Genomic DNA, 94,947 nt, shown 5'->3' on the forward strand with positions numbered 1-94,947 from the left:
AGAGACTTCCAAGAGCCAGCTTCATAACTCACCTAAACCATACGAAATTGTTGCCCACGCCACAAGCCGCTTCTCCGGCCCCGGTCCATCGGCTCCGGGCAGACCTGGACTTGAAGAATGAACGAGAGCACGCTGGACGCATCCGTGGCCGCAGAGCTGCAGGATCTGGTCATCAGCAGTAGCGATGTCAATAGCTTCCTGGCGGAGCTCTGCGAGCTTTCCGCTGTTTCGCTTTCGGACGCCCTCGGCCACGAAGTGTCCTGCGCGGTCACCCTTAACCAGCACCACAGGACCACCACGCAGGCGCTGCCGCAGCGCTGAACGTTTTTGCTCCGGCCCCGGACGTCTTCGATGCCACCGCGATCCAAAAGGCCGAAGTGTTCGCATCACACGCCGAAAAGGCGCTCCGCCTTGCGGTACGGATCGGCGTCCGGCAGCAGCTGGCCGAGGACCTGCGGTCCGCCATGGAGTCCCGCACACCGCCATCGACCTTGCGGCCGGCATCATCATGGGCCAGAACAGATGCTCGCAGGCAGAAGCAATGGCCATCCTCACCAAAGCCCAGCGGCAGGAACCAGAAACTCCGCGATGTGGCGGAAAGCTGGTGGGATCGTTCGCCGCCGAGGGGCACGCCACCCATTTCGACCACTAGGCGGCTTCGACCAGGCGGCGGTGCCCGGCCGATCGCCTATGAACCCGTGCCTATGAAGCCGTCACTTCATCCGTGGGCGGCTGTTCCGGCCAGTCAATGAATTGCTCGTAAGCGTCGTGCTTCTTCAGGTAGGCGTAAATGAAGGGGCAATGCGGGATGATCCGCTTCCCTGAGGACACCACATCATCCAGGGCGAAATGCGCCAGCACCTTTGCCAGCCCCTGGCCCTTGAAATCCTCCGCGGTGTCCGTGTGGATGAAGTCCACGTGCCCCGGTCTGTCCATAAAGCGCGATTGAACCGCCAATTTGCCGCCCACACGCAGTTCGTAGCGGTGGAGGTCATCATTGCGGATGGTGGTGACGTCCGGGCTGAACGTGTCTTCAGTGGATACCGTGTTCTCCGTCATGGTTCGACATTGGCACTTAATGGCGTCGGTGGCAATGGCCCTCCGGCCCCGCCCGGCGCGCCGTTGGCCGTGCCCTCCGGGCGGCCTGTCACGCCGCCGGTCCCGCCCTCCGGGCGCGCAGGCCGCGATCGCCCGCGAACCGGAATCCGGCCCAGCAGGAGCACGGCCAGGGCAAAGCACGCCGCACCACCGCCCAGCAGTCCAAGCGTCAGTCCGTTGAACGCGGCGTCGGCCACCGGGATGAACACCACGACGGCGGCGGTCACCACTGCGGCGGCGGGCCGACGGCGGGAGTGGGCGGACGCCGTCGGCCGTTCTTCGAGCCGCCCGAAGGCGGCCAGCACCGGCGTCAGGAGCACGATGATGCCGACCAGGACCAGAGGCCGCGACCACCACCATCCGGCGGTCCCCGCCGCCGGTTTGGGGAAGCCGGTGAGCAGGAGCAGCCCGGACATGGCTGCCAGCAGCGGCAGGTGCCACAGGTAGACGGTCATGGCCCGCCGTCCGGCCAGCCCGACCACCGCCCGGACCCACTTTGCCGCAGCCACGCCGGTGAGGACCGGCCGGGAGAGCTGCAGCGCCGCGGCCTGGGCCCCGCCAAGGAGCAGCAGGCAGAAGGTGGGCGGATTCAGGTTTACCAGCATGTTGCCCCGGTACAGCCCCAGGCCCGTGACCAGGCCCAACAGGAGGTTGGTCGCGACGATGATGCCCACCAGCGTGGAGGCACTGGGCCTCCGTTCCGGGGCGTCGGCGAGGATGAATCCCAGCTGCTGGACGGCGCACCACAGGAAAACGATGTTGGCGTAGGCAAGGAGCGGCAGGGCACCGCGGAAGCAGTCAACTGCCACCACCAGCGTGGTGAGTCCGGCCAGCGCAAGCCATGGGGCCCGGTCATGGAGCGCAGCCAGCAAGGGGATGTTCAGCTGGGCCGCCAGATACGCGGCGAGGAACCAGAGCGGCATCCCGGCGCCGGTGACGATCAGCTCCACCACCTGGGGTTCCACACCAAACATCCGCGCCGCCCAGAGCCCGGCGAACATAACAGCCAGCAGGGCCGCGGCCGGGCGGATGAGGCGCAGCAGCCTGGCCTGGGCGAATTCCAGGCCGGTGCCGCCGTGTGCCCTGAGCCGCCGCCAGGACTGCAGGCCGGTGATGCCGCCGGCCACGAAGAAGAGCGGCATCACCATGAATATCCAGATGATCGGCTCGAACCAGTCCTGCAGGGCCAGCGTGTTTTCGGTGGTCACCGTGCCGTCAGGGTGGAGCACCGGGCTGACCATCATGGTGTGTCCCACCACCACCAGGGCCAGACAGAAGAAGCGGGCGAGGTCGATCACCAGGTCGCGTTCCGGTGCGGGCAGGTCCGGTACTCCGCTTGCCTGTTGCGGCTGACGTTGCTGCGGAACACCCATTGCGCTCCCTACGGACGCGGATCGATTCTCTGCGTACCTTCCATTGTCCGCCGGGCGTCCGTCAAGGGCCACAACCGGGGCGGCGCCGCAGCGCGGCCGGGGTGCTGCGGCCGGTGGCGACGCTCAGGCAGGCAGCGGTCAGGCGAGCAGCAGCCCCAGCAGGCCGAGCACGACGGCGAGCAGCGGCGTCGTGCCTTGCGTGGCGGCCGCACGGAGGTACTTCCGCCCCGTCAGGGCCAGGACGGCGGCCGCGAGCAGCATGGAACCGCAGGAGCTGAAGATGAGCGTCCAGCCGACTGCCGGCTGGCCGAGGAGGACCGCGCCGGTCCCGATCAGCGCGCCGAGGGCCAGGAACAGGTTGTAGAACCCCTGGTTGTAGGCGAGTGGCCGGGTGGTCTCGGCGTCGGCCTGCGAGGCGACGCCGAAGCGCTTCCAGGTGGCCGGCCTGGTCCAGGTGACGGACTCCATGGTGAAGATGTAGACGTGCAGCAGGGCCGCGATGAATGCGAAAACGAGGGAGGCCGGGATCATGGCTCGATCCTAGCCTCCCTCGTCCGGGGTTTTTCCCGCAGGTCCCGGATCTAGCGGGTGAGGGTGGACAGGGCTCCGGCGGCGAAGCCCTTGGCGGAGGCGTTCCACGTCCCGAGCAAGCCCTGGAGGTTTTCACCGTCGGCACGGTACGAACCGGTTTGCGCTTCCAGCGTGGCCAGCACGCCGGTGCGGAGTTCTGTGTTGAAGTTCACCTTGCCCACGTTCATGGCGGCGGCCTTGACCAGTTCCTCAGCCGGGATGCCGGAGGCGCCGTGCAGCACCAGCGGGATGTGGGTGCGCACTGCGATGTCCTGCAGCACGTCCCACCGCAGCTGCGGCTCCCCCTTGTACTTACCGTGCACATTGCCCACGGCCACGGCCAGGAGCTGCGCGCCGGTGCGGGCGATGAAGTACTCCACCTGGGCGGAGTCAGTCAGCCCGGCGGTGCCTTGCGCGGAAGACCCTGTGGCGTCCGCACCGAAGGCACGGTCCTCGTCACCGGCCAGGCCGCCCAGTTCCGCTTCAATCACGACGTCGGCATGGCCTTGCGCTGCCAGCACCGCGCGCGCTTCGCGGACCAGCGCGATGTTTTCCTCGTACGGCAACGACGAGCCGTCCGCGAGGACCGAATCCGCCCCCGCCGCGACGGCGTCGGCTATCACCCGCAGGTCGGAGGCGTGGTCCAGCTGCACCGCGACGGGAACACTGGCGGCGTCCGCCAGCCCGCGGAGCGCCGTGATGAGGCGCAGCCCGTTGGGGGTGGCGGCAGTCTTGGGAGCCACCAGCAGGATGGCGCCGCGGCCGGCCTCTTCCGCCGCCTCCACCACGGCCAGGGCGGTGGTGAAGTCGTAACAGGTGAAGGCCGGGACGGCTGCACCCTGCTGGAGGGCGGAAACTACCAGGTGGTCGAGTCGGGCACGCATCAGGCGCTCAGGCCTCCCACCAGGATCCAGGCGACGAAGGTCAGCGCGAAGCCGGCCAGGCCCAGGATGGTGGTGAGGACGGTCCAGGTCCGGAGGCCGTCGGACACGGACAGACCCAGGTATCGGGTCACGATCCAGAAGCCCGAGTCGTTGACGTGGCTGAGGCCGAATGCGCCGAAACCGATGGCAACCAGGATCAGCGCCGTCTGCACCGGTGAGTAGCCGCCGTCAGCCACTGAGGCGGCGAGCAGTCCCGCCGTCGTAATAATGGCCACGGTGGCGGAGCCCTGCGAAGCGCGCAGGATGGCGGCAAGGATGAAGGCCATCAGGATGACCGGGAGGCCGGCGGACTGCAGTCCTTCGGCGAGCGCTTTGCCGATGCCGGAAACCGTCAGGACCTTGCCGAACACACCGCCGGCGCCGGTCACCAGGATCACGATCGCGGTGGGCGCGAGCGCGGAATCCATAACTTCACCTGTGTGTTGCGAGGACCAGCCGCGGCGGATGCCAAGGAAGTAGTAGGCCAGACCCAAAGCCGTCAGCAACGCGATGAGGGGTGCGCCAACAAAAGCGGCGAGCTGGGAGGCAAAAGAGTCTTTGGGCAGGATGACAGCACCCACCGTGCCCACCATGATCATGAGGATGGGCAGAACGATCAGGGTGATGATCATGGCCGGGCTGGGGGCCGTCTTGACTGCGGTTAGCACGGACGACTTCGACGAGCCCTGGGGTGAGTCCTGTTCGACTTCCGATTTGCCGCTGCCGAAAAGGCGGAACTGCTCGGCCGTGGTGGACAGCATGCCGTATTCGCGGCGGTTCAGCTTCTTGGCCACGAAGTAGCCGAGGAAACCGACGGGGATGCAGATGAGGAGGCCAAAGATCGTGGCCCAGCCGATGTCAGCCTTGAGGATGCCAGCACCGCCAACGACGCCGGGGTGCGGCGGTACCACTACGTGAATGGCCAGCATGACGGCGCCCACGGGAAGGCCGATCTTGACCGGGTTCACGCCCGCAGCTTTGGAGAAGCCGTAGATGATGGGAATCAGGATGATGAATCCGACGTCGAAGAATACCGGAATGGCGAGCAGGAAGGCCGCCGCCGTGAGGGCGGCAATGACCCGGCGCGGGCCCAGTAGCTGGGTGAACTTTCCGGCAAGCGCCTGCGCCCCGCCGGAGATTTCGATCATCTTTCCGAGCATGGCGCCGAGGCCTACCAGGATGGCCACGGAACCGAGCGTCCCGCCCATGCCTTCTGTGACCGTTTTGATGATGTCCGAAAGGGGGATCCCGGCGACGAGCGCTACGCCGACGCTGACCACAAGCAGCGCCAGGAATGCGGGAATCTTGAACTTGATCACTGCCACGAGCAGGAGGGCCACGCCTGCGACAGCTATGGCCAGAAGAGCTAGAGCGCTCATTGGGATTGTCTCCTTTGACGTCGCCGGCAATGCCCGGCGAAGTGGGTCGACGACGGCGGAGGGGGGACCGCCGTCGTCGGGCTTTAGTTGGGGATTAAGCGGTGCGCTTGGTGGGGGCGACAACCTTGATGACGGCGGAGTCGTCTGCTGCGGCGAGGCCCTGGGCCTGGCCCAGGAGGTACAGCTGCTCGGCTGCTGCCGCGACGGGGGCGGCGAGGCCGGCGGCGCGGGTGGCTTTGCCCACGATACCCATGTCCTTCACGAAGATGTCCAGGCGGCTGAGCACTTCGGCGCCTTCCTCCGTGTAGGCCTCGAGGATGCGCGGGCCGCGGTTGGAGAGCATGAAGGACCCGGCGGCACCGGCTTCGAGGGCTTTGAGGGTCTTTTCCTGGTCCAGGCCGAGTGCGTCGGCCAGGGCCAGGGCCTCGGCTGCGGCAGCGATGTGGACGCCGCAGAGGAGCTGGTTGACGGTCTTGAGGGCCTGGCCGTCGCCGGGCTTGTCGCCCACGACGGTGAGCGTGGAGGCCAGCAGTTCGAGGGCCGGGCGGGCCTTTTCCTGGGCCTCGGGCGAGGCGCCCACCACGATCAGCAGGTCGCCTTCACCGGCGCGCTTGGGGCCGCCGGAAAGGGGCGCGTCCACCAGTTCGACGCCGTATTCGGCCAGGCGGTCCACGGTGGCCGGGATGGCGTCGGTGCCCACGGTGCTGCCGAGGATCACCACGGCGCCCGGCTTGAGCACGGAGGCCACGCCGTTCGCGCCGAAGAGGACATCGTTGAGCTGCTCGCCGTTGCGCACAGCCAGGAGCAGGGCGTCGGCCCCTTCCGAGGCTTCGCGGGCGGAATCGAAGGTGCGGATGCCGGCTTCCTCGGCGAGCTTCAGGCGCGGCTCGGCGATGTCGAAGCCGTGGACGGTGAGCTGGCTGGCCAGGCGCGTGGCCATGGGCAGGCCCATGGCGCCAAGGCCGAGAACGGTGATGGTGTAGCTGCTGGTCATGGTGTTCTCCATTGAATCTTGCGGTGGTGGGGAGGCTTAGAAGGTGTTGCTGAGCTTGCGCGTGACGTCGGCGAGGGACTGGTCGTCGCCCACGTTGCCGGCGAAGACGATGTACGGGATGCCCTTGGCGGGGCCGTCCACCGGCTCCCACAGGCTCACGATGCCCGGCAGCATGGGGCCGCGGACAATGGCGTGCCGGATTTCCAGGCCGTGCGCGGCGACGTCCGAGGACGTAATGCCGCCCTTGGCAATCACGAAGCGCGGCGGGAAGGTCTTGAGCGTGCGGTTCACGACGGCGACGACGGCGGCGGACACCGTGCGGGCGATCCGCAGGCTTTCGGCGGCGTCGTCGGTCCTGATGAGCAGGCGGCTGGTGTGCACGATGACGTCGCCGCTGCGCAGCGCCCCGACCACCGTGTCCACGGTTTCGTCGAGGTAGCTGGCGGCGCTGCCTGTTTCGGTTTCGGCGGCGACAAGCTTCTCGACGTCGATCTCGACGATGCGCGCTGCGCTGTGCTGTTCAGTGAGGGCCTTGAGCTGGCGGGTGGTCACGCCGACGTGCGAGCCGACCACGATGAGTCCGCCGGCCTCCGAGGGGGTGTTGCCGGCGTAGGCTTCTTCGCCGCTGAGTTCGGTGCGGATTTCCTGGCCGATCCGCGCACGGACAAACGGCGGGCCCACACGGTAGAGCAGCTTCTTGCCGCGGCGTTCGGCTTCCTCGAGGCCCAGTGAAAGGGCACGGAGGTCGTTTTCGGAGACGATGTCCGCCACGATCGGGGTGGAGTCAGCGGCGGAGTCGATGGCGTCGGCGATGGCCTTGGCGGAGATCTGCGGATCGCCGTCCGGTCCTGCAGCGCGGATGGTGTTGAGGTCCAGGACGATCACGGAGTCCGCGGCGAAACGGCCCTTGGACTTCTCCTCGACATACTTCGCCATCTCGGAGTTGACGAAGCCGAAAGAGGCGTCCTTGGCGAATTCGGTCTCGGCCACGGGTGTCAGCTTGCCGGCGTCGGCCCCGGTGCCGCGCATGTAGTGCACGCCACCGATGGTCACGCGGCCGGCGTCGGGGAACGCCGGAATGATGACGACGCCGTCTGTCTTCTCGCCGCTGACAGCGGCCACGGTGGCGGCGATGACATCCGGTTCCAGCGGGTAGTGGCCGCGGAGGGTGGAGTCGCTGCGGCTGACAAACCCCAGCCGGAGCCGTTCTCCCTCGGTGGCGCCCGCGGCGGCCAGGGCGTTACGGACGATTTCCTCGTTCCGCGCTGCGGCCTCGGCCGGGTCCAGGCTGCGCGTGTTGGTGAGGACATAGACGGCGGGCTTGCTCTGCGCAAAGGCCCAGGTGAAGTCGGCAACGTCCCAGCGGGTGAGGACCGGCAGGTCCGCAACGGACTGCGTGCCGGTGGGGTCGTCGTCGAGCACTACGAGTACTCGGGGCGAGGCTGCCGATGACGCCGCTACAGCGTTGGCAACCAGCTCAGCGGGAATCTGGATCTCTGCCGGGAAGGCGGCCAGTACATCTGCTTCAAGGGGCACTTTGCACTCCGTTGTGTATGAAATCTCTGTTGCGGGTAGGTACTTGTAAGATGTCTGACATCTAACAATCGAATGCTAGTGTGGCACAAGGCACAGGGACGCGCAAGTAGACTTGTCGGACAAATCGTCGCTCATCGCGGAACGGGGGAAAGTTGGCACGGAAATCACTGGTCGGCGTGGTGGCCGATGAACTCCTGGACCGGATCATTGCCGGCGAGTTCCCGCCCGGGGCCAGCGTCCCCGGCGAGCTGGAACTGAGCGCGAAACATGAAGTCAGCCGCATGACCGTGCGTGAGGCGATGAAGACGCTGGAGGCGCAGCGCATCCTGAGCGTGGAGCGGGGACGGGGCACCTTCGTCAATCCGCTCAACCGCTGGGCCTCGCTGGAGGCAGTCCTCCGTGCGGCTTCAGAGGGCAAGAATGATGCGTCCGCGGCCATCCAGCTCATTGAGCTGCGCCGGATGCTGGAAACCGGGGCCTGCGAACTGGCAGCCGGACGCATCAGCGACGCCGAGATTAAGACACTCCACGGCTACGTGGCGGCCATGCGCAAGGCTCACCAGTCCGATGACCTGCCCGCGTTCGTGGAAGCTGACCTCGCCTTCCACGACGTGATCCTGCGTGCCTCGGAGAACGTTTTTGTGGCCGTCCTGTTCGAGCCGCTGCACCGCGTACTCGAGAAGCGCCGGACACAGACCTCCAAGGTCCGGGACATCCAGGAGCACGCCATCGGCCACCACCAGGCGATTGCCGAGGCTCTGGAATCACGGGACCCCGCGCGCTCCCGCGGTGCCATGGACGCCCACATGCAGCAGACCCTGGATGACCTGAAGACGTACGTGCTCGAGGCGAAGAGCGCCTGACGGCCTAGGCGGCCTGACCTGGGCGGCCGGGCGCGCCTAACGGTCTAGGCGAGGGAGAGGAAGAGCTTCTCCAGTTCAGCCCTGTCCAGGCTGGGGTCCTCCTGCTGCATGCACTGCTGCAGGCCGGTGGCAATAATGGAGAATCCGGCCCGGTCCAGGGCGCTGGAAACGGCGGCCAGCTGCGTGACCACGCTCTTGCAGTCACGGCCCTCCTCGATCATCCGGGTCACAGCCGCGAGCTGCCCCTGCGCACGGCGCAGCCGGTTGATGACAGGCTTCATGTCGGCGGGATCGAGTTCCATTACTTCCTCCGTGGCTTCAGGACTCCCCCAATCATATACCCCCCTTGGTATTTCCTCCGCCCGGCTTCGTTGCAGCAGGCGTCACCATCAGGCTTCGCTGGGCAGGGTGAATTGCGCCCTTCGGCCCTGTTTTCCGCGGAAACACGGGGTCACGATGGGAGGGTGAGCACGTTCAGCATTCCCGGACCTGCACGGACACCCTCCGCGGCGCTCACTCCCGCGCCCCATCCGTGGAACCGCTTCGTGGCGCTGGGGGACTCCTTCACCGAGGGCTACGGCGATCCGGAGCCGCGGAGCCCCGGCGGCGTAAGGGGCTGGGCCGACCGGGTCGCGGAAGAGCTGAGCCTGGGCCACCGGGACTTTGCCTACGCCAACCTGGCGGTCAGGGGCCTCCTGCTCCAGCAGATCGTTGATGACCAGGTGGGTCCGGCACTTGAACTCAAGCCGGACCTGGTCACGCTCTCCGCGGGTGGCAACGACATCGTGTTCCGGGGAAGCGATCCGGACAAGCTGGCCGAGAGACTGGACCCGGTCATAGGACTGCTCAGCGCCACCGGCGCAACGGTGGTGCTCTTCACCGGACCGGACTGGGGCAACACCCCGGTTTTCAACCGCATCCGCGGCAGGGTGGCCATCTTCAACGAAAACCTCCGCACCATCGCAGCCAGGCACGACGGCGTGGTGGCCGACCTCTGGAGCCTGCGCCAGCTGACCGGTTCGCAAATGTGGGATCCGGACCGCCTGCACTTCTCGCCCCTGGGCCATCACACCATCGCAGCCATGGTTCTCGAGACGCTGAACGTGCCCCACACCCTGGAGCCCCTGCAGCCCAAGGTCCTGCCAACCAGCAGCTGGAGGCAGGCCAGAAGCAATGATCTGGTCTGGGCCAGGGATTACCTGTTCCCGTGGGTGCTGCGCCGGGTACGGCAGCGCCCCACGGGCCCGGGCCTGAAGGCAAAGCGCCCGGAGCCGGGCCCTGTGCTCGGGCCCGGGATGCCGCACGGCCCGCTTCCCGCCGGCCCCGACCGCTGAGCACTGACTGCCAGGTTCCTCGCCGCGATCGTGTCCTGCGGCCGCAGCTGCAACGATCGCGGCGACCGCCGCGGCGAAAACCCTAGTCGTTCCGACCTCCGTCCGCTAATCTGCAGGGACGGCCCGCAGTTCCGGGTGCCAATGGAGATTATGAGGAGCGAAGTTGTCGAATCACACCTACAGCATTTCTGAAATTGTCGGAACTTCAAATGAGGGCGTGGACGCCGCCGTCCGCAACGGGATCGCCGAGGCCGCGAAGACCCTCCGCAACCTGGACTGGTTCGAGGTCAAGGAAATCCGCGGCCACCTGGCAGACGGCAAGGTGGCCGACTGGCAGGTAACCATCAAACTGGGCTTCCGCCTGGAGCGCTAGCGGCGCAGCCTCAGCGCGAGGTTGCGCCCGCCGTGTTGCGGCGCCAGACGGTGGGCGATCCGTTGTAGGACGGGAAAATGTGTCCTTCAAAAAAGGTCTGTCCGTCATGCGGTGCGTCGTCAGGAGCCCACAGCCCGGATACCGGGCAGTGGGTGCCTGTGGCGCCGGAGGTGGCCACTCGCTCTCGGAGCAGTGCGATGCGCTTCATCGTTGAATCCCATCCTTGGTAGTGAAAAGGTCTACCCCAAGGCTAGGAAACCAGCCGCACTCCCCCAATGGGCGTTCGTCCAGAATCACCCTGGTTGATGGGGCGGCTGCACAGTCACCGTGGCCGCGGGGCCACCCCTTCGGAGCACGCAGGATGGCGGCGCACGCAGGCTAGCGCCGGTCAAACACCAGGCCGCCGGGGACTTGGAACGTGGGCATGATTTCCATCATTCCAAGGTTCACGTGGGCCGGCGCTTCGATGGCGTAGTCGAGGGCGTTGACGATGTCATCGGTGGTCAGCGATTCGAAGCCCTCGTAGTATGTCTGCCACGCTTCCTCCATGGCCTCGGGCGTGCCGCCCATGTTGCGGCCGAAGATCTCCGTTTCCACCCGGCCGGGGCAGATCTCGGTCACGCGGATCCGCTTGCCCACCGTGTCGTTCCGGAGCTGGCGGGAAATCTGGTGCACCGCTGCCTTGGTGGCGTGGTAAACGGTGTGCCCGTAGAAGTTGTAGACGCCGGCAATGGAGCTGATGTTGACCACGTGGCCGAGGTCGCGCTCCACCATGCCGGGCAGGATCAGCCGGGTCAGGTGAAGAAGCCCGCGGAGGTTGACGTCCACCAGTTCGTCGACGTCGTCCTCGGAGGAATCCAGGATGTTGCCGGGACGGGAGACGCCGGCGCAGTTCACCAGCACGTCCACTTTGAGGCCGTCAATCGCCGCGGCGAGGGCCTTGGTGTCGGTGAGGTCGACGACGTGCGGGACGGCGCCGGTGCGGTCCGCCAGTTCCTCGAGCCGCTCCTGGTTGCGGGCGACGGCGTGGACAGTCAGGCCACGCTTGGCAAGCCGTTCACTGATGGCGGCTCCCATGCCGGTGGATGCGCCGGTGACGAGGGCTGTGGTGTAGTCGGAAAAAGGCATCAGGTCTCCAGTGAAGGGTTGGGCGGCCGGGCCCCGGAACGGGACCCGGCCAACGTGCTGTGGATTTGCCGGCGGAGTGGATCAGGTACGGCTGCGGGTCAGGCGTCCCGCAGCGGCTCATGGGCCCGGTCTTTGACCGTGCTGACCGCCGCGAGGGTGCCCAGCGCCGTGATGACGGCGTAGAACGCGGGCATGTAGATGTTGCCGGTGCTCGAGATGAGCCAGGTCATCAGCAGCGGGGCCGTGCCTCCGAACAGGGCGGAGGAAACGTTGTAGCCCAGGCCGTAGGCGGAGTAGCGGACGCGGGTGGGGAAGAGTTCCACGATCAGGATGTGGATGACGGCGGTGTGTCCGGCGAAGACCACTGCCATGATGCAGGCGCCGAGGATGGCGAGGCCCATGTTGCCGGTGGCGATCAGGGCGTAGGCCGGGATGCCGACGATTGCCATGGCGATGGCCGAGCCGGCGATCACTTTTTTCCGTCCCACACGGTCCGACAGGGCGCCCATGAACGGAATGGCGATGCAGATGGCGACGAGGCTGCAGGCGGTGACGATGAGCGCCTCGCCGATGGTGAAGTTCAGCTGCTTGCCCTTCAGGAAGGTGGGCATGTAGGAGAACAGGACGTAGTAGCCGGAGCCGTTCATCAGCGGGATGAACAGGGCCAGGACCATGGCACGGCGGTGTTCGGCGGACTTGAACGCTTCCTTGAGGGGGTTCTTGGACAGGCCGCCCTCTTCCTTCAGCTTCACGAAGTTGGGGGTGTCGCTGATGGCCTTGCGGATGTACCAGCCGATGATGCCCATGGGGATGGCGACAAGGAACGGGATACGCCACGCAAAGGCGCCGAATCCGCCGCCGTCGATGGCCGCCTGGCTGAGCCACGGCGACATGGAGAACGCCACGAGGGTACCGGTGAGGAGAGCCGCGAAGGATGCGATCTGTGCGTAGGAAGTGATGATGCCGCGCTTGCCTTCGGGGGCGTGCTCAGCCAGGAACGTCATGGCACCGGCAGCCTCGCCGCCGACGGAGAAGCCCTGCACCATCCGCAGCAGCACAAGCAGTACGGGTGCGGCGATGCCGATCGCGGAGTACGCTGGCAGGAGCCCGATGCCTGCGGTGGCCACGCTGATGAGCAGGATGACGAAGACCAGCAGTTTCTGGCGTCCGATCCGGTCCCCGAGGAAGCCGCAGACCACCGCGCCGAGGGGCCGGACGAAGAACGAGACGGCGTAGCCGGCGAAAACGAACAGCAACGCGTTGTCCGGGTTTCCGGGCGCCAGGAAGACGAGCGCCAGCGTCCCCGCCATGAAGGCGAAGATGCCGTTGTCGTACAGTTCCACGAAAATGCCGACGCAGCCGGCTGTGACGACTTTGCGGGTCTGCTTGCTGCTGAGCCGCTCTTGGTGCGGCTGGGCCGCACGCGTTGAAGTTGACATGGCTTTCCTAACTAAGGGGAGGGTAGCAAGGCTTTGGAGCTGATGCGAGGGTTTTTAGCTTCCTACTGCCGGAGCCAGATCGTGCCATTGGGGCTGGGCGCCGATCCCGAGGAGGCCGAACACCGTGGTGACGGCGGCCCGGAGGTTTTCGAGTTGGCGTGTAGCCGTCCGGAGGGCTCCGGCGGCTTCGGCCACAGTGGTTCTGCGGAAGGTGACCGTGTGCCCAGGCCTGGCCTGAGCCAGGATGTCCAGGGACATGCTGGTCACCACGGCCAGGACCGGATAGCCGGCGGTGACACCGCGGCCGCGGTGCAGGACCAGGAGTTCGTCCCGGGACGGGACTTCCACAGCCCCGACCGGAACGCCGCGGGAGAGCAGTTCGGCGGACGACTGCCGTTCCGGCAATTCACCGCCAAGGCGGAGGCCGATGTGGTTGCTGCGTCCGCTGACTGTAAAGCTCGAGGAAAACAGCAGGCCGGCCGAGTCGCCGAACTCGTCGATGTCCGGGCCGTCGGTGACGTCCACTACGAGCTCGGTTCCGAACTCGGGGCGGCTGAGCCCCAGCCGGAACAGCGGCAGGTCGAAATAGGGCTGGCGGATCGGGGCCACGCTGCGGCGGACCTCCAGTTGCGTCCCTTCCGCCAGTTTGAGGCCGAAGCCGACGACGGTGTCCGGGGCGCAGCTTCCCAGCAGGACCGGCGCCGCGACTGAACCGTGGACGGCCAGGTAGGCGCGGAGCCCGCCGGTCATCCCCCGGACCGCCAGGGTTTCGCCGGCCCGGACCGAGACGGGTTCCCACTGCGGGCAGGTCCTGCCACCGACGGACAGGGTGACCGGCGCTCCCGTGACGGCAACGAGGATGTCGGTGTCCGTCCGCAGCCGGAAGTCCAGCGCCGTGATTTCGATGAGGGGATCGTTGTCCTCGTTGCCGGCGAGAATGTTGGCGGCCCGGGCGGAGAACTGGTCGAGGGCGCCGTTCACGGGCAACCCGTAACGCGGCCCGCGGAACCGGCCAAGGTCGGTGACCACGGAGTTTCCGGGCTGGCTGATGGTCAGGACGCCGCTCATCGTGCCGGCTCCAGGTACCGCCCGGCGTACCCGCCGAAGTCAGCCGCCGGGACGGGGATGAAGCTCAGCCTGTCTCCGGGCATGTAGGGGACCAGCGGCTCGTTGGCCAGGTTCAGCAGGGTAAGCGGGGTCTGCCCGATGACGCACCATCCGCCGGGAGCGGTGGCCGGGGCGATGACGGCCTGGCGGCCCGCCACGGCAACGGCACCTGCCGGCACGCTCAGCCGGGGATCCTTGAGGCGGGGCACGGGCAGCGGGAAACCGGGGCCGTCCATCATGGGCGATCCAGCGGGAGCTCCGAGGCACCTGATGACGTAGGAACCGGCGCAGTGCAGCCTGACGACGTCTTCCGTACTGAGCCCCTGCTGGCCTGCAACACGTTCCAGGTCGGGGCCGTATTCGCCGCCGTAAACCACCGGCACATCGAACTCCCGTGGTGCCCGGACCTGGGTGTCAGCGTGGCCGAGCTGGCGCAGTCCGAGCTGCACGAAGGCTTTGACCTGCCGGGCCGAAGTGGAGCGGGCATCAAATTCGACCAGCACGGAGTCGTAGGTGGGAACGGCGCCGTAGACTCCGTCGGCTCCCGAGGATTCCAGCCACTCTGCGAGGCGGTGAACCGTTGTCCAGTTGGCTTCACGGTCTGCATCCACTGCCACCACGCGCAGGGCAGAGTCGCCTGACTCGTGCACCTCGATGGCCGCTGCGTTGACGGGCATATCAGGCCACCTTTTCCTGCCTGGCGGCAAGCACCTGTGCCAGTGGGGCGATGGTGACCCCGGCCGCCGTGAGCTCGGCCCGGATGAGCCGCGCAAGCTGCACGGCTCCGGCGTTGTCGCCGTGGAGCAGGATGGTGTCTGCCTGGATGGGGATGTCGAAGCCGGCAACGGTTTCGATCAGGCCCTCGCAGACCATCCGGACTGTCCGTTCCACGATCACTGAAGGATCATGGATGACTGCGCCGTCCCGGCCCCGGGGGACCAGGGTGCCGTCGGCTTCGTAGGCGCGGTCCGCGATGCCAACAATGGCAACATCGAGGCCGCGATCGGCGGCGGCCAGGGCGAGTTCGCCGTCCTGGGCCAGGATGATGAGCCGGGGATCGGCTCCAAGTGCGGCGTCTGCCACGGCGGCCGCGTAGTCCGCCCGCGTGGCCACGAGGTTACCCAGGCGTCCGTGCGGTGCCAGATGGGCGACCCGGGTTCCGTGGTAAGCCGCAAAACCGGACAGCGCGCCAAGCTGGTAGAGGACGTCGGTGCGTACTTCGGCGGGAGCCAGGTCCATGGCCCGGCGACCGAAACCCCGGAGGTCCGGGAAGCTGGGGTGGGCGCCAATTCCGACTCCGCGGCGCACGCATTCGGCTACCGTGGCGTCCATGATGTCCGGGTCGCCGGCGTGGAAACCGCAGGCGATGTTCGCACTGGACACAACCTCGAGCAGGGCCGGGTCATCCCCCACGGTGTAGGCGCCGAAGCCCTCGCCCAGATCGGCGACGAGATCAACTGTCGGATTCATCTTTGCCTCACTAGCGTGGATGGTGGTCAATGCCTTTTCAGGAACATTAGGGGAAGAATATTTCATGTAAGTAAATTTAAAAGTCCATAAATAATCGGAATGACCCCACAGGAATTTGTTATGAATTCCTCTATTCCGGGCCGTCTTTGCTTGAATAGATTCTGGCATCGAGACGGAGCTCACACAAAGACCGATTCAATGTCACGTGATAGGTAGTCGCTATGACCCGTGAGCCCCGGTCACCAACTTCACGCGGGTTCGGGAGACATAGAATCGGGCTATGACCACTGCCTTCCGGGAGCGGCGGAGAAAGGTGGAGAGGCATGGACACCAGGAAGTTGGCCTACTTCGTGCAGATCGTTGATTCCGGCAGCATCACCAAGGCGGCCGCGGCCCTGCATGTGGCGCAGCCGGCGCTGAGCCAGCAGGTTTCATCGCTCGAAAACGACCTGAAACAGCGGCTGCTGATCCGCAGCAAGAAGGGCGTCGAGCCGACGGCGGCCGGCCACACCCTGTACCGGCACGCCCAGATGATCCTTCGCCAGGTGGAGCAGGCCCGCCAGGACGTGGAAACATCCGGGGCAACACCTTCGGGCCGTGTTTCCGTTGCAATCGCCCCGTACAGCATGGCCTCCAGCCTTGCGCCGCAGATCATCAGCGAGGTCAACCGCCGGTACCCGGACGTCGTCGTGCACCTGACGGAGATCTACGGCGGCGTCCTGAGCGAGGCCATCAAAAACGGCCGGCTGGACATGGCCCTCATTTACGAGCCGGGGCCGATCCGCGGCGTCCAGTTCACCACCATGATCGTCGAAGACCTCTACCTGGTGATCAGCCCCAAAGCCGGGATCAAGGCAGCGGACGGGGAGATCAGACTCCGTGATGTGGCCGGGCTGGGGCTCTTCCTGCCCGAAAAGATCCACACCCTGCGCCAGATCGTGGAACGGGGTTTCGACGAGAGCAACCTCCGCTTGCGCCTGATGGGCGAGGTGGAATCCGTCCCCTCGCTCGCAAGGCTGCTGCGGGCCAACCTGGGCGCCGCGATCCTGCCACGGTCTGCGGCGGAAGCATTGTTCCACGAAGAGGACTTCCAGGTGCTGCGCATTACCGGCCCGGCGTTGCAGTCAAAAATTGCACTGTGCACCCCCGACCACGAACCCCTTTCCGAGGCCGCATCCGCCGTTCTGATTATATTGAAGGAAATGCTTCAGAACATGATGAGCCAAAAGTATGGCCAATAGATCGAACTCCCCGGCGTCGGCAAACCAGCCATAGTTCCGCCTTATCGGATCACCCGAATTAGGTATTATTCACGGCGCCGGAATTTCCCTAGGATCAAGGAAACAAATTGATTCAATTTCCGCCCATAGGGAATTGACCAGGGAATCCGTGAGGTATACCGCCATGAAGAAAACAGGCACAACCGCTGCACTCACCTCCCGCCCCGCTAGCCGGCTGGCGGCGAGGACAGGAAGCCACTGCCCCGTCAACGGTTTCTGGCGCGCCGAAGCCGACACTGCCGATCCGCTGTTCGTCTTTGAAGGCAGCATCATGCCCACCCGCGCAGGTCGTGGCACCACCTGGTACCTCGTCGATACCAGGAGCCGGCTGGCGGATTGAGCCAGATAAGCGCGAACAGGCAGCTGATGCCCTCAAATCCTCGATTTGAGGGCATCAGCTGCCTGTTCGCGCCGGTCTCAAGTGTCCTAGACTTCCACGAGCAATCCCTTGGCCTTCAGCACGTCGGTCAGCTTGCAGAGCTCAATGGTGGTTCCGCCGTCGTGGTACTGCCTGATCAATTCGCGTTCGGCGTCGTCGCGCGCCTGTGACAGGGCGATGACTTCCTCGGCTTCCTCGCGGCGGACCACAACGACGCCGTCAGCGTCGCCGCGGAGGATGTCACCGGGGTAGATGATTTCGTCGCCGAACACGACGGGGTGGTTGACCGGACCCAGGGTTTCCTTCACGGTGCCTTTGATGCAGATGTTGCCGGAGAAGACGGGCAGCCCCAGTTCGATCAGGTCCTGGGTGTCGCGTACGCCCGAGTCCGTGACCATCGCGGCGATTCCCTTGGCCTTCATGGCGTTGCCCAGCACGTCGCCGAACGTCCCGGCCTCCTCGTACTCCCCTGCCGCCACCAGGACAACGTCGCCGGCCTGGGCGTAGTGGATGGCCACCTGCAGCATCAGGTTGTCCTGGGGTGCGCAGCGGACAGTGACGGCCGGCCCGCAGAAGGACATGGACCGGTCGATCGGCTTGATCCGCGAGCTCAGGGCGCCCTTGCGGCCCTGGGCTTCGTGGATGGTGGCGGAGGAAAAGGCGGAGAGCCGGCTGACGACGTCGGCGTCCGGGCGTTCGATGTTGGCCTTGACGTGGATCATGGGAGATTTCCTAACAGGAGTGGGGATTGCTGGTTGGGTGAGGCGGAGGTGCCGGCGGATGGTGCCGGAGCTCAGCTGAGGGCCCGGACTGCCTTGTCGATGGCCGCTGTGGCTTCCTGGATGATGTCCAGGCTGGTGGCAAAGGAGATGCGGAAGTACGGTCCGAGCCCGTAGGCGGATCCATGGATCGTGGCGACGTGCGCCGCGTCGAGGAGGTACAGCGTGAAGTCCTCATCGGAGCTGATTTCAGCGCCGTCAGGCGTCCGCTTTCCAATGACGCCGGCGCAGTTTACGTACGCGTAGAAGGCGCCTTCGGCGGGGGCACAGTGCAGGCCGTCGACGGCGTTGAGCCCGGCCACGGCGGCGTCACGGCGGTCCCGGTAGACGGCAACGCTCTCGCTGACGAAGTCTTGGGGCCCCGACAGGGCTGCCGCGGCCGCTGCCTGGCTGACCGAGGACGGGCAGGACGACATTTGGGACTGCAGCTTGTTTACGGCTGCGATGAGCGGCGCGGGACCGGCTGCATAGCCAAGCCTCCACCCGGTCATCGCATAGGCCTTGGACACCCCGTTCACCAGGAAGATCCGGTCCCTCAGCTCCGGAGCCACCTCGACGAGGCTGGCAATCCGGCCCTGGCCGAAGTAGATCTCGTCGTAAATTTCATCGGTCAGGACGTTGACCTGCGGGAAGTCCCGAAGTGCCTCGGCCAGGGCACGAAGTTCCTGGCGGCTGTAGACGGCGCCGGTGGGGTTCGACGGCGAGTTGAGGATCAGCCACTTGGTGCGGGGCGTAATGGCACCGCGCAGCGCGTCCGGCGTGAGTTTGAAGCCGGCCTCCTCCGCGCACGGGACAATGACGGGCGTGCCGTCGTTCGCCAGGACCATGTCCGGGTAGGACACCCAATACGGAGCCGGGATAATGACCTCGTCCCCGGCGTCCAGTGTGGCCATGAGCGCCAGGAAGATCACTTGCTTCGCACCGCCGCCGATGGTGATCTGGTCCGGTTCGAACCTGACCCCGGTGTGGTATTCCAGCCTTCCCAGGATGGCTTTCTGGAGCACGGGGGTGCCGCTGACGGCGGTGTATTTCGTTTCACCGGCGTCGATGGCGGCGACGGCCGCGGCCTTGATGTGCGGCGGTGTGTCGAAGTCCGGTTCACCGACCGTCAGGTCAAGGATCCGGCGGCCCTCGGCTTTGAGTTCACGTACCCTCGCGGCAGCTGCCACGCTAGGAGACGATTTGATGCGGCTGGCGCGGGCTGCTGGGGAAAAATCAGGCATGGTCTCTTCCAGGTTCTTGAGTGGGACGCAACCAAAGAACGGTTCCTTCATTCGAGCGTAGGGACTCGGTGGAGGAATGGATAAGACCTATTCTGCGTGGACGGATAAGCAGAACTTATGTCAGGGCACGGCAAGATCCCGGCAGCTACCGGCCGTTACGGGCTTAGGACGCGCTGCTGGCGTCGCTGACATCCGCTATTTGTGTGGCCTGCGGTCCGCCGGTGGTCCCCGACACGCCGCCGGAGTCCCCTGCTGCTCCGGCGCCGAAGCTGCCCAGCAGCATCAGGGAATCGGCCGACGGCGAACCCGGCTTCGCGGAAAACACCCGGAGGACCTGGTCCGGGTCGTCCGGCAGCACCAGGTTTTCAAAGTTCAGTTCCAGGTCCCCGACCACGGGGTGGTGGAGCCGAAGGCTGCCTGCGGACGGCGCGGCCACCCTGTGCCCGGCCCACCATTGGCGGAAGTGTTCGCTGTGCACCGCGAGTTCGCCCACCAGCTGATTGGCCTGGGCATCGTTCGGGTGCCGGCCGACGTCCACGCGCAGGGCACCGACGGCTTCGGCCGCCACGGTCTTCCAGTCCCGGAACAGTTCGCGGGTGCGCGGCTCGAGCATGAGCCAACGGGTCAGGTTACGCTCCCCTGCGGGCATGGCAAGGAAGTCGGCAAACAACAGGAAGGCCAGGCGGTTACCGGCCAGGACATCGTTCCGGCGGCCCAGGACCAGCGCCGGGACATCGCCCACTGCGCCCAGCAGTTGGCGCAGCGCCGGCCGGACGCCCTGGGCCGGGATCGGCGGGCGCTGCGATTCAGCGCAGTGTTCCAGGAGGTCCATCATGTGCGCCTGCTCGCTGGAGTCCAGGCGCAGCGCCCGCGCCACGGAATCGAGCACGGCCCTGGACGGGTGGATGTTGCGGCCCTGCTCCAGGCGGGTGTAATAGTCCGTGCTCACATCCGCCAGCCGGGCTATCTCCTCGCGGCGCAGCCCGGGAACCCGCCGGGCACCCGAGGTGCCCGGCAACCCGGCGTCCTCAGGCTTCAGCCGTGACCGCATGGCTTTGAGGAATTTTCCAAACTCGGCGCTCTGACCCATGCCTTCCATTGTGCACGGCTGGGAAGCCCCTTTTCTACAACGAAGGTAGGACTGCCAGTCCTAGGAAAAACAGGAACAGGCATGCCTACTGACAGGGCACCGGAAAGTGCATAGGCTCGATGCATAGCCCGTATGAAAGCGGTTTCCCGCGAGCCCTCCGACCGGAAGAACTGACGATGTCCCAGACAAACCTAACCACCATCCCGCAGCTGACCCTCAACAACGGCGTACAGATCCCGCAGCTCGGCTTCGGCGTCTTCCAGGTGCCGCCGGAAGAAACACAGCGCATCGTCGAGGACGCGCTCGAGGCCGGCTATCGCCACATTGACACCGCCGCGGCCTACCGCAACGAGGCAGGCGTCGGGGCCGCCATCGCCGCCTCCGGCATTCCGCGCGAGGAAATCTTCATCACCACCAAGCTCCGCAACGGCGAACAGGGCACCGCCCACGAGGCTTTCCAGAACAGCCGCAAGGCACTTGGCGTCGACTTCGTGGACCTCTACCTGATCCACTGGCCGGTGCCGTCGCAGGGGCTCTTCACCGACGCGTGGAAAGCGATGGAAAAGCTCTACGCCAACAGCCAGATCCGCGCCATCGGCGTCTCCAACTTCCTTCCGGAGCACTTGGACACCCTCCTCCCGGCGGCGGATGTGGTCCCGGCCGTTAACCAGTTCGAAATCCACCCCACCTTCCAACAGCAGGAACTGGCGGCCAAATGCCGGGACCTCGGCATCGCCGTGGAGGCCTACAGTCCGCTGGGCCAGGGGTCTGACCTGAATGCCGCCGCAGTAAAAGCGCTGGCCGGCAAATACGGTGCAACGCCGGCCCAAGTGGTCCTGGCCTGGCACCTCGCCCAGGGCACCATCGTCATCCCCAAGTCCGCCGATTCGAAGCGGATGCGGGAGAACCTCGGCGCCGTCGCCGTCGGGCTCTCACCCGACGAACTTACCGAAATCACCGCGTTGGAGTCCGGTGCCCGGGCTGGCGCCGACCCCGCCGTCGCCGCCTTCAGCCAGATGTAACCAGCCCCCGCGCCGGCGCCAGACACCCTGAACTCCATTAAGCAAAGGACCCTCATAATGCAGTACACCCACCTTGGCCGTTCCGGCCTGAAAGTATCCCGCCTGTGCCTGGGCACCATGAACTTCGGACCCCAGACCGACGAAGCGGCCGCGCACTCCATCATGGACTCCGCCCAGGAGTCCGGCATCAACTTCTTTGACACCGCCAACGTCTACGGCGGCTCCGGCAAGCACGGCTGGACCGAGGAAATCATTGGCCGCTGGTTCGCCCGGGGCGGCGAGCGGCGCGAACGCACGGTGCTGGCCACCAAGCTCTACGGCACCATGACGGACCGGCCCAACGACTCCAAACTGTCCGCCCTGAACATCCGGCGGGCCCTCGACGCCAGCCTCAAGCGGCTCCAAACGGACTACATCGACATCTACCAGTTCCACCACATCGACCGGAACACGCCGTGGGACGAGATCTGGCAGGCGATGGACGTGGCCGTCCAGCAGGGCAAGATCCTGTACGCGGGCAGCAGCAACTTTGCCGGCTGGCACATCGCCCAGGCCCAGGAATCCGCCGCCCGGCGCAACTTCACCGGGCTGGTCAGCGAGCAGTCCATCTACAACCTCCTCACCCGTAACGTGGAGCTGGAAGTCATCCCGGCTGCGCAGCAGTACGGACTGGGGCTGATCCCCTGGTCGCCCCTGCACGGCGGCCTGCTGGGCGGGGTACTGAAGAAAGAGCGCGACGGCGTCCGGCGTACCGAAGGACGGGCCGCCGAAACGCTGAAGAAGCACCAGGAACAGATCCGCCAGTACGAGGACCTGGCCGACGACCTCGGCCACGAGCCCGGGGACATTGCCCTCGCGTGGCTGCTGCACCAGCCTGCGGTCACCGCACCGATCGTGGGTCCGCGCACGCAGGAACAGCTCGACGCCGCCATCAGGGCCCTGGACGTGACGCTCGACGCCGATGCGCTCAAGCGCCTTGACGACATCTTCCCCGGCCACCGGACGGCCCCGGAAGACTACGCCTGGTGACTCGTCCCGCAACGGTGGCGTCGTCGTCGGACATCCTGTTCATCGGCGGAACCGGCGTAATCAGCGCGGCGGCGGCGGAACTCGCCGTCGCGCTGGGCCACCGGCTAACCATCCTGAACCGCGGAATGTCCGCGACCCGGCCGGCGCCCGGAGGCGCCGAGGTGGTCACCGCCGATATCCGGGACGCGGCGGCCGTGCGCGAGGCGCTGCGCGGCCGCGAGTTCGACGCCGTGGCGGACTTTATTTCCTTCACCCCGGACCACGCGGCGGCGGCCATCGGGCAGTTCTCGGGCCGGACCGGCCAGTACGTGTTCGTCAGCTCAGCCTCCGCGTACCAGAAGCCGCCCGCCCGCCTGCCGATCCTGGAATCGACGCCGCTGCGCAACCCCTTCTGGCAGTATTCCCGGGACAAAATCGCCTGCGAGGACCTGCTCATGCGGGCTTACCGGGACGACGGCTTCCCGGTCACGGTGGTCCGCCCCTCCCACACCTACGACCGCACCAAAATTGCCCTGCTGGGAGGTTGGACGGACATCCACCGTATGCGGCAGGGCCTGCCGGTGCTGGTCCATGGAGACGGCACGTCGCTGTGGACGCTGACGCACAGCCGGGACTTCGCCAAGGCCTTCGTGGGCCTGCTGGGCCGGCCGCAGGCAGTGGGCGAGAGCTACACCATCACCTCCGACGAGTTCCTCCCCTGGGACCAGGTGTACCGGCTGTTTGCCCGGGCTGCCGGCGTCGCGGCCCCGGAACTGGTGCATGTGGCTTCGGAAACCATCGCGGCGCACGATTCCGGACGTGGCCCGTGGCTGCTCGGCGACAGGGCGCACTCCGTGGTGTTCGACAACTCGAAGATCAAGTCGCTGGTGCCGTCCTTCCACTGCTCCATCCCGTTCGCGGACGGCGCCCGGGAAATCGTCCGCTGGCACGATGCGCACCCCGAACTGCAGCAGGTTGACGCCGGATTCATGGATCTCAGCGACCGGCTGGTCGACTGGGCGCGCCGGCCGTAAATGAATCGTTGGAAGACTGTGCCGTTGGAGATCTGTGCAAACCGACTTCGATAGGAAAGACTCGTTGAATGGCACTTTCACCAGTGATTGAGCTCAATGACGGACACCGGATTCCCCAGATCGGACTGGGGACCTGGCCGCTGGACGACGAACAGGTGGCTGCCGCCGTCGTGCAGGCCGTGGAAGCCGGTTACCGCCACATCGATACTGCGGTGAAATACGGCAACGAAGCGGGCGTGGGTAACGGCATCCGCTCGAGCGGCCTGGACCGGTCCGAGCTGTTCATCACCACGAAACTGGACGGCGAATTCCAAGGCCAGGACAGGGCCGTGGCCGGACTGGACGGATCACTCAAACGCCTCGGCCTGGACTACGTGGACCTGCTGTTGATCCACTGGCCCCTCCCCCGGCGGGACGAATTCATCTCCACCTGGAAAACTTTTGAACGGCTGCAGGCCGACGGCAAGGTACGTTCAATCGGCGTCTCCAACTTCAAGCCTGCGCACTTGGAAAGACTGATGGACGCCTGCGATGTGGTGCCGGCCGTCAACCAGATCCAGGTCAGCCCGTCCATCACCCGGATAGTGGATATCGCCTACAACCGGCGGCATGGAATCGTCACCGAGTCGTACAGTCCGCTGGGCGCGGGCAGCGACCTCCTGAACGCCCCAGTACTGGGAAAGATCGCCCAAAAGCACAGCAAGACCCCTGGCCAGATCGTGCTCCGCTGGCACATCGAGCAGGGCCTCGTTGCCATCCCCAAGTCGGCCAATCCACAACGCATGAAAGAGAACCTGGGCATCTTCGGCTTTGCCTTGGACGCGGACGACGTAACTGCCATCGCCACGCTGGACGGAGGTGACGAGTCCGGAGTTAATTCTGACGTCCAAGGTCACTGAAAGCCGGCGCTCCCCAGAAACTCGCAGGGCCGCCGACTGGCAGATTAATACTAAGCATGATTAGTATTAGGTAGAAGGATGAAGCGTGCCCGGGATCCGGGCACCTCCTCAATGAAAGAAGAAGGAACGATAAAATGGGTTTTTTCGCATTTCTGATTCTGGGCCTCATCGCCGGAGCCATCGCTAAGGCAATCCTCCCCGGCCGGCAGGGTGGCGGCATTATCATGACGCTCATCCTTGGCGTCGTCGGTGCCCTCCTGGGCGGCTGGATTGGCAGCCTGCTCTTCAACGTAAACATCAACGAGTTCTTCTCGCTGTCCACTTGGCTCCTGGCCATTGGCGGTGCGATCATCGTCCTGCTTGTTTACGGCATGATCACCAAGCGCACAGCCCGCTAAAGCGGAGTCTGGCCTGAAAAACGGCCCCGGGATTCCTTCCCGGGGGCCGTTTTTTCATTCACGGCCCTCTATTCTGTGGCCTTTTGTTTGTGGGCAACCCCTTGAACGGTCCGCCCGAGTACGGAACCTTCTCACGGAGCAGGAGTACAACATGAAAGCAAAACTTCTTTTTGGTACAGGTGTGGCAGCCGGATTTATCCTGGGATCCAGGTCCGGCCGCGCCGCCTACGAGAAAATCAAGGCACGGGCTGCCGCCCTCTGGGACAGCAAGCCGGTCCAGGACAAAGTGGCTGCCGCGACCGAGGCGGTCAAGGAAAGGGCTCCCGAAGTCTCTGATCAGCTGACCGAGGCGGCCCGCCGCGCAGGCACGGTCATCAGCTCCGCCGTCCACCGTGACAACGCGGCCGGCACCGGCAAGAACGGCGCCAAGGACAGCCCGGCGAAAAGCGGCGATTCGAGCACGGAGAGTCTGCTGCCGGCCGGCGACTACGTCCCGTCCCACAGCACGCACCCGGAGACCGTCAACCTCGGCACCTCGGACGGCAGCACACCTGACAGCAGCACACCTGACGTCACCAGCGATCCGGCACTGAATGACTCAACCGGCCAGGACTGGTCCGACGAAGGCGGCGCCACGCCTGCCGGGGCCGCCACGAACGTTAACCCTGAGCGGGCTTCCAGCTAGTTCACGGAGTCCAGCCTCAACAGGGCGGGGTCCTCCCGTGCCGGACGCATTGTCCGGCCAAGGGAGGGCCCCGTTTCGTGTTCCCGGCGGCGCCCCTTCGTTCCGGCCGCGGCGGCACAGTTTGCGTACCTGCCGGGCTTCAAAATCCTTGCCCGAAGTCAGTCGGAATTCTAGAATGTGGGTGGCTAAGCAGTCAGCCATTGAATCCTCGGTCCGGAGTGAATTCATGAGCTTTCGACGCCTGGCCCCAATCCACGCAACCTCCCCGGCGCATCCGGCCCGTCGGCGGCGGCCATGAACGGCTGGAACCTGGACACCGCCGGATCAATCGGCCACAACGCAGTGACCATCGTTGAAGGATCCTCCTTCTTTATTTCGGCCGGGAACGGCGACCTGGATCTCACCTTGGCGCACGGCGCCTTCTATCAGGACACCCGGATCATCTCGCGCTGGAACCTCATGATCAACAACCACCTGGTGGAAGAACTCACGTCGGTGAACCCGGAACCCTACCGGGCAGTATTCACCGGCCGTGCGCCCCAGCCGGACGGAGCGGCCGACCGCCCCATGGTGATCGAGCGTGACCGGCAGGTGGGCGACGGCGTCCGCGAGACGCTGACTGTGCACAACTACTCCAGCGTCCCCGCACCCTGCAGCATCAAACTGGCGGTGGAGGCGGACTTCGCGGACCTGTTTGAGGTTAAGGCCGGCCGGAAGACCCGGCAGCTGCGCCCCTCCCACCGGCCGGAGAGCGACCGGCTGATCATCAGCGGCCGCCACAACGGGAGGCTGCTGGGTGTGACGGTCAGGGCGCCCGGAGGGGACGTGAACCGGCACGGCGTGATGTACAAGGTGACCGTTCCAGCGAAGGGATCCTGGACTGCCACCATTGTGGTCACGCCAAGCTCGGACGGCAGCGAACCGGCGGGCAGGTTCTCCGCCAGCATCCCGCAGCACGAATCGGTTCCCGCCCTGCGCCACCGACGCTGGGGCGCCGCTGCACCCCAGGTCACCATGGACAATCCAGTGCTCGAAAGGGTCCTGCGCCAGAGCCAGCAGGACCTGGGCTCACTGCGGATCGCGGACCCGGCGCATCCGGACCGCACGGTGATTGCCGCGGGAGCCCCGTGGTTTATGGCCCTGTTCGGACGCGACTCGCTCCTGACCTCCCTCATGGCGCTTCCTGTGGATCCCGCGATCGCGCTGGGCACCCTACAGACCCTCGCCGAACACCAGGGCCAAAAAATCAACAAGCTCACCGAGGAACAGCCCGGACGGATCCTCCACGAGGTGCGCCTGGGTTCCGGCGCCGCCCTGTCGCTGGGCGGGGACACGACCTATTACGGGACGGCGGATGCCACTCCGCTGTTCGTTAAGCTCCTGGGGGAAGTGAGCCGCTGGGGGCTGGAGACGCGGGCAGTGCAGGAGCTCCTGCCCAGTGCGGACCGTGCGCTGGACTGGATTACCAGCTACGGCGACCGTGACGGGGACGGCTTTGTGGAGTATGAGCGCGCCACCCGGCACGGGCTCCTCAACCAGGGCTGGAAAGACTCCTACGACGGCGTCAACTTTGCGGACGGCACCCTCGCCGAACCGCCCATCGCCCTGTGCGAGGTCCAGGGCTATGTCTACAGCGCCTATGTGGCCCGGGCACTGCTGGCCCTGGACGCCGGAGACGCCACTCTGGCCCGCATCTGGGGCGACCGGGCTGCCGAACTGAAGGAGGAGTTCAACCGCAGGTTCTGGCTGCCGAAACGCGGTTATTTCGCCGTGGCCCTGGACAAGGACAAACGGCCCGTGGATGCCTGCGCCTCCAACATGGGGCACTGCCTGTGGTCGGGCATCGTGGACGATGACAAAGCGGCCCCCGTGGCGCAGCGCCTGATGCAGCCGGACATGTTCTCCGGCTGGGGCGTCCGCACGCTGGCTTCCACCATGGGTGCTTTTAACCCCGTGAGCTACCACAACGGCTCCGTGTGGCCGCACGACAATGCCCTGATTGCCGACGGGCTGATGCGCTACGGTTTCATCGAAGAGTCCCAGCGCGTGGCTATGGCCGTCTTCGACGCCGCGGAGGCTTTTGGCGGCAGGCTCCCGGAGCTTTTCTGCGGTTTCCCACGAGAAGCGGGCCGGGCCCCGGTGGCCTACCCGTCGTCGTGCTCACCGCAGGCGTGGGCCTCGGCCACCCCCATCCACCTCATCCGGGTCCTGCTGCGCTTTGATCCTTCCGCTTCCACCGGCCGGCTCTGGCTGAGCCCTGCCTTCCCGGACGGATTCGGCTACCTGCGAAAAGAGCAGGTGCCGCTGGCCGGTTCCCGGCTGACCATCGAGGTTTCGGGAAACAACGCACACGTGACGGGGCTGCCGCCGTCGATTGAGCTGCATCTGGGGACGCAGGAACCCCTGGCGGACCTCATTAGGGTCCACCATGACCCCGGCCGGAAGGCTGGCTGATATAGGAGGCTCTATGCGTATTGGCATCGTGGCACCGCCTTGGATTCCTGTTCCCCCACCTAGCTACGGCGGGACGGAATCGGTGGTCCACACCCTTGCCGTGGGGCTCGCGGAGGCAGGGCACGACGTTGTGCTTGCCGCCTCGGGCGATAGCACCTGCCCCGTTCCGAGGGTTCCAAATCTCTCGGAATCGTCGGGCCTCTGCATGGATTCGGGAAGGCAGGAGATCCTGCATGTCCTCCGCGCCTACGAAGCGATGCAGGATGTGGACGTCGTGCATGACCACACACTGCTGGGTCCGTTGTGCCGGCGGAAGGGACCCGATGTTCCCCGCGTCACCACCCTGCACGGGCCGTTCGACGACGAGCTTACGCAGATTTACCGCGCCATGCACGGGGAAGCCTCACTCGTGGCCATCTCGCAGCACCAGGCCTCCACCGCCCGGGGAGTGAAGATCGACGCCGTCATCCATCACGGCATCGACCTCCGGTCCGTCCGGTTCAGCCCGTCGCACAATGGCGGAGCCTGCTTCCTGGGTCGCATGCACCCGAGCAAGGGCCTCCTGCAGGCCATCATGGTGGCACGCCTGGCGGGCATCCCACTGCGGATCGGCGCGAAGATGCGCGAACCGTTTGAACAGGAATACTTCCACGACGTGATCGAACCGCTGCTGGGTGCTGATATCGAATACCTCGGCGAGCTGGGCACTGCCGACAAGTACCGGCTGCTGGGCGAATCCGTCGCCCTGCTGAATCCGATCCAGTGGCCGGAACCGTTCGGGATGGTCATGATCGAGGCGCTGGCCGCCGGCACGCCCGTAGTGGCCACGCGTCGGGGTTCGGCACCGGAAATCATCAGCGACGGGGAAACGGGGTTCCTCGCGGACAGCCTCCAAGGCCTCGCGGAGTCGCTCCGGGGCGCCGGCTGGCTGCGCCGCAATGACTGCCGGCGGGCGGCCGAGCAGCACTTCAGTTCACAGCGGATGGTCCGGGAGTACATCAGGTTCTACTCGGGGCTGCTGGCAGGATCACCGCGGGCCGCGGAGGAGCAGGCCGCCGCCGGGTTCTAGCCTCTCCTGCCCATCGCCGCAGCGCCCGTCGCGGCAGTGCCCATCGCTACAGTTCCGATCGCTACAGTTCCGATCGCTACAGTGGCGTCCAGCTCCGGGTCGCTCGCAAGCCGGGCTGTCAGTCCTGCCTGCCGCATAAGCCCGATGGTCTGCCGCGCCTGGCCCCGGCTCGTCTCGATCAGCACGTGCCCGCCGGGTGCAAGCCACTCCGTTGCCCCGGCAATAACCCGCCGCTGGATGTCCAGCCCGTCCGGCCCGCCGTCCAGGGACATCCGCGGTTCGTGCGTGCGGGCCTCCGGCGGCATGGTGCCGATCGCCGCCGTGGGGACATAGGGCGCGTTGGCCACCAGGACCCGGATGCGGCCGCGGAGCCCGGGCGGCAGCGGGTCGAAGAGGTCGCCCTCATGGACGCGGCCGCCGGCCGGTTCCAGGTTCCGCTTGGCGCAGCGCACTGCGTTGGGGTCCAGGTCCGAGGCATGCAGTTCGATTCCGGCCAGGCGCGCGGCCAAGGCAGCCCCCACGGCACCGGAACCGCAGCAGAGGTCGACGGCGGCGCGGCGGCCGCCGTCGGAAGGCCCGCCGTCGGAAGCGCGGAGCAGCAGCTCCGCCTGACGGACAAGGAACTCGGTCCGGCGGCGGGGCACAAATACGCCTGTAGCCACACCGATGCGAAGCCCGCAGAATTCAGCCCAGCCGAGGATGTGTTCGAGCGGGAGTCCGGCGATGCGCCGTTCGATCATCGCCTCGAGCTCCGCGGCTGAGGTTGCTGCCTCTGCGAGCAGGCGGACTTCGTCTTCGGCAAAGACGCAGCCGGCTGCGCGGAGACGGCGGACCGGGTCTTCCGGACTGTCCGCAATCCCGGTGCGGCCGGTCCGCGATGTGCTTTCTGGTGGCAAGTACAGGCTCCCTCAGCGGCAGGCGGTGGGATTCATGCTACCGAACCGGGGACGGTACCAAGCAACCTTGGAATTTGCTGGAAAATGTCAGTGCAAGCGCTTACAGTGTGACTTGGCTCTCAGGAGCCGGTCTCCCGCATCGTCCTTCACAGCAGCAATGTCGCTAACCGGAAGGTTTCCTCATCGTGTTTTCCCGCAGTGCAATCCACAAGAATCCACCCCGCAAAAATTCACTCCTCAAGCCTGCGGCCAGGCGTGCCGCCGCAGCGGTCACGGCGCTGGTTATCGCGACCGCGCTGGCGGCACCGGCTAACGCGTTACCGGCCAGCGCGGCGCCGGAGCCGAAAGGCCCGGGCTCCCCGTCGGCCGCCCATTCGCTCCGCGCACCGGTGACGGATGAGAACTTCTACTTCGTGATGGCGGACCGCTTCAGTAACGGAAGCAGCGCAAACGACGACGGCGGGCTCGGCTCCGATCCGATGGTCTCCGGCTTCGACCCCACGAAAAAAGGCTTCTACAACGGCGGTGACCTTAAAGGACTGCTGGACAAGATCGAGTACATCCAGGGCCTGGGCACCACGTCCATCTGGCTGACGCCCAGCTTCAAGAACAAGGCGGTCCAGCCCGAGGACAAATCGGCCGGCTACCACGGCTACTGGGTCACCGACTTCACCCAGATCGACCCGCACCTGGGGACCAACGACGAACTGAAGACGCTGATCGACGAAGCACACTCGCGCGGGATGAAGGTCTACTTCGACATCATCACCAACCACACCGCGGACGTGATCGGCTACGAGGAAGGCAACCGGGCCGCCTACATCTCAAAGGATGCGGCGCCCTACAAGACGGCCGCCGGCGAGGAGTTCGATGACCGTGACTTCGCCGGATCGGAGGACTTCCCCGCACTGGACCCGAAAACATCTTTCCCCTACAAGCCCAAGCTGGAACCCGGCGAGGAAGAGCTAAAGGTTCCCGCGTGGCTCAATGATCCCGCGCTTTATCACAACCGCGGCGACACCACCTTCCAGGGCGAGGACTCCTTCTACGGCGATTTCTTCGGCCTGGACGATCTCTTCACGGAGCACCCGAAAGTGGTCGACGGAATGGTGGACGTCTACGAAAAGTGGATCCGCGACTTCGGCGTGGACGGCTTCCGGATCGACACCATGAAGCACGTGAACGACGAGTTCTGGCAGGAGTTCGGGCCCAAGGTCCTGGACTACGCCAAGGAACAGGGCAAGGACGAGTTCTTTATGTTCGGCGAGGTCTTTGACACGTCCAAGAGCTTCACCTCGCAGTTCACCACCCGCAACAAAATGCAGGCCGTGCTGGACTTCCCGTTCCAGGACGCAGCCAGGAACTTTGCTTCCCGGAGCCAGGGGGCGGCCCAGCTGGAGGCGTTCTTCGCCGCCGACGACTGGTACACCGACGCCGACTCCAACGTCTACCAGCTCCCCACGTTCCTGGGTAACCACGACATGGGCCGGATCGGCAGCTTCATTGCCGCGGACAACCCGGGCGCGGACGACGCCGAACGCGTTGCCCGGGACCGGCTGGCCCACGAACTGATGTACTTCTCGCGCGGCAACCCCGTGGTGTACTACGGCGACGAGCAGGGCTTCACCGGTCCCGGCGGGGACCAGGATGCCCGCCAGACACTCTTCGCCAGCCAAGTGCCCGAATATCTGGACGATGACCTGCTTGGAACCGACGCCACGCATGCCACGGACAATTTCGACACCGGCCATCCGCTCTACAGCAAGATCAGCGAACTCGCCGCGCTGACTGCCGGGCACCCGGCCCTGCGCGACGGCGCCCACCAGAACAGGTACGCCTCGGACGGCCCGGGAATCTACGCATTCTCCCGCACGGACGCGACGGACCAGCGCGAATACGTGGTGGCGGTGAACAACAGCCAGACCGCACAGACGGCGGCGGTGCCCACGTACATCGCCAAGCGCACGTACAGCCGGATCTATGGCGACGCCGGCTCCGCAACGGAATCCAAGTCGGCCGCGGACGGCAAGCTCACCGTCACTGTTCCGCCGCTTTCCGCAGTGGTCTACGAATCGTCAGGCCGGATCCCGCACTCCAAGGCGGCTCCCGCCGTCGTGCTTCAGGAGCCGGCAACAGCGGAAGGCGACAACGGCAGGATCCGGGCGGCGGCCGACGTCGACGGTTCCTCGTTCTACGAGGTCACCTTCCAGGCGCGGACAGCGGGCGGAGAATGGGAGCCGATCGGCACGGACGACACCGCCCCGTACCAGGTGTTCCACGAGGTCACCGGGCTGAACCCCGGCACGGCCGTGGAATACCGCGCGGTGGTCCTCGATAACGGCGGGCACACCTCCGCGAGCGCGGCCCGGACCGGCACTGTCCCCTCTCCAGTCCTCGTGATGCAGAAACCGGCCGAGGGCAGCAGCGTGGACGGCAAGGTGGAAGTCAGTGCCACCGCCAGCCCGGAGAAGGCAGACTACACGGTCAGCTTCGAGCGGAGCGTCAACGGCGGCGACTGGGCTGCCATCGGTTCGGACAGTTCATCGCCGGCATACACCGTCTTTGACGATGTAGCGGCGCTGGGCCTCGCCGACGGCACCGACGTCCGGTACCGGGCAACGATGGCCGTTCCGGGCGCGGCGAACGTGGTGAGCGATATCCGGACCGTGGTGGCCGGCGAGATCCCGCAGCCGGATACGGTCACGGTGGCCGGCAGCCTGAATTCCGAGCTGGGCTGCCCGGACGACTGGCAGCCTGCCTGCGGGGAGGCCTTCATGGCGCTCGACCCGGCGGACAAGGTGTGGCGCCTCACGGTGCCTGACCTCCCGGCGGGGACGTACGAGTTCAAGGCCGCCATCAACGGCAGCTGGGACGAAAACTACGGGGCAGGCGGCGCCTTCAACGGCGGGAACATCGTGCTGGAGCACCCGGGAGGTGCAGTCACATTCCGGTACGATCACACGACCCACCTGCTCAGCCCGGTCTACGCTTCGCAGCAGCCCGGTTCAGTGGCCGCGGCCGGCAGCATGAACTCGGAGCTGGGGTGCCCGGAGGACTGGATGCCGGCGTGCGACCAGGCCCAATTGGTGCTGGACCCCGCCGACCTGGTCTGGAAGCTGTCCGTACCCGGCCTTCCCGCCGGCACATACGAGTTCAAGGCCGCTTTGGACCGGTCCTGGGCTGTGAGCTACGGAGCGGGCGGCTCCCCGAACGGCGCCAACATCAGTTTGGCGCACGACGGCGGTCCCCTCACCTTCCGGTACGACCATTTCACCCACGTGATGACTGCCGGATAGGGGCCGCCGCTGGCCGGCCCGGCGCTCCTACTTCCGGAGCGCCGGGCTCAGTGCTTACTTCCGGAGCGCCGGGCTCGGGGACATCTCCGCTGCCTGCCGAAGTGCTTCGATCATGCTGCGCACGTCCACGATGCCCTTGCCCGCGATGTCGAACGCGGTGCCGTGGTCCACCGAGGTGCGGATGACGGGCAGCCCTACCGTAATGTTGACGCCGGCCTCGATGCCCAGGACCTTCACGGGACCGTGGCCCTGGTCGTGGTACATCGCCACGATCAGGTCGTAGTCGCCGCGGCCGGCCAGGAAGAAGGCGGTGTCGGCCGGGAGCGGACCGATGGCGTCGACGCCGTCGGCCTGCAGCTTTTCGATGGCCGGGGTGATCTTCTCGGCTTCCTCGCCGTACCCGAACAGTCCGTTCTCCCCGGCATGCGGGTTGATGGCGCAGACACCGATTTTGGGGTTGGCGATGCCGGCGCGCTGCATGGCTTCGTAGCCGCGGCGGACGGTCCGTTCCACCAGGCCGGGTTCGATCTTGTTGATGGCATCGATCAGGCCGATGTGGGTGGTGACGTGAATGACCTTGACCTTGGGTGTGGACAGCATCATGGACACTTCTTCGATGCCCATGAAGTGCGCCAGCAGTTCGGTGTGGCCGGGGTAGATGTGCCCGGCCTTGTGCAGTGCCGCCTTGTTCAGCGGCGCCGTGCAGATGCCCTGGACGTCGCCCTTCATGCCGAGCTCGCAGGCGATGCGGATGTAGTGGTAGGCGGCGTTGCCTGCCTCGGCCGATTCCTGGCCCCAGGGCAGGTCCTTGGACAGCAGCTTGGGATCGATCACGTTGATGCGGCCGGGCTCAAAGACGGCTTCCTGCACGGTCTGGACCTCGACGATGTCGGGCGTGACGCCGAGGGCCTTGGCGCCGAGTTCAAGCCGGTAGACGTCGCCGATGACCACCGGGCGGCAGTCGCGGTAGGCGTTTTCCGCCAGCAGCGCGCCCACAGTCACTTCGGGGCCGACGCCGGCGCCGTCGCCCATGGTGACAGCGATGAAGGGGCGGGTGTCCTGCTCGGTTTCGTTCACTACAGCTGAATTCATTACTGCTCCAGATTTCTCGGAAGGGCGGTCAAGTGTTTGTTGGGTTGAAAGGCCGGCAACGGGCGAAACCCTGCGGCTTTGGATCAATTGGTGAAGTTGGGTCAGCGCGTGCCGGTCGCCGAAGCTGCCGGGTTTGGTGCCCACGAGCCTGCCGTCATCGGCGAGGCTGACCACGGCTCCGTGCTGGACGGCGTCGAGCGGTTCCAGGGCGGTGATGCCGAGCGCGTCGAGTACCTCCCGGGCAGTTTCGCCGCCTGTGAGAATGAGGTCGGGTTTGATCCCGGCCGTGGGGCCCGCCGCTGGGCGCGTCTCTGGGCCCGTCCCCCGGAGAATGCCGGAGACAAAGCGGGCCAGGTTGCGGACGATCACGCCCGCCTCGCCCGGATTCACCCGGTCCGCCGCAACCGTCAAGGCAACGGCCGCCCCGGCCGCGAGCGCATCCCTGGCGCGCTGTACCTGCGGCTGCTGCGCCGCCGGGCGGCCAAGCTGCTCCGGCCGGAGCCCGAGCAGCAGGAAACCCGCAGCTTCGAGGTCCTGCAACTGGCTCCGGGCCGTGTCGGAGGCGGAACCTACGACGGCGAGGACTGGCCCTGGGCTCCCTCGCGGCACAGCTGCCGGAGTACCGGTGACCGCGTCGCGTTGCTGGCCGGGCACATCGAGCTCCACAGACTGCGTGTTACGCGCAGGCTGCGCCCCGACGCTGCGTGCCAGGAGATCTGCAATCCCACCGGTACCCGCGAGGACCACCCGCCTGCCGCCTGCCTTGAACTCCAGCCGGACAAGCGCGTCCACAATGGCCGCCAGGTCCGCCTCGGTCTCACCATCGGCCACCACCACGGCAGGGGCCGCCCCGGACAGGATCCTGCCCAGCTGCACGGGAAGCTGTCCCGACCTCACAACATGGAGGTCCAGGAGATCAGCCGCAGGGCCCTCGGCTTGCTGCAGCAGGTCCGGCACACTGGCCGGCGGGGCAGCTGTTTCGGCCGCCCAGAGGCCGGTCCGGTTCAGCGGAACGCCGGCCACCACGGGCTTGCCCCCTACAACGGTCCTGCCCAGTTGGGGCAGGGCGCCGGCAATCACCACATGCAGCCCCAGGCCTGCAAGCGCGCCTATTTCTGCGCCCACGTTGCCCCGCCAGAGCGAGTCGATCTTCTTGAAAAGCACCCCTGCCGACGATGCGGCGGTGCCTCCGAACACTTCGGCCACGGCTGCCGCTGCCGCCCCGCCGGAGAGGTTCCGGGAGTGCGTGTCAACAACCACGACGGCGGCCGGCTGCGCTGCCTGGCCCGGAAGTTGAGCCGGCGCGATGGCCGGCGGCGTCGCCCCGGCCTGCGCCGGCGTCCCGGAGCCAAGGAGGACCCGCGTGGCCAGGCCTTGGCGGGCAAAGCACTGCCCTACTTCGGCGGCACCGGAAAAGTCATCGGCCTGAATAAGCACTGCTGTCACGTTCTCCTCCTCCCTTGGAATATGCGAACGGCCGGAACGGCGTTCGTGAAGAACATTCCGGCTTTCCGGGCCCTGGGGTCCGTACGTCCGATAGCCACCATCATGACACTATTGCGCGAAATGCGCCATAGGTGTTGCGCGAAACGCGCAACAGTGGCAGAGTGACCCATGTAACACGGCACAGGCCATCCGGCCGCCAGCCGTCCCGTTCTACCGAGAGGTCAACGATGACCGTTCTTCCTCAAGGAAGTGAGATTTCACGGCGCCGCCTCCTGCAGTTCGGCGCAGCCGCCGGTTTTCTCCTGGGCACAGGCGGCCTCGCCGGATGTGCCGGGCCCACAGGGCTACCGGGCCCAAGTACTTTGACTCTGGCCCTCAACAGGTCCCTGGTCAGCCTGGACAACAAGCTCAACCAGTTTGACGCCGCCGTCACTGTCCAGCGCGCTGTGCGTCAGGGCCTCACGGCCATCGGTCCGGAAACCAAGCCGGTGCTGGTCCTTGCGGACCGCTTCGAAATGACGGCCCCCACCGTATGGACCGTCCGGCTGCGCGACGGCGTCCGCTACTCGGACAACAGCCCCGTCCAGGTGGAGGACGTTGCCACGGCCCTGAAGATGTACCAGCAGGTGCAGGGCTCCTTCGTGGCCGGCTTCTTCCCCGAATTCCCCACCGTGGTGCCGGTGGATGACCGCACTTTCCGGATGGTCTCCAAAAAGCCCATCCCCATCCTGGACTCGCTCATGAGCATGATCCTGATTACCCCGGCCGCGCAGAACAAGCCGGAGGAACTGCAGGAAGGCGTGGGGACCGGCCCGTACGTGGTCACCAAGTTCAACCGCGGCGCAGGCACCTACAGCCTGGAGCGCAACCCGAACTACTGGGGTCCCGCACCGCAGGTGGAGAACGTGGAAGTCCGGTTCCTCCCCGAAGAATCCAGCCGCGTCATTGCGCTGCGCAGCGGCGAGGTGGACATCATCGACTCCATCACACCGGACTCGCGCGAACAGCTCGCCGGACTTCCCGGCGTCGTCCTTAAAGAGGCGTCCAGCCTCCGGCTGAACCAGATCTTCTTCAACTTCCGCAAGCCCGCAGGCCACCCACTGGCCGATCCCCGGGTGCGCCAGGCGCTGAGCATGGCCATTGACGGCGAAGCCCTGGTGCGGGACGTGCTGGTGGACTCCGTTACCCAGGCCGAGGGCGTCACGCCCTCCAGCCTCACCGGCTACCACAAGACCGGCACCTACACCTACGATCCGGAAAAGGCCAAGGCCAGGCTCGCGGAGCTGGGCGTCAAGGACCTCACCCTGAAGATCATCTGGGAAACCGGCGAGTTCGCGTCCGACACCTCCGTAATGGAGGCCCTGGTGGAAATGTTCGGCGCCGTCGGCGTGAAAACCGAGCTCCAGCAGTTCGAACCCGGCGGCAACATCCTAGCCTGGCGCCAGGGTAAGCAGGGGGACTGGGACCTGCTGGGCAACGGCTTCCCCAGCCCCACCGGCCTGGCCATCACCATGCTGCAGGGCATGTACTCCGGCACCCCGGAGAAGGAACAGACCCGCGACACCTACCAGGGCTACGTGATCCCCGAGGTCACGGCCAAGATCCAGGCCGCCTCCTCCGAAGCGGACCCGGCCCGCCGGACCGAACTGCTGAACGACGCGCAGCAGGCGGTGTGGGACACCTGGCCCTGTGCCTGGGCGTTCGTACCCAAGTCCGTCCTCGCCCACCGGGAGCGGGTGTCCGGCATCAACCTGGCACCCACCAACTCCTACCCCCTCGTTGATGTCCGGCTGGAGGCCTAAGCCATGACGAACTACATCCTGAAGCGCCTGGGACAGGGCCTGCTGACCGTGTTCCTCACGGTGTCCACCGTGTTCATCCTGATCCGCCTGGCCCCCGGCGATCCCGCCGTCTCCTACGCCGGACCGCTGGCCACCACCGAACAGCTCGCTGCTGTCCGGCAGCAGTTCGGCCTGGACCGGCCGGTGCTGGAGCAGTACTGGATCTTCCTGCAGCAGCTGTTCACCGGCAACCTGGGACAGTCCTACTCCTTCCAGGCCCCCGCCATGCAGGTGGTGGCCGAGCGGATGCCGTACACGCTGACCCTCGCTACCGCGTCCATCCTGCTCACCGCCGTGGTGGCCATCCCGCTGGGCGTGTGGATGTCCCGCCGCCCGGACACCGGCAAGGAACTCGGTGTGAACGTGCTGACCATCGCCGGGCAGTCCATGCCCGACTTCTGGACCGGCATCATGCTCCTCACGGGTTTCGCTGTTTTGATACCGATCTTCCCGGCCTCCGGCTTCGCCACCTGGGGCGGGCTGGTGCTCCCCACCATCACCATCGCCATCCTGCAGATCGCCCTGATCTCCCGGATGGTCCGGCGGGAAATGACCGCCAACTTCGCCGCCCCGTACCTCACAGTGGCCCGCTCCCGCGGCGTCAGGAACTCCGTGCTCACCTGGCGCTACGCCATGGGCAACTCCGCCATCCCGGTGTTCACCGCACTCGGTACCCGGTTCGCCGCCATGCTCAACGGCGTGGTGGTGGTGGAAGTGGTGTTCGCCTGGCCCGGCGTCGGCTCCCTGATCGTCCGTGCACTCGAAACCCGCGACTACCCCCTCATCCAGGCAACGGTCCTCCTCACCGCGCTGCTGGCGGTGGGTGTCCAGCTGGTCATCGACCTCGCCTACCCGCTACTTGATCCCCGCGTTCGTCTTGGAAAGGCGGCAACAGCATGAGCCTCAGCGACACCGCAACGCCAACCCGGCAGCCGAGCCCCAGCGCCGTCACCAAGGCGGACATTGCCAAGGCCGGTGCCACGCGCAGTCGTAATGCTGCCAAGTGGAAGCTCGTTGTGGGCACGGTCTGCACCCTGCTGGTCATCATTCCGATCATCTTGGCCCAGGTGCTTCCGCTGCCGGACGCCAACTTCCAGGACCTCTCCGCCCGCCGCTTGCCGCCGTTCACGAACGGGCACCTGTTCGGCACCGACCAGCTGGGCCGCGACCTCCTCTCCCGGGTGCTGCACGGCGGCCAGGTCTCGCTGACCATCGGCCTGCTGGCAGTGCTGGTCTCCGGCGCCATCGGCATCATCCTCGGCTCAGCTGCCGGCTACTTCGGCGGCTGGGTGGACACCATCATCTCCCGCGTCCTCGAGGCGCAGATGTCCCTGCCGCTGCTCATGATGCTGCTCCTGGTGGTGGCACTGTTCGGCCCATCGATCCCGGTCATCACTTTCGTGATCGCCATCGCCCAATGGCCCGAAGTGGCCCGGCTGACGCGGTCAATGGTGCTGGTGGAACGCGAAAAGCCCTACGTCTCGGCCGCCCGGATCCTGGGCCTCCACCGGGTCCAGATCCTGATCCAGCACATCATCCCCAACGTGATCAAGCAGGCCACCCTGGTTGTCCTGCTCCTCCTGGCCCAGGCCGTTCTCCTGGAAAGCGCCCTCAGCTTCCTCGGCGCCGGCCCGCAGCGTCCGTTCGCCACTTGGGGCCGCATCATCTCCGACGGCCAGGACTACATCACCACCTCGTGGTGGATGGTCACCCTGCCCGGCCTGGTGATCGTGCTCATGGTGGTTGGCGTGAACCTGCTGGGCGACGGCCTCCGCGACCGTCCCCGCCGCAAGAAGAAGGGTGCCTGACATGAACGCACACACCGATACCGCAGCTCCTGCTGGCTCCGGTCACGGCGACTCCGGCCACAAGGAGCAGCCGCTGCTGGAGGTCCGCGACTTCCAGGTTGAACTGATCACCGACGCCGGCATCATCCGCGCGGTGGACTCCGTCAGCTTCAGCATCCACCGGGGCGAGACCGTCACCATCATCGGTGAGTCCGGTTCCGGCAAATCGACGACGGCGATGGGAATCCTCCGGCTCCTGCCCGAGGACCTCGCGGTACTTTCCGGCACCGTGCTGATCGACGGCGTTGACATCACCGCTGATCCCAAGGCAATCGGCAAGGTCCGCGGCAAGACGCTGGCCCTGATCCCGCAGGACCCCATGACGGCGCTGAGCCCGGTGCACTCGATCGGCAGCCAGCTGTCCGAGGCCATCCGGATTGCCGGTGCCGCCTCCTCCAAGGACAAGGACGCCGTCAAGGCACGCGCCATCCGCCTGCTGGAGCAGGTCCACATCCCCACCCCGGACAAGCAGCTGAAGAAGTACCCGCACCAGCTCTCCGGCGGCATGCTGCAGCGTGTACTGATCGCCATCGCACTGGCCAGCGAACCCCAGCTCCTCGTCGCGGACGAACCCACGTCCGCGCTGGACGTCACGGTGCAGGGCGGCATCCTGGACCTGCTTCTGGAGCTCCAGGAGCAGCGCGGCATCGGCATCCTGATGATCACGCACGACCTCGGCGTCGCCCGGCTGATCTCGGACCGCATCCACGTCATGAAGGACGGCTCCTTCGTGGAGTCCGGCGACGTCCAGCAGATCGTGGACCACCCCGCCACGGAATACACGCGCAGCCTGCTGGCCGCCGTTCCGGTCCTGGGCCCCTGGGACGAAACTCCCGCCGTCGGCAACACCAGCAACGCCGGAAACAGCAACGCCGGAAACAACAACGCCGGAAACAACAACGCCGGAAACAACAATGCCAGCAATGACCCGGCGGCGAATGCCGCCATGACCAACACCGGAGCCCGCCATGAGTAAGCCGTTCCTCTCCGTCGAAAACCTCGTGGTGGACTATCACGTGCCCGGCGGAACCTTCCGGGCGGTGGACGACGTCTCCTTCTCGGTGGACAAAGGCAAAACGATCGCCATCGTCGGTGAATCCGGCTGCGGCAAGTCCACCATCGCCAAGGCGCTGATGCGGCTGGTGACACCGGCCAGCGGGCGGATCGAACTGGACGGAACGGACATTGCCGCCATGAGCGAGGCCAAGCTGCGGCCGCTGCGCTCCAAGTTCCAGATGGTGTTCCAGGACCCGTACGGTTCCCTGGATCCGCACCTCACCGCCCAGGAGATCGTGGCCGAGCCGCTGAAGCTGCAGGGCGTCCGGTCCCGGGCCGAGCGGAACAAGGAAGCGGCCAAGCTGATCGACCAGGTGGGCCTCCCCGCGAATTCCCTGGACAAGCACCCCGCGGAATTCTCCGGCGGCCAGCGCCAGCGGATCGGCATCGCCCGCGCCCTGGCCTCGAAGCCGGAGCTGCTGGTCTGCGACGAAGCCACCAGCGCCCTGGACGTTTCGGTCCAGGCCCAGGTGCTGCGGCTGCTGAAGTCCATCCAGGACGAAACCGGCATCACCTACGTGTTCATCTCGCACAACCTTGGCGTGGTGCAGGAGATCAGCGATAGCGTCATGGTGATGCAGCGCGGCAAGCTGGTGGAAGCCGGCCCCACCGCGTCCGTCCTGACGGCCCCGAAGGAGGACTACACCCGCAGGCTCCGCCGCGCGGCCCTCGACCCCTCCACCATGCGCGGCCTCAAGCCGCGGCACCTGGTCCGGTCGCTGGCCCTCGCCAATCAGCCCGGCTGAAGCGCCGGCTCACCCGGCCTCCCCCGAACCAGATCCCGTACCCCCACTGCAACCACAAGGAATCAACGCATGAGCAAGCAGCCAGAAGGCACCCCGGTGGACGGCTTGAAGCTACCCATCTCCCGGCTCGTCCTGGGCACCATGACGTTCGGCGACACCGCCGATGAGGCCACCGCCGGGCGGATGGTGGACGAGGCGCTCGACGCCGGCATCACCACCATCGACACCGCCAATGCCTACGTCGGCGGTGCCACCGAGGACATGCTCTCCCGGCTCCTGAAGGAGCGGCGGGACGACGTCATCCTCGCCTCCAAGGCCGGCATGCCGCACCCGGACCACGGCCAGCACTCGCCGCTGTCCCCCGAGGGGCTGCGCAACAGCGTCGAGGGCAGCCTCCGCCGGCTGGGCGTGGACAGCATCGACCTGTTCTACCTGCACCAGCCGGACCGGGCCACGCCCTTGCACGACACGCTGCGCACCGTGGCGGAGCTCGCCGCCGAGGGCAAGATCGGCGCCCTGGGCGTGTCCAACTTCGCGGCGTGGCAGATCGCCGACGTCATCTACGTTGCCCGCGAGGTCGGCGCACCGCGGCCGGTCGTGGCGCAGCAGCTGTACAACCTGGTGGCCCGGCGGGTGGAGGAGGAATACCTCGAATTCGCCGCCACGCACAACGTCCACACCATGGTCTACAACCCCCTGGGCGGTGGCTTGCTCACCGGCAGGCACAGCTTCGACTCCAAGCCGTCCGAGGGCCGCTTCGGCGATTCCAAGCTTGCGGCCATGTACACCCAGCGCTACTGGGACAAGCAGCTGTTCGAGGCCGTCAACGCGCTGGCCGGCATCGCGGAGAACGCCGGAATCACACTGGCGGAACTGTCGCTGCGCTGGCTCGCATACCGGGACGGCGTGGGCTCCATGCTGCTGGGCGGCTCCAAGGTGGAGCAGCTCCGCGCCAACATCGCGGCCGTGGCCAAGGGGCCGCTGCCCGCAGAGGTGTCCGAAGCCTGCGACGCCGTGGGCGCCGGACTCCGCGGCCCCATGCCCGCCTACAACCGCTGACCCTCCCCGCAAGCACGCGGTACCGGCACCGCAAACATCCGGCACCGCTCCAAGCACGCACCCACTGACTGAAGGTAGAAGATACAGATGACATCAGAACTCGCCCTCGAATTCGCCCGCAAGATCCGCGCCCGCGAGCAGGCGGTCGGCTACTGGGCCGTGCTGGACGCGCCCGTGGCCACGGAACGCATCGGCCGGCTGGGCTACGACTACGTGGCACTCGACGCGCAGCACGGCCTGCTCGGCTACTCGGGCGTGCTCAACGGACTCATGGCCATCGATGCCGGGCACACCGCCGTCGGTATGGTGCGGGTGGAGGACAATAACCTGACCGCCATCGGCAAGGCGCTGGACGCCGGCGCCGTCGGCGTGATCGTCCCGCTGGTCAACACTGCGGCCGACGCGGCCGCTGCCGTTGCCGCCGCCAAGTACCCGCCGATGGGCGGCCGCTCGTACGGGCCCATGCGTTCCGCGCTGCGGATCGGCCCGGTTCCGGCCGAGGCGAACGCCGCTACGCTGGTGTTCGCCATGATCGAGACGCCGGACGGCCTGGCGAACGTCAAGGAGATCTGCGCGACGCCGGGGCTCGACGGCATCTATGTTGGCCCGTCGGACCTGGCCATCGCCGTTGGCGGCGCGTTCCCCGGGGACCCCGCCATCGAAGCCGAATTCAACGCCGCCCTGGAGACCATCGCCGAAGCCGCCGCCTCCGCAGGAGTCGCCGCGGGCATCCACACCGCCTCCGGCGACATCGCCGCCCAGCGGCTGCGCCAGGGCTACACTTTCACCACGGTGGCCTCCGACCTGACCCACCTGGAGCTGGCCGCCAAGGCCCACCTGGCCGCCGCCAAGGCAGAGGGCTGAGGCCATGCAGACAACCAACGGCACCGAGTACAGCACCATCAGCCCGGACGGCGCCGTCAAGCACGCCGACGGCGCGGACTTCGCCTACCTGCCCGCGCCCACCGTGCAGAGCCACGCTGCGAACCTGCTGACCCTCCCGGACGGACGCCTGGGATGCGTCTGGTTCGGCGGAACACAGGAAGGCGTGCCGGACATCTCCATCTGGTTCTCCACCCTGGAACCCGGGAGCACGCAGTGGTCCCCCGCGGAGCAGCTCTCCGATGACGGCGCCCGCTCCGAGCAGAACCCCATCCTGTTCACCGCGCCCGACCCATCCGGTCAGGGCAGCGCCCTATGGCTGCTCTACACCGCGCAGAAGGCGGGCAACCAGGACACCGCCGAGGTCCGCCGTCGGACATCCACCGACAGCGGCCGGACCTGGGGCCCGGTGGAAACGCTGTTCGCGGCCAACGAAACCGGCGGCGTGTTCGTCCGGCAACTGCCGGTGGTCCTGCCGTCCGGCCGCCTGATCATCCCGATCTTCCGCTGCATCACCACCCCCGGCGAAAAGTGGGTGGGCAACAGCGACGACAGCGCCGTGATGATCTCCGACGACGCCAGCGCCACCTGGACCGAACACGTCCTGCCGGGCAGCCTGGGCTGCGTCCACATGAACATCCAGCCGGTGGCCGACGGATCCCTGCTGGCCCTGTTCCGCAGCCGCTGGGCGGACTCGATCTACGAGTCGCGTTCCACCGACGACGGCACCACCTGGAGCGAGCCCGTCCCCACCGAGCTGCCCAACAACAACTCCTCCATCCAGTTCACGGCGCTAGCCGACGGGCGCCTGGCGCTGGTCTACAACCACGTCAGGGCGGAAGAGAACACCGAACGGCGGCTCTCCCTCTATGACGAGATCGACGACGACGGGCTGGCCGACGAACAGGGGCAGATCACCGAACCGGCTGTGCCGGCGGGCGGCGCGCTTCCCGGAAGCAGCGCGGCTGGCGGGGAGCGGAAGGCATTCTGGGGTACCCCGCGCTCCCCCATGACGCTGGCCATCTCCGAGGACTCCGGCCGCAGCTGGCCCATCCGGCGCAACCTGGACGTGGGCGACGGCTACTGCCTGTCCAACAACTCCCGGGACGGCCTGAACCGCGAGTACTCTTATCCATCCATCCACCAGGGCCCGGACGGGGCACTGAACATCGCCTACACGTACTTCCGCCAGGCCATCAAGTTCGTGCGCGTGGATCCGCAGTGGGCCTACGGGGGAAGCACCACGCCCGGCGGCGACTCGTGAGCACCGCGGTTGAGGACGCCGCTGGGAAGGGCGCCCGGCACGCGGTCGTCACCGGGTGCAGCTCGGGCATCGGCAAGGCCGTCGCGGAGCGGCTGCTGGCCGACGGCTGGACTGTCACGGGGCTGAGCCGCAGCGAACCAGCACTCGGGCCTGGCTTCCGCTGGCTGCACGCCGATCTCTCCGATCCGGCGTCGCTGGCGGGGTGCGTTGCCGGCGTCGGCATTGCCGACGCGCTGGTGCATGCCGCCGGATACCAGCGGACCGCTGTCCTGGGCGAATTGGATCCGGAGGCGCTGGCCGGGATGTTCACGGTGCATGTGGCCGCCGCCAGTGCGCTGGCGAACGCCCTGGTGCCGCACATGCCCGACGGCGGCCGCGTCCTGCTGATCGGCAGCCGGACGTCCACGGGATCGCCCGGCAAGAGCCAGTACGCAGCGACGAAGGCGGCACTGCTGGGAATGGGCCGCAGCTGGGCGCAGGAGCTGGCACCACGCGGCATCACGGTCAACGTCCTCTCGCCCGGGCCCACGGACACTCCCATGCTGGCCGATCCGGGTCGGGCCGCAACGCCGCCCAAGGTGCCGGCACTGGGGAAGCTGGTGGACCCCGTTGACGTTGCGGCCCTGGCGGGTTTCCTCCTGGGTGACCATGGGAAATCCATCACGGGCCAGAACTACGTGATCTGCGGCGGCGCGTCCCTGTGACACCCTAAACCGCACGGAGCAGCGCCGCGCGGAATAGCATGGGGACAGCCTGACCGACCGCCAGGCACAGCTGCGGAGGCACCAGCCGACGCCGAAGGAGAGCCAGAGATGACCACCGCCAAAGCCAGGCGCGAAGAGATCTACCACCTCGCCGTCACCACCGGCCTCGCCTCCGTGGAGGAGCTCTCACGCCATTTCGCCGTAACGGCCTCCACCATCCGGCGGGACCTGGCCCAGCTCAACGAGCAGGGAAAACTGGCACGCACCTACGGCGGCGCCGTCGCGCTCGGGGCGCACCCGGAGCCGTCCCTGCGGCAGCGCACGGGCGAGGCCTTTGAACAGAAGCAGGCCATTGCGGCCTGGGCGGCCAGCCAGGTGCACGACGGCGAAATCATCCTGCTCGACGGCGGCTCGACCGTGGGCGCCCTGGCCCACGCCCTGCGCGGCCGGGAAAACCTGTCCGTCACCACCCCGGGCATCAACACGCTCCAGGAACTGGCCGACTCCCCCGGCATCCAGGTGGACTGCCTGGGCGGCCGGCTTCGGGGCGTCAGCCAGACCTTCGTGGGCCCGCTCGCCGAAGCGGCCCTGGAGCGGATGAGTTTCGACCGCGTCTTCCTCGGGGCGGATGCGGTCACGGCCGACGACGGGCTGTGCGAGGCCGACCACGCGCAGACCAGGCTCAAGGAGCTGATGGCACGCCGCGGCGACAATGTGTACGTCCTTGCGGACTCCACCAAGCTCGGCAAGCGCCCGTTCCATGCCTGGGCGCGGATCCCGCTCCCCTGGACGCTCGTGACGGACGCGGGGGCGGACCCGGGGCAGGTGGAGCTCTTCCGGAGCACGGGCGTGACGGTCCAGCTGGTGGACGTTAACCGCGAAAGCAGCGCCGCCCTCTCCTGAGGACGGCACTGCTTCGGGTCATGACCTGGCGTGGCGCCGCCCCTGGGTGGCGCTGCTTTTGGTGCCCGGTTTTGTTGCCTTCTTAGACCAGGGTGGAGGTGTCGATGACGAAGCGGTAGCGGACGTCGGACGCCAGGACGCGTTCGTAGGCGTCGTTGATCTTCTCAGCCGGGATGACTTCGATCTCGGCGCCGAGGTTGTGCTCGGCGCAGAAGTCGAGCATTTCCTGGGTTTCGCGGATGCCGCCGATCGCCGAGCCCGCGAAGGAGCGGCGGCCCATGATCAGCGAGAAGACGTTCACCGGGAGCGGCTCCGCCGGGGCGCCCACGTTCACCAGGGCACCGTCGAGGGTCAGCAGCTGCAGGTAGGAGCTGATATCGATCTTGGCGCTGACGGTGTTGATGATCAGGTCGAAGCTGCCGGCCAGGTCCGTGAAGGTGTTTTCGTCGCTGGTGGCGTAGTAGTGGTCCGCGCCCAGCCTCAGGCCGTCCTCCTGCTTCTTCAGGGACTGCGAAAGAACGGAGACCTCGGCGCCCATGGCGTGGGCGATCTTGACGGCCATGTGTCCCAGCCCGCCGAGCCCGACGATGGCCACCTTCTTGCCGGGTCCCGCGCCCCAGTGGCGCAGCGGCGAATAGGTGGTGATGCCGGCGCAGAGCAGCGGCGCGGCGACGTCGAGCTCGAGGCCCTCCGGGATCCGCACGACGAAGTCCTCGGTCACCACCACGTGGGTGGAGTAGCCGCCCTGGGTGATGGTGCCGTCGCGGTCAACGGCACCGTAGGTGCCGGTCATTCCCTTGAGGCAGTACTGTTCCTCGCCCTTTTGGCAGTTGACGCATTCGCGGCAGGAGTTGACCATGCAGCCGACGCCGACGCGGTCGCCGACCGAGTGCTTGGTGACTTCGGCGCCGACCTCAGTGACGATTCCGGCGATCTCGTGGCCAGGTGCCAGCGGGTACTGCTGGGGTCCCCAGTCGCCGCGGACGGTGTGGATGTCGGAGTGGCAGATGCCGGCGTACTTGATCTCGATCAGCACGTCGTGCGGGCCGACGTCGCGGCGCTCGATGGTGGTGGGAACGAGGGCTCCGTCAGCGGACGGGGCAGCGTAAGCGTTGGCGGTAAGCAAATTTTTCTCCAATGTTGGGTGGGGGATTCGTTTGGTTGGGTGGAAAGTCTTAGGTACGGATGAGCACTTTGAGTGCTGTGCGGTCCGCCATGGCCCGGTAGCCGGCGGGGACCTCGTCGAGGGCAACAGTATGGTCAAACATCTTGCCGGGCTGGATTGTTCCCGTGAGGATGTCCGGCATGAGTTCTTCGATGTAGGCCCGGGCCGGGGCCACGCCGCCGGTCAGGATGATATTGCGCATCACGGTGCCGAAATTCATGGGCACGTCCGTGTACTGGGCGGCTCCCACCCTACCAACGGCGCCGCCGTCGCGCACGGCGGCGATCGCGGTGTTGATGGCATCCTGCGTCCCGACGCACTCCAGCACCGTGTGGGTTCCATCGCCGCCGGTGAGTTCGCGGATTCGTTCGACTCCTTCGTCCCCGCGTTCGGTAATGATGTCCGTGGCACCGAATTCGAGTCCCAGGTCCGTGCGGTCCTTGTGCCGGCCCATGAGCAGGATCCGCTCGGCACCGAGGCGCTTGGCTGCGATCACAGCGGACAGGCCCACCGCGCCGTCACCGATCACCGTCACGGTGGTGCGCGGGTTCACTCCGGCCGTGACGGCGGCGTGGTGTCCTGTGCAGAGCACGTCCGAGAGGGTGAGCAGGGCGGGCAGCAGCGGGGAGTCCTCGCCCACGGGCAGCTTCACCAGCGTGCCCTGCGCCTGGGGGACGCGCACGGCTTCGCCCTGGCCGCCGTCGAGGTCGTGGCCCCACTGGCCGCCGTGGCGGCAGGACGTCTGCAGCCCCTCCCGGCAGAAGTCGCAGGTGTTGTCGGACCACACGAAAGGCGCCACCACGACGTCGCCGCGCTTGAAACCCTGGACTGCGGAGCCGAGGTCCTCGATGACGCCGAGGAATTCGTGGCCCATGCGCCGGCCGCGGTCCGATGCCGGGAGGGAGCCATAGGGCCAGAGATCGCTGCCGCACACGCAGGACAGGACAACCCGCACCACGGCGTCTGTCGGTTCCTTGATGGCCGCGTCGGGCACGTTTTCCACGCGCACGTCGCCGGCGCCGTACATGAGTGTTGCTCGCATGAGAATCCTTTTTAGCGGTGGATGTAACGGGGTTGATGTAGTGGTGGGCTGATGCGGTGGTGGGCGGGGGCCGGTCAGCCGGCGTGCGCCGTCGTCGACCGTTCAGTCGTCGTTTGCTCTGCAAGGACCTCCTTGAGCGCCGCTATCGCGCTCATGGCGTTCGGCCAGCCGGCGTAGAAGGCAAGGTGCGTGATCGCTTCGACCAGTTCATCCCGGGTGACGCCATTGGCGAGTGCCAGGCGCAGGTGGGAGGGCAGCTGGCCGGTCCGGTACAGCGCGGTCAGCGCTGCGACGGTGACGAGGCGGCGGTCGCGGGGCGAGAGGCCGGGCCGTTCCCAGACGTCGCCGAACAGCACATCGTCGGTGAGCTGGACGAGCTTGGGGGCGACGTCGCCGATGAGCTGCTGGGCCGGCGAAGGGGTCTCCGTTGCCATGGTGGTGCTCCTTAGGATGTTTTCGGTGCTTATCCAGAAAACCGCGTCCTCTCCGCGCGGGGAAGGGTCTGTTGATACAGGTACTGACAGGGCCTCCTTCGGGCCACGGAAGGCTCCTAGGGTTGAAGGCGTGGAATGCGCCGCCCACGGGGCGCCACCGCCACGCCCACAGGCGCCACCGCGCCGCCCACGGGGCGCGCTATCCAGCCAAATGCGATACTGCAATGCGCAATCCAGCAATAGAGGAGACCAGTTGGAAATCCAGCCGAAGACGCCAAGCAACAAGGGACCGGCGGAGATGTTCACCGGCGACGTCTGGTTCGACGTGATCGCCAAGGGTGAGGACCCCTCGCAGCTGCGCGTGAACATGGTCCGTTTCTCACCGGGCGCCCACACTGCGTGGCACTCACACGCAAACGGGCAGACCCTGCATGTGACCGAAGGCCGCGGCCTGGTCCAGTCCCGCGGCGGCGAGGTCATCGAGATCCGTCCCGGCGACACCATCTACACGCCGCCGGGCGAAGAGCACTGGCACGGCGCCGCCCCGGGCCACTTCATGTGCCACCTTGCCATGTGGGAAGCCTTGGGCGAAGGCCAGGAGGGACCGGAAACCGCGTGGGGCGAGCACGTGGACCGCGCGGAGTAGGGGTTCGCTGACCGTCTTGGCCTGGCTCGCTCCCGTTCCCGGGTTCGCCCTTCGTTAGCGGGGCGGGCGGCGGCTGGCGGCTGGCGGCTTTCCGCTGCCCTGGCGGCCGGCCTTAAATGTCTGACCCCCGCGGCAGACTTAGTCCATGGAAGCCATGGGGGATTCTGCATCACGAGGGGCGTTGCGGTGGGCCGAGCTGCCCGCTGATGCTGCTGCTGTTCAGCCGCCTCCGGCTGTGCGCGGCCGGGGCCTGCGCAGTGTCCCCGCGGCACCCCGGCATCCGGATACTTTAGCGTCCGACGGCGGCGGGCCCGGTGATCTGGCGCGGTGCCTTGAGCTGCTCAGGACCTTGAGTTCGACGGCGGTCGACGACGCCGCGCTGCTCGGCTTCCGCGAGGCCGCGGACTTCGCCGACAAGGTCGAGGAAATCTCCCGGGCCGCCGAATACCTGCAGATCATCGCGGCCGGGGCCGTGGAGCGGAGCCGCCGGGAAGCCGCAGCGGCTGCGCGCTCAGCCGCAGCCGGCTCAGACTCAGGCGCGGGCGGCTCGGGCGCGGCCGTTGGCTGGGTCACGGGCTGGGGCGCAGAAGCGGCCGGCGCGGATCATGAGGCGCCCCCGGCGCCGAACCTCGCCAATTCGGACCCGGCTGATGACGGGTCCCGGAACTCGGCCGAGTTCCTCCGCACCAGGCTGCGGATCAGCATTGCCGAAGCACGCCGCCGGATTGCCCTCGCGTCCGCGGTGCTGCCCGGGACGGGATTCACGGGCCACACGGAGCCGGCAGAGCGGCCCGAACTCGCCGCCGCCGTTGCCGCCGGGACTATCGCCTCCCGGATGGAACACGCCCTGACCCGCACCGCGGCCCAGTACGACACCGACTTCCTCACCCGGGTCGCCCGCCGCTGGACCGACGCGATCGACCAGGACGGTTCGGAGCCTTCCGAGGAAGAACTCCGCCGCCGCCAGGGCGTCTTCCTCCGCCCGGCCCGCCGCGGACTCCACCACCTGGAAATCTTCGCCACCCCGGACCAGTACGAACCCCTCCTGACCGTCATGAACACCGCCACCAACCCCCGCACCCGGGCCTGTAATACTGAGGACATCGACGCCGGCAACGACGCAGACAGTGCAGCGGATAGCGGCGACGGGACCGGCGGCCCACCTGACGCCGACCTGGACCAGCGGACCCGGCCGCAACGGCTCCTCGACGGCCTGGTCGGTGCCTGCAAAGTAGCCCTGACCACGGATGCGCTGCCCGCCGCGGGAGGGCTCCGGCCCCAGGTCATGGTCACCATCGACTACCAGGACCTCCTGGACCGTCTCGAACGCACCACCGCCCAGGGACCCCGCTACCGCACCACGGCCACTGGCACCAGCAGCGAATCCCCGGCCGGCATCCCCGGCACCGGGTCGTTCACGTTCACCGGCCCGGTCGCGGCGTCCGTGGTCCGGAAGATTGCCTGCGATGCGGACATCATCCCTGTCCTGCTCGGCAGCCAGGGACGCATCCTCGACATCGGCCGCACCACCAGGATCTTCCCGCCCCACATCCGCAAAGCCATCACCGCCCGCGACCAAGGCTGCGCCTTCCCCGGCTGCACCATCCCCGCCCCCTGGTGCGAAGCCCACCACATCTCCTATTGGTCACACGGCGGAAACACCAGCACCGATAACGGCACCCTGCTGTGCTCCCATCACCACCACCTCATCCACAAGGAGCAATGGACCATCCAGGTAATAACCGGCGTCCCCTGGTTCAGCCCGCCACCCCACATCGACCCACGCCAAAAACCCCAACGAAACAGATACTTTCAAGACGTAAAGGATGGCCGAAGCAGCGCGCCGGCATGCACTGACCCAGCGCGCCAACGCAGCCGGGCCGGTCGGATCGAGCCGACCCGCGCTATGGGTCCGCGACCTGCCTTCCGGGTTCCTATCGTGGGGGCGTCAGCAGCGGATTGCTCAGATTGCGTCGCCAAGACGGGCCACGTCAGGGGCCAGGGTGAGGGGTAGTCGATGCAGCCGCGTGAGTGCGGCGGCGGCTTCGCTGTCTGCTTCTGCGGTGTAGGTGAGGATGCGGTGGCCGGAGTCGTCCGGCATGGTCAGGACCTCGAACCCGAGCTCCATGCACCCGAGCTGGGGATGGTTCAGTGTCTTGTGCCCTGACATGCAGTTCTCGACCGGATGTTCCGCCCACATGGTCGCGAACTCAGGGCTTTTGAGGGTCAGTTCCCCGACGAGTGCGGCGAGTTCGGCGTCGTCGGCGAACCGTCCGGAGAGCAGCCGCAGGGACGCGACGGCACGGGAAGCCTCGGAGCGCCAGTGCGGGTAGAGGCTGCGTGTGGCTTCATCCAGGAAGAGCATTCGGGTCATGTTCGGCCGCTGGGACGCTGTGTCCGGGGCATCGAAGTCCAGGTGCGAAGCGACCAGCCAGTGCCCGGCCCGGTTCCAGGCCAGGACTTCGGTGCGCTTGCCCAGCACTACCGACGGAACACTGCCCATGGAATCGACCAGGCGTTTCGTCCCGGGCCGCACCTGGTCGGGCCGGTTCCTAGTGGTCTTGGGTAGGCGGCGTTTGATGCCGGAGAGGTCGGAGAGGTGTTTTCTTTCGACCTCGGTCAGGGCCAGGGCCTGGGCGAGGGAGTTGATGATCGCGTCGGAGGCGTTGACGTGCTGGCCCTGTTCCAGCCGGGCGTAGTAGGTCACGCTCATTCCGGCCAGCATGGCCACTTCCTCACGCCGCAGCCCGGGAACACGGCGAGTGCCGTAATCCATCAGCCCGACGTCAGCCGGGCTCAGGGCGGCCCGTCGTTTGCGGAGAAAGTCGCCCATCGCTGCTGGTTGGTTCATACCTGTGAGTATTCACGAACATTCCCAGACGTGGGTAGCACTGCCAGTGCTACCCACAACACGGCGTGGCTGTTCCCGCCTGGCGTCGGCAGGCTGGAGAGGAAAACCCGCCCACGCACTCAGTGATTGGACACTTCCGCGATGACAACGCACGACACCACCCCTCTCCCCCAGCTTGAAGCACTATCAGGGCCGCCCACACCACCGGCTGAACAGGATTCTGTCCGGATGACCGGGCGGCAGCGGCTGATCATGGTGCTGCTGCTGACGGCCAGTTTCACCCTCGCGGTCGACTTCTCCATCCTGAACGTCGCGCTGCCCCGGATCGGGGCTGACGTCGGCTTCTCCTTGAACCACTTGCAATGGATCGCCACGTCCTTCGCGCTCTGCGCGGCCGGGTTCACCCTGTTCTTCGGTCGGGTCGCTGACCTGTTCGGCCGCAAACGGCTCTTCATTGCCGGCATGGCGCTGCTCGGGATCGGCTCGCTCGTCGGTGGCCTCGCCACCGACCCCGGTGCGCTGCTCGCCGCCCGTGTCGCCCAGGGCCTGGCCACCGCCGCGGTCACCCCGGCCGCGCTGTCGCTGCTCACCACCTCCTTCCCGGAAGGGCCGCTGCGGGATAAAGCTTTAGGTTTGAATGGATCTTTGATGGCCGCGGGGTTCACTGCCGGCGCGATCCTCGGTGGGCTGCTCACCGACCTGCTGTCCTGGCGGTGGGCATTCTTCATCAACATCCCCATCGCCTTATTCGTCCTCGTCCTTGCCCCGAAACTCCTGACCGAGTCCGCCCGCGGGAACCGGACGAAACTGGATGTGCCGGGAGCGTTCACTGTGACCCTTGCCCTGCTGCTGCTCGTCTTAGGTCTGACCACCGCCGGAGAAAAGGGCTGGGCCGAACCGCTGGCGTGGGGACCATTGGCAGCGGGCCTGATCCTGTTCGTGCTCTTTTTCTTCATCGAGAAGAACACGGCCCATGCGCTGGTGCCCGTGACCATCCTGCGGCGGAACAATATCGCCTGGGGCAACATCGCCGGGATACTGGCGTTCGCCACCGAAACGTCCCTGGTTTTCGTCCTGACCCTCTACCTTCAGCAGGTCCTCGGCTACACCCCGCTCGGAGCCGGGCTGGCCTTCGCCGTCCTCGGCATCGGCACCGTCGCCGGCGGGATCATCGCCCCGAAACTCATCGGCAAACTAGGCAACAAGAACACCATCATCGCCGGCCTCACCATCCAGGCAGCGGCCACCGGCTCCCTCCTCTTCATCAACACAGGCCAGGCCTCACTGATCCTCGTCCTGATCGCCACGTTCATCGGCGGCGTCGCGAACCTCGCAGCGATCGTCGGGTTTATGGTCACCGCCACCACCGGTCTCCCCGACACCGAACAGGGCCTTGCCACCGGGCTGACGACCATGAGCCAGCAAATCGGCATCACCATGGGAATCCCCGTCATGAGCACCCTCATCGCCGCGTCCCTAGTCCACGGAGGCAACGGCGGTGCACCGGATCAGGTACTGCACTCGGTGCTGCCGGCTATCGGAATCAACGCCGCCCTCTGCTTGGCAGCAGCACTCCTGGTCGCACTGTTCCTTCGCCCGCCCGCCCGCGTCGCGGACTAAACTAAACCTTTCCCAACCGTGATGTCCGGCCGGCCAAGGCAAAACGGCGCGTCGTGATTCTGTTCGATCGACTGGCCTTGGCCGGGCACGACGTTCGCGACGTTCCGCTTTAGCTCAGGAAAGCGTCGGCTGCCGCCAGTGCCTCGTCCAGGATAGCCAGGCCCGCGGCGGCGTCGGAGTCGTTCACGTTGAGGGGAGGGGCGACATGGACGCGGTTGCCCAGGGTCAGCGGCAACAAGCCCCGGCTCAGGCACGCCTTCGTGAAGGACACCATCGGCGCGTTCGCCGCACCAGTGGCTCCTATCGGCACGAGCGGCTCTTTGGTCAGCCGGTCGCGGACCAGTTCGACGGTCCAGAGGCCGCCGATGCCGCGAACGTCACCGACGGACTCGTGCCTCCCGGCAAGATCCCTGAGTCCCGGTCCCAGGATGTCCGTGCCGAGGCGGGCAGCTGCCTCGACTGTGCCTTCCTCGCGCATCGCGCTGATGGCGGCGACCGCTGCTGCGCAGGCGAGCGGGTGGCCGCTGTACGTCAATCCCGCCGGGTAGGGGCGTTTGGTGAACATCTCGTAGATTGCGTCGCCGACCAGCACGCCGCCGAGCGGCACGTACCCGGAATTCACGCCCTTCGCGAACGCCAAGAGGTCGGGCGTAACGCCATCGTGGTCGACGCCGAACCAGGCTCCCGTCCGGCCGAAGCCGACCATGACCTCGTCGGCGATGTAGACGATGCCGTGCCGGTCGCACAGCTCGCGGACCCCGCGCAGGTAGCCGGCCGGTGGCACGATGACCCCCGAGCTGCCGGCCACCGATTCCAGGACCAGGCCGGCGATCGTCGACGGGCCTTCCAGGAGGATCACCTGCTCGAGATGGGCGAGCGCCCGCTCGGACTCTTCCTCCGGGGTGCTCGAGCCGAACACCGATCTGTACACGAAAGGTCCGAAGAAGTGGACGGCGCCCGCCGCGCCGGTGTCCGAGGCCCAGCGGCGCGGGTCGCCGGTGAGGTGGATCGAGGTCGATGTCGAGCCATGGTAGGAGCGATACGCGGCCAGCACTTTCGGTCGTCCTGTGTAAAGGCGCGCCATCCGGACCGCATGCTCGATGGCCTCCGTTCCTCCGTTGGTGAAAAGCACGTGCCCGAGGCCCTCCGGCGAGACCTCCACAATCAGCCGCGCCGCTTCGCCCCGGACATCGGACGCATGGCCGGGTGCCAGCGTGCACAGCCGGTCGGCTTGCTCCTTGATTGCAGCCACAATGCGCGGGTGTTGGTGACCAAGGTTGGTGAACACCAGCTGCGAGCTGAAGTCCAGGTAGCGCCGTCCACCGGCGTCGATGATGTAGCTCCCCGAGCCACCGACAAAGGTAGGCACGTCCCGCGGCCCCTGGACAGCCCAGGGGTGGAAGACCAGTTCGTCGAGATTCATGACCAACCTCCGTTGCTCCAGTGCCTTGCTGTTCCCTTCTACAGCTTCACCTTGACACCGCCACCCGGCAGCGTCCATAGCGCTCGCGCTCTCGACGACGGCCGAGACCCAGGCGCCCCGGAAACGCAGGTGCGCGCTTTGACCCGTTGCGACGACGGGCGGCAACCGTCAAGGCTTCACGCCTAAATGTGTTTCAACGCTGAGGGACATTATGAACACGCAACTCCCGATCGCGAATGCGCTGCCCGGCGAGGCTGTCCCCTACTACATGGCTTCCGGGGAGGGCGCCCGGTACGAAACCAACAGGCAATTGGTCACCGTCATCGCCCGCGCGGCGGACGCGGGAGGCATCTTCAGCGCCGCCTACATTTCCGGCGGCATGGGGGCCGGATCACCGTTTGTGAGCCACAAAGTGGAGCACAAGACCCTGTACGTTTTCGACGGCATCTGCACGTCTGGCTCCCCGGCGAAAGCAGCATCCTCACCCCCGGTGATTCCGTGGTCATTCCCCCGGGAACCCCGCACGCCTACCGCATGGCCAGCCACTACACGCGCTTCCTGAACTGGATGACCCCTGGCGGCGCCGAGGCGTATTACGAACGCGTGGGCACGCCCATCGATTCGCATGTTCCGCCGGTGCACGCAGGCCACAAACGCAGCGCACAGGAACAGGCGGAGGTTGGCGCGGAATTCGGCATCAGTTTCCCGAACGTGGAACGGGTGGCACCCTCCTTCCAGCAGGACGCCGGTCTCCCGGCGGCGCAGAGCCCGTACTTCCTCAGCGCAGGCGAAGGCGAAGGCGAAGGCGAAGGCCTGGTCAGTTACCAGACGATGTTCACTTACCTCTCCCGGCCGGCCAACACCGGCTCCAACTACTTCGCAGTGCACACCAAGGGAGCCAAGTCCCCCTATATCCCGCTGCATTTCCATGAAGACCACACCGAGAACTTCCTGTGCACCGAGGGCCGGATGTGGCTCTACGCCAACGGCCGCGAAGTCCTGCTGACCAAGGGTGACTTCCCGCTTCTTCGAGTACTTCAACAAGCCCACCGACGACTACATGTACGCCGAAGGCGGTCAGCCCTACATGGACATGGAAGGGTTCGGACGCGCCCGGGCCGAGATGGACCTCACGGTGGTCGGTCTCCCGCCGCAACGGCGTGCGGCGCTGGACATCTGGGCCGCCAAACGAACAACAATGGCCCGGAGTCGTTCCCGTTGGGCGTCCGCAGCACGGTGTGCATGTGGAACGGCGCCGGCTCGTCGTTGCTGAGGAAGACTCCCGTGTGGTGGTCCAGCGAGTAGGCGATGAAGCACCCGCCGAGGTGGCGCTCGTCCCCGGAGTGGATCCGCCCTTCGGGCATCGCCGGATCCACCATGGCGTCGTACACGGTGGCCTCCTCGCGGAGACCCTCCGGTAACGCGCCCATTTTCGACGCCCAGGGCGCCGTCGTCGCCGCGCTTTCGATTGTGGTCCCCGACGCGCCACTCCCCCGAACGTTCTGGCGCCGGCAGTCCAGGCAACGGCCAGGGCGGTGACCCGAAACCTCGGGTACAAGGCCGTCGTCAGCGCCGTATCGAGGTAAGCTCCCGGGATGCCGCTGCTTCGGGACCTCCTGCTGACCATTGCCGAATACCGGGCTAACGGATTCTCCTGCTCGGAGCCCCGGGCCGACGTCGAAAGCCGTGATTACGGCGCGCACAGCTTCGAGGTCAACGGCCACCGCGCTGTCTTTCGGGTTGCCAGGACAACCCCCACCAAGATCGGGCAGTTCGTGACGCTGTGGCAGCGGACCGCGCAGGGCAACGGCCCCATCCGGCCCTTCGACAGTTCCGACGGGATCGGGCTCTTTGTGGTGAGCGCCCGCGGTGAAGCCGGCTTCGGGCAGTTCGTTTTCCCGCAAAGCGTCCTGATCGCGCGTGGCGTCGTGTCACAGGATTTCATTGGTGGAAAGCGTGCGGTGCGCGTCTATCCGCCGTGGTCCGAGCCGGCCAGCAGGACGGCCCAGGCCACGCAGCGCTGGCAACTGAAGCACTTCTATCCCATTCCGGACTCATCCGGGGAACTGCAGAGGCTCCTGCAACAGCCCGCGGTATCCCTTCCGGCTTAGGGAGCATCAAGGGCTGGCTTTGACTACGACGCCGCCCCCTGGCCCGGTCGCTTTAGCCCCGGTCCCGGATCCATCGCCTGATGACGGCCTCAAGCGCCGGCTTCTTGGCATCAAAATCGGCCGCGTCGAGGAAACGGGCCACCCTGGACACCTCCCCGTCGCCTTCCAGGAGTCCCAGCTCGTCCGGCAGGGAGGCACCCGTGTGGAACATGAGCGTCACGTTCTTCTTCGACTTGGGGAAGAAGGAGGCAATGTTGCCTTTGTACATGAAGGTGGGCGCCTGCCATTTGATGGCCTCGGTCACGGCCGGGTCGATCGCAAGGATGAATTCCCGGACGTTGGCCACCAGGTCCCGCTGCGGATTGGCGTAGCTCTGGAACCAGTCATCCACGGCAGGATTGCGGTTCGTCCCATGTTCCGGCTTGTCCATAGGTACAGACTAGGCCCGCGGCGTCCGGCCTCAAGCCGACGACGCCGCGGTCCGCCCGCGCACTACCGGGCTGACCCCACCGCCAAATGCTGCACCCGTCCGTCCACGAACGTCGCCAGCACCTGCGCGGCAGCCAGGTCATCCGGGGCAACCGACAGCGGATCGGCGTCGAACACCGTGAAATCCGCGCGCTTGCCGACGGTGATGGACCCGGAGACAGCCCATTCCCCCGCAGCACGGGCAGCGTGCGAGGTGTAGCCTTCGAGCGCCTGCAGTGCTGTGAGGGCCTGGCCCGGAACGACCGGCTGTTCGTCCCGGCGGCCGGACCGCCGTCGTAATTGCGCGTCCGCCAGGATGGGCAGCGGTTCGAACGGGGCGATCGGCCAGTCGGAGCCGAGCCCCAGGGTGGTTCCCGCCGCGCGGAGGTCCGCGCACCGCCAGGCATTGTTCGCCCGTTCCGGCCCCAGCCGCGTGGACCAGTTGTCGCTGTGGTCGGCGCGGGAGTAGTGGGTGCAGTGCGTCGGCTGCATGCTGGCCACCAGGCCCGCCCGGGAGAATCTCGCAATGAGGGCGTCCGGGACGGTTTCGAGGTGTTCGATCCGGTGCACGGCCACCGGTGCAACCGACCGCACCGCGGGAGGCAGGGACTCGAAGGCGTCCAGGACTGCGGCCACTCCGGCGTCGCCGATCGCATGCGTGGCCGTGGGAATCCCGCGGCCGGCGAAGAAGCGCACCGCCGCCGCGTACTCCTCCGGGCGGGGCCAGAACGGGGCCACGGACTCCCCATAGATATCGGGCTCAAACAGCCACGCGGTGCCGTTGTCCACTGTGCCGTCAACGAACAGCTTGATGCCGGCCACCTCCCAGCGCGTTCCGCCCACCCCGATCTGCCCCGCGAGCCGTCGCCAGTCCTCCTCGCCGCTGCCGGGCATGCACCACGGTGAGATCCGCAGGCGCAGCGGGAGGCCGCCGTCCATGTCGTCCTCGAGGGCACGGAAAAGCTCCAGTGAGCCCTCCCCGCAATCCATCACGTGCGCTCCCGTCAGCCCGGACCGCGCGAACTGCGTGAAGAGTTCCGCCAGCCTCGCCTTCCGCTCGTCGAAGGACTCCGCCGGCACCAGCTGCGCAACGAGCTCGACGGCGGCGGCCTCCAGCAGGAGCCCCGTTGGCCTGCCGCTGGGGTCGCAAACGACTTCCGACGCCTGGTCGAACGCCCGCGGTCCGGTGACCCCCGCCAGTTCGAGGGCCCGGGAACTGGCCAGGGCGGAATGCCCGTCGAAGAGGCGGATGAGGCACGGCCGTCCGGAGACGACGTCGTCAATCAGCTCGCGGTGGGCGGCGGCGGATCCGAACACATTGGGATCAAGGCCCCAGCCCCGCACCCAGTCCCCCGGGGGGATTGCCTCCGCTTCGGCGCGCAACAGCGCGCGCACCCCGGCAAGGTCCTTGGCGCCGGACAGGTCGCAGCCGCGGGTCAGTTCCAGGCCGAAGACAGGGTGGATGTGGCAGTCCACCAGGCCGGGCGTCAGCACGGCGGCACCGAAGTCGATGACCTCCGCGGCCGGCCAGCCCTCGGCATCGGCACGGCTTCCGACGGCGGCAATCACACCGTCCTGGACGGCCACCGCCTGCGGCGCGGGGCTTCCGGGCGTCCGGTCCTCCATCGTGTGGACGGTGTCGGCCAGGATGATCACATCAGGATTCATGGGTTTCGAAGCTTCCAATCTGCGCGAAGGTCTCGGGACGGTGGCGGCGCACCCAACGCGCTGCCAGGAGCCCGGCGATGAAGACGAGGGGCGTCACCAGGATGAGGATGGTGTTGGTCAGCGCGTCAGCGAAGGTGAGCAGCTCGATGTTCAGTCCGATCAGCAGCACCACGCCGAAGAGCAGGATGGCCGAGGCCAGGCTGAGCGGCACCATCAGTTTGTGCGTCGCTGCGGCGGGGTTCCGGCGCAGGTAGAGGAAGGCCGCCACCGAAACCAGGCCCTGGAGCCCAACGATGCCGAAAATCCCCGGGGTGTTCACCCAGATCAGCAGCTGCTGGTACGGGTCTGCGTTGAGCAGGGCGCAGATGGTGATGACCCCGGCAGCGAGGACCGTCTGCAGCTGGCCGGCGCGGTGCGGGGACTGGAACCTGGGGTGGGTGCGGCCGAGGAAGGCGGGCAGCACGCCGTCGCGGGCCAGCATGTATACGTAGCGGTTGATCGCGTTGTGGAAGGCCAGTTGCGAGGCGTAGACGCTGGTGACGATCAGAACGTACATCACCACTTCAGCCCACGGCCCCACATAGTGGTTGATGGTCTGGAAGAACATCCCGCCGGCCATTTCGCCCGCGGCTTCGACGGCGCGGTCTTCGCCGTAGGCCTGGACCACGGTCCAGACGATGAAGGCGTAGAACACGGACATAAAGCCGACGGCGATGTACATGGCCCGCGGCACGGATTTATCCGGGTTACGGGCCTCGGAGCGGTACAGCACGGTGGACTCGAAGCCCATGAAGGCGGCGAAGCAGATGCCAAGGATCGCCAGGACGCCCGGGCCGAACGCGTGCTCCGTGCTGAAGGAACCCACGCTGATCCCGTGGGCTCCGCCGCTGCCCAGGATGCCCACCCCCATCACTGCCAGGATGCCCGTCTCGGCGATGAGGAGCACACCGAGCACCTTCGCCCCGACGTCGATCCCCCGGTAGCCGAGGAACCAAACGGCTACGACGGCGGCGAGCGCGATGGCCGGCCACGGCACCTCGAGCCCGAACAGGACCTTGAACATGTCGTGGGTCTGGACCGCGAAGAGACCGTAAACGCCGATCTGGAGGCAGTTGTAGGAGACGATCGCCAGGATGGCGGAGGCCAGCCCCACCGTCTTGCCCATGGCCAGTGAAATGTACGTGTAGAAGCCGCCGGATGCCTTCACATGGCGGGTCATGGCCATGAACCCAATGGCGAAAAGGGTGAGCACGATGCCCGCGAGGAGGTAGCCGGCCGGGGCGCCGATGCCGCCGACACCGATGGCTACCGGGGCCACCCCTGCCATGACCGTGAGGGGTGCTGCTGCCGAGATGACGAGGAAGGCGATGCCGCCCGTTCCCAGGGCATTGCGCTTGAGGGAGCCGTCCGCGGACGACGTCGGTGGTCTGGTTTGGGTATCCGGCACTAGTCCGTCCTTTCTTGGGAGCCCTGCTAAACGAAAGGCTTTCGTTTATTATGGAGGCGTGTGGCGCAGAGCACAATAGTTTTCCGAAAACGGCGCCGCCGGGTCCCGCCGACTAGGCTGGGCTTGACCTTCAAGAGCTGCAGTCAGGAGAACCCATGGGGCGCCCGCTCCTCCCGCTGATATCCGTGGAGGCCCTCACCACGGCCGCCCTGGAGCTGGTTGATGAGAGCGGCGACTTCAGCTTCCCGAAACTGGCGAAGAAGATCGGCGTCAGCCAGTCCTCCATCTACAACCACGTCAGCGGCCGGGACGAGATCCTCGAACTCCTGCGCCACCGGATCATCACCGAAGAGCCGTATCCGCCGGTGGACCACACCGACTGGGAAGCTGCCCTGAGGGTCCTGATCCGCGCCTACCGGGACGCGTTTGCCCGCCATCCGCGGCTGGCGCCGCTGCTGGTGCTGCAGTCCATCACCGATCCGGAAGTCATCGGCCTCTACGAGGACCTCGCGCTGGCTCTCGAGGGTGCGGGATTCCGGGGACGGGACGTGGTGGCGGCCATCTCCACGATCGACAGCTTTGCCCTCGGCGCGGCACTGGACCTGGCGGCTCCGGAAGTTGTCTGGGACCCGCCGGCCGAAGGCTACCCCACGCTCAAGCGCGCACTCGGCAACGCGGGCCCCTCGGAGGAACGGGGCGGGCACGCCTTCGATTTCGGCCTCGATGTGATTATCGGCGGACTCCGGGCGAAGCTGGCCGGGTGACGCCGCTGCGGGCTGAGCTCAGCTGAGGTCCGCCGGCGCCGGGCTGGACTCGAGGTTACGGGTGGCGGGGCCCTGGATGACGGTGCCGTCGGTGCTGAACCGGGAGCCGTGGCATGGGCAGTCCCAGGTCACGTCGGCCGGGTTGAACTCCACGGTGCAGCCCAGATGGGTGCAGACTGCCGACACGGCGCTGACGTCCCCAGCAGGACCGAGGTAGACGGCGGTCTTTGCCCCGTCCACGTCCACTACCCTTCCTTCTCCCGGAACCTGCTTTCCCGGGACGAGGTCCGCCCGGACCGGAGCAGCACCGGTCACCTCGGGGGCGGGCGCGGCGGCGTCCTCCGTCACGGCCGGTGCCGCGTGCGGGGCGCGGACTGCCCGGGTACTGTCGAAGACCGCTGCCCACGGGCCGCGCCGGCCGCACAGCGTGTCCCGGAGGATCAGGGCCGCGGCGGTGCCGTTGGTCAGGCCCCATTTGCGCAGTCCGGTGATCACGTGAACATGCCTGGACTCCGGTGACATTGGCCCGACGTAGGGCAGCCCGTCGGCAGGCATGGCGTCCTGGGTGGACCAGCGGTAGACGATCTCCCTGGCGCCCAGGCGGTCACGGGCAAACGAGCTGAGCCTCCGGTACCGCTCGGCGGATTCGTGGCGCTCCGACGCAGGGTGGCCTTCACCGCCGGCAAGGACATAGCTTGTGCCATCGAGGCCGATGGTCAGGATGGAGCGCATCGGCTCGTCAACGCTGAGGAATGTCGAATCCAAAGGAGGAAGGTCGCTGCGGGCGGCCACGATATACGAGCGGTGCAGGTAGCATCGCTCGGCGAAGATTCCCCGGTCCTCGATTGGCATATTCGTCGCGACGATGATCTCCCGGGCACGGACGGAACCCCGCGCCGCGTCGACCACCGCCGGCGAACCGTCGCGGAACCCGGTGGCAGGCGAGTCCTCGAAGACAAAGCTGCCGTCTCCGTCCACGGCGCGGGCCAGGCCCTGCACGTATCGGAGCGCGTGGATCTGCGCCTGGTCGTCGAAGCGGACCGCGCCCTTGACAGCAAAGGGCAGCGGCACTTCGGTGGTGAAGGACGCGGGAAGTCCGAGCCGGCCGGCCAGGGCGGCTTCCTCCCGGACGAGATCCAGCGTGGCGTCCGATTCGGCGTAGGTGTAGTTGGATACCCGCCGGAAGCCGCAGTCGATGCCCTCTTCCGCCACCGTGCCGGCCACATGCTGAATCGCGGCTTCGTTCGCCTCTCCGTAGAGGCGGGCCGTTTCGGCACCGTGCCGGCCGGCAAGTTCCGTGTAGGCCAGCCGGTGCAGTGAGGTGACCTTGCCGGTGGTGTTTCCTGTGACTCCGGTGCCCACCCGGGCCGCCTCCAGCACGGCCACCGTCTGGCCTTCCCGTTTCAGGGCCAGTGCAGCGGTCAGGCCTGCGATGCCGCCACCGATCACGGCCACATCGACGTCGAGGTCCGCGTTGAGGGCGGCGTAGCCCGTGGATGCACTGGTGGCAGCCCAGAGGGAGGCGAACGTACCTGCTGGCTGCTCACTCACGGTATCCGCCTTCCACGCAGTTGGGCTTCCCTGGGCCGGGCTTTCAGTCCCCGGTGGTCTTCGCTGCCTTGGCAGCGGCCTTGGCGGCCTGCTTGCTGGCGCGCACCTTGCTCAGTGATTCCGGATCCACGATGTCGGCGACGGACAGGAAGGCGTCCTCCTGTCCGTAGTGTCCGGCGGCCTCGCGCCAGCCTTCGGCCTGGAGGCCGCACTGCTTCCCGAGGAGCGCCAGGAAGATCTTGGCCTTTTGCTCGCCGAATCCCGGCAAGGCCTTGAGCCTGCGCAGCACCTCCGGGCCGTCGGGGTTGCCCTGCGTCCAGATGGCGGTCGCATCCCCGTTCCAGTCACTGTGCACGGTCTCGGCGAGGGCCTGGACACGTCCGGCCATGGATCCCGGGAAGCGGTGCACGGCCGGACGTTCCTTGAACATCTCGACGAAGCCCTGCGGGTCGTACCCGGCGATCTCCGCGGGATCCATGGATCCGATGCGCGTCCGGATCTTTTCGGGACCGGCAAACGCCGACTCCATAGTCACCTGCTGGTCCAGCAGCATGCCGGTGAGCAGCGCAAACGCGTCATCGCTGAGTAGTTTGTCGGCGGCGGGGTCCCCTGTGATGTGCAGTTCCATGCGTCCTATCCTGCCACCCGCTCCGGCGCGCGTCATCGGGGTGGCGGCTTCGTCGACTCTAGGCGGTTTGTGAACGGCCCTTCATTCGCCCGCGCAGCGCGGCAATGCCCCACACCGCCAGCAGCACGGCCACGAGCAGCAGCCCGGCGTCGCCCAGGTCCACGGCGCCCAGCCAGGTGGTCAGGGGATCCTCCAGACCAAAGGCCATATTGAAGAATCCGCCCAGGGTGGTGGCCGAAATGAACAGGGCGGACACGGCCGAGATGCCGGTGATCAGGGTGTTGAAGCCGAGCTTCCGTTGCGGATTGTGGATGGCCGATCTGTACATGCGCATCATGGCGACCCCGTTGGTGGTGTCGCAGAGCGTCATGGCCGCCGTGAATGCCAGCGGAAGCGCCAGGAGGGCCAGCGGGGACACTCCGGCGAGGGATGCCGCCGTCGTCATCACCAGGAGCCCGATGGTGGTGGCCGTATCGAAACCCAGCCCGAACAGGAAGCCGATCACGTAGATGTTCCGCGGCCGCTGGACCCGGGACAGCGGTTTGGCCAGCAGGCGCGCCACGAAACCCTTCGCTTCAAGGTCCCCGTCCCGCACTTCGCCGCCGCCCTGCACGTTCCGGTACGCCTGCGCCGCGCGGAGGAACGCCGAGCCGTTGAAAAGGCCCATGGCCAGCAGGAACAGCCCGGAGACGCCGCTGCCGATCAGGCCCAGCACCAGGTTTCCGGTGGTGCCGTCCTCCATGAACTGGCCCACCATGGCTGCGCCGCCCACCACCAGGACCCCGGCCAGGATCACCACCGAACTGTGCCCCAGGCTGAACGCGAACCCGACGCTCACAGGATCCTTCCGCTGCGCCACGAACTTCCGCGTCGAGTTGTCGATGGCGGCGATGTGGTCCCAGTCGTAGCTGTGCTTGATGCCGGCCAGGTAGGCGGTGAACACCAGGCCCAGAGCCAGCGGCTGACCCGCCGCCGCCGTTCCGGTGCCAGGGCTTCCGGCCCCAAGGCTTCCGGACAGGAGGAGTACGACGGCGGCAACGTGCAGCGCGGCCACCGCACCGAATGCGAAGAGCATCCGGGTCCGGAGCGGCAGCTGCTCCCGTTCCCGGTACATCGCGGCGAACTGGGTCAGCGTGGTCATCAGTACTTCCTCAGGTTCAGGGGCGCCTGCCCGTGCCAGCGTTCACGCAGCAGGGCGGTACACGCGCCCAGCAGCCGGTTGAGTTCCTCCGTGGAGTCGGACAGCGACCGCAGCACCAGGCCGGTTGTTCCGCCGATTGATGCGGTCAGGGATACTCCGGTGTAGGCGTCGCAGCCCGCTGTGAGCGCATGGAGTTCGTCGGCCAGGGCCTGGTCCACACGCGGATCCACCACCACCAGCGAACCCAGGTGGCTGCGGCCTTCCATGAACCCCGTCCCGGTGACGTCGTTGAGGGACGGCCGGATCAGCAGGTTGTCCAGGGCCAGCAGTTCGGTGCCGCCGGGCGCCTCCACGTGGATCTCGGTGCGGAGCCGCAGTTCCTCGTACCGGAACGACGCCCCGTCGGGGGACCACCCCGGCGTGACCACTTCAGCCATCACCAGGCTCGACGACGGCCGCACCGTGACGTGCGTGTTCTGCCGGTAGCTGGCCTCCCGGTAGGCGATCAGCTGGTCCGGAGCCAGCTCCAGCTGCGCCCGCTCCCCCAGCCGCAGGGTCATCCGCTGCTCGGCAAACGACCCCGGAGTCCGGTAAATCTTCGTGGCGGACTGTGTGGTCAGCACCAACGACGCCCCGTCACCAACCTCCACGTCCATGACATAAAGATCAGCCCCCAAATACGCCCCGCCGGGATTCACAACGACATAACAAACCTGCCCGCTCTCATCCAAGTAGTGCGGCCGTAAAACCCTCAAGGCGCCCTGATGGTACTGATGCGCGGCCACGGACTTGCCTCCGCGATGCTCGATGCGCAGCTCAAGCTCCCCCATAGGCGACTTCACGGCAGGGGCGGCCGCAGTCTCCAGAGCCGCCTCAGCCGCTGTCGAGCTCATTGGGCCAGGTCGAGCATCAGGACATCGCGCCGCACCCATTCGATGACGGCGTCCAGCCCTTCGTCCGTTTTCAGGTTGGTGAAGCAGAACGGCTTCTCGCCCCTGAACTCCTTGGAGTCCCGTTCCATGACTGAGAGGTCCGCTCCGACGTGCGGGGCGAGGTCGGTTTTGTTGATGATGAAGAGGTCGGACTTGATCATGCCCTGGCCGGCCTTGCGCGGGATCTTTTCACCCTGAGCCACGTCGATGATGTAGATCGAGAAATCGACGAGCTCGGGGCTGAACGTGGCGGAGAGGTTGTCGCCGCCGGATTCCACGAAGATGACCTGCAGGTCGGGATGGCGCTTCTTGAGCTCCTCGATCGCCGCGGTGTTCATGGACGTGTCTTCGCGGATGGCCGTGTGCGGGCAGCCGCCGGTTTCGACGCCGATGATCCGGTCCTGGGGCAGGATTCCGTTGGCGGCCAGGATCTTGGCGTCCTCGATCGTATAGATGTCGTTCGTGATGGCGGCCATGGAGATCTCGCGGCTCATGTGCCGGGTGAGCCGCTCCACGAGCTGGGTCTTGCCGGCGCCGACCGGTCCGCCGATGCCGATCTTGATGGGTTCAGACATTCTGTCCTCCTGCTAGCTCATGAACATTCGGGCACGTTGACGTTCGTGCCGCATCTGCGAAATTTCCAGTCCGGGGCTCACGGCTCCGAAGTCGTCCGGCGCCAGGCGGGCGATCCGCCTGACGGCGGCAGCGACGTCGTCGGACGCGTTCCGCAGCAGCCGCTGGCCGGCGTTCTGCCCCAGCGGGATGGCGCGCACCGCGTTCTGGGTCAGCGACGTGACCGCGGCGAACAGGTAGGCGGCGAGCGCTTCGGTCAGCGGGACGCCCAGGGAACGGGCGACGACGGCGAACGCCAGCGGCTGGTGGCCGGCGGCGCGGCCGGTGTCCACCAGCTCCCGGTATGCCTTCAGCTCCGGGGAAGGGAAAACTTCGGAGCCGATCTCCAGCAGCCGCGTCCCCATCTTGATGCTCGCCTCCCGCAGCTGCCGCGGCAGGAGCTGTGCCGTCAGCAGCGAATCCAGCTGGGCAACAGGGACACCCTCGTAGAGGAACCGGATGGCCAGCCCGTCGGAATAGGAAAGCTGCTGCCCCACAAACGCAGAAAGCCACACCCCGAAGGACTCTTCATCGTGGACCACCCCGCTCTCAATGTACGTCTCAAACCCCAGCGAGTGCGCAAACGCCCCGGTAGGCAGCGCGGAGTCCGTCAGCTGCTGCAGGGCGAGCTGGTAGCTGTTCGCTGAAGCCGACGGCGCGTCAGTGCGAGTGTTCAGCATGGCGGAAGGGGACGGGCATCACGCGTTCCTGGCGGTCGTAGGGCACTCCGACGTGTTTGAGGTAGTCCTCCACGGTGTGGTCGTACTGGCACACCATGACTCCGGCACCGTACTCGGAGGCGGCGTCGAAGAACTGGGCCTGCAGGTGCCGGTTGCCGAGCGAGTGCGCCACCACACCCATCTCATGGATGGTCCGGGGAGCCACCACCAGGACGTCGGTGGGCAGCACGGACACCACGATCATGTTGGTTTCGGCGATGTGCAGGATGTCGCCGTCACGGAGGTCGCCGGAACCGGACGGGAGCCGGATGCCGAGCTCCTTGCCGTGGTCCGTGGTGACTCGCTGGATGCGCTTGACCAGCTGGCCGCTGGGCAGCACCACCTTCTCCTGGTGCAGTCCGGCGACGGCCCCGGCCTCTGCCGCAGGGAGGTCGTGCAGGTTGCCGAGGATTTTCTCGATGATCACGTGGGGCTCCGGGGGTCGGGAACTTAGAAGAGGAAGTAGCGCTGGGCCATGGGCAGCACGTCCGCCGGTTCGCAGGTGACGTCCTCGCCGTCCACGGTCACCTTGTAGGTCTCCGGGTCCACCTGGATGTCCGGGGTGGCGTCGTTGTACTTGAGGTCGGCCTTGGTCAGCGAACGGATCCCGGACACGGGCCTGATGACCTTCTGCAGGCCCAGCTCTTCGGGCACCCCCGCGTCGATGGCGGCCTGGGACAGGAAGGTAATGGAGGACTGCTGCACGGCCTTGCCGAACGCGGCGAACATCGGGCGCATGGTGCGCGGCTGCGGGGTGGGGATGGAGGCGTTGGCGTCGCCCATCAACGCGTACGCGATCTGCCCGCCCTTGAGGACCAGCTCGGGCTTGACCCCGAAGAACGCCGGGTCCCAGAGCACCAGGTCCGCGAACTTGCCTTCCTCGACGGAGCCGATGGAGTCGGCCATGCCCTGGGCGATGGCGGCGTTGATGGTGTACTTCGCCACGTAGCGCTTGAGCCGGAAGTTGTCGCTCTCCGCTCCCAAACCGGCAGCCGAACCGTGCGCCCCACCGGCAGGGTCCTTGAGGACGCCCCGCTGCTTCTTCATCTTGTCCGCCACCTGCCAGGTGCGGGTGATCACCTCGCCCACGCGGCCCATGGCCTGCGAGTCGGAGGAGGTGATCGCGAAGATGCCCAGGTCCTGCAGGACGTCCTCCGCGGCGATGGTCTCGGCGCGGATGCGGGAGTCGGCGAACGCCACGTCTTCCGGGATGCCCGGATTGAGGTGGTGGCACACCATCAGCATGTCCAGGTGCTCTTCGATGGTGTTGCGCGTGTACGGGAGCGTGGGGTTGGTGGAGGCGGGCAGGACGTTGGGGAGCCCGGCGATCTTGATGATGTCCGGGGCGTGGCCGCCGCCGGCGCCTTCCGTGTGGAAGGTGTGGATGACCCGGCCGCCGATGGCCCGGATGGTGTCCTCCACGAAGCCGCACTCGTTGAGGGTGTCCGTATGGATGGCCACCTGGACGTCGTATTCGTCCGCCACCTTCAGCGAGTTGTCGATCGAGGAGGTGGTGGATCCCCAGTCCTCATGGACCTTGAGCCCGATGGCACCGGCCCGGATCTGCTCGGCCAGCGGCTCGACGGCGGAGGCGTGTCCCTTGCCGAACAGGCCGATATTGATCGGCATCCCTTCGGTGGCCTGGAGCATCCGCTGGATGTGCCATTTTCCGGGCGTGACGGTGGTGGCCTTGGTGCCTTCGGCCGGCCCGGTTCCGCCGCCCACCATGGTGGTCACGCCGCTGGCGAGGGCGGTGGGCACCTGGTCCGGGGAGATGAAATGGATGTGCGTGTCCACGCCGCCGGCCGTGAGGATCTTCCGCTCTCCGGCGATGATTTCGGTGCTGGCGCCGATGACGATGTCCACGCCGTCGGTGATCTGCGGGTTGCCCGCCTTGCCGATCTTGAAGATGTGGCCGTCCCTGAGCGCGACGTCGGCCTTATAGATGCCGGTGTAGTCCAGGATGACGGCGTTAGTGATCACGGTGTCCGGAACGTCCTCATCCCGCAGGACCTGGCCGTTCTGGCCCATGCCGTCGCGGATCACCTTGCCGCCGCCGAACACCACTTCCTCGCCGTACACGGTGAGGTCCTTTTCGATCTCGAGGAACAGTTCGGTGTCCGCGAGGCGGATGGCGTCACCCGTCGTCGGGCCGTACAGGTCCGCATACTGCCTGCGTGTCAGCTCGAAACTCATTTGGCCTCCCCCTTCGCTTCTTGCCGGGGATTGCCGGCGTCGAGCGGCCCGTTGACCGCATTGCTGAGGCCGTGAACCTCGCGGCTGCCTGCCAGTTCGATCAGCCGGACGGTCCTGCGGTCCCCCGGTTCGAACCGGGCCGCGGTGCCGGCCGGAATGTCCAGCCGGCGGCCGTAGGCAGCCTTGCGGTCAAATTCAAGGGCGGCGTTCACTTCGGCAAAGTGGTAGTGCGAGCCCACCTGCACGGGCCGGTCGCCCGTGTTAACAACCACGACGTCGATTGCCTCGCGTCCGGCATTAATCACCACAGGCGCTGAGCCCAGAACGTACTCACCCGGAATCATGGCCCTGCCCCTATCGGATCGGATCGTGGACGGTGACAAGCTTGGTTCCGTCCGGGAACGTGGCCTCGATCTGGACGTCGTGGATCATTTCGGGCACGCCTTCCATCACGTCGTCGCGGCTTAGCACGGTGGTGCCATAGCTCATGAGTTCAGCGACAGTGCGGCCGTCCCGGGCGCCCTCGATCAGTTCGTAGCTGATGATCGCCACGGATTCAGGGAAGTTCAGCTTTAGCCCGCGGGCCTGGCGGCGCCGGGCAAGGTCCGCGGCGACCACGATCATGAGCTTTTCCTGCTCACGGGGCATCAGATGCATCAGAAAATCCCTTCAACGGCCCGGCTCGGTCCTATGTTTATAGACCCGAAGGATCGGGCTTAGCCAGACCTGCCGGTGCACTCCTGGCAGAGCACCTACGACTATGGTTCGTGACCACAGTAGGCCGGTCAGGTTTCCGTGAGATTTCCTGGGTCCGTCTCCCGGCTTCAGGGATGGGGGAGACTGTGTGGCGGTGCTTAGCCTTCGCAATCAACGCAATAGGCGTGGCCGTTCTTTTCGCGGGCGATCTGGGACCGGTGCCGGACCAGGAAACAGGAGTAGCAGGTGAATTCGTCCTGCGCCTGCGGGATGACCTGGACTACCAGTTCCTCGGCGACGAATTCGCCGCCGGGGACCATGCCATCGTCGAGTGCGTCGGCCTCATCCAGCTCTCGGACAACGCTTCGTGCATCAGGGGCGTTCGCGGACTGGAGCGCTTCCAGGGAGTTGTCCTGGGATTCCTTGACGTCGGATCGTACTTCGTCGTAATCGGTTGCCACTTAGGGGGTTCTCTTTTCTAATGTTCTTGTCTGACGGCAATGCAACATACACCATCGCGCCCTTATTCCCTGCCAGTAAGACAGACTGCGTCGGAGATACGCGGGGGACCCGTCAAGTTTAGAGTGCTTTCCTGCAGGTTAAGTACAGGCGCCTTAAGTACAGACGCTGGATGTACGGACGCGGAAGTTCAGGTAGCGGGAGGTCAGGCGGCGGGCGCCGCCGTCGAGTCCCTGACCACCAGTTCGGTTGCCAGTTCAACGTGTGTTGATTCCAGGGTTTCCCCGTTGGCCAGCCGCAGGATGGACCGGAGGGCAGTCCGCCCCATTTCCTGAAGGGGCTGCGCCACGGACGTCAGGCGGGGAACAGACTGTTCGGTGATGTCCGTCCCGTCGAAGCCCACCAGGCTCAGCTCTTCAGGCACACGGATGCCCTGCAGGCGGGCCTCGTCCAGGACGCCGAGCGCTATTGCATCGTTGCCGGCGAAAATTGCGGTGGGCCGGTCTGCGAGGGCGAACAACTGGCGGGCACCGGCGACGCCAAAGTAGCGCTGGAACTGGCCGGTCACGATGTAGTCCGGATTCGCCGGGATGCTGGCGGCACGCAGGGCCGCCAGGTATCCATGGAGCCGGGCCACGCTGCATTCGGCGGCCTCAGGGCCACCCAGGAACGCAATCTTCCGGTGCCCCAAGGAGATCAGGTGCTCGGCGGCTGCCTTGCCACCGGCCCAGTTGGTGGCGCCGACGCTGACAAACCCGGAACGGGGCGGGTTGAGCGGGTCGATGACCACCACGGGGATGTTCCGGCGCCGGAAGGATTCCAGCTGGCCGGGCGTGACTTCGGATGTCACCAGGATGAGTCCCTTACGGCCTGCATCGAAAAGCCGCTGGGACCATTGCTGCTGGTCCGTGTTCTGCAGCTTGTCCGGGGTCACGCTGCTCAGGACCACCTCCACGCCCTCCTCGGCGGCGCAGCCGACAATCCCTGACATCACTTCCAGGGAGTACGAACTGTCCAGGCCGTCAAAGACCAGGTCCACGAGTGCCGGCCCGGTGGACCTGACCCTGCGCTGCATCGGCGATTCGTAACCCAGCTTCGCCAGGGCCTTCTGGACGCGGGCGCGGGTGGCCTCGGCCACGTCGTCGCGGCCGTTGATGACCTTGGAAACGGTGGGAGTGGACACTCCGGCAAGCGCCGCGACGTCGGCCAGGTTCAGCTTGGCCTTCGGTGTCTTTGCAGGCATTCCAGCAACTTTCTCGAAAAATTTCGGTAGCTGAAGTCTGCACCAGTCGGGATGCCGCCGTCAAGATTCGTGTGAACACCCTTGGGGCCGCGCCGTAATCGGCGCTAACTTCGATCTCAGCCAACGAATTGATTGCGAAATGTTTTTAGACAGCCTATCCAGCGCCGCAACGCCGCGGCTCTCTTCAATGGCGATCAGCATGGAACCAGGCCGGACAAGTGGAGGACCTCACCGGCTGGGTCGACGCGAATCCGGACGTCAAGGCCAAGCTGTTCCCGTCCTCCTTTGCGGCCGCCACCGTTGACGGCAAGATCTATGCCGTCCCCACGCAGACCGTGGCCCCGATCGTCTTCTACTACAACAAGGAGCTCTTCGCGAAGGCCAATGCCCAGCCGCCCAAGACCTGGGACGATCTCATTGCCGTGGATGGGCAGCCTTATCCAGCCCTCCGGGTTGATGTTGCCTTGTCCGATCTGCATGCCGATCTGCAACGTGGCGCCGTGAAGGCATGCCGTTCCCAAACTACGTCATTCGAGAGCTGTGTCATTCGAGCCTGAAGTAGTTGTTCCATTGTGGTTTTTGGTGTGGGTCGATGTGGGGTGGCGGGATGAACCAGGGGACGCCGGTTTTGACCTGGATGGTCCACTGCTCCTTGTGGATGAGGTGGTGGTTATGGGAGCACAGCAGGGTGCCGTTGTCAGTGCTCGTGCTCCCGCCGTGCGACCAGTAACTGATGTGGTGGGCTTCGCACCAGGGCGCTGGGATGGTGCAGCCCGGGAAGGCGCAGCCCTGGTCGCGGGCGGTGATGGCCTTGCGGATGTGGGGCGGGAAAATCCTGGTGGTGCGGCCGATATCCAGGATGCGGCCCTGGCTGCCGAGCAGGACGGGGATGATGTCGGCGTCGCAGGCGATCTTCCGGACCATGGACGCCGCGACCGGGCCGGTGAAGGTGAACGACCCGGTGCCGGGGATGCCGGGGATGCCGGCCGGGGATTCGCTGCCGGTGCCGGTGGCCGTGGAGCGGTAGCGGGGTCCTTGGGCGGTGGTGTGTTCGAGGCGGTCCAGGAGGTCCTGGTAGTCGATGGTGACCATGACCTGCGGCCGGAGCCCGCCGGCAGTGGGAAGGCCGTTCGTTGTCAGGCCTGCTTTGCAGGCACCGACCAGGCCGTCGAGGAGCCGTTGCGGCCGGGTCCGCTGGTCCAGGTCGGCGTCACTACCCCCGGTAGTACCTACCCGGGTGCGGGGGTTGGTGGCGGTGTTCATCACGGTCAGGAGGGGTTCGTACTGGTCCGGGGTGGCGAAGATTTCTAGGTGGTGGAGTCCGCGGCGGGCCGGGCGGAGGAAGACGCCCTGGCGGCGGCGGAGTTCTTCCTCGGAAGGGCTCCGAACCGTCCTGGTCGATCGCATCGGTCCAGCGGCGGGCCATCCGGGTGAGGAAGTCGGTGTCGTACTCGGCCGCGGTGCGGGTCAGGGCGTGTTCCATCCGGGCTGTGGTGTCCTCGGTGGCGTGGTGCCGGACGCGGTCCAGGGCCAGAGTGATGATGGTCGCGGGGCGGGAGGCGATAGTCCCGGCGGCAACAGCGGCGGCGAGTTCGGGCCGCTCCGCAGGCTCCGTATGGCCGGCAAACCCGGTCCGGGGCAGGAGATCGGCCGCGAGGGCGATCCTACGGCGAGCCTCGGCCGCACTGATCCGGAGCCGCGTGCGGAGGAACTCGGCAGCGTTCCGGCATCCGTCGCCAGCCGGATCCGGGGCTGCTGCGGATGGCCGTCCACCAGCAGCCTCGGGGCCGGTTTCGGCCTGGCCGGATTTACCCAAAACCCAGCCCGCCGGCTCGTGCACTGCAGTCTCCCCCCACCCCGTGGTCCAACCAACCGCCGCGCCCGACCCTGAGCGTGCCGCTGCTGTTGCCTCGCGCCGGGTCCGGGCCACGGACCCGGCCGCGACCACCTGCAGATACTCGACGGCCCGGGAAACCTCCTCAACGTCGGCGGCGAAATCAGCTGCCTCACGAAAATCACGCAGCTCGGCGTCAGCGACCGCCATCGAACACACACTCTTCAACAGCTCAAGGCTCCGGGTCAGCTCACCGGATCCGCCGCCGTCGGACGTTAAAGCAGCCGCCAATCCAGCTGCCTGCGCCGTCCCGGACGTGACTCTGCGGAGGCCTCGGAAGCGCGCGTCGGGAAGCACAGCAGGCAACACTGCCCACGGCAATGCGCCTCGTGCTGGATCTTCCCCCATGGCCTCCATGGCATAACTCTGCCACTGGGCACCGACAAAATAGGCCTGCTACATCGGCACTGCAAACCGTTGACCGTGACCATCTTTGGAACAGGCGGAAGCTCCACCCCACTCCGCATTCACTAGCGTGTGTGGTCGTTGCGCACTGGCTGGCGACCGGCTGCTGCGCGGTGCCGGCGGATTTGCCAGATGACCAGCAGGGCCACGGCCACGGCGGCCACAACGACGGCGGCGGCGCCGCCGGCCGTGCGGGCCACCTCGTCGTACAGGTCTCCGGCGAGGAAGCCGAGCGTCACGAACAGGCTCCCCCACAGCACGCCGCCGGTGATGTTCCAGAGTGCGAAGCGCCGGTAGGGCATGCCGCTGAGGCCGGCCAACGCGGGCATCACGGCGCGGAAGAAGGCGGTGAACCGGCCCAGGAAGATGGCCGGTCCGCCACGTCTTTTGAGGAAGTCCCGGGCTTTGTCCAGCTGGGGGCGTTTCCGGTCGAAGATCTTCCGCGAGATCAGCCGCGGTCCCAGGTGCTTGCCGATTTCGTAGCCCACGGTGTCGCCCAGGATCGCGGCAGAGACCACCACCGCAATCATCGCCGCGAGCGGGATGCTGCCCTTGGCCGCGATCACACCGCCCACCACGGCCGCGGTTTCGCCGGGGATGACGAAGCCGATGAAGAGGGCGTCCTCGGCGAAAACGAGTGCGAACACAACACAGGCCACCAGCAGCGGGCTGGCGTTGAGGAGTCCATCGAAGAATGCCTGCATCAGCACCAGTGTGGCAGTTCAGGCAGGGGGCGTCAGCACCCAGGCTGGATCTGGCTGCGCCGGTCCTCGCTCTGCCTGTCTTCTGTCCGGTACCCACCGATCCGGATGCGGGCACGTCTCCTATGCTGGGGCCATGGAACCCTCACAGCAGCCGGGCACTATGCCGATTCTTACCCTCACAGTGAATCCGGCGTTGGATGTCAGCACCTCAACTGAACGGGTCAGCAGCGGCAGTAAACTGAGGTGCGGCGCGAGCCGCCTCGACCCGGGCGGTGGAGGCGTCAACGTGGCGAGGGTAATCCAGCGCCTCGGCGGACACACCCTGGCGGTGTACACCGCAGGCGGCCCCACCGGGGAGGCCTACCGCCGGCTCATTGAAGCGGAGCGCCTCCCAACCCTGGCGATACCGATCCAGGGCAGCACACGCCAGGATTTCACCGTTGATGAGACGTCTACGGGTAAGCAGTTCCGGTTCGTCCTCCAGGGGCCCGAGCTCAGGGAATCGGAGTGGCGCGCCTGCCTGGACCTTGTTGCCGCGTCCATGCGGGCGGGCGGATACGTGGTGGCCAGCGGCAGTCTTCCCCCGGGAGTCCCGGAGGATTTCTATGCGAGGATCGCCCGCCTGGCGCGTCAGTCGGGTGCGCACTGCGTCGTTGACGCCTCCGGGCCGGCCCTCACCGAGGCGCTTGCCGAGGGCGTGTTCCTGATCAAACCGAGCCTCCGCGAGCTGGGCGAGCATTTCGGCGCGGCCCTCGAGGGCCACCAGTGCCAGGTCGACGCGGCATCCGCCCTCGTGGCTGACGGGGCCGCGGAACACGTCGCCCTCACACTCGGTGAAGCCGGAGCCTTGCTCGCCTCGAAGTCCGGCCTCATCCGGCTAATGGTGCCCAACGTGCCAGTGGTCAGCACAGTTGGGGCCGGCGACAGTTTCCTCGGCGCTTTTGTCCTCAGGCTCGCGCAGGGCCGCCCCCTTGAAGCGGCGTTCCGGGCCGCCGTGGCCGCCGGCAGTGCCACCGTCATGACGCCTGCCACCGAACTCTGCCACCGGGCCGACGTGGAACGTCTGGAGTCTGAGCTCGCCGACGCAGCGTCTTGACCGGCCGCGGCGGATTCCGCGACTGCTCCCTACCTGGGCGAGAACCGGAAGAACAGGACACCGCGCGGGGGAATCGTGCAGTGCAGACCGCCGCCAGGCAAATCACAGCCAGGCGAATCGGAGCCGGGCAAATCGGAGCCGGGAGCCGCCGCTTCGGGCCGGACGTCCTCCCCGGACCACGCTTCAACCGCGGACCAGGAGTCCCACGAAGCTTTCTCCCCGAGGCCAAGATCCCCCAGGGGAAGCGCTGCCTCCAAGGGCTCCTCCCCGGTGTTGAACAGCGCGGCGAAACGGTCCGCCGTCGTGGTGCTCTCGGCCGTCCAGGCCACCAGCTCCCCGTCGCGGAGGAGCTCGCGGTTTTTTCGGCTTGCCTTGAGGACCTCGAGCAGGTCGGTGTTGGTGAGGAGCGCCAGGGTCTCGGGCGGCGAGGAGGGCAGGTCGCAGCCCAGCATGAGCGGCGAGCGGGCCATGCACCATAGCGTCATCATGGTGCGCTGCTCGTCGGGGGTAAGCCGGGTGAGGCGTTCGGGGCCGCGCTCCGCCCGGTGGGCGATCCTGCCCACCGGCAGCATGTCCGCATCAGCCCAGGCTCCCGGCTGCTGGTGCGGCGCCCAGCGCGCCATACGCGAGAACTGCGCCTCGACGTCGTCCCAGTTGTCCCAGAGGTCGTCCGAGACGCGCCACATCTGGGCGTTGGAACGGAGGTGCTCGAGGTGCGCGAGGGACAACACCCGTCCCGGCGAGAGGCTGAGGACCATGTCCCGCCCGGATTTGCTGATGGCGTCCTGATAGGCGGCAATCTCCGAAGTGAAGTACGGGCCCAGCATGTCGTCCGCCTTGACGAAGTCCACGCCCCACTCCGCGAACAGGGCCAGCTGCGAATCGTAGTAGGCCTGCGCCCCGGGGTGGACGTGTTCCAGCCCGAAGTTGTCAGTATTCCAGTCGCAGACGGAGGGTGTCCGCCACCTGGTCCGCCGTGAACGCCGTGCCGGCCACCGGCATCCGGTCGCGGACCGCCTGCCGCGGTATTCCGCGCATGATGTGGAGCCCGAACTTCAGCCCCAGGGCGTGGATCTTCGCCGCCAGCGGGCCAAAGCCCTTGCCGTCCGCAGCAGAAGGGAAGCGGCTCAGTGCCGGTAGCTGGCGACCGAAGCCGTCCAGGACCAGGGCGGCGCCGTCGTTATAGCCGCCCGCTTTGGCAGCGGGTTCGTACCACTGGATGTCGACGACGACGGTGTCCCAGCCGTGCGGCGCCAGGTGGGCGGCCATGAACTCGGCGTTGGCGAGGACTTCGTCCTCCGTGACAGTGGTGCCGAAACAGTCCCAGCTGTTCCAGCCCATGGGAGGAGTTTGCGCTAACAACATCTGTACAACGTTATAGAAGGTTCCGTCCGAAGGGAACCCCCCGGAGTTGGGAGCGTCAGGTCAGAACGGAGCAGACGGCGGTACTGCCATCTGCTTCGCTCATGATGTGCCGGCTCTGCCGCCGGGGGAACGTCTACATCTGCATGTCGGCGAGCTCATAGATTTCAAGCCTGAACTTGCCACTGCCTTGTGCCAGGAACGGGTGGCCGTCCGCGAGCGCCTTCGCCCCGTCGAGGGTGTCGGCCTCCACGATTGAGTAGCCGTTCAGGTCGGAGGCTTCAGCGAGGGTTCCATCGTCCACTACCGAGGTGCCGGCGGCGAACGGTGCGCCGGCGTCGAGCAGTGCCGGGCCCAGCTTCTCCATCCAGGCTCCCCAGGCGGCCATCTGTTCGGCGGACTGCTCCGGCGTGAACTGGTCCATCGGCGTGGCCGGTCCTTTGTAGATGTAAATGAACTTGCTCATGACTTGTCCTTTCGTTGTGTGTTTTCCTGGGTGGCTTGCGATCCGCCCCCTTCAAGAAGGGACTTCAGCTTCACGAGATCCTTGCGCATGGCGCGCCGCATCATAGGTGCCATCACGAGGTTGACGACCGCCGGGAACCCGGCCGGCATACCGGTGTTACGCAGCGTCATGCGCGTGGAACCGCCAGCGGCCTCCGTCCAGGTGTAGGTCGTCTGCATGGGGAACGGCCCCTGGGCCGTGCGCATGACCAGCTTCCTGCCCGGGTCCAGCTCGGTGAATTCGTAGACGTATTCCAGGCTCTTTCCGAGGAACTGCGCCCTGAACGCCACCTTGGATCCCAATGCCATGGCCGGAGCCGTTTCCCACCTCACGGCCTTGATGTTCGAATACCAGGCCGGAGCGTTTTCCGGGTTGGCCGCGTAGGCCGCCACCCCCGCGCGCGGCCGGCGGATCTCGATTTCCGTCACCACATCAACCATGCCTGCCACCTCACCTCCCGTCTCAACCGCCTAGAGTCCGGCAACCTGCCGGCCGGTGAAGGCAACCAGGCGTTCCATGCTTGCCGCCGATTCGTCAACCAATGTCTCGGCGGCAAAGCTCTTGCCGCGCATCTGGGGGCTGATGGTGTTCCGGGCGAGGCCCAGGACATAGTCGGACAGGACCGGCGAGACGCTGAGCTCCTGCCCGGTGGCCGTGGCGAAGTCCCAGGCGTGGACCAGCAGTTCAAGGTTCAGGATGTTCGCAACCAGGGTTGCCGGCAGTTCGGCAAAGCCCATGTCCAAGGTTCCCTCCGTGCCGCGGGCGCGGAACGCCTCCAGCGTGGTTTGCGCGGCGTCGGCAATCCTGGCCTCCGGCGTGGCGGACGGCTGATCCGCAACCGCCACACCGAGCGCCTTGCCGATCGATGCGATCGAGCCAAAGAGATGGTCCAAAAGGGCATCAACTGTGAAGTCTTCGCACGGTGTTGCCACACCCAGATCCGAATCCTTGAGCCGCCGGAGGACGCGCTGGGCAACCGCCAGGGATGCTTCGGCGCTGGAGAGTTCGTCGATGGGGTCCGGGGCCGCAGCCCACTCATCGGGGCCGGCATCGCCATTGGTGGCCAGCAGGACGAGCCGCTCAAGGAAATGGTTCCAGCCTTCGGCGTGGCCGGCCTCCTGCTGCTCTGTGAGCCCCTCATGAATCAGCTGGACGGTGGTTCCGCCCTCGACAGCTTCCAGGTTCACGGTCACCGTCGACGCTCCCGGCGGCAGCCCGGCGTCGCCCTCCCACCCCCAGGTGTAGACGATCCGCTTGCCGGGCTCGATTTCGGTGAAACTTCCCATCGCCGAATGCCCCGGCGTGACGGTCCAGCGGTAGTCCCCGCCTACGCGAAGATCCACCCGCGCCGCCACGGCCTTCCAGCGCCGCAGGCGCTCCGGCTCCGTGATGAGCGCGAAGGCGGCGTCCGGGTCAACCGGGATAAATACTGTCTTGTTGAATGTCATCAGATATTCCCTTGCGATGATTGCGGGCCCAGCCGGCCGGCGTCGGCCACCAGCAGGTCCAGTTCGGTTGTCCAGAAGGCCTCGAATTGTTCACGCAGCCGGACCATCCCGGCACCGTCCAGGCGGTAGTACCTGTTCCGCCCGTCCTTCCGGGCGGTCACGAGCCCCACTTCCGAGAGCAGCAGCAGATGCTGGGAAACGGCCGACCTGCTGACCGGAAAGTGGCCCGACAGCTCGGTGACCGTTTTCTCCCCTTCCGCCAGGAGCCGAAGCAGCGCCCGCCTGTTGGGCTCCGTCGCGACTTCCAGAAGATCAGGCACAGAAAATACGTTAGTCGTCACTAACGCATTAAGCAAGGGTTCCCCCAAGGCGCACGCAAAAAGGGCGGCGGCAACCCGACCGGGGTCACCGCCGCCCTTTAGGCGGTTACGCCGCCGGTACTGCTGCTTCCTTGACTTTCAGGGGTTCGATGTCGCCCATGACAAACAGGTAGTTGGCGGCACCCAGGAGCGACACGGCGCCGATGATCGCGAGCGGGGCCACAAAGGATCCCGTCTGGTCCACCAGCACGCCGATCAGGATCGGGGTGAAGATGCCTGCGAGGTTGGAGGCGAAGTTCTGCAGCCCGCCAATGGATCCCACGTGCTTGGAGCTCGGGGCAACATCCGCGGGCAGCGACCAGATGCCGGTCGCGGCGACGGTGAGGCTTGAGTAGGCGACGGATAGGAGCGCCAGCGCCATCCACGCCTCCGGCGCGAGGGCGGCAAACATAATGACGGAACCGCCGATCAAGCCGCCGGCAATCGTGGCTTTGCGCACCTTGGTCACGGAGACACCGCGACGAACAGCACGGTCGGCCAGGTAGCCGCCCAGCCAGCCGCAAAGCACCGCACAGATACCTGGAATTGCACCGAAAAAGCCCAGCTTGAGCAGGTCAAAGCCGCGCTCTTTGACGAGGTAGCTCGGGAAGAACGTGATGAAGAAGTAGATGGCGCTGTTCAGGCAGAAGAAACCGAACATCATGCTGAGGATCGTGCGGTACTTGAAGAGTGAGCGCCAGGGCAGCTTCGCGGCATTTGCGTCGTCGCTGCCCTCTCCGCGGGCACCGCCTTCCTCGATGTAGGCCACCTCAGCGGCGTTCGCCCCGGGGTGATCCTGGGGGCTGCGGTATACCTTCCACCAGACGGCGGCCCAGATGAGGCCGGCGACGCCGATAATAATGAACACTGCGTGCCATGACGTCAGCGCCACGATCAGGGTCACGATGGGAAGCGCGATCACGGCCCCCACGCGGGAACCCGAATCCCAGATGCTGGTGGCGAAGGCCCGCTCCCGGACCGGGAACCAGGTGGCCACCACCTTGGCCGCGGTACTGGGAGCGGGGCTTTCGCCGACACCCAGGAGGAACCGTGCCGCGAACAGGGACCAGAAGTTTGTCGCGGCTGCGGTCACCATGGTGAAGACAGACCACCAGACCGCGGCCAGCGAGAAGGACCTGCGCGGGCCGACCTTGTCCACGTACCAGCCGGCCGCCAGCTGGCAGAAGTCGTAGGCCCAGAAGAATGCGGCGAAGATGAGGCCCTGCTGCGTGGCAGAGAGTTCGAAGTCCTTGCCCATAAAGGGCAGGGCAACGCTAAGGCTGGAGCGGTCAAGGTAGTTGATGCTCAACCCGACAAAGGCGAGCCAGATAATGGCCCAGCGCTTCCGGGTCATAGTGCGGGGATTTTTGAGGGATGACGTACTGGCAACTTTACTTCCGAGCGCAGTCATGTGGTCTCCTTCGACGTAAACATGGCTTCGGGCGCCTCTGGCACCGGGGAAGACACCGAAGATATCGGTGCCAAATCATATAGGAATCTGGTTAATCATATAGCTAATGTGATCGAGATCAAGCCTTCCCCGAAAAAACATCCGCAGCGGTTCCGGCACGCCCGGTGGAATATGATTCCCCCAGCGACTCCAACCCGAGCCGCGCATCCAACCAGCACTAAGAGGTCAGCGCGTGCCCCCACGTCAGTCTTCCGATATCTCCCGAGGCAAAGCCGCGGTCAGTGACGTGTATTCGTCCATGCGCGCCTCCATCCTCGAAGGCGAAATAGCACCCGGCACCCGGATCAACATCGACGCAGTTTCGCGGAGCCTCGGCGTTTCACAGACGCCGGTGCGTGAGGTGCTGCAGCGCCTGGAAGGCGACAACCTCGTGGTTTACAACCCCGGCCGGGGCTATAGCACCACGCCCCTGCTGGATCTGGCCGAACTGCGCTCCCTCTTTGAATTCCGGCTGCTGGTGGAACCCTGGGCGGCACGCTCTGCGGCCGTTGACCGCCTCGCCAACCCGTCCGCCGCCCTCGAAAAGGAAATTGCAGCGTTCCGCCGCACCATGAAGTCCGACGGCGACCTGCGGCAGGATCTGGTGGCCCACGACACCCGGTTCCACGACACGATCCTAGCCGCGGCCGGCAACACCGTGGTCCGCCACGCGTTCGCGCAGACGCACTGCCACCTGCACACATTCCGCCTCTACCCGGCCGACATAGACGGCGCAATAACAGTTACGGAGCATTCGGCCGTCCGCGAGGCCATCAAAGCCTGCCAGCCCGAGCAGGCCGAAGCTGCCATGGCGGAGCATATCCGGAACTCCTTTGCCCGCTTCGCACAGGCCTTCGAAGGCCACGCGGACCTCGCTCCACTGGAGGGCAGCGGCGCTCCCCGACGGCACATCATGGAATGAACACAAGCCCCGGCCCGACGGCCGGGGCTTTTTTCTGCCTTCGGGGCGTAGCGTCGGAAGGCCACAACCCCGGCGTCGCTTGATCTGGATCACATCTCCTATATGATTATGGAAATTCATATAGGAAATCATGCAACCCTCCAGATCAATCCGAGAGAAGAGATCCATGCCTTCCATCATTTCCATCAACACCCAGGACGTCCGCTTTCCCACATCACTGGAACTCGACGGGTCCGACGCGGTCAATGTTGACCCCGACTACTCCGCCGCCTACGTCGTCATCCGCACCGATGCGGGCGAAGAAGGCCACGGCTTTGTGTTCAGCTGCGGCCGGGGCAACGAGATCCTGACTGCGGCCATCGACTCCTATGCAGCGCTCCTGCTGGGTCGGGACATCGACGAACTGATTTACGACCTGGGCAACGCTTCCAAGCGCCTCATTCACGACTCGCAGCTCCGCTGGCTCGGCCCGGAAAAAGGCGTCACCCAGATGGCGGCCGGCGCGTTGGTCAGCGCGCTCTGGGACATCCGCGCCCGCCGCGAACGCAAGCCGCTCTGGCTGCTCCTGAGCGAGATGTCCCCCGAAGAGATCGTGGACGTCGTCGACTTCACCCATATCCGCGACGCCCTGAACCCGCAGCAGGCGCTGGACATCCTCCGCGCGGGCCAGCACGGCAAGGCCGCCCGCATTGCGGGTCTCAGGGCGGACGGCTATCCCGCCTACACCACCTCGCCCGGCTGGCTGGGTTACAGCGACGAGAAACTGGTCCGACTAAGCAAGGAAGCGGCCGCAGACGGCTTCTCAATGATCAAGCTCAAGGTGGGCGGCGACATCGCTGACGACCGCCGCCGCATGGCCCTCGCCCGGCAGGCAGTGGGCGATCTCCCCATCGCCATCGACGCCAATCAGCGCTGGGAGGTGTCCGAGGCGATCGAATGGGTCAACGCGCTTGCCGAGTTCAAGCCGTATTGGATCGAGGAACCCACCAGCACCGATGACATCCTGGGCCACGCGGACATCCGGAAGGGGATCTCGCCGGTGCGCGTTGCCACCGGCGAAGCGGTGGCCAGCCGCATCGTGTTCAAGCAACTCCTCCAGGCAGGCGCCATCGACGTACTCCAGCTCGACTCGACCCGGGTAGGTGGCGTCAACGAAAACATCGCCAACCTGCTGCTCGCGGCCAAGTTCGGTGTCCCGGTCTGCCCGCACGCTGGCGGCGTGGGACTGTGCGAGCTTGTCCAGCACTTCTCCTTCTTCGACTACGCAGCCATCACCGGAACCCAGGACGGCCGCATGATCGAATACGTTGACCACCTCCACGAGCACTTCGCGGAACCGGTCCGGATCATCAACGGACGCTATGCCGCGCCCGAACGACCGGGCACGGGGGCAGAAATGTTGACCGCATCCCGGACCCGTTGGGACTTCCCCTCCGGTGCCGGGTGGCTTGAAGTGGGCAACCGCGCCGCCGTCACGGGCGCCAGCCTTGCACCCGCAGGAGCCGGCCGATGAACACCACCGATGCAGAACTGAACGAATCCGTCGATGCTGCCCACGCAGCGTTCGAGAAGGCCCGCCTGGCCAGTCCCGGAACGAGGGCAGCCTGGCTTGAAGCGGTGGCCGCCGGCCTGGAAGGCAACGCCGGTGCCCTCATCGGGATCGCAGCCAGGGAAACGCACCTGGCCGAGCCCCGCCTCCGGGGGGAACTGAAGCGTACCGTCTTCCAGCTCCGCCTCTTCGCTGACGAAATTCGACGGGGTGAGCATTTCGACGCGACGATCGACCATGAAGATGGCGCCTGGGCCATGGGGCCTCGGCCGGATCTGCGCCGCTACAACGTTCCTCTTGGCGTCGTCGGGGTCTTCGGGGCGTCCAACTTCCCCTTCGCCTTCAGCGTGATGGGCGGCGATTCCGCGTCCGCGCTGGCGGCCGGCTGCGCCGTCGTCCACAAGGCGCACGACGGCCACCGGGAACTCGCGGTCCGCACGGCAGAAACGGTGACCGCCGCACTTGAGGCAGCCGGGGCGCCGTCTGGCCTCTTCTCCCAGGTCACCGGCCGCCAGGCGGCAGAAGCGCTGGTTGACCACCCCCTGGTGAAGGCCATTGGGTTCACGGGTTCGACGGCGGGTGGCCGGGCGCTGTTCAACCGTGCGGCTGCGCGGCCGGAACCCATCCCGTTCTTCGGCGAGCTGGGCGGCATCAACGCCGTTTTTGTCACCGGCAACGCATGGTCTGCGCGCCGCGAGGAGATCCTTAGCGGCTATGCGGGCTCCCTCACCCTCGGTATGGGGCAGTTCTGTACCAAGCCGGGCGTGCTGTTCGTCCCGGCCGGGCAAACTGACGAGGTCCGGGACGGTCTCCGGCGGGCCCTCGCAGGCTTTGCCCCGGCACAACTGCTCAGTGAACGGCTGCACGAAGGGTTCCGGCAGGCAGTTGCTGACTTGCGGGACACGGCAGGCGTGCAGGTACTGGTTGAGGGCGACTTCGCCGAAGCGCCGGCCCCCACTGTCCTGCTGACGACTTCCGATGCGGTGCGCCACGACCCAGGGATCCTCCGACAGGAGATGTTCGGCCCTGCCAGCCTTGTGGTGGAGTACAGCGACGAATCCGAACTCGCCGCCCTTGCCGGGCTGCTGGAGGGGCAGCTGACCACCACACTGCACGCCGAATTGGAGGACGACGTGGCTGAGCTCGCCGGCAGGCTGGCGGATATTAGCGGGCGCCTGCTCTGGAACGGCTGGCCCACAGGAGTGACCGTCAGCTACGCACAGCACCACGGCGGGCCGTACCCGGCCACGACGTCGGGAACCACCTCCGTGGGGACAGCCGCCATCCGGCGGTTCCTCCGGCCGGTGGCATTCCAATCCTTCCCGGCGTCAAGGCTGCCGGAACCCCTGCAGGACGCCAACCCGTGGAACATTCCGCAAAGGGTCGACGGCGTCTGGCAGCATCCGTTTGCTGCCCGGAAGGACGGCAAGCTGTGACCGCGCGGACCGCTTCGCCCGCACTGGTTCTGCCGGAGGACGCGGAGAACGCCCTTCTCATCGGCCGCCTCTGGGATGTGGAAACCTCAGGACCCCGGATAGTGGCGGTGCGGGGCGGCGACGTGTTCGACCTGCAGCACGTTGCCGGCACTGTATCGGAGCTGCTGGAACGCCCGGATCCGGCGGCTGACGTCCGCTCCGCCATGACGATGGCGCGCTGGAATACGGCTGACGTGCTGGAGGCGTCGCTGTCACAGGACACATCCCGTCCGCACCTGCTGGCGCCCGTTGACCTCCAGGTCATCAAGGCCTGCGGAGTGACGTTCGTGGACAGCATGATTGAGCGGGTCATCGAAGAGCGCTGCGGCGGAGATGCCGGCAGGTCCGCCGAAATGCGTGACCTTGTGGGTCGGGCCCTCGGCGGCAGCATCGGCGACGTACGGCCGGGTTCCCCTGAGGCCGCCGAGGCCAAGCGGGTGCTGATCGCCGAAGGACTGTGGTCGCAGTACCTGGAAGTGGGCATTGGCCCCGACCCTGAAGTCTTCACCAAGGCACCGGTGCTTTCTTCCGTCGGCCTCGGCGCGGGCATTGGAATCCCATCGTTCTCCTCCTGGAACAACCCTGAACCGGAACTGGTGCTGATCGCCACGTCCACGGGCAGGGTTGTTGGCGCCACGCTCGGCAACGACGTCAACCTCCGCGACGTCGAAGGCCGCAGCGCCCTGCTCCTGGGCAAGGCAAAGGACAACAACGCCTCCAGCGCGCTGGGGCCGCTGATCCGGCTGTTCGACGACGCGTTCACACTCGAGACGGTGCGGCAGGAAGAGATCCTGCTCCGGGTGGAGGGCGCGGACGGTTACCAGCTGGAGGGCCGGAACACGGTGGCCCGGATCAGCCGTCCGTTCGAGGAACTGGTGGCGGCGACCTTCGGCAGGCACCACCAGTACCCGGACGGGTTCGCGCTCTTCACGGGCACACTGTTCGCGCCCACGCAGGACCGGGACGTGCCGGGGCAGGGATTCACCCACCGGATAGGGGACGTGGTCACTATCCGGAGCCGGCATCTTGGCGCCCTGGTCAATACGGTGGGCGCCGCCGAGGAACTGCCGGAATGGCGCTTCGGACTCCAGCAGCTGTTCCGTTACCTTGCCGCGCAGGAGCAAGCCACGGCTGCGGTCAGCTGAACAGGCCTTCGCCGATAAAGCCGCCGGGCCTGATGCCCGGCGGCACCGCGGCCAGCGCGGAGCCGGTGTGCTTGAGGTACTCGATGGCCAGCGTGTCCTGCTTGGCCATGGCCATCTGCATGGGCACGTAGTGCGTGCGCGGATCCTTGACGAAGGCGATGAAGAACAGGCCTGCGTCGAAGTGCCCCAGACCGTCGGAACCGTCCGTGTAGTTGTACCCCCGGCGCAGCATCCGTACGCCGCCGTTCTGGTCGGGATGGGCGAGGCGGACATGCGAGTCGGTTCCCATCAGGGGTTCACCGTCCCTGCCCAGGATGCTGAAGTCCGGGGCGGTGAATTCCTGGCCGCCGGACAGCGGAGCGCCCTCTGCCTTGGTCCGCCCGATCAGGCCTTCCTGTTCGCCCAGTGACGTCCGGTCCCAGATCTCGATGTGCATCCGGATGCGGCGCGCCACCAGGTAGCTTCCGCCCTGCATCCAGGCTTCGCCCTCCCGGGTGCCGGCCCCCGCCCAGACATGGCTGTCCAGCAGGCCGGCGTCCTCGACTTTGAGGTTGTTGGTGCCGTCCTTGAAGCCGAAAAGGTTGCGGGGCGTCTGCTGAGCCCGGGAAGTGGATGACGTGCGTCCGAAGCCCAGCTGCGACCAGCGGACGCGTACCTTCCCGAACCCCAACCGGGCGAGGTTCCGGATGGCGTGCACAGCCACCTGGGGATCGTCGGCGCATGCCTGCAGAATGATGTCTCCGCCGCTGCGTACGGCCTGCAGGTCGTCGCCGGGGAAATGCGGCAGGTCTATCAGGGCGTCCGGACGCCGGCCCTCGAGCCCGAACCGTGCATTCCCGTCCTTTTCGAACAGGCTGGCGCCGAATCCGAAGGTGACGGTGAGCTTGCCGGCGCTGAGGCCCATCGCTTCCCCGGTATCCTGCGGCGGGGCGTCATAGGACCCGCCGGCCGCCCCGGTTTCACCGGTTTCCCGGCCCTGGGTCATATCCTCCGCAGCGGAAGTCCAGTCCTTGAGGAGCCGGATCAGGGCGTCGCGGTCCTCGGTGATGACATCGAAGGCGGCCATGTGCAGGCGGTCCTGTGCCGGCGTCGTAATTCCCGCCTGGCGGTCCCCGTAAAACGGGACCGTGTCGGCGGCAGTCACCTCGGCGGCAGGGTCCGACGCGAAGACGGCGTCGCGCCCCAGCAGTCCGGCGGCGAGGCCTGCCAGCGCGCCGGCGCCCCCGACGCCGGCAAAGGAGAGCATGCGCCGGCGGGACACGCCGCGCCCGGCACCCTCTTTATCAGCCGCGCCCCCAGTGGCGGCCCCGTCAGTGTCGGTTGCGGCGGCGGCAGCAGCCGGGGACGTGTCCCGCTGGACTCCGCCCTGGCCGCGGCCCTGCCCACCGCCGAAGGGGCAACCGGTCACAGCACTACTGCCGCGGTGAGGTTGGACAGCGGCTCGCCAAGGGAATCCACCAGGGCGGCGAGGCGCTGGATCTGTTCCGGGGTCAGTTCGTTGTAGTAGGCAAAGCCGTCGCCCCTGGCGTGGGTCTTCAGTTCAGCCTGCAGCTCCGAGAACTTCGTATCGAGGGTCTTGGCGAGCTCCGGGTCCTTCTGCTCCAGCACGGGCCTGAGGTTTTCGAACGCGATCCGGGCGCCGTCCACATTGGCCTGGAAATCCCACAGGTCGGTGTGCGACCAGGCCTCCTCTTCGCCGGTGACCTTGCCGGTGGCCACCTCGTCCAGCAGCTCCTTGGCGCCGTTGCCCAGCTTGTCGGCAGTGAGCTCCACCGTCCGCGTGCGCTTGGCCAGCTCCTCGGTGTCGGCCACCAGCTGGGCCGACAGCTTTTCACGCTCCGCGGCGCTCAGCGCCTGGAACCCGGCCGGCGGGTACAGGTCCTTCTCGGCACGGTGCCAGCCGGTCCACTCCTCGCCCTCGGCCAGGTCCGCTTCGCGGGCGTCCAGCTTGGGGTCGAGGTCGCCGAAGGACTCGGCTACCGGCTCGATCCGCTCCCAGTGCATGCGGGTTGCGGCGTAGAGCTCTTTCGCGGTGGCAGCGTCGCCGGCGGCGTAGGCCTCGGCAAATTTCTTGGTCCCGGCCAGGAGCTGTTCGGTCTGGTCCTTGACATACGCTGCGTACTGCGCGGTCCCCTGGTCGATGAGCGCCTGCAGGTCCTTGTCCACTGCCGGCCGGGTGCCCGAGTCGGCCACGTCAAAGCTGGCGCGGATGCCGTCACCCACCATTCCGGGCTTGCAGGCAGTGTTGTACTTGCCGGCAGGGACCGTGACCACCAGGTTCCGGGTCAGCCCCGGGCCGATGTTTTCCACTTCGCCCAGGATCCGCAGGCCGTCCTCCGCCAGCAGGTAGAACTCGGTGACCTGATCGCCGTCGTTCTTGACGGTGAAGGTGAGGTTGCCGCTTACCGCGGTGGCTGTGGACACCTTGCAGGCATCGCTGGTGCTGGTGACCTGGATGGGTCCGGCCGCCCCCGCGGCCGGTGAAGGTGCGGCGTTGTCCGTGCAGGCGGCCAGTGTCAGCGGAAGGACTGCGACGGCGGCTGCCGCTGCCAGGCGGGCGGCCGCGCTGTGCCGGCGGCCGGGCGTGCGGGCGGCTGCTGAGCGGTCAAATTCGGGCATGCTGGGGCTGGGCATGGAGGTGTTCCTTTGGGGGTGCGGGAGTGGGGGGTCAGGAAGCCGCGACGGCAGCCCGGGCGGCTGTGTTCGGCTGCGATGATGCGCGGCCGCGGCGGTTGGAACGAAGGTAGGAGAACAGCACGGCCGGGACGTACAGCAGCCATGCTGCCGCTTCCAGCCACGTGGTGGCAGGTGAGAAGTTCAGGGTGCCTGTGAGTACGGTCCCGTACCAGGACGACGGCGGGATGGCCGCCGAAACGTCGAAGGCCAGGCTGTGGAGTCCGGGCAGGATCCCGGCCTCCTGGAAGTCATGGACGGCGTAGGCAAGCACGCCCCCGGCGATGACGACGAGGGCGGCGCCGCTCCAGGTGAAGAACACCCCGAGGTTGATCTTCAGGACTCCGCGGTGCAGCAGGAAACCGAGCAGGACGGCGGTCGCCAGGCCCAGGAGGGCTCCGAGCAGCGGAGTTGCCGACTGCCCGGCGGCTTGGGTGGCCGCCCAGAGGAACAGGGCAGTTTCGAGGCCTTCGCGTCCTACCGCCAGGGCGGCAACAACGGCCAGCCCCCAGCCGGCGCCACCTGCGGACCTGTCTACCTGCGTACGGAGTTCGGTGCCGAGCGTGCGGGCGGTGCGGGCCATCCAGAACACCATCCAGGTCACCAGCGCCACGGCCACGACCACGACGGAAAGGCTGCCACCGATGGCTTCCTGCGCTTCGAACGTGAGTCCGCGCGGGCCGAAGGTGAGCAAAGCCCCGAATCCCGCCGACACGGCCACTGCGAATCCGACGCCCGCCCAGAGCCGGGGCAGGAGGTGCCGCCTTCCGGTCTTGATGAGATAGGCCATCAGGAGTACGACGACGAGAGTCGCCTCAAGGCCTTCGCGCAGGCCGATCAAATAGTTTGCTGTCATGAACGTGGAGCCTCAAATATCCGCAGCCAAGGTTAGGCTAGCCTTATAAGAGGATCACCCGCGTGTTCAAATTAAGCAACTCAAACGTGTGCTAATTCCCGAACATTACGCCCGCTCCGGCTCCCTGCACCGCTTTGCGGCGCGCCCGGACCTTACGGCGCCGAGTCCCGCACTTTCAGTTCGAAACCTGCCTCGATGTGGAGCCCCTCCGACGCGGTCTCGACGCCTTCGATCCGGTCGATGAGCAGCTTGATGGACCGCTCGGCGATCTCCTCCATCCCGGGAGAGACCGTGGTGAGGGCTGGCGACGCGAAGCGGGCCTCGTCGATGTCGTCAAAGCCCGCCACTGCGACGTCGTCCGGCAACCTGATGCCGCGGACCAGGAGCTCGTGCAGGGCACCGAGCGCCATGACGTCGTTCAGGCCAAAGACGGCGTCGAACCGGACTCCGCTGTCCAGCAGGCTGCCGACGGCGGAGGCCCCGCCGTCACGGCGCCAGTCGCACTGCACCACAAGGGCCGGGTCAAACTCCGCCCCCGCAGCCTCCAACGCCTTCCGGTAGCCGTTCAAGCGCAGGCCGGGGCTGTCCGTCGTGGCGCCCGCCGTCGCGCCCAGGACGGCAATCCGACGCCGCCCCCCGGCCAGGAGATGGGCGGTGATGGCTTCCGCGGCCTCGGCGTTCTTCATGGTCACCAGGTCGAAGCGCGGATCCGCGATGTGTTCCCCGAGCATCACGATCGGCTTGATGCCCTGGTGCGCGGCAATGGTGTCGACGTCGAGGGTCAGCGGGGTGAACAGCAGCCCGTCCGTGAGCTGGCGGAACGGACCCTGGAGCGCGCTCAGCTCGTGTCCCGCGACCCCGCCGGACTGCTCCACCAGGACGCGGTAGCCCCGGCTGGCCGCAACGGTCATCAGCCTGGACGCAAGCTCCCCGTAGTAGGGAATGGACAGGTCGGACAGGACCAGTCCCAGCATCCGGGTTTTGCCGGAACGCAGGCTCCGGGCCGTCAGGTTGGCCTCGTACCCCAGCTCGGCAATGGCGTCCAGCACCTTCTGCTTCGTGGCTGGCCGGATGAACTCGTAGTCGTTGAGCACATTGGATACCGTCTTCAACGAGACGCCGGCGGCGCGCGCAACGTCGTTCATGGTCACAGCCACAGGTGATTCCCTTCCCCGTCAACACTTTCAGCTACATCGTTGCAGACCCGCCCCGGTTTTGCCCTTTCCGCAACATTTACAACGTTATAGAATAGTGGCGGCCGCAGCATCCGAACCGACCCTCCGCCAGCACGTCACAAAGGAAACCGCCATGCCGTCCGCCGCCCCTCCCCTCTTCCGCTGCCCGGTGTTCGACGGCGCCGCCGACCCCACGGTCGTCCACCGCCGCGGCACGGGCGAGTGGTGGATGTTCTACACGGCCCGCCGCGCCACGCTCACCACCGATGGCGTGGACTGGATCACCGGCACCAGGATCGGGATCGCCGTGTCCTCGGACGCGGGAGCCAGCTGGCAGTACCGCGGCGTGGTGGAGGGCCTCGATCCGGAGGACTCCGCCGGCCTGAACACCCACTGGGCCCCGGAGGTGGTGTGGCATGACTGCACATACCACATGTTCCTCACCTGGGGCGCCGGTGCTCCCCGCACCTGGGCCGAGCAGACCCGGCGGCGGCTGGTGCATTTCACCAGCCCCGGCCTGGAGCAGTGGGAGTTCCGCGGGCGGGTGGATGTCGGTTCCGAGAACGTCATTGACGCAGCCTTCGCCGTGGTGGCGGACGGCCGTCCGCGCCTCTGGTTCAAGGATGAGGTGGACGGCTCCACCACCTGGTCGGCGGTCTGGGAACAGCCGGTGACCCGGAAGGAACCGTCCGACGGCGCCAGCGGCAGCACCGCCGTCGGACGCCCCGGACGCCGGGAACCGGTCGGCCGCTGGCGCGCCGAGGGGCAGGTGATCGGGCTGCCTGCCCATGAGGGTCCCAACGTGTTCCGGCTGGGCGGCTGGTACTGGATGGTGGTGGACGAGTGGCGCGGCCAGGCCGTGCACCGCTCGGCGGACGGCCTCGCCTGGGCCCGGCAGGAAGCCAACAACGGCCTCATCCTGGATACGCCGGGCGCCGGGGCGGACGACGCCACGTACGGCAGGCACGCCGACGTGGTCACTCAGGACGACCACGCGCATATCTTCTACTTCACGCATCCGGAATGGCAGGACACCGAAATGGCCAACGGCCTGGCGGACCCGGCCCGGGCGGTCCGTGAACAACGCACCAGCATCCATGCGGCGCGGCTGCACGTGGAAGGGGACGTCCTGGTCTGCCTGCGCGACCTGGACGCCCCCGTCCACCTGGATCCGGCGCTCCTCGAGAGCTAGCTCCGGGGCCCGGATTCCCTATCGCCTAGTGTCCGACTCCGTCGACCGAGAGGCGGATCATGCTCCAGGACACCGCGGGAAGCTCGGCGGTGAGCCGGCCGCCGTCGACCTTGACACTGACGTTCTCGCCGGGCAGCACGGAGGTCGAGTCATCCGCTGTCGCCTGCCAGTAGGGATCCTTGTTCGTGTAGGTGACCGCTTCAACAACCTTGGCGTTCCCCAGACCGGCGACGGCGGCGTCCAGCGTAAGGGCGTCCGTTGCCGAACGGTTCACGGCAAACACCACCGCCTCGCCGCCGTCCGCATCGAAAGTGGCGACGGCGGACAGCGCCGCGAAGCCGGCCGTCTTGCCGCCGCTGAGCAGCGGGGATTCGACGGCGAGCTGCAGCACCGTGCCCTTGGCGTGCCGTGACGTCAGGGCGAACGGGTGGAAGGTGGTCTGCTTCCAGGCGCGGCCGCCGGGCTCGGTCATGATGGGGGCGATGACGTTCACCAGCTGCGCCAGGCTGGCGGAGTGCACGCGGTCGGTGTTGCGGAGCAGCGTGATGAGGAGGTCGCCCACCACCACGGCGTCCGCCACGGTGTAGCGGTCCTCGAGCAGCACCGGGGCCACGGGCCAGTCCTTGCCGGTGGGTGCCTTGGATTCGTCGCGGCTCATGTGCCAGACGTTCCATTCGTCGAAGGAGATGTTCACCTGTTTGGCGGACTTCTTGACCGACTTCACGTGGTCGATGTGGGCCACGATGTCCTTGATGAAGGCCTCCATCCGATGGCCGGAGGACAGGTGTTCCTGCAGGTCGCCGAAGTCCTCGAAGTACTGGTGTGCGGAGATCAGGTCCACCAGGTCGTAGGTTTCCGTCAGCACAACCCGCTCCCACTCGCCGAAGCTGTCCATCGTGGGGGCGGAGCTTCCGCAGGCCACCAGCTCCAGATCCGGCTCCACCATCCGCATGGCGCGGGCGGTGTCCGCCGCCAGCCGGCCGTACTCCGTGGCGTTCTTGTGGCCGATCTGCCAGAACCCGTCCATCTCGTTGCCCAGGCACCACATCTTGATGCCGTAGCCGTTTTCGGCCCCGTTGGCCCGGCGCTGGTCGGAGAACGCCGTCCCGCCGTCGATGTTGCAGTATTCCAGCAGGTCGAGGGCTTCCTGGGTCCCGCGGGTGCCCAGGTTCACGGCCATCATCGGCTCGACGCCTGCCTTGGCGGACCATTTGGCGAACTCGTCCACCCCCATATGGTTGGGGTCGGTGGAGTGCCAGGCCAGGTCGAGGCGCGCCGGACGCTCTTCCACCGGCCCAACGCCGTCCTCCCAGCGGTAACCGGAGACAAAGTTCCCGCCCGGGTATCGGACCGTGGATACGCCCAGTTCGCGGGTGAGTTCCAGGACGTCGGTCCGGAAGCCGTCAGCGTCAGCCTTCGGATGGCCCGGCTCAAAGATACCGGTGTAGACGCAACGGCCAAGATGTTCCACGAAGGCGCCAAAGGTGCGGCGGCGGACCGGCCCCACGGTGAAGGCGGGATCCAGGGTGATCTTGGCGGTGGCGTGTTCGGAAGTGCCCACGTAAACATCCTCGTTTCTAGGTTTCTACAACGTTATAGAAGATAATTGTTAGCGTTCATCCAGGATCCGTCAAGGTTGGCCGTCCACATACTCGTAGGGGCAACGCCGTGGGTTCGGAAACAGATCCGTTATCGACTCGATTTGCCCCACATCTCAGGTTCGGCAATCCTCGATGTGAAAAGGCAATAGATGTTGCCAACGCTGAGGGCGTTCTGCATCACAGATGGGGGATCTGGATGGACACGATTGAGGACCAAGGTGGAGTGGCGGAGGAGAACTCGGTCCTAACAAGGCGGGCAACTGTGCTGGCAGCTGTCAAGATGGCCATGCGTAGCGTGAGCCATTTCTTTTGGGCCGGAGCGGTGCAGCTGGCACGGGCTGTGTGGGCGGGAATGCTACGGCTGAGCCAGGGTGTGCGGGCGGGAGCCCTGTGGTCGCTGACTCGCGCTGCTGCGCTCTTCGACACCCTTGGCCCCAGGCTCTACTTCGCAATGACTGCACACGGGTCAATCACCTACCGGATTGAGTTCACGTCACCCGATCATTTCGAGTGGATACGTTCTGCCCTTCAATCCGCAGGCTGGCAGGTCGATCAGACGGAATGGTCCGGGAAGTCAACCATCATTGCCTACAAAACGGGGCCGCATACCTTAACCTCGGGCTATGCCGATCGCGCCATCAAGTCCGTGACGCTGACACTTAGTAGCATTCCCAACAAAGTGAAGACGATTCATCCGGAATTTATCCATCCTGATATCGAGCCCCATCCCCGCTGGGCCCTGGATGAATATTCGCGCTATTGGGGTCCATCTGTCGTGTGTTTGGGGGCCGGTGGGCAGAGCGCGCAGTAGCGGTCTTGGGTGCCGGTAGTGGCGTTCTTGGGGGCCACCCCGGCTTAGGCTCCTTCCGTCGTGTGTATAGGGCTCACGGCGGAAGGAGTAATCATCAATGGTACGGAAGATCAGAGCGAAGCTCGTGTTGCAGTTGCGCGCCGAGGGCCTGTCCGGGCGGGCGATCGCGGCATCGCAGGGAATGTCTCGGAAGAGCATCACGGCGGTGCTGGAGGCTGCCGATGCGGCCGGTGTGGTTTGGGATGATGTCGCCGACAGCTCGGACCGCGAGGTGTATGCCCGGTTGTTCCCGGGGCGCGGTGAGCATCAAAGCGTGTTCGCGCAGCCGGACTGGGATCAGGTGCACCGGGAGATGGCCCGGGTCGGGGTGACGCTGAAGCTGCTGCATGGCGAGTACGCCGATTCATGCGCCGCTGCCGGTGAGCCGGTGATGGGTTATGACCGGTTCTGCAGGACCTACCAGCGGCATGTGTTGGTAACGGGGGTGGCATCCCGGGTCGGGCACAAGGCCGGGCAGACGGTGGAGGTCGACTGGTCGGGGCCGACGATGCAGTTGGCCGATCCGGTCAC

The 94,947-nt window shown here is 66.6% G+C and carries 91 protein-coding genes and 3 pseudogenes; 41 read left to right on the top strand and 53 right to left on the bottom strand.

The window, feature by feature from the left end:
• Positions 1–117 precede the first annotated feature (117 nt).
• Positions 118–321, top strand: a complete 204-nt coding sequence (locus CXQ91_RS25260) for a hypothetical protein (protein WP_258073927.1) — start codon at positions 118–120, stop codon at positions 319–321.
• Positions 322–702: 381 nt separating this feature from the next.
• Here CXQ91_RS25260 and CXQ91_RS10295 read toward each other — a convergent pair whose 3' ends face one another.
• The 7 genes from CXQ91_RS10295 to CXQ91_RS10325 form a co-directional block, all read right to left on the bottom strand.
• On the bottom strand, positions 703–1,059 hold the full coding sequence (locus tag CXQ91_RS10295) for a GNAT family N-acetyltransferase (protein WP_104173825.1): 357 nt from the start codon (positions 1,057–1,059) through the stop codon (positions 703–705).
• The gene (locus tag CXQ91_RS10300; protein ID WP_104173826.1) at positions 1,056–2,471 is read right to left on the bottom strand and encodes an acyltransferase; all 1,416 of its coding nucleotides are present in this window, start codon (positions 2,469–2,471) and stop codon (positions 1,056–1,058) included. The genes CXQ91_RS10295 and CXQ91_RS10300 overlap by 4 nt, the downstream gene beginning before the upstream one ends.
• Before the next feature lie 138 nt (positions 2,472–2,609).
• Entirely contained in the window at positions 2,610–3,002 is a 393-nt protein-coding gene (locus tag CXQ91_RS10305; protein ID WP_104173827.1) for a DUF1304 domain-containing protein, read from the bottom strand.
• Positions 3,003–3,052: 50 nt separating this feature from the next.
• Complete coding sequence (locus CXQ91_RS10310) at positions 3,053–3,925, bottom strand: class II fructose-bisphosphate aldolase (protein WP_104173828.1); 873 nt, start codon at positions 3,923–3,925, stop codon at positions 3,053–3,055.
• Positions 3,925–5,343, bottom strand: a complete 1,419-nt coding sequence (locus CXQ91_RS10315) for a GntP family transporter (RefSeq protein WP_104173829.1) — start codon at positions 5,341–5,343, stop codon at positions 3,925–3,927. Before CXQ91_RS10315 ends, CXQ91_RS10310 begins: the two co-directional genes overlap by 1 nt.
• 94 nt (positions 5,344–5,437) lie before the next feature.
• Entirely contained in the window at positions 5,438–6,337 is a 900-nt protein-coding gene (locus tag CXQ91_RS10320) for an NAD(P)-dependent oxidoreductase (protein ID WP_104173830.1), read from the bottom strand.
• A 36-nt stretch (positions 6,338–6,373) separates the two neighbouring features.
• Positions 6,374–7,873, bottom strand: coding sequence for a four-carbon acid sugar kinase family protein (locus CXQ91_RS10325; protein WP_104173831.1), 1,500 nt, complete (start codon positions 7,871–7,873; stop codon positions 6,374–6,376).
• A gap of 152 nt (positions 7,874–8,025) precedes the next feature.
• Between CXQ91_RS10325 and CXQ91_RS10330 the strand changes: the two genes are divergently transcribed.
• On the top strand, positions 8,026–8,736 hold the full coding sequence (locus tag CXQ91_RS10330; RefSeq protein WP_104173832.1) for a FadR/GntR family transcriptional regulator: 711 nt from the start codon (positions 8,026–8,028) through the stop codon (positions 8,734–8,736).
• Between the two features lie 44 nt (positions 8,737–8,780).
• On the opposite strand, the gene CXQ91_RS10335 is transcribed toward CXQ91_RS10330, so the two are convergent.
• The gene (locus CXQ91_RS10335; protein ID WP_028270603.1) at positions 8,781–9,038 is read right to left on the bottom strand and encodes a metal-sensitive transcriptional regulator; all 258 of its coding nucleotides are present in this window, start codon (positions 9,036–9,038) and stop codon (positions 8,781–8,783) included.
• Between the two features lie 162 nt (positions 9,039–9,200).
• Here CXQ91_RS10335 and CXQ91_RS10340 point away from each other — a divergent pair, with 162 nt between their 5' ends.
• Entirely contained in the window at positions 9,201–10,070 is an 870-nt protein-coding gene (locus CXQ91_RS10340; RefSeq protein ID WP_374953647.1) for an SGNH/GDSL hydrolase family protein, read from the top strand.
• A 163-nt stretch (positions 10,071–10,233) separates the two neighbouring features.
• Entirely contained in the window at positions 10,234–10,443 is a 210-nt protein-coding gene (locus tag CXQ91_RS10345) for a dodecin (RefSeq protein WP_104173833.1), read from the top strand.
• A 10-nt stretch (positions 10,444–10,453) separates the two neighbouring features.
• Here the strand turns inward: CXQ91_RS10345 and CXQ91_RS10350 are convergent, their stop codons facing one another.
• The 6 genes from CXQ91_RS10350 to CXQ91_RS10375 form a co-directional block, all read right to left on the bottom strand.
• The gene (locus CXQ91_RS10350; protein ID WP_104173834.1) at positions 10,454–10,651 is read right to left on the bottom strand and encodes a hypothetical protein; all 198 of its coding nucleotides are present in this window, start codon (positions 10,649–10,651) and stop codon (positions 10,454–10,456) included.
• A 170-nt stretch (positions 10,652–10,821) separates the two neighbouring features.
• Entirely contained in the window at positions 10,822–11,571 is a 750-nt protein-coding gene (locus tag CXQ91_RS10355; protein WP_104173835.1) for an SDR family oxidoreductase, read from the bottom strand.
• Positions 11,572–11,669: 98 nt separating this feature from the next.
• Positions 11,670–13,010, bottom strand: coding sequence for an MFS transporter (locus CXQ91_RS10360; protein ID WP_104173836.1), 1,341 nt, complete (start codon positions 13,008–13,010; stop codon positions 11,670–11,672).
• A gap of 54 nt (positions 13,011–13,064) precedes the next feature.
• Positions 13,065–14,078 carry a biotin-dependent carboxyltransferase family protein gene (locus CXQ91_RS10365; RefSeq protein ID WP_104173837.1) on the bottom strand — a complete coding sequence of 338 codons (1,014 nt, stop codon included), beginning with the start codon at positions 14,076–14,078 and terminating at the stop codon, positions 13,065–13,067.
• Positions 14,075–14,794, bottom strand: a complete 720-nt coding sequence (locus tag CXQ91_RS10370; RefSeq protein WP_104173838.1) for an allophanate hydrolase subunit 1 — start codon at positions 14,792–14,794, stop codon at positions 14,075–14,077. The genes CXQ91_RS10365 and CXQ91_RS10370 overlap by 4 nt, the downstream gene beginning before the upstream one ends.
• Position 14,795: 1 nt before the next feature.
• Complete coding sequence (locus CXQ91_RS10375) at positions 14,796–15,587, bottom strand: LamB/YcsF family protein (RefSeq protein WP_104173839.1); 792 nt, start codon at positions 15,585–15,587, stop codon at positions 14,796–14,798.
• Positions 15,588–15,910: 323 nt separating this feature from the next.
• Here CXQ91_RS10375 and nac point away from each other — a divergent pair, with 323 nt between their 5' ends.
• Both nac and CXQ91_RS10385 read left to right on the top strand, forming a co-directional pair.
• Positions 15,911–16,828 carry a nitrogen assimilation transcriptional regulator NAC gene (gene nac, locus CXQ91_RS10380; protein WP_104173840.1) on the top strand — a complete coding sequence of 306 codons (918 nt, stop codon included), beginning with the start codon at positions 15,911–15,913 and terminating at the stop codon, positions 16,826–16,828.
• A 163-nt stretch (positions 16,829–16,991) separates the two neighbouring features.
• Entirely contained in the window at positions 16,992–17,207 is a 216-nt protein-coding gene (locus CXQ91_RS10385; RefSeq protein ID WP_104173916.1) for a hypothetical protein, read from the top strand.
• Between the two features lie 86 nt (positions 17,208–17,293).
• On the opposite strand, the gene CXQ91_RS10390 is transcribed toward CXQ91_RS10385, so the two are convergent.
• The 3 genes from CXQ91_RS10390 to CXQ91_RS10400 form a co-directional block, all read right to left on the bottom strand.
• On the bottom strand, positions 17,294–17,968 hold the full coding sequence (locus CXQ91_RS10390; protein ID WP_104173841.1) for a 4-carboxy-4-hydroxy-2-oxoadipate aldolase/oxaloacetate decarboxylase: 675 nt from the start codon (positions 17,966–17,968) through the stop codon (positions 17,294–17,296).
• Between the two features lie 71 nt (positions 17,969–18,039).
• Positions 18,040–19,248, bottom strand: a complete 1,209-nt coding sequence (locus tag CXQ91_RS10395; RefSeq protein WP_104173842.1) for an aspartate transaminase — start codon at positions 19,246–19,248, stop codon at positions 18,040–18,042.
• 163 nt (positions 19,249–19,411) lie between these two features.
• Positions 19,412–20,338: a helix-turn-helix transcriptional regulator gene (locus tag CXQ91_RS10400; protein ID WP_104173843.1), complete on the bottom strand. Its 927-nt coding sequence runs from the start codon at positions 20,336–20,338 to the stop codon at positions 19,412–19,414.
• A 176-nt stretch (positions 20,339–20,514) separates the two neighbouring features.
• On the opposite strand from CXQ91_RS10400, the gene CXQ91_RS10405 reads away from it, so the two are divergent.
• From CXQ91_RS10405 to CXQ91_RS10440, 8 genes are all read left to right on the top strand, one after another.
• Complete coding sequence (locus tag CXQ91_RS10405; protein WP_258073928.1) at positions 20,515–21,360, top strand: aldo/keto reductase; 846 nt, start codon at positions 20,515–20,517, stop codon at positions 21,358–21,360.
• A gap of 57 nt (positions 21,361–21,417) precedes the next feature.
• Complete coding sequence (locus tag CXQ91_RS10410) at positions 21,418–22,389, top strand: aldo/keto reductase (RefSeq protein ID WP_104173844.1); 972 nt, start codon at positions 21,418–21,420, stop codon at positions 22,387–22,389.
• The gene (locus CXQ91_RS10415; RefSeq protein WP_104173845.1) at positions 22,383–23,402 is read left to right on the top strand and encodes an NAD-dependent epimerase/dehydratase family protein; all 1,020 of its coding nucleotides are present in this window, start codon (positions 22,383–22,385) and stop codon (positions 23,400–23,402) included. The genes CXQ91_RS10410 and CXQ91_RS10415 overlap by 7 nt, the downstream gene beginning before the upstream one ends.
• A 68-nt stretch (positions 23,403–23,470) precedes the next feature.
• Positions 23,471–24,301: an aldo/keto reductase gene (locus CXQ91_RS10420; protein ID WP_104173846.1), complete on the top strand. Its 831-nt coding sequence runs from the start codon at positions 23,471–23,473 to the stop codon at positions 24,299–24,301.
• A 134-nt stretch (positions 24,302–24,435) separates the two neighbouring features.
• Complete coding sequence (locus tag CXQ91_RS10425; protein ID WP_104173847.1) at positions 24,436–24,699, top strand: GlsB/YeaQ/YmgE family stress response membrane protein; 264 nt, start codon at positions 24,436–24,438, stop codon at positions 24,697–24,699.
• 151 nt (positions 24,700–24,850) lie between these two features.
• Positions 24,851–25,384, top strand: coding sequence for a hypothetical protein (locus CXQ91_RS10430; RefSeq protein ID WP_104173848.1), 534 nt, complete (start codon positions 24,851–24,853; stop codon positions 25,382–25,384).
• Positions 25,385–25,678: 294 nt separating this feature from the next.
• Positions 25,679–27,838: a glycogen debranching N-terminal domain-containing protein gene (locus tag CXQ91_RS10435; RefSeq protein WP_104173849.1), complete on the top strand. Its 2,160-nt coding sequence runs from the start codon at positions 25,679–25,681 to the stop codon at positions 27,836–27,838.
• A gap of 13 nt (positions 27,839–27,851) precedes the next feature.
• On the top strand, positions 27,852–28,907 hold the full coding sequence (locus CXQ91_RS10440) for a glycosyltransferase family 4 protein (RefSeq protein WP_104173850.1): 1,056 nt from the start codon (positions 27,852–27,854) through the stop codon (positions 28,905–28,907).
• Here the strand turns inward: CXQ91_RS10440 and CXQ91_RS10445 are convergent.
• Positions 28,904–29,764 (bottom strand): putative protein N(5)-glutamine methyltransferase, encoded by an 861-nt coding sequence (locus CXQ91_RS10445; protein WP_104173918.1) that lies wholly within the window; start codon positions 29,762–29,764, stop codon positions 28,904–28,906. The two genes, CXQ91_RS10440 and CXQ91_RS10445, sit on opposite strands and share 4 nt — an antisense overlap.
• A gap of 224 nt (positions 29,765–29,988) precedes the next feature.
• Between CXQ91_RS10445 and CXQ91_RS10450 the strand changes: the two genes are divergently transcribed.
• The gene (locus CXQ91_RS10450; RefSeq protein ID WP_374953648.1) at positions 29,989–33,099 is read left to right on the top strand and encodes an alpha-amylase family glycosyl hydrolase; all 3,111 of its coding nucleotides are present in this window, start codon (positions 29,989–29,991) and stop codon (positions 33,097–33,099) included.
• Between the two features lie 54 nt (positions 33,100–33,153).
• Here CXQ91_RS10450 and pdxA read toward each other — a convergent pair whose 3' ends face one another.
• On the bottom strand, positions 33,154–35,637 hold the full coding sequence (gene pdxA, locus CXQ91_RS10455; protein ID WP_104173851.1) for a 4-hydroxythreonine-4-phosphate dehydrogenase PdxA: 2,484 nt from the start codon (positions 35,635–35,637) through the stop codon (positions 33,154–33,156).
• Between the two features lie 227 nt (positions 35,638–35,864).
• On the opposite strand from pdxA, the gene CXQ91_RS10460 reads away from it, so the two are divergent.
• The 10 genes from CXQ91_RS10460 (at position 35,865) to CXQ91_RS10505 (ending at position 45,939) form a co-directional block, all read left to right on the top strand.
• Positions 35,865–37,439, top strand: coding sequence for an ABC transporter substrate-binding protein (locus tag CXQ91_RS10460; protein WP_104173852.1), 1,575 nt, complete (start codon positions 35,865–35,867; stop codon positions 37,437–37,439).
• A 3-nt stretch (positions 37,440–37,442) separates the two neighbouring features.
• Positions 37,443–38,378 (top strand): ABC transporter permease, encoded by a 936-nt coding sequence (locus CXQ91_RS10465; protein ID WP_104173853.1) that lies wholly within the window; start codon positions 37,443–37,445, stop codon positions 38,376–38,378.
• Complete coding sequence (locus CXQ91_RS10470; protein ID WP_104173854.1) at positions 38,375–39,286, top strand: ABC transporter permease; 912 nt, start codon at positions 38,375–38,377, stop codon at positions 39,284–39,286. Before CXQ91_RS10465 ends, CXQ91_RS10470 begins: the two co-directional genes overlap by 4 nt.
• A gap of 1 nt (position 39,287) precedes the next feature.
• Positions 39,288–40,301: an ABC transporter ATP-binding protein gene (locus tag CXQ91_RS10475; protein WP_258073929.1), complete on the top strand. Its 1,014-nt coding sequence runs from the start codon at positions 39,288–39,290 to the stop codon at positions 40,299–40,301.
• Positions 40,294–41,127, top strand: coding sequence for an ATP-binding cassette domain-containing protein (locus tag CXQ91_RS10480; RefSeq protein ID WP_104173855.1), 834 nt, complete (start codon positions 40,294–40,296; stop codon positions 41,125–41,127). The genes CXQ91_RS10475 and CXQ91_RS10480 overlap by 8 nt, the downstream gene beginning before the upstream one ends.
• A gap of 69 nt (positions 41,128–41,196) precedes the next feature.
• On the top strand, positions 41,197–42,186 hold the full coding sequence (locus CXQ91_RS10485) for an aldo/keto reductase (protein ID WP_104173856.1): 990 nt from the start codon (positions 41,197–41,199) through the stop codon (positions 42,184–42,186).
• Positions 42,187–42,273: 87 nt separating this feature from the next.
• Positions 42,274–43,050, top strand: coding sequence for an HpcH/HpaI aldolase/citrate lyase family protein (locus tag CXQ91_RS10490; RefSeq protein ID WP_104173857.1), 777 nt, complete (start codon positions 42,274–42,276; stop codon positions 43,048–43,050).
• A gap of 4 nt (positions 43,051–43,054) precedes the next feature.
• Positions 43,055–44,332, top strand: a complete 1,278-nt coding sequence (locus CXQ91_RS10495; protein WP_104173858.1) for an exo-alpha-sialidase — start codon at positions 43,055–43,057, stop codon at positions 44,330–44,332.
• Positions 44,329–45,036, top strand: a complete 708-nt coding sequence (locus tag CXQ91_RS10500; protein ID WP_104173859.1) for an SDR family NAD(P)-dependent oxidoreductase — start codon at positions 44,329–44,331, stop codon at positions 45,034–45,036. The genes CXQ91_RS10495 and CXQ91_RS10500 overlap by 4 nt, the downstream gene beginning before the upstream one ends.
• A 108-nt stretch (positions 45,037–45,144) precedes the next feature.
• On the top strand, positions 45,145–45,939 hold the full coding sequence (locus CXQ91_RS10505; protein WP_104173860.1) for a DeoR/GlpR family DNA-binding transcription regulator: 795 nt from the start codon (positions 45,145–45,147) through the stop codon (positions 45,937–45,939).
• A gap of 82 nt (positions 45,940–46,021) precedes the next feature.
• On the opposite strand, the gene CXQ91_RS10510 is transcribed toward CXQ91_RS10505, so the two are convergent.
• The 3 genes from CXQ91_RS10510 to CXQ91_RS10520 all read right to left on the bottom strand — a co-directional run bounded on the left by CXQ91_RS10510 (position 46,022) and on the right by CXQ91_RS10520 (position 48,580).
• Entirely contained in the window at positions 46,022–47,065 is a 1,044-nt protein-coding gene (locus CXQ91_RS10510; protein WP_104173861.1) for an NAD(P)-dependent alcohol dehydrogenase, read from the bottom strand.
• Between the two features lie 49 nt (positions 47,066–47,114).
• The gene (locus tag CXQ91_RS10515; RefSeq protein ID WP_104173862.1) at positions 47,115–48,146 is read right to left on the bottom strand and encodes a zinc-dependent alcohol dehydrogenase family protein; all 1,032 of its coding nucleotides are present in this window, start codon (positions 48,144–48,146) and stop codon (positions 47,115–47,117) included.
• 74 nt (positions 48,147–48,220) lie between these two features.
• Positions 48,221–48,580, bottom strand: a complete 360-nt coding sequence (locus tag CXQ91_RS10520; protein ID WP_104173863.1) for a carboxymuconolactone decarboxylase family protein — start codon at positions 48,578–48,580, stop codon at positions 48,221–48,223.
• A 253-nt stretch (positions 48,581–48,833) separates the two neighbouring features.
• Between CXQ91_RS10520 and CXQ91_RS10525 the strand changes: the two genes are divergently transcribed.
• Complete coding sequence (locus tag CXQ91_RS10525) at positions 48,834–49,226, top strand: cupin domain-containing protein (protein WP_104173864.1); 393 nt, start codon at positions 48,834–48,836, stop codon at positions 49,224–49,226.
• Between the two features lie 145 nt (positions 49,227–49,371).
• A complete protein-coding gene (locus tag CXQ91_RS10530) occupies positions 49,372–51,240 on the top strand; it encodes an HNH endonuclease signature motif containing protein (RefSeq protein ID WP_104173865.1) in 1,869 nt (622 codons plus the stop codon).
• Here the strand turns inward: CXQ91_RS10530 and CXQ91_RS10535 are convergent.
• On the bottom strand, positions 51,190–52,077 hold the full coding sequence (locus CXQ91_RS10535) for a helix-turn-helix transcriptional regulator (protein ID WP_104173866.1): 888 nt from the start codon (positions 52,075–52,077) through the stop codon (positions 51,190–51,192). The genes CXQ91_RS10530 and CXQ91_RS10535 overlap by 51 nt on opposite strands.
• Before the next feature lie 141 nt (positions 52,078–52,218).
• Here CXQ91_RS10535 and CXQ91_RS10540 point away from each other — a divergent pair, with 141 nt between their 5' ends.
• Positions 52,219–53,697, top strand: a complete 1,479-nt coding sequence (locus tag CXQ91_RS10540) for an MFS transporter (protein ID WP_308471397.1) — start codon at positions 52,219–52,221, stop codon at positions 53,695–53,697.
• A 109-nt stretch (positions 53,698–53,806) separates the two neighbouring features.
• Here the strand turns inward: CXQ91_RS10540 and CXQ91_RS10545 are convergent, their stop codons facing one another.
• A complete protein-coding gene (locus CXQ91_RS10545) occupies positions 53,807–55,198 on the bottom strand; it encodes an aspartate aminotransferase family protein (RefSeq protein ID WP_104173868.1) in 1,392 nt (463 codons plus the stop codon).
• Between the two features lie 133 nt (positions 55,199–55,331).
• Between CXQ91_RS10545 and CXQ91_RS25265 the strand changes: the two genes are divergently transcribed.
• From CXQ91_RS25265 to CXQ91_RS10565, 3 genes are all read left to right on the top strand, one after another.
• The gene (locus CXQ91_RS25265) at positions 55,332–55,682 is read left to right on the top strand and encodes a hypothetical protein (protein WP_258073930.1); all 351 of its coding nucleotides are present in this window, start codon (positions 55,332–55,334) and stop codon (positions 55,680–55,682) included.
• On the top strand, positions 55,655–56,425 hold the full coding sequence (locus CXQ91_RS25625; RefSeq protein ID WP_308471398.1) for a hypothetical protein: 771 nt from the start codon (positions 55,655–55,657) through the stop codon (positions 56,423–56,425). Before CXQ91_RS25265 ends, CXQ91_RS25625 begins: the two co-directional genes overlap by 28 nt.
• A gap of 290 nt (positions 56,426–56,715) precedes the next feature.
• A complete protein-coding gene (locus tag CXQ91_RS10565) occupies positions 56,716–57,231 on the top strand; it encodes a MepB family protein (protein WP_104173869.1) in 516 nt (171 codons plus the stop codon).
• A gap of 52 nt (positions 57,232–57,283) precedes the next feature.
• Here CXQ91_RS10565 and CXQ91_RS10570 read toward each other — a convergent pair whose 3' ends face one another.
• The 3 genes from CXQ91_RS10570 to CXQ91_RS10580 all read right to left on the bottom strand — a co-directional run bounded on the left by CXQ91_RS10570 (position 57,284) and on the right by CXQ91_RS10580 (position 60,814).
• Positions 57,284–57,661, bottom strand: a complete 378-nt coding sequence (locus tag CXQ91_RS10570) for a DUF1801 domain-containing protein (protein ID WP_104173870.1) — start codon at positions 57,659–57,661, stop codon at positions 57,284–57,286.
• Positions 57,662–57,723: 62 nt separating this feature from the next.
• Positions 57,724–59,367 carry an amidohydrolase gene (locus tag CXQ91_RS10575; RefSeq protein ID WP_104173871.1) on the bottom strand — a complete coding sequence of 548 codons (1,644 nt, stop codon included), beginning with the start codon at positions 59,365–59,367 and terminating at the stop codon, positions 57,724–57,726.
• Positions 59,357–60,814: an APC family permease gene (locus tag CXQ91_RS10580; protein ID WP_104173872.1), complete on the bottom strand. Its 1,458-nt coding sequence runs from the start codon at positions 60,812–60,814 to the stop codon at positions 59,357–59,359. Before CXQ91_RS10580 ends, CXQ91_RS10575 begins: the two co-directional genes overlap by 11 nt.
• Before the next feature lie 155 nt (positions 60,815–60,969).
• Here CXQ91_RS10580 and CXQ91_RS10585 point away from each other — a divergent pair, with 155 nt between their 5' ends.
• Positions 60,970–61,578 (top strand): TetR/AcrR family transcriptional regulator, encoded by a 609-nt coding sequence (locus CXQ91_RS10585; protein ID WP_104173873.1) that lies wholly within the window; start codon positions 60,970–60,972, stop codon positions 61,576–61,578.
• An 18-nt stretch (positions 61,579–61,596) separates the two neighbouring features.
• On the opposite strand, the gene CXQ91_RS10590 is transcribed toward CXQ91_RS10585, so the two are convergent.
• From CXQ91_RS10590 to CXQ91_RS10645, 12 genes are all read right to left on the bottom strand, one after another.
• Positions 61,597–63,129: an FAD-dependent oxidoreductase gene (locus tag CXQ91_RS10590; RefSeq protein ID WP_104173874.1), complete on the bottom strand. Its 1,533-nt coding sequence runs from the start codon at positions 63,127–63,129 to the stop codon at positions 61,597–61,599.
• A gap of 43 nt (positions 63,130–63,172) precedes the next feature.
• Positions 63,173–63,757 carry an HhH-GPD-type base excision DNA repair protein gene (locus CXQ91_RS10595; protein WP_181038847.1) on the bottom strand — a complete coding sequence of 195 codons (585 nt, stop codon included), beginning with the start codon at positions 63,755–63,757 and terminating at the stop codon, positions 63,173–63,175.
• 58 nt (positions 63,758–63,815) lie between these two features.
• Complete coding sequence (locus tag CXQ91_RS10600) at positions 63,816–64,898, bottom strand: HoxN/HupN/NixA family nickel/cobalt transporter (protein ID WP_104173875.1); 1,083 nt, start codon at positions 64,896–64,898, stop codon at positions 63,816–63,818.
• Entirely contained in the window at positions 64,898–65,791 is an 894-nt protein-coding gene (locus CXQ91_RS10605) for an urease accessory protein UreD (protein WP_374953649.1), read from the bottom strand. Before CXQ91_RS10605 ends, CXQ91_RS10600 begins: the two co-directional genes overlap by 1 nt.
• Complete coding sequence (gene ureG, locus CXQ91_RS10610; protein ID WP_104173877.1) at positions 65,788–66,405, bottom strand: urease accessory protein UreG; 618 nt, start codon at positions 66,403–66,405, stop codon at positions 65,788–65,790. Before ureG ends, CXQ91_RS10605 begins: the two co-directional genes overlap by 4 nt.
• 12 nt (positions 66,406–66,417) lie before the next feature.
• Positions 66,418–67,122, bottom strand: a complete 705-nt coding sequence (locus CXQ91_RS10615; protein WP_104173878.1) for an urease accessory protein UreF — start codon at positions 67,120–67,122, stop codon at positions 66,418–66,420.
• Complete coding sequence (gene ureE, locus CXQ91_RS10620; RefSeq protein ID WP_104173879.1) at positions 67,103–67,588, bottom strand: urease accessory protein UreE; 486 nt, start codon at positions 67,586–67,588, stop codon at positions 67,103–67,105. The genes CXQ91_RS10615 and ureE overlap by 20 nt, the downstream gene beginning before the upstream one ends.
• A gap of 23 nt (positions 67,589–67,611) precedes the next feature.
• Positions 67,612–69,357 carry an urease subunit alpha gene (gene ureC / locus CXQ91_RS10625; protein ID WP_104173880.1) on the bottom strand — a complete coding sequence of 582 codons (1,746 nt, stop codon included), beginning with the start codon at positions 69,355–69,357 and terminating at the stop codon, positions 67,612–67,614.
• Positions 69,354–69,701, bottom strand: a complete 348-nt coding sequence (locus tag CXQ91_RS10630) for an urease subunit beta (protein ID WP_104173881.1) — start codon at positions 69,699–69,701, stop codon at positions 69,354–69,356. Before CXQ91_RS10630 ends, ureC begins: the two co-directional genes overlap by 4 nt.
• 10 nt (positions 69,702–69,711) lie before the next feature.
• The gene (locus CXQ91_RS10635; protein WP_104173882.1) at positions 69,712–70,014 is read right to left on the bottom strand and encodes an urease subunit gamma; all 303 of its coding nucleotides are present in this window, start codon (positions 70,012–70,014) and stop codon (positions 69,712–69,714) included.
• 197 nt (positions 70,015–70,211) lie between these two features.
• Positions 70,212–70,514 carry a DUF4193 domain-containing protein gene (locus CXQ91_RS10640; RefSeq protein WP_104173883.1) on the bottom strand — a complete coding sequence of 101 codons (303 nt, stop codon included), beginning with the start codon at positions 70,512–70,514 and terminating at the stop codon, positions 70,212–70,214.
• A gap of 203 nt (positions 70,515–70,717) precedes the next feature.
• Entirely contained in the window at positions 70,718–71,755 is a 1,038-nt protein-coding gene (locus CXQ91_RS10645) for a LacI family DNA-binding transcriptional regulator (RefSeq protein ID WP_104173884.1), read from the bottom strand.
• A gap of 206 nt (positions 71,756–71,961) precedes the next feature.
• Here CXQ91_RS10645 and CXQ91_RS10650 point away from each other — a divergent pair.
• A pseudogene (locus tag CXQ91_RS10650) lies at positions 71,962–72,312 on the top strand (ABC transporter substrate-binding protein); the annotation flags it as partial.
• Here CXQ91_RS10650 and CXQ91_RS10655 read toward each other — a convergent pair.
• Together CXQ91_RS10655 and CXQ91_RS10660 are read right to left on the bottom strand one after the other, a co-directional pair.
• Positions 72,299–74,006: pseudogene (locus tag CXQ91_RS10655) on the bottom strand (DUF222 domain-containing protein). The pseudogenes CXQ91_RS10650 and CXQ91_RS10655 sit on opposite strands and share 14 nt — an antisense overlap.
• A 113-nt stretch (positions 74,007–74,119) precedes the next feature.
• Positions 74,120–74,758 (bottom strand): DedA family protein, encoded by a 639-nt coding sequence (locus CXQ91_RS10660; RefSeq protein ID WP_104173922.1) that lies wholly within the window; start codon positions 74,756–74,758, stop codon positions 74,120–74,122.
• A 133-nt stretch (positions 74,759–74,891) separates the two neighbouring features.
• Here CXQ91_RS10660 and CXQ91_RS10665 point away from each other — a divergent pair, with 133 nt between their 5' ends.
• Positions 74,892–75,854, top strand: coding sequence for a 1-phosphofructokinase family hexose kinase (locus tag CXQ91_RS10665; protein WP_104173886.1), 963 nt, complete (start codon positions 74,892–74,894; stop codon positions 75,852–75,854).
• Between the two features lie 29 nt (positions 75,855–75,883).
• Here CXQ91_RS10665 and CXQ91_RS25630 read toward each other — a convergent pair whose 3' ends face one another.
• The 7 genes from CXQ91_RS25630 to CXQ91_RS10695 form a co-directional block, all read right to left on the bottom strand.
• Positions 75,884–76,705 (bottom strand): hypothetical protein, encoded by an 822-nt coding sequence (locus CXQ91_RS25630; protein ID WP_308471399.1) that lies wholly within the window; start codon positions 76,703–76,705, stop codon positions 75,884–75,886.
• A 79-nt stretch (positions 76,706–76,784) separates the two neighbouring features.
• Entirely contained in the window at positions 76,785–77,195 is a 411-nt protein-coding gene (locus CXQ91_RS25635; RefSeq protein ID WP_308471400.1) for a hypothetical protein, read from the bottom strand.
• Positions 77,196–77,352: 157 nt separating this feature from the next.
• Positions 77,353–77,682, bottom strand: a complete 330-nt coding sequence (locus CXQ91_RS10675) for a YciI family protein (protein WP_104173887.1) — start codon at positions 77,680–77,682, stop codon at positions 77,353–77,355.
• Positions 77,679–78,161, bottom strand: a complete 483-nt coding sequence (locus CXQ91_RS10680) for an SRPBCC family protein (protein WP_104173923.1) — start codon at positions 78,159–78,161, stop codon at positions 77,679–77,681. Before CXQ91_RS10680 ends, CXQ91_RS10675 begins: the two co-directional genes overlap by 4 nt.
• 30 nt (positions 78,162–78,191) lie before the next feature.
• Complete coding sequence (locus CXQ91_RS10685) at positions 78,192–79,169, bottom strand: TIGR03086 family metal-binding protein (protein WP_104173888.1); 978 nt, start codon at positions 79,167–79,169, stop codon at positions 78,192–78,194.
• On the bottom strand, positions 79,169–79,489 hold the full coding sequence (locus tag CXQ91_RS10690; protein WP_104173889.1) for a helix-turn-helix transcriptional regulator: 321 nt from the start codon (positions 79,487–79,489) through the stop codon (positions 79,169–79,171). Before CXQ91_RS10690 ends, CXQ91_RS10685 begins: the two co-directional genes overlap by 1 nt.
• A 106-nt stretch (positions 79,490–79,595) precedes the next feature.
• Entirely contained in the window at positions 79,596–80,939 is a 1,344-nt protein-coding gene (locus CXQ91_RS10695; RefSeq protein ID WP_104173890.1) for an MFS transporter, read from the bottom strand.
• Positions 80,940–81,195: 256 nt separating this feature from the next.
• On the opposite strand from CXQ91_RS10695, the gene CXQ91_RS10700 reads away from it, so the two are divergent.
• From CXQ91_RS10700 to CXQ91_RS10715, 4 genes are all read left to right on the top strand, one after another.
• A complete protein-coding gene (locus tag CXQ91_RS10700) occupies positions 81,196–81,900 on the top strand; it encodes a GntR family transcriptional regulator (RefSeq protein ID WP_258073935.1) in 705 nt (234 codons plus the stop codon).
• Positions 81,901–82,066: 166 nt separating this feature from the next.
• Positions 82,067–83,413 (top strand): L-fuconate dehydratase, encoded by a 1,347-nt coding sequence (locus tag CXQ91_RS10705; protein ID WP_104173892.1) that lies wholly within the window; start codon positions 82,067–82,069, stop codon positions 83,411–83,413.
• Positions 83,410–84,885 (top strand): aldehyde dehydrogenase (NADP(+)), encoded by a 1,476-nt coding sequence (locus tag CXQ91_RS10710; protein ID WP_104173893.1) that lies wholly within the window; start codon positions 83,410–83,412, stop codon positions 84,883–84,885. Before CXQ91_RS10705 ends, CXQ91_RS10710 begins: the two co-directional genes overlap by 4 nt.
• Entirely contained in the window at positions 84,882–86,069 is a 1,188-nt protein-coding gene (locus CXQ91_RS10715; protein WP_104173894.1) for a fumarylacetoacetate hydrolase family protein, read from the top strand. Before CXQ91_RS10710 ends, CXQ91_RS10715 begins: the two co-directional genes overlap by 4 nt.
• On the opposite strand, the gene efeB is transcribed toward CXQ91_RS10715, so the two are convergent.
• The 4 genes from efeB to CXQ91_RS10735 form a co-directional block, all read right to left on the bottom strand.
• The gene (gene efeB / locus CXQ91_RS10720) at positions 86,062–87,477 is read right to left on the bottom strand and encodes an iron uptake transporter deferrochelatase/peroxidase subunit (protein ID WP_104173895.1); all 1,416 of its coding nucleotides are present in this window, start codon (positions 87,475–87,477) and stop codon (positions 86,062–86,064) included. The two genes, CXQ91_RS10715 and efeB, sit on opposite strands and share 8 nt — an antisense overlap.
• A complete protein-coding gene (gene efeO / locus CXQ91_RS10725) occupies positions 87,474–88,703 on the bottom strand; it encodes an iron uptake system protein EfeO (RefSeq protein ID WP_104173896.1) in 1,230 nt (409 codons plus the stop codon). The genes efeB and efeO overlap by 4 nt, the downstream gene beginning before the upstream one ends.
• 34 nt (positions 88,704–88,737) lie before the next feature.
• Positions 88,738–89,598: an iron uptake transporter permease EfeU gene (efeU, locus tag CXQ91_RS10730; protein WP_104173897.1), complete on the bottom strand. Its 861-nt coding sequence runs from the start codon at positions 89,596–89,598 to the stop codon at positions 88,738–88,740.
• A gap of 152 nt (positions 89,599–89,750) precedes the next feature.
• Positions 89,751–90,755 carry a LacI family DNA-binding transcriptional regulator gene (locus CXQ91_RS10735; protein WP_104173898.1) on the bottom strand — a complete coding sequence of 335 codons (1,005 nt, stop codon included), beginning with the start codon at positions 90,753–90,755 and terminating at the stop codon, positions 89,751–89,753.
• A 151-nt stretch (positions 90,756–90,906) separates the two neighbouring features.
• Between CXQ91_RS10735 and CXQ91_RS10740 the strand changes: the two genes are divergently transcribed.
• Complete coding sequence (locus CXQ91_RS10740) at positions 90,907–91,965, top strand: family 43 glycosylhydrolase (protein ID WP_104173899.1); 1,059 nt, start codon at positions 90,907–90,909, stop codon at positions 91,963–91,965.
• 25 nt (positions 91,966–91,990) lie between these two features.
• Here CXQ91_RS10740 and CXQ91_RS10745 read toward each other — a convergent pair whose 3' ends face one another.
• Positions 91,991–93,526, bottom strand: a complete 1,536-nt coding sequence (locus CXQ91_RS10745; protein ID WP_104173900.1) for an alpha-N-arabinofuranosidase — start codon at positions 93,524–93,526, stop codon at positions 91,991–91,993.
• Positions 93,527–93,762: 236 nt separating this feature from the next.
• On the opposite strand from CXQ91_RS10745, the gene CXQ91_RS10750 reads away from it, so the two are divergent.
• Both CXQ91_RS10750 and CXQ91_RS10755 read left to right on the top strand, forming a co-directional pair.
• Complete coding sequence (locus tag CXQ91_RS10750; protein WP_104173901.1) at positions 93,763–94,377, top strand: hypothetical protein; 615 nt, start codon at positions 93,763–93,765, stop codon at positions 94,375–94,377.
• A 97-nt stretch (positions 94,378–94,474) separates the two neighbouring features.
• Positions 94,475–94,947: pseudogene (locus CXQ91_RS10755) on the top strand (IS21 family transposase); the annotation flags it as partial.

The sequence above is a fragment of the Arthrobacter sp. Y81 genome (assembly GCF_002929335.1).
Taxonomy (GTDB): domain Bacteria; phylum Actinomycetota; class Actinomycetes; order Actinomycetales; family Micrococcaceae; genus Arthrobacter.

Bases quoted from the DNA above. Each gene is read 5' to 3' on its own strand.
- CXQ91_RS25260 (WP_258073927.1), top strand. From the start codon at position 118: ATGAACGAGAGCACGCTGGACGCATCCGTGGCCGCAGAGCTGCAGGAT.
- CXQ91_RS10295 (WP_104173825.1), bottom strand. From the start codon at position 1,059: ATGACGGAGAACACGGTATCCACTGAAGACACGTTCAGCCCGGACGTC.
- CXQ91_RS10300 (WP_104173826.1), bottom strand. From the start codon at position 2,471: ATGGGTGTTCCGCAGCAACGTCAGCCGCAACAGGCAAGCGGAGTACCG.
- CXQ91_RS10305 (WP_104173827.1), bottom strand. From the start codon at position 3,002: ATGATCCCGGCCTCCCTCGTTTTCGCATTCATCGCGGCCCTGCTGCAC.
- CXQ91_RS10310 (WP_104173828.1), bottom strand. From the start codon at position 3,925: ATGCGTGCCCGACTCGACCACCTGGTAGTTTCCGCCCTCCAGCAGGGT.
- CXQ91_RS10315 (WP_104173829.1), bottom strand. From the start codon at position 5,343: ATGAGCGCTCTAGCTCTTCTGGCCATAGCTGTCGCAGGCGTGGCCCTC.
- CXQ91_RS10320 (WP_104173830.1), bottom strand. From the start codon at position 6,337: ATGACCAGCAGCTACACCATCACCGTTCTCGGCCTTGGCGCCATGGGC.
- CXQ91_RS10335 (WP_028270603.1), bottom strand. From the start codon at position 9,038: ATGGAACTCGATCCCGCCGACATGAAGCCTGTCATCAACCGGCTGCGC.
- CXQ91_RS10350 (WP_104173834.1), bottom strand. From the start codon at position 10,651: ATGAAGCGCATCGCACTGCTCCGAGAGCGAGTGGCCACCTCCGGCGCC.
- CXQ91_RS10355 (WP_104173835.1), bottom strand. From the start codon at position 11,571: ATGCCTTTTTCCGACTACACCACAGCCCTCGTCACCGGCGCATCCACC.
- CXQ91_RS10360 (WP_104173836.1), bottom strand. From the start codon at position 13,010: ATGTCAACTTCAACGCGTGCGGCCCAGCCGCACCAAGAGCGGCTCAGC.
- CXQ91_RS10365 (WP_104173837.1), bottom strand. From the start codon at position 14,078: ATGAGCGGCGTCCTGACCATCAGCCAGCCCGGAAACTCCGTGGTCACC.
- CXQ91_RS10370 (WP_104173838.1), bottom strand. From the start codon at position 14,794: ATGCCCGTCAACGCAGCGGCCATCGAGGTGCACGAGTCAGGCGACTCT.
- CXQ91_RS10375 (WP_104173839.1), bottom strand. From the start codon at position 15,587: ATGAATCCGACAGTTGATCTCGTCGCCGATCTGGGCGAGGGCTTCGGC.
- nac (WP_104173840.1), top strand. From the start codon at position 15,911: ATGGACACCAGGAAGTTGGCCTACTTCGTGCAGATCGTTGATTCCGGC.
- CXQ91_RS10385 (WP_104173916.1), top strand. From the start codon at position 16,992: ATGAAGAAAACAGGCACAACCGCTGCACTCACCTCCCGCCCCGCTAGC.
- CXQ91_RS10390 (WP_104173841.1), bottom strand. From the start codon at position 17,968: ATGATCCACGTCAAGGCCAACATCGAACGCCCGGACGCCGACGTCGTC.
- CXQ91_RS10395 (WP_104173842.1), bottom strand. From the start codon at position 19,248: ATGCCTGATTTTTCCCCAGCAGCCCGCGCCAGCCGCATCAAATCGTCT.
- CXQ91_RS10400 (WP_104173843.1), bottom strand. From the start codon at position 20,338: ATGGGTCAGAGCGCCGAGTTTGGAAAATTCCTCAAAGCCATGCGGTCA.
- CXQ91_RS10405 (WP_258073928.1), top strand. From the start codon at position 20,515: ATGTCCCAGACAAACCTAACCACCATCCCGCAGCTGACCCTCAACAAC.
- CXQ91_RS10410 (WP_104173844.1), top strand. From the start codon at position 21,418: ATGCAGTACACCCACCTTGGCCGTTCCGGCCTGAAAGTATCCCGCCTG.
- CXQ91_RS10420 (WP_104173846.1), top strand. From the start codon at position 23,471: ATGGCACTTTCACCAGTGATTGAGCTCAATGACGGACACCGGATTCCC.
- CXQ91_RS10425 (WP_104173847.1), top strand. From the start codon at position 24,436: ATGGGTTTTTTCGCATTTCTGATTCTGGGCCTCATCGCCGGAGCCATC.
- CXQ91_RS10430 (WP_104173848.1), top strand. From the start codon at position 24,851: ATGAAAGCAAAACTTCTTTTTGGTACAGGTGTGGCAGCCGGATTTATC.
- CXQ91_RS10435 (WP_104173849.1), top strand. From the start codon at position 25,679: ATGAACGGCTGGAACCTGGACACCGCCGGATCAATCGGCCACAACGCA.
- CXQ91_RS10440 (WP_104173850.1), top strand. From the start codon at position 27,852: ATGCGTATTGGCATCGTGGCACCGCCTTGGATTCCTGTTCCCCCACCT.
- CXQ91_RS10460 (WP_104173852.1), top strand. From the start codon at position 35,865: ATGACCGTTCTTCCTCAAGGAAGTGAGATTTCACGGCGCCGCCTCCTG.
- CXQ91_RS10465 (WP_104173853.1), top strand. From the start codon at position 37,443: ATGACGAACTACATCCTGAAGCGCCTGGGACAGGGCCTGCTGACCGTG.
- CXQ91_RS10470 (WP_104173854.1), top strand. From the start codon at position 38,375: ATGAGCCTCAGCGACACCGCAACGCCAACCCGGCAGCCGAGCCCCAGC.
- CXQ91_RS10475 (WP_258073929.1), top strand. From the start codon at position 39,288: ATGAACGCACACACCGATACCGCAGCTCCTGCTGGCTCCGGTCACGGC.
- CXQ91_RS10480 (WP_104173855.1), top strand. From the start codon at position 40,294: ATGAGTAAGCCGTTCCTCTCCGTCGAAAACCTCGTGGTGGACTATCAC.
- CXQ91_RS10485 (WP_104173856.1), top strand. From the start codon at position 41,197: ATGAGCAAGCAGCCAGAAGGCACCCCGGTGGACGGCTTGAAGCTACCC.
- CXQ91_RS10490 (WP_104173857.1), top strand. From the start codon at position 42,274: ATGACATCAGAACTCGCCCTCGAATTCGCCCGCAAGATCCGCGCCCGC.
- CXQ91_RS10495 (WP_104173858.1), top strand. From the start codon at position 43,055: ATGCAGACAACCAACGGCACCGAGTACAGCACCATCAGCCCGGACGGC.
- CXQ91_RS10505 (WP_104173860.1), top strand. From the start codon at position 45,145: ATGACCACCGCCAAAGCCAGGCGCGAAGAGATCTACCACCTCGCCGTC.
- CXQ91_RS10515 (WP_104173862.1), bottom strand. From the start codon at position 48,146: ATGCGAGCAACACTCATGTACGGCGCCGGCGACGTGCGCGTGGAAAAC.
- CXQ91_RS10520 (WP_104173863.1), bottom strand. From the start codon at position 48,580: ATGGCAACGGAGACCCCTTCGCCGGCCCAGCAGCTCATCGGCGACGTC.
- CXQ91_RS10530 (WP_104173865.1), top strand. From the start codon at position 49,372: ATGGAAGCCATGGGGGATTCTGCATCACGAGGGGCGTTGCGGTGGGCC.
- CXQ91_RS10535 (WP_104173866.1), bottom strand. From the start codon at position 52,077: ATGAACCAACCAGCAGCGATGGGCGACTTTCTCCGCAAACGACGGGCC.
- CXQ91_RS10540 (WP_308471397.1), top strand. From the start codon at position 52,219: ATGACAACGCACGACACCACCCCTCTCCCCCAGCTTGAAGCACTATCA.
- CXQ91_RS10545 (WP_104173868.1), bottom strand. From the start codon at position 55,198: ATGGACGCTGCCGGGTGGCGGTGTCAAGGTGAAGCTGTAGAAGGGAAC.
- CXQ91_RS25265 (WP_258073930.1), top strand. From the start codon at position 55,332: ATGAACACGCAACTCCCGATCGCGAATGCGCTGCCCGGCGAGGCTGTC.
- CXQ91_RS25625 (WP_308471398.1), top strand. From the start codon at position 55,655: ATGGCCAGCCACTACACGCGCTTCCTGAACTGGATGACCCCTGGCGGC.
- CXQ91_RS10565 (WP_104173869.1), top strand. From the start codon at position 56,716: ATGCCGCTGCTTCGGGACCTCCTGCTGACCATTGCCGAATACCGGGCT.
- CXQ91_RS10570 (WP_104173870.1), bottom strand. From the start codon at position 57,661: ATGGACAAGCCGGAACATGGGACGAACCGCAATCCTGCCGTGGATGAC.
- CXQ91_RS10575 (WP_104173871.1), bottom strand. From the start codon at position 59,367: ATGAATCCTGATGTGATCATCCTGGCCGACACCGTCCACACGATGGAG.
- CXQ91_RS10585 (WP_104173873.1), top strand. From the start codon at position 60,970: ATGGGGCGCCCGCTCCTCCCGCTGATATCCGTGGAGGCCCTCACCACG.
- CXQ91_RS10595 (WP_181038847.1), bottom strand. From the start codon at position 63,757: ATGGAACTGCACATCACAGGGGACCCCGCCGCCGACAAACTACTCAGC.
- CXQ91_RS10600 (WP_104173875.1), bottom strand. From the start codon at position 64,898: ATGACCACGCTGACCCAGTTCGCCGCGATGTACCGGGAACGGGAGCAG.
- CXQ91_RS10605 (WP_374953649.1), bottom strand. From the start codon at position 65,791: ATGAGCTCGACAGCGGCTGAGGCGGCTCTGGAGACTGCGGCCGCCCCT.
- ureG (WP_104173877.1), bottom strand. From the start codon at position 66,405: ATGTCTGAACCCATCAAGATCGGCATCGGCGGACCGGTCGGCGCCGGC.
- CXQ91_RS10615 (WP_104173878.1), bottom strand. From the start codon at position 67,122: ATGCTGAACACTCGCACTGACGCGCCGTCGGCTTCAGCGAACAGCTAC.
- ureC (WP_104173880.1), bottom strand. From the start codon at position 69,357: ATGAGTTTCGAGCTGACACGCAGGCAGTATGCGGACCTGTACGGCCCG.
- CXQ91_RS10630 (WP_104173881.1), bottom strand. From the start codon at position 69,701: ATGATTCCGGGTGAGTACGTTCTGGGCTCAGCGCCTGTGGTGATTAAT.
- CXQ91_RS10635 (WP_104173882.1), bottom strand. From the start codon at position 70,014: ATGCATCTGATGCCCCGTGAGCAGGAAAAGCTCATGATCGTGGTCGCC.
- CXQ91_RS10645 (WP_104173884.1), bottom strand. From the start codon at position 71,755: ATGCCTGCAAAGACACCGAAGGCCAAGCTGAACCTGGCCGACGTCGCG.
- CXQ91_RS10660 (WP_104173922.1), bottom strand. From the start codon at position 74,758: ATGCAGGCATTCTTCGATGGACTCCTCAACGCCAGCCCGCTGCTGGTG.
- CXQ91_RS10665 (WP_104173886.1), top strand. From the start codon at position 74,892: ATGGAACCCTCACAGCAGCCGGGCACTATGCCGATTCTTACCCTCACA.
- CXQ91_RS25635 (WP_308471400.1), bottom strand. From the start codon at position 77,195: ATGGGCTGGAACAGCTGGGACTGTTTCGGCACCACTGTCACGGAGGAC.
- CXQ91_RS10675 (WP_104173887.1), bottom strand. From the start codon at position 77,682: ATGAGCAAGTTCATTTACATCTACAAAGGACCGGCCACGCCGATGGAC.
- CXQ91_RS10680 (WP_104173923.1), bottom strand. From the start codon at position 78,161: ATGGTTGATGTGGTGACGGAAATCGAGATCCGCCGGCCGCGCGCGGGG.
- CXQ91_RS10685 (WP_104173888.1), bottom strand. From the start codon at position 79,169: ATGACATTCAACAAGACAGTATTTATCCCGGTTGACCCGGACGCCGCC.
- CXQ91_RS10695 (WP_104173890.1), bottom strand. From the start codon at position 80,939: ATGACTGCGCTCGGAAGTAAAGTTGCCAGTACGTCATCCCTCAAAAAT.
- CXQ91_RS10705 (WP_104173892.1), top strand. From the start codon at position 82,067: ATGCCTTCCATCATTTCCATCAACACCCAGGACGTCCGCTTTCCCACA.
- CXQ91_RS10710 (WP_104173893.1), top strand. From the start codon at position 83,410: ATGAACACCACCGATGCAGAACTGAACGAATCCGTCGATGCTGCCCAC.
- efeO (WP_104173896.1), bottom strand. From the start codon at position 88,703: ATGCCCAGCCCCAGCATGCCCGAATTTGACCGCTCAGCAGCCGCCCGC.
- efeU (WP_104173897.1), bottom strand. From the start codon at position 89,598: ATGACAGCAAACTATTTGATCGGCCTGCGCGAAGGCCTTGAGGCGACT.
- CXQ91_RS10740 (WP_104173899.1), top strand. From the start codon at position 90,907: ATGCCGTCCGCCGCCCCTCCCCTCTTCCGCTGCCCGGTGTTCGACGGC.
- CXQ91_RS10750 (WP_104173901.1), top strand. From the start codon at position 93,763: ATGGACACGATTGAGGACCAAGGTGGAGTGGCGGAGGAGAACTCGGTC.